The following is a 92,108-nucleotide window of genomic DNA, read 5'->3' on the forward strand; positions in this document are numbered from 1 at the left end:
CGGCGAGCAGGGTCGCGACCGCCTCCGGGTCGGAGACGTCGCATGCGGTCACGGTGACCTGAGCCCCCAGCTCGGAGAGTTCCTCGGCCAGTTCGGCCGCGCCCTCCGCGTCGGGGCCGCGCCGGGAGGTCAGGACGAGGTGGCCCGCGCCGTGCTCGGTGACCAGGTGGCGGGCCAGGTGGGCGCCGATGCCGCCCGTGCCGCCCGTGATCAGGACCGTGCCCTCCGGGTCGAGGGCACGTGTGTCGGTGGCCGCGTTCGTGACCGGGGTCAGGCGCGGTATCAGGAGGCCTGCCTCGCGTACGGCGCTCTCCGGCTCGGCCGAGGCGATGACCCCGGCCAGACCGTCGAAGCCGGTGCCGCCCGCCGGGAGGTCGGTGAGCTGGATGCGGCCCGGGTTCTCCGCCTGGGCGGCGCGTACGAGACCCCACACCGGGGCCTGCACCACGTCGGCGGTCTCCCCGGCGTCGGCGGCCACCGCACCGCGCGTCGCCACGACCAGCGTGGACTGCTCGAACCGCGGGTCGGCCAGCCACTGCTGGACGGCGGTGAGGGTGTGGCCCACCGTCGAGCGCATGGCCTCCGGGACCGGGCCGTCGGCCCGGGGGACCGGGAAGACCACCGCGCCCGATACCGGGCCCGCGGGCACCTCGTCCCATACCTGGAACCCGGCGCCGGCGGCCGGCGCCGCCAGCGGACGCCAGCCGATCTCGAACAGGGTGTCCGGCTGTCCGCCGCCGAGCTGCTCCGGCGAGACCGGACGGAACGTCAGCGAGCCGATGGAGGCCACCGGCGCGCCGCTGCGGTCCGCGAGGTCCAGCGACAGGTTGTTCTCCCCGTGCTTGGTGATCCGTACCCGCAGCGAGGTGGCGCCGACCGCGTGCAGGGACACGTCCGACCAGGAGAAGGGCAGCTCCGTCTGCTCCTCGCCGGTGACGCCCTCGCCGACCCCGAGCGCGTGCATCGTGGCGTCGAGGAGGGCCGGGTGGATGCCGAAGAGCGCGGCTTCGTCGTGCGCCTCCTCGGGCAGTTCGATCTCGGCGTACACCGAGTCGCCTTCGCGCCAGGCGGCCTTGAGCCCCTGGAACACCGGCCCGTAGTCGTAGCCCTGCTGGAAGAGGAGCTCGTACGCATCGCTCACGCGCACCTCGTCCGCACCGGCCGGCGGCCACGCGCCGAGGTCGGCGCCGACGGAGGCGCCGACGGAGGCGGCGGCGGGCGCGGTACCGAGCAGGCCCTCGGCGTGCAGCAGCCACGGGGTGTCGGGCAGGGCGTCCTGGTGCCGCGAGTGGATGCGGATCGTACGGCGGCCCAGGTCGTCGGGGCCGACGGATACCTGGAGGGCGACCCCGCCGCGCTCCGGCAGCACGAGCGGCGCCTGGAGGATGAGCTCCTCCAGGGCCGGGTAGCCGACCTGCTCACCGGCGTGCAGGGCGAGTTCGACGAAGCCGGTGCCGGGCAGCAGTACGGTGCCCAGGACGTCGTGGTCGGCCAGCCAGGCGTGGGTGTCGACGGAGAGGCGGCCCGTGAAGGTCACCCCGTCCGTGTCCGGGGAGGCGATGACCGCGCCGAGCAGCGGGTGGCCGGCGGGGGTCAGACCGAAGGCGGAGGCGTCGCCGCCGAGCGGGTTCTCGATGATCCAGTACCGCTCCCGCTGGAACGGGTACGTGGGCAGGGCCACGGGCCGGGCCGTGGTGCCCTGGTAGAAGGCGGCCCAGTCGATCCGGGCGCCCGCGGCGTGCAGGTGGGCCAGGGCGGTCAGCAGGGTGCGGGACTCGGGGCGGTTCTTGCGTACGGTCGGCTCGATGATCGCGTCGTCCGTGTCCAGCGTCGTCCGGGTGAGCGCGGTCAGGATTGCGTCGGGGCCCAGCTCGATGAACCGGTTGACGCCCTTCGCCGCCAGGTGCCGGACGGCGTCGGTGAAGCGGACCGCCTCGCGGACGTGGCGCACCCAGTAGGCGGGCGAGGCCAGATCGGCGTCCGTGGCGAGCCGGCCGGTCACGTTCGAGACGATGGGGATCAGCGCCGGCTGGTACGCCACGCTCTGCGCGACCAGGTGGAACTCGGCCAGGGCGGGCTCGACCAGCGGGGAGTGGAAGGCGTGCGAGACGCGCAGCCGGGTCGTCTTGCGGCCCCGGCCGCCGAACTCCTCCGTGATCGCCTCGACGGCTTCCTCGGCGCCGGAGACCACGATGGAGCGGGGGCTGTTGATCGCCGCGATGCCCACGACATCGGAGACGTACGGGAGGACTTCTTCCTCGGTGGCTTCGATGGCGGCCATGGCTCCGCCGGCGGGCAGCGCCTGCATCAGGCGGCCGCGTGCGGTGACCAGCCGGGCGGCGTCCTCCAGCGACAGCACCCCGGCCACGTGGGCCGCGGTGATCTCGCCGATGGAGTGCCCGGCCAGGAAGTCCGGCCGCACACCCCAGGACTCCACCAGCCGGAACAGCGCGGTCTCGATGGCGAAGAGGGCGGGCTGGGTGTAGGCGGTGCTGTTCAGCAGCGTCTCGTCCGAGCCCCACATCACCTCGTACAGCGGGGTGTCGAGGTACGTGTCCACCGCGGCCACGACCTCGTCGAAGGCGCGGGCGAACACCGGGAACGCGGAGTGCAGTTCGCGGCCCATGCCCAGGCGCTGCGCGCCCTGGCCGGTGAACAGGAAGGCCGTGCGGCCGTCCCGGACCTGGCCCTCCACCACACCCGCGTCGGCGATCGTGCCCTCGGCGAGGGCCGACAGGCCGGAGAGGAGTTCCTCGCGGTCCGCGCCGACGACGACCGCGCGGTGCTCGTGCGGGGTCCGGGTGGTCGCGGTGGAGTAGCCGAGGTCGGTGAGCGTGAGTTCCTCGTCCGCGCCGAAGCGGGCGTGGAGCTGCGCGGCCTGGTCGGTCAGGGCCTGCGCGGAGCGGCCCGACAGGACGACCGGGACCAGCGGCAGTTCGCGGGCTCCGCCGTCGGTCCCGGCGGCCTCCACGGCGGGGGCCTCCTCCAGGATGACGTGGACGTTCGTACCGCTCAGGCCGAACGAGGACACGCCCGCGCGGCGCGGACGCTCGCCCGCCGGCCAGTCGACGGCCTCGGTCAGCAGCTGGACGTTGCCCGACTCCCAGTCCACGTGCGGGGTCGGCTCGTCCAGGTGGAGGACCTTGGGCAGCAGGCCGTGGCGCAGCGCCTGGACCATCTTGATGACACCGCCGACGCCGGCCGCGGCCTGCGTGTGGGCCAGGTTGGACTTGAGCGAGCCCAGGTAGAGCGGCTTGTCGCCGGCGGGCCGGCGGCCGTACGTGGCCAGTACGGCCTGTGCCTCGATCGGGTCACCCAGCGTGGTGCCGGTGCCGTGTGCCTCGACGGCGTCGACGTCGGCGATGGTCAGGCCGGCGTTCTCCAGGGCGCTGCGGATGACGCGCTGCTGGGAGGGGCCGTTGGGGGCGGTCATGCTGCTGGAGGCGCCGTCCTGGTTGACGGCGCTGCCGCGGATGACGGCGAGGACCTCGTGCCCGTTGCGGCGGGCGTCGGAGAGCCGTTCCAGGACGATGACTCCGACGCCCTCCGAGCAGCCGGTGCCGTCGGCATCGGCCGAGAAGGACTTGCAGCGGCCGTCGGCGGCCATGCCGCGCTGATGGCTGAAGTAGACGAACATGTCCGGCTCGGTCATCACCGTGACCCCGCCGGCCAGGGCGAGCGTCGACTCGCCCGAGCGCAGCGACTGGGCCGCCAGGTGCATGGCGACCAGCGAGGAGGAGCAGGCCGTGTCGATCGTCAGGGCCGGGCCCTCCAGGCCCAGGCTGAACGCCACCCGGCCGGTGACCAGGCTGCCGTCGCTCGTACCGGGACCGTAGTCGTGGTACATCACGCCGCCGAACACGCCCGTCTTGCTCTTGCGCAGGGTGTGCGGGGCGATGCCCGCGCTCTCGATGGCCTCCCAGGAGGCCTCCAGCAGCAGCCGCTGCTGGGGGTCGAGGGTCAGGGCCTCGCGCGGGGAGATCCCGAACAGGGCCGCGTCGAAGTCGCCGGCGTCGTAGAGGAAGCCGCCCTCGCGGGTGATGGTCCGCCCGGGCTTGCCCGGCTCGGGGTCGTACAGGGCGTCGGTGTTCCAGCCGCGGTCCTCGGGGAACGCGGAGACGCCGTCGCGGCCCTCGGCCACGAGCCGCCACAGGTCGTCGGGGGAGTTGACGCCGCCGGGGTACCGGCAGGCCATGCCCACGATCGCGATCGGCTCGCAGGCCCGGTCGGCCTCCTCGGCGAGCTCGCTGTTCTCCCGCTTCAGGCGCTCGTTGTCCAGCATGGACTGTCTGAGAGCGGTGACGAGTTGTTCCACTGATGCTTCCACGATGACCTCAGCCCTCGTTCGAATTCGGTTCGGCGGACGCAAGCGCGGCGCGCACCAGGTCGTCGATGTTCATGCTCTTGATCTCCTCGCTCCGGTCGGCGGTCTGCGGGGCGGCGGGGGCGCCAGGCGTGCCGGCCGCGGCCGGTGCGGCCGCGGCCCCCTGCTGCTCCACCGGACCTGCGAGCCTGAGCAGCGCGTCCAGGAGGCCCGCCTCGCGCAGTGCGGTGACGGGGATCGAGGCGAGCGTCTCGCGGATGGAGTGGTCGTCCTGGGCGGCGGCCGCCGCCGGCTCGGGCTCCGCGACGTCCTCGATGGCCGGGAGGATCTCCTCCAGGAGGAACTCGGCCATCACGACGGGGCTCGGGTAGTCGAACATCATGGTCGCCGGCAGGCGCATCCCGGTCGCGGTCTGGAGCCGGTTGCGCAGGTCGATCGCGGCCAGCGAGTCGAGCCCCAGGTCCGTGAAGCCCTTGTTGACGTCGATGGTGTCGGGGTCGCTGTGGCTGACGGCCGCCACCTGGGCCCGGATCAGGTCCAGGACCGCCGGCTCCCGGTCGGCGGGCCGCATCCGGGCCAGCCGCTCCTCCAGGGACAGCGAACCGGCCGCCGAAGCGGCGGCCGCGGCCGCCACGGCCGGGGCCCGTACGTCCTGGCGCTGCTGCGGCGCCGGCTCGGCCTTCAGCACGTCCCGCAGGAGCACCGGGGCCGCGCCGGGGTTGGCGCCGCGGCCCGCGTTGTCGACGCGGATCGGGGCGATCATCACCTCGTCGAGGGTCATCGCCTCGTCGAAGAGCTGCAGCCCCTCCGCGGTCGGCAGCGCCGGCAGGCCCAGCGACTTCATCCGGCCGAGGTCGGAGTCGGTGACCCCGCCGCCCAGTCCGGTCTTCGTCTCCCACAGGCCGAACGCCAGCGAGGTGGCGGGCAGTCCGAGCGAGCGGCGGTGGGCGGAGAGCCCGTCCAGGAAGCGGTTGGCCGCCGCGTAGTTGCCCTGCCCGGCGCCGACGACGAGTCCGGCGCAGGAGGAGAAGAGGACGAAGGCCGTCAGATCCAGGCCGAGCGTCGCCTCGTGCAGGTGCCAGGCGGCGTCCGCCTTCGGCCGCAGTACGGCGTCGACCTGCCGCGCCGTCAGCTGCGCGGTCAGCGCGTTGTCCATCAGCGCCGCGGCGTGCACGACCGCGGTCAGCGGCTGCTCGGCGTCCACGCCCGCCAGCAGCGCGTCCACGGCGCTGCGGTCCGACACGTCGCAGGCGACGACCGAGACCGTCGCCCCGAGCCCGCCGAGCTCGGCGCTCAGCTCCTTGGCGCCCGGTGCGTCCGGGCCGCGGCGGCTGGTGAGCAGCAGGTGGCGTACGCCGTGCTCCGCCACCAGGTGGCGGGCGGTGATGGCGCCGAGGCCGCTCGTACCGCCGGTGATCAGTACGGTGCCCTCCGCCGACCAGGGCAGGTCGGAGGCGACCTGGCTGGAGGCGATCCGGGCCAGGCGCGGGACCTTGACCTCGCTGCCGCGCACGGCCGCTTCCGGTTCCCCGGTCAGGGCGATCGCGGGCAGCACCTGGTGGGCCGCGGCCGAGCCGTCGGTGTCCACCAGCAGGAAGCGTCCCGGGTTCTCCTCCTCCGCCGAGCGCAGCAGGCCCCATACGGGCGCCTGCGCCAGGTCGACGGTGTCGGTGTCATTCGCCCGGACCGCGCCGCGGGTGACCACGGCGAGCCGGGAGCGGCCGAAGCGGGGCTCGTCGAGCCAGGCCCGCAGGACGTCGAGGACGGCGCCCGTCACGGACCGGACCGCGTCCGGGACCTCGCCCTCGCCGGCCGGTACGGGCAGCAGGACCACCTCGGGCAGCTCCGCGCCGCCGTCGAGCGCCGCGGCGAGCGCCCCGAGATCGGGGTACGCGGCCAGGCCCTCGCCGAAGGCGTGGTCGGAGCCGCCGAGGACGGCCCAGCGGTCGGCGACCGCCGACGCGCTGGCGCCCAGCGGCAGCTGGTTCCACACCAGGTGGAACATCGACGAGCGCTCGCCCTGGCCGGCGGCCGCGGCGGCGTTGACCCGGGCCGCCGTGACCGGGCGGACCACCAGGGAGTCGATGGTCGCGACCGGTGTGCCGCGCAGGTCGGACAGCTCGATCCGGACGGCGTCGGAACCCTGCGACTTGTGCGACTCCACCGCCGTGATCCGGCCCCGCAGCTGCGAGGAGCCGGCCGCGTGCAGGGTCACTCCGGACCAGGCGAACGGGAGCTGGGTGCCTCCGACGTCCTGCGGCCGGCGCCCGTCCATGAAGTCGGTCGCGCTCAGCGAGCCGTCGAGGATCGACGGGTGGATGCGGTACTCGTGGCCCACCGCGAGGTTGTCCTCGGGCAGCGACACCTCGACGAAGGTCTCCTTGCCGCGCGTCCAGATCCCGCGCAGGCAGCGGAACATGGGCCCGTATCCGTAGCCCTGGCCGGTGAGGTAGTCGTACACCCCGGAGATGTCGACCTCCTCGGCGCCCTGCGGCGGCCAGACCCCCGTCCCGACCCCGAACGACTCGGGGGCCGGCGGGTGCTGGGCCCCGGGTGCCAGGACACCGCTCGCGTGCCGCGTCCACGGCGTGTCCGCCGGGCCGTCGTCGGGGCGCGAGTACACCGCCAGCGAGCGGCGGCCGGTGGCGTCGGCCGCGTCGACGGTGACCTGGACGGCCAGGCCGCCGCCGTCCTCGCGCATCGGCATCAGCGCCTCGATGGTGAGCTCGTCGATGACGTCGCAGCCGACCTCCTCACCGGCGCGGATGGCGAGTTCGATGTATCCGGTGCCGGGCAGGAGCACGGTCCCGAGGACGTCGTGGTCGGCCAGCCAGGCGTGGGTCTTCACCGACAGGCGGCCGGTCAGGACCACACCTCCGGCCTCCGGAGAGACCACCACCGCGCTCAGCAGCGGGTGCTGCGCCGGCTGTTGGCCCAGGCTGGTGACATCGCCGGCCGGGGCCGGGGCGGGGGCGTCGAGCCAGTACGGACGGCGCTCGAAGGCGTACGTCGGCAGCTCGACCAGCCGCGCGCCGGACCCGGCGTGCACGGCCGTCCAGTCGACGGCCGTACCGGTGGTGTGGAGCCGGGCGAGGGCGGTCAGCAGGGTGCGCGCTTCGGGCCGGTTCTTGCGTACGGTCGGCTCGATGACGGCGTCAGCGCCGTCGAGGGTGTTCTGGGCGAGGGCGGTGAGGACCGCGTCGGGGCCGAGCTCCAGGAAGGTCTGGACGCCCTTGGCGGCGAGGTGCTGGACGGTGTCGGAGAAGCGGACCGCCTCGCGCAGGTGCCGGCTCCAGTAGTCCGGGGTCCCCCAGTCCTCGCTGATCGCGCCGTGGACCCCGGCCACGACCGGGATCTGCGGCTCGTGCCGGGTCACGGACTCGGCCACGAGGTGGAACTCGGCGAGCGCCGGGTCCATCAGCGGGGAGTGGAAGGCGTGCGAGACACGGAGTCGGGTGCTCTTGCGGCCCTGCTCGGTGAAGGCGGCCCGGATCGCCTCGACGGCCTCCTCCGTACCGGAGACCACGATCGAGCGCGGGCTGTTGATCGCCGCGATGCCGACCTCGTCGCCCAGGTACGGGAGGACCTCGGGCTCCGTGGCCTCGATCGCGGCCATGGCTCCGCCGGCGGGCAGCGCCTGCATCAGCCGGCCGCGGGCCGTGACCAGCAGCGCCGCGTCCTCCAGGGAGAGGACGCCGGCCGCGTGCGCGGCCGTGATCTCGCCGATGGAGTGGCCGGCGAGGAAGTCCGGCCGCACGCCCCACGACGTGACGAGCCGGAACAGGGCCGTCTCGATCGCGAAGAGCGCGGGCTGGGTGTAGGCGGTGCTGTTCAGCAGCGCCTCGTCCTCGGCGGACTCGCCCCAGATGACCTCGTACAGCGGGGTCTGCAGGTACGGGTCCACCGCGGCGGCGACCTCGTCCAGGGCCTCGGCGAACACCGGGAACGCGGCGTGCAGTTCACGGCCCATGCCCAGGCGCTGCGCGCCCTGGCCCGTGAAGAGGAACGCGGTCGCGCCGTCCACGCGGCTGCCGGTGACGGCGTCCGCGGACTCCACCCCCTCGGCCAGCTTCGCCAGCTCCCGCAGCGCGCCCTCGCGGTCCTCGGCGAGGACCACCGCCCGGTGGTCCAGCGCCGCCCGGGACGCCACCAGCGAGTGGCCGATGTCGGCCAGGGACTGCTCCGAGTGGGCCTCCAGGTGGGCGCGCAGCGCCTCGGCCTGCCGGGGCAGGGCCTTCGCGCTCTTCGCCGACACCGCCAGGGCGACCGGCGCACCGGCCGCGGGCGTGACCGCCACCGGCTCCGGCTCCGCAGTACCCTGCGGGGCCTCTTCGAGGATGACGTGGGCGTTCGTACCGCTCAGGCCGAAGGAGGAGACACCCGCACGGCGCGGGCGCCCGCCCGCCGGCCACTCGACCGGCTCGGTCAGCAGCCTGACGTTGCCCTCGGTCCAGTCGACCTGCGGCGAGGGCTCGTCCACGTGCAGCGTCTTCGGCAGCACGCCGTGGCGCAGCGCCTCCACCATCTTGATCACACCACTGACACCGGCCGCCGCCTGCGCGTGGCCGATGTTCGACTTGATCGAGCCGAGCCACAGCGGCTTGTCCTCGTCGCGGCCCTGGCCGTACGTGGCGAGCAGCGCCTGCGCCTCGATCGGGTCGCCGAGGCGGGTGCCCGTACCGTGGCCCTCGACGGCGTCCACATCGGCCGTGGTGAGACCGGCCGCGGCCAGCGCCTGCTGGATGACCCGCTGCTGGGACGGCCCGTTGGGGGCGGTGAGGCCGTTGGAGGCGCCGTCCTGGTTGATGGCGCTGCCCCGGATCACGGCGAGCACCGGGTGGCCGAGCCGCTCCGCGTCGGAGAGGCGCTCGACGAGGAGCAGGCCGATGCCCTCCGCCCAGCCGGTGCCGTCGGCGGCCCCGGCGAAGGCCTTGGAGCGGCCGTCGGCGGCGAGTCCGCGCTGCTGGCTGAAGTCGACGAACAGGTCGGGCGTCGGCATGACGGTCACACCGCCGGCCAGCGCCATCGTGATCTCGCCGGAGCGCAGCGCCTGGCAGGCCATGTGCAGGCTGACCAGCGAGGAGGAGCACGCGGTGTCGACGGTGACGGCCGGGCCCTCCAGGCCGAGGGTGTACGCGACGCGGCCCGAGGCGATGGAGCCCGCGCTGCCGTTGCCGAGGTAGCCCGCGAGGTCTTCGGGGACGTCCGTCAGACGGCTGCCGTACTCGTGGTACATGATGCCCGCGTACACGCCGGTCCGGCTGCCGCGCAGGGTCTGCGGGTCGATGCCGGCCCGCTCGAAGGTCTCCCACGCGGCCTCCAGCAGCAGGCGCTGCTGCGGGTCCATCGCGAGGGCCTCGCGCGGCATGATGCCGAAGAACTCCGCGTCGAACTCGGCGGCGTCGTAGAGGAAGCCGCCGTCCTTGGCGTACGTCTTGCCGGGCGTGCCGGGCTCGGGGTCGTAGATGGCGTCGGCGTCCCAGCCGCGGTCGGTCGGGAACGCCCCGACGGCGTCCCGGCCTTCGGCGACCAGGTTCCACAGGTCCTCGGCGGACCGTACGCCGCCGGGGAAGCGGCAGCTGATCGAGACGATCGCGATCGGGTCCGAGTCGGTGGGGGCGGTGGCGCGCGGCGCGGTGGCGGCGGCGGCCGGGGCCGCCTGGGCCGTGGTGGCCGACAGCTTGCCCACCACGAAGCCCGCGACCGCCCGGGAGTTGGGGTAGTCGAAGACCAGCGTGGCCGGCAGCCGCAGACCGGTGGCGGCCTGGAGCAGATTGCGCAGCTCGACGGCGGCCAGCGAGTCGAAGCCCTGCTCGCGGAAGGCCGTCTCCGGGCCGATCGCGTCCGGGGACGGGTGGCCGAGCACCGCAGCCACCTGCGTACGGACGAGTTCGAGGACGATCCGGTCGCGCTCCTGGGCGGAGGCCCCGGCGAGGCGGCGCTCCAGCTCGGAGGTCTCCGGGCTTTGCGCCTGCACGGTCCGGCGGACCGGGCCGCGCACCTTGCCGCGCAGCAGCGCGGGCAGGTCCTCGCCGCGGGCGGCGAGCGCCGTCGCGTCGGTCTTGAGCGGCAGGACCACGGCGTCGAACCCGGCGACGGCGGCGTCGAAGAGGGCGAGGCCCTCCGCGACGGTCAGCGCAGGCAGGCCCAGCCGCTTCATGCGCTCCAGGTCGGCGTCGGTGAGGTCGCCGCCGAGACCGGTGCTGATCTCCCACATGCCGAACGCGGGCGCCGTGGCCGGCAGGCCCGCGGCCCGGCGGTGGGAGGCGAGGGCGTCCAGGAAGGAGTTGGCCGCGGCGTAGTCGGCCTGGCCGGCGGCCAGGACGGAGCCGCCCGCGGAGGAGAAGAGGACGAACGCCGACAGGCCGGCGTCCCGGGTCAGCTCGTGCAGGTTCCACGCGCCGTCGGTCTTGGGCCGCAGTACGGACTCGAAGCCATCGGCGGTCAGCGAGCCGACGAGCCCGCCGCCCGCGACGGCGGCCGCGTGCACCACCCCGCTCAGCGGGTGGGCCGCGTCCATCCCGGCCAGGACGCCGGCGAGCGACTCCCGGTCCGTTACGTCGCAGGCCGCCACCGAGGCGTGGGCGCCCAGCTCCGCGAGCTCGGCGACGATCGTCGAGGCGTTCGGCGCGTCGAGACCGCGGCGGCTGGTGAGGAGCAGGTGGCGCACCCCGTGCTCGGTGACCAGGTGGCGGGCCACCAGCGCGCCGAGGCCGCTGGTACCGCCGGTGATCAGCACGGTGCCGGTCGTACCCCACGGGGAGACGGGGGCGGGGGAGGGGATCCGGGTCAGGCGCGGCAGGCGCACCTCGCCGGAGCGCACCGCCGTCTCGGACTCGCCGGAGGCCACCGCGGCGGCCACGTCGGCGCCCGGATCGCGGGTCCCGGCGGCCACGTCGACCAGCACGAACCGGCCGGGGTTCTCGGCCTCGGCCGCCCGGACCAGACCCCAGACGGCGGCCTGCGCCGGATCGGCGTCCTCGCCGGCCAGTACGGAGACACCGCCGCGGGTGACCACGGCGAGGCGGGTGGCCGCGGACTCCGGATCGGCCAGCCACTCCTGGACCTTCGCGAGGACCTCGGGCACCACCGCACGCACCCGGGCCGCGGCGTCCGCGCCGGCCGGGACGGGGGAGAAGTACACGGCGGCCTCGGCCGCTTCGGCCCCGCCCGGCGCCGCACGCAGCCACTCGACGCGGTGCAGGGCGGCGGACGCGCCACCGGAGGCGGCGGCCAGCTGGGCCTCGGAGACCGGGCGCGACACCAGCGACTCCACGGTCGCCACGGGCGCACCCGTCTCGTCGGCGACCATGATCGCCGAGACCTCGTCCCCGCGCACCCGGCGGATGTGCACCCGCAGCACGGACGTACCGGCCGCGTGCAGGGTGACCCCGTTCCAGGAGAACGGCAGCAGCGTCGCACCTTCGGCGGCGCCGTCGCCGCCGAGCAGGTCCGCGTGCATCGCGGCGTCGAGGAGCGCCGGGTGGAGCCCGAAGAGGGCCGCGTCCCCGTGCGCCGTCTCGGGCAGCGCCACCTCGGCGAAGACGTCGTCGCCCTGGACCCAGGCGGCCTTCAGGCCCTGGAACACCGGGCCGTACGCGTAACCGCGCTCCAGCAGCCGGTCGTACGCGCCGGTGACGTCGAGCGGGGTCGCACCGGCCGGCGGCCACTGGGACAGGTCGAACGCGGGAGCCGGGGCGCCCGGAACCACCGTGCCGTAGGCGTGGCGGGTCCACGGGGCGTCCGGGGCGGAGCCGCGGGAGTGGATGCCGATCGACCGGGCGCCCGAGGAGTCCGGGGCGCCGACCCGCACCTGGAGGGCAACGCCCCCGCGGGCGGGCACGATCAGCGGTGCTTCGAGGAGCAGCTCCTCGATCCGGTCGCAGCCGACCTGGTCGCCGGCCCGGACGGCCAGTTCGACGAAGCCGGTGCCCGGCAGCAGGATCGAGCCGAGGACGTCGTGGTCGGCCAGCCAGGGCTGGGTGTCCACCGACAGGCGTCCGGTCAGGACGACCTCGCCGGAGTCGGCCGCGGGGAGCGCGGCGCTGAGCAGCGGGTGCCCGACCGCTTCGAGGCCGGCGGAGCCGAGCCCGGCGCCGCCGCCGGCGGCCGCCCCCTCCAGCCAGTACCGCTGGTGCTGGAAGGCGTACGTCGGCAGCTCGGACCAGCGGTCCTCGGCGGCCCGGTAGAAGGCCGTCCAGTCGATGGGCGCACCGGTGGCGTGGAGTTGCGCGAGGGCGGTGAGGAGGGAGTGCGCCTCGGGGCGGTTCTTGCGCAGGGCCGGCTCGACGAGGGGGGCGTCGGCGTCGGCGTCGGCGTCCAGGGTCGTACGGGTGAGGGCCGTCAGGACGGCGTCGGGGCCGAGTTCGAGGAACCGGCTGACGCCCTTGGCGTGCAGGTGCTGGACGGTGTCGGAGAAGCGGACGGCTTCGCGCAGGTGGCGGGTCCAGTACTCCGGGGTGCCCCAGTCCTCGCTGATCGCGCCGTGGACCCCGGCGACGACCGGGATCCGGGCGGGCGCGTAGGTCACGGACTCGGCGACCGCGCGGAACTCGGCGAGGGCCGGGTCCATGAGCGGTGAGTGGAAGGCGTGCGAGACGCGGAGCCGGGTGGTCTTGCGGCCCCGGCCGCCGAACTCCTCCGTGATCGCCTCGACGGCTTCCTCGGCGCCGGAGACCACGATGGAGCGCGGGCTGTTGATCGCCGCGATGCCCACGACATCGGAGACGTACGGGAGGACTTCTTCCTCGGTGGCTTCGATGGCGGCCATGGCTCCGCCGGCGGGCAGCGCCTGCATCAGGCGGCCACGTGCGGTGACCAGGCGGGCCGCGTCCTCCAGGGAGAGGACCCCGGCGGCGTGCGCGGCCGAGATCTCGCCGATGGAGTGCCCGGCCAGGAAGTCCGGCCGCACGCCCCACGACTCCACCAGCCGGAACAGGGCGGTCTCGATGGCGAAGAGGGCGGGCTGGGTGTAGGCGGTGCTGTTCAGCAGCGCCTCGTCCTCTGCGGACTCGCCCCACATCACCTCGTACAGCGGAGCGTCGAGATACGTGTCCACGGCCGCGACCACGGCGTCCAGAGCCTGCGCGAACACCGGGAACGCGGCGTGCAGTTCACGGCCCATGCCCAGCCGCTGCGCACCCTGACCCGTGAACAGGAAGGCCGACTTGCCCTCCCGTACCTGGCCCTGCACCACACCGGCGGACGTACCGCCCTCGGCCAGGGCCGTCAGGGCCGCCAGGAGCTCTGCGCGGTTCTCGCCGAGGACGACGGCCCGCTCGTTCAGCCGGGCGCGCCGGGTGGCCAGCGCGCGGCCGGTGACCGCGAGATCCGCCTCGTCGTCCAGGGTCTCCAGGTGCGCGACCAGCCGCGCCGCCTGCCCCCGTACGGCCTGCGCCGTACGGCCCGACACCACCCACGGCACCGGTCCGCCGAAGGACTCGGGGGCCTGCTCGGCGGCCTCGGCCGGAGCCGCCACCGGCGGCTCCTCAAGGATGAGGTGGGCGTTCGTACCGCTGATGCCGAAGGAGGAGATGCCCGCGCGGCGCGGGCGCTCGCCCGCCGGCCACTCGACCGCGTCGGTCAGCAGCTCCACCGCGCCCGCGTCCCAGGCGACCTGGGGGGAGGGCTCGTCGGCGAACAGGGTCCTCGGCAGGACGCCGTGCTCCATCGCCTGGAGCATCTTGATGACGCCCGCGACACCGGCGGCGGCCTGCGTGTGCCCGATGTTGGACTTGATCGAGCCCAGCAGCAGCGGCCGGCCGTCCTGCGGACGCTCCTGGCCGTACGTGTCCAGCAGGGCCTGCGCCTCGATGGGGTCGCCCAGCGTGGTGCCGGTGCCGTGGCCCTCGACGACGTCGACGTCGGCGGCGGTCAGGCCGCCGTCCTGGAGGGCGCGGCGGATGACGCGCTGCTGCGAGGGGCCGTTGGGGGCGGTCAGGCCGTTGGACGCGCCGTCCGAGTTGACGGCGGAGCCGCGCAGGACGCCGAGGATCCGGTGGCCGTTGCGCTCGGCGTCGGAGAGGCGCTCCAGGAGCACCAGGCCGACGCCCTCGCCCCAGCCCGTGCCGTCGGCGCCGCTGCCGAAGGACTTGCACCGGCCGTCGGCGGCCAGGCCGCCCTGCCGGCTCATGTCGATGAAGGTGTCCGGGGTGGACATGACGGTCACACCGCCCGCGAGCGCCAGCCCGCAGTCGCCGCGCCGCAGCGCCTGCGCCGCCCAGTGCATGGCCACCAGGGACGAGGAGCACGCCGTGTCCACGGTGACCGCGGGGCCTTCGAGGCCGAGCGCGTACGCGACCCGGCCCGAGACCACGCTCGCCAGGCTGCCGTTGCCGTGGTAGCCGGCGAGCTGCTCGGGCAGCGGGCCCAGGCGCAGGCCCCAGTCGTGGTACATGACGCCGGCGAACACGCCGGTGTCGCTGCCCCGCAGGGCGTGCGGGTCGATGCCGGCCCGCTCGAACGTCTCCCAGGAGACTTCGAGGAGCAGCCGCTGCTGCGGGTCCATGGCCTGCGCCTCGCGCGGGCTGATCCCGAAGAACTCGGCGTCGAACTCGGCCGCGTCGTAGAGGAATCCGCCCTTGTCGCTGAGGCTCTTGCCGGGCTTGCCCGGCTCCGGGTCGTGGATGTCGGAGTCCCAGCCGCGGTCGGTCGGGAACGCGCCGACGGCGTCGACCCCGCCCTGGACCAGCTGCCACAGGTCGTCCGGCGTCGAGACGCCGCCCGGGTAGCGGCAGGCCATGCCGACGACCACGATCGGGTCGTCGTCGGCCGCCGCGAGCGCGGTGACGGGCACCGTACGGCGGGCCTCCTTGCCCGGGTCGCCCAGCTTGTCCGCCAGGTGGTCGGCGAGCGCGCTCGGCGACGGGTAGTCGAAGATCAGCGTGGCCGCGAGCGGGAGGCTGATGGCGGAGCTGAGCCGGTTGCGCAGCTCGACGGCGGCGAGCGAGTCGAAGCCCATCTCGTTGAAGGCGCGCGTCGGGTTGATCCGCTCGCCGCTCTCGTGGCCGAGGACGGCCGCGACCTGCGTACGGACGAGGTCCAGCAGGGCCTCGCCGCGCTCGGCGCGGGACAGGCCCGAGAGCCGGCGGGCCAGGGACTGCTCGACGGGGACGGCGCCGGTGCCCGCGCTGCGGCGGGCGGGGCGGACCAGCCCGCGCAGGACGGACGGGACCTCGGCGGCCCGCGCCTGGAGGGTGCGCAGGTTGAACCGGACGGGTACGACGGCGCCTTCGCCGCCGGTGGCGGTGAGCGCGCTGTCGAGCAGCGCGAGGTTCTCGGCGGGGGAGAGCACCTGGAGGCCGAGGCGCTCGATGCGGCGCAGGGCGGCCTCGTCGAGCTGCCCGCCCATGCCGCCGACGCCGGTCCACAGGCCCCACGCGAGGGAGGTCGCGGGGAGTCCGGCGGCGCGGCGGGTGGTGGCCAGCGCGTCCAGGAAGCCGTTCGCGGCCGCGTAGTTGGCCTGGCCGGCCCCGTCGAGCAGGGTCGCGGTGGACGAGAACAGGACGAAGGCGGACAGGTCCAGGCCCTGCGTCAGCTCGTGCAGGTTCCAGGCGCCGTCGGCCTTGGGCCGCAGGACGGTGTCCAGGCGTCCGGCGTCGAGCGAGCCGATCAGCCCGTCGTCGATCACACCGGCCGCGTGGACGACGCCGGTGAGCGGCCGGCCGGCGGGGATCGCGGCGAGCAGCGCGGCCACCGCGTCCCGGTCGGACGCGTCGCAGGCGGCGACGGTCACCTCGGCGCCGAGCCCGGTCAGCTCGTCGGCGGTCTCCCGTACGCCGGGGGCGTCCGCGCCCCGGCGGCCGGTCAGCAGCAGGTGGCGTACGCCGTGCTCGGTGACCAGGTGGCGGGCGACGGCGGCGCCGACCCCGCCGGTGCCGCCGGTGATCAGTACGGTGCCCTGCGGGCCCCACGGCGCGGGCTGCGGCTCGGCCGCGGGCAGCGTGGCCAGCCGGGAGACGTACAGCTCGCCGCCCCGGACGGCCGCCTCGGGCTCGTCGAGGGCCGCGGCGATCCGCAGCAGTTCGGCCGGCTCCAGCGAGCCGTCGGAGTCGAGCAGGACGAAGCGGCCCGGGTTCTCGGCCTGCGCGGAGCGCACCAGGCCCCACACGGGCGCCTGGGCCAGGTCGATGTCCTCGCCCGGGGTGACGGCGACCGCCCCGCGGGTGAGGACGACGAGGCGGCCGGCGGCCGAGTCCTCGTCGTCCAGCCACTGCTGGAGCGCGGTCAGGACGTCCTCGGCGACGGCGCGCACCTGTGCGGGGACGTCACCCCCGGCGCCCTGGAGGGCGTGGTGGGCAACGGCGGCCGGCGCGTCCCCGGACAGCGGCGCGGGCAGCGGCCGGGAGGTCCAGCGCAGGTGGAAGAGCGCGTCGTGGGCCTGGGGGCGCAGCTGCTCGGCGGTGACCGGGCGGACCGTGAACGATTCGACGGAGGCGACGGGCAGGCCGTCTGCTCCCGCCAGGTCGAGCGCGACGGAGTCGGCGCCGGTCGCGGTGATCCGTACCCGCAGCGCGGAGGCGCCGGCCGCGGACAGCGAGACCCCCGACCAGGCGAACGGCAGCCGCGGGCCGTCGGCGACGGGCTCGGGGGAGGCGAAGTCGGTGGCCTGCAGGGCGGCGTCGAGCAGCGCCGGGTGCAGCCCGAACGCGGAGGCCTGGTCCACGACGTGGGCCGGCAGCGCGACCTCGGCGTAGGCCACGCCTTCGGCGCCCTGCCAGACGGCCTTCAGGCCGTGGAACGCGGGGCCGTAGCCGTACCCCTGGGCGGCCATGTCCTCGTACAGGCGCGTGGTGTCGACGGCGCGGGCGCCGCGCGGCGGCCACACGGAGGCGTCGAAGGGCTCGGCGGCGGCGGCCGGGGCGGCGGTCAGCACACCCGAGGCGTTGCGGGTCCACGGCGCGTCGGCGGGGGCGTCCTCGTCGCGGGAGTAGAAGGCGATCGGGCGGCGGCCGTCCTCGGCGGCGGCCTCGACCACGATCTGGAGGGCCACCGCGCCCGTGGCGGGCAGCAGCAGCGGAGCCTCCATGATCAGCTCGTCGACCCGCTCGCAGCCCGTCTCCTCGCCCGCGCGCAGCGCGAGTTCGACGAAGGCGGTGCCCGGGAGCAGCGTGCTGCCGGCGATGACGTGGTCGGCCAGCCACGCTTGCGAGCGCGGCGAGACCCGCCCGGTCAGCACCGAGGCGCCGGTGTCGGCGAGGGAGACGACCGCGCCCAGCAGCGGGTGGTCGGCGGCCACCTGGCCGAGCCCGGCGGCGTCGCCGCGCGAGAGCGGGGCGGCCAGCCAGAAGCGCTCGCGCTGGAAGGCGTACGTCGGCAGCTCGACGCGGCGCGCGCCGCTGCCCGCGTAGTACGCCTCCCAGTCCACCCGCGCACCGCGGGCGTGGGCGGTGGCCAGCGCGGCCGACAGCTGGCGCCGGTCGTCGTGGCCGCGGCGCAGCGCGGAGACGAACACCGGAGCGCCGCCGGGGCCTTCGAGGCCTTCGAGGCAGTCGCGGCCCAGACCCGACAGGACCGGGTCGGGGCCGATCTCCACGAACGTGGTGGCGCCGAGTTCGGCGAGCGCCCGCACCCCGTCGGCGAAGCGGACGGCTTCGCGGACGTGCCGGACCCAGTACTCCGGCGAGCACAGCTCGGCGGCGGTCGCGGCGCGCCCGGTCAGCGTCGAGACCAGGGGGATGCGCGGGGCGGAGTAGTCCAGGATCTCGGCGATGCGGCGGAACTCGGCCAGCATCGGCTCCATGAGCGGCGAGTGGAAGGCGTGGCTCACCCGCAGCCGCTTGGTGCGGTGCCCGTCGGCCTCCAGCCGGGCGGCGACCTCGGCGACGGCCTCGGCCTCGCCCGATATGACCACGGACGCCGGGCCGTTGACCGCGGCGACGGCCACCCGGTCGGCGAGGGCCGCCAGCAGCGGGGTGACGGTCTCCTCGGAGGCCGTCACCGCCACCATGGCACCGCCCTTGGGCAGTTCCTGCATCAGGCGGCCGCGCGCGGCCACCAGGGTCGCCGCGTCGTCCAGCGACAGCACGCCCGCGACGTGCGCGGCGGCCAGCTCGCCGATCGAGTGGCCCGCCACGTAGTCGGGGCGCACGCCCCAGGACTCCAGCAGCCGGAACAGGGCCACCTCGACGGCGAAGAGCGTCGCCTGCGCGTACACCGTCTCGTCGAGCAGGGCGCTGTCGGCGCTGTCCTCGGCGGCGAACAGGATCTCGTGCAGCGGCCGGTCCAGCTGGAGGTCGAGGTGGCCGATCGCCTCGTCCAGGGCGGTGGCGAACACCGGCTGGGTGTCGTACAGGGCGCGGCCCATGGCGGCGCGCTGGCTGCCCTGACCGGTGAAGAGGAAGGCGAGGCGGCCGGCGTCGGCGGTGCCCGGGAAGACGTACGGGGACTCCTGGCCCTCGGCCAGGGCCCGCAGGCCCGCCAGTGCGGCGTCCCGGTCGTCGGCGGCCACCACGGCGCGGTGGGCGAGGCGGGCGCGGGTCGTGGCGAGGGAGTAGCCGAGGTCGGCGGCGGCCGGGGCGTCCTCCTGCTCGGCGTGGGCCAGCAGGCGGGCCGCCTGGGCGCGCAGCGCGGTCCCGCTCGCGGCGGAGACCGGCAGCAGCACGGGGCCGGCCTTCGGCGCGGCCTCGGGGGCGGCGGCCTCGGCTGCGGGCGGCTCCTCGATGATGACGTGCGCGTTGGTGCCGCTGACGCCGAACGACGAGACGCCGGCGCGGCGGGGCTCCTCGCCCTTGGGCCAGGCGCGGGACTCGGTCAGCAGGCGGACCTCGCCCGCCGACCAGTCGACGTTGGGGGTGGGCTCGTCCACGTGCAGGGTGCGGGGCAGCTCGTCGTGCCGCATCGCCATCAGCATCTTGATGACGCCGGCCGAGCCGGCCGCCGCCTGGGTGTGCCCGATGTTCGACTTGGCGGAGCCGAGCCACACCGGCCGGTCCTCGGGGCGGCCCTTGCCGTACGTGGCGATCAGGGCCTGCGCCTCGATCGGGTCGCCGAGGGTGGTGCCGGTGCCGTGCGCCTCGACCGCGTCGACCTGCCCGCCGGTCAGGCCGGCGTTGGCGAGGGCCTGGCGGATGACCTGCTGCTGGGCGCGGCCGCTGGGCGCGGTCAGGCCGTTGGAGGCGCCGTCCTGGTTGAGGGCGGAGCCGCGGACGATGCCGACGACCGGGTGGCCGTTCTTCTGCGCGTCGGACAGCCGCTCCAGGACGAACACGCCGACGCCCTCGGCGAAGGCGGTGCCGTCGGCGGCGGCCGCGAAGGCCTTGACCGTGCCGTCGGGCGCGAGGCCGCGCTGGCGGCTGAAGGCGGTGAAGGTGCCGGGGCTGCCCATGACGGCCACACCGCCGGCCAGCGCGAGCGTGCACTCGCCGCGCTGGAGCGACTGCACCGCCAGGTGCATCCCGACGAGGGAGCCGGAGCAGGCGGTGTCGACGGTGAGGGCCGGACCCGCGAGCCCGAGGACGTACGAGACGCGGCCGGAGATGACGCTGGGGGCGTTGCCGCTCAGCAGGTAGCCGTCGAGGCCGTCCGGGGCCTCGTGCAGCCGCATCGCGTACTCCTGCGGCTCGGCGGCGATGAACACGCCCGCCTCGGTGCCGCGCAGGGTCGCGGGGTCGATGCCGGCCCGCTCGACGGCCTCCCACACGGTCTCCAGCACCAGCCGCTGCTGCGGGTCCATCGCGAGGGCCTCGCGCGGGCTGATCCCGAAGAAGTCCGCGTCGAACTCGGCCGCCTCGGGCAGGAATCCGCCGTGGCGCACGTACGTGGTGCCGGGCGTCGACGGGTCGTCGGAGAACAGCGCGTCCAGGTCCCAGCCGCGGTCGGCGGGGAACTCGTCCCGTACGTGCTCGCCGTTGCTGACCAGCCGCCACAGGTCCTCCGGGGAGGCGACCCCGCCGGGGTAGCGGCAGCCGATGCCGACGATGGCGATGGGCTCGTCCGACACGGCCACGGCGCGCACCGGCGCCTCGGGGCGGTCGGCCAGGCCCAGGACCTCGGTGCGCAGGTGCGCGGCGAGTTCCGCCGGCGAGGGGTGGTCGAAGGCGACGGTCGGCGGCAGCGCCAGGCCGGTGGCCGCGTTCAGCCGCACCTGGAGCTCCAGCAGCGCGACGGAGTCCAGGCCCAGGTCCTTGAAGGAGCGGTCGGGGTCGACCGACACGGGCAGGCCGGACCCCGCGAGCGCCTCCGGGGCGTCGGCGTACTTCGCCCGCAGCACGGCGAGCGCGTGATCGCGTACGAGGTCGAGCAGGACGTGGGTCTGTTCGGTCGTCGGAAGCGCCTCGAGGTCACGCACGAGCGCGGACTCCGTCGCCGCGTCCGCCGCGGTGTGACCGGTCGGCACACCGTCGGTGCCGGAGACAAAGTTTCCGGGCTCAGTCATCTAGCACTCCACACACTCGTTGTCCGCAGCGGACGGAAGGACGTAAAGACGTGACGTAAAGACGTTCGTAAGGACGGACCTTGGGCTCCGACGGGGCGGAGCATCGACAAGTCGCCGTCCGCCCGGAGCCGACGGGCGTCTCCGGGCGGACGGGCGGGGTCACTCGGCCGTGGCCACCGCGTGCTCGACGAGGGTCAGGGCCTGCACCGGGCAGGCCTCGATGGAATCCAGGATCTGGTCGCGCAGCGACTCGCCGGGCTCGTCGACGACGAGGACGGCCTGGCCGTCCTCGTTCTGGTCGAAGACGTCCGGACCCGAGAGCACACAGGCCCCACAGGCGACGCAGACGTCCTTGTCGATAATGACCTGCAGCATCTTCGTCCTCTCCTTTACCAGGTGACCGGCAGCTCGTGCAGGCCGTCGATGAGGGCCTTTTCCTTGAAGGGGAGCTCCTCCACCGGCTTGGCCAGACGCAGCCCCGGGATGCGGCGCAGCAGCGTCGTGAAGACGACCTCCATCTGCATCCGGACCAGGACCTGGCCGGCGCAGCGGTGGTGGCCGTAGCCGAACGCGATGTTCTGCGCGGCCTCCTTGCGGTGGAAGTCGAGGGTGTTCGGGTCCGCGAACACGCTCGGGTCGTGGTTGGCCGCGGTCAGCGAGCAGATGACGCCCTCGCCCTTGCGGATCAGCCGGCCGCCGATCTCCGCGTCCTCCTTCGCGACGCGGACGGTGCCGTGGTCGGCGACGCTGGAGAAGCGCATCAGCTCGTCGACCGCCTGGCCGGCGAGCTGCGGGTTCTCGCGCAGGACCGCCGCCTGCTCGGGGTGGCTGAGCAGCACCAGGACGGCCATCGTCATGCCGTTCATGGTGCTCTCGTGGCCGCCCGCGATCATCGTGCGGACGAGGGCGCTGATGTCGGTGGGGCCGAGGTCGCCGCCGCGCTCCTGGTTGCGCAGGATCAGGCTGCTGATCAGGTCGTCGGCGGGCTTCTCCGTGCGCTCGGCGATCAGCCGGTGCAGCAGGATCTCGACCTCGGTGTTGGCGGCGGCGTGCTCCTCCGGGGTGCCCTGGGTCACCAGCGAGGTGATCCAGCGGTAGAAGAGGTCCGTCTGGTCGCGCGGCACGTCCAGCAGTTCGGTCATCGCGACGGACGGCAGCGGCATCGTCAGCGCGGAGATGATGTCCACCGGGCCGCCCTGGGCGAGCATCGCGTCGATGAGCTCGTCGACGATCTCCTGGGTGCGGGGCCGCATGGCCTCGACCTTCTTGGCGGTCATCTCCGGCATCAGCATCATGCGGTGCTGCGTGTGGACCGGCGGGTCCATGTGGAAGAGGGTGCGCTGCACGATGCCCTGCTCCAGCAGCTCCAGGGGGAAGCCGAACTGGAGCGGGTAGCCGGGGTCGGCGATGTCCGACTCGAAACGCGTGTCGCGCAGCATCTGCTGCATGTCCTCGTACCGGGTCAGCAGCCAGGCCTCGCGGCCGTTGAACCTCAGCTTCACGCGGGAGACGGGCTCCGTCTCGCGCAGCACGGCGTAGTCCGGAGCCGGCTGCATCGGACAGCCGGTGCGCGGCAGCGGAAACGCGCGGACCGTCGTCTCCGAAGGCGCAGTGGTGAGTTCCGTCATGGGTCCCTCTCTCATCCGCCCCGCACCTGGTGTGCGGTCACGGCCTGGATCGATCGCGTGGGTCGTGGTCGGGGCTCGGGCTCAGCGGGTGGCAGTGGGAGGGCGCACGCACAGGTGCGTCACCGCTCGACGGAAAACATCTGCGCATTCCTCCCCAGACTCCGTCCGGGGGGACCCCCAACCGGAGTTCACCCCATTCAGGCTGCTGTTCTTCATCCCTGCTGAAAACCCCTAAGCCGTCGCGCCCCTGGTGGGAATGGCGGGGGCCCGGCGAAATTAGGGGTGGTGAAGGGTGGTCACAGGGGGCGGCGGCAATGGCGGCCGGTGCCCGCCCGCCGTTTCGATGGGGTGAGGCCTCGGGATACCGCCCGGTCTCGGGATACCGCCCGGTCGCCGGGAAGGGAAGTCGAGGAGTCATGACGGAAACGCTGCAGGGCACCAGCGCATGGATCCGGCGGTTCGAGCCGTCGCCGGACGCCCCCCACCGCCTCGTCTGCTTCCCGCACGCGGGCGGCGCCGCCACGTTCTGGTTCCCGATGGCCCGGGCGCTCGCCCCGGAGGTGGACGTGCTCGCGGTGCAGTACCCCGGGCGCCAGGACCGCCGCAGCGAGCCCTGCATCGAGGACATCGAGACGCTCGCCGCACACGCCGCCGAGGAGGTCCTGGGCTGGTCGGACCGGCCCGTGACCCTGTTCGGGCACAGCATGGGGGCCATGGTCGCCTTCGAGACCGCCCGCCGCCTGGAGGAGCGGGGGCGGCCGCCGGCCGGCCTCGTCGTCTCCGGCATGCGCGCCCCGTCCCGGGCCCGCGGCGGGTCCAGTCGGGCCGAGACCGCCGAGACCGCCGAGGAGCTCGTCGCCGGCATCCTGCGCCTGCAGGGCACCGACGCGGCCGTACTGGACGACCCGGAGCTCGTCCGCATGATCCTTCCCACCATCCGCAGCGACTACAAGGCCGCCGAGAGCTACCGCTGGCGCCCCGGCCCGCCGCTCGGCACGCCGATCGCCGTACTCACCGGGACCGAGGACCCGCACGTGAGCACGGACGAGGCGGCGGCCTGGCGCGAACACACCGCCGGGCCGTTCAGCCTCACCGTCTTCACCGGGGGCCACTTCTTCCTGAACGAACACGCCGACGACGTCCGGAAGGTCGTTACCGACCATATTGCCCGGTCGTTCCAAGCGAACTCAGTCTGAATTCAAGCGACATCTGAAAAGAAGGATGTCCTGTCTCCCTCGGGTCTTTTCCAGCCGGTTCACGGGGGGACGACCCGAGCCACAACTCAAGGCAGGAGTGGGGCGTTGGCCAGCCTCTCGTATTCGATACGCGAAGAATCCGGAACAGCCGGAACAGCCGGAATTGCTCCCGGACACGGACCGTCCCAAAAGGAAACCGTCCACGGGCTGCTGGACGCCGCCGCCGCGGCGGCGCCGGACGCCCCCGCCATCCGCGACGCCGCGGGTGCCTGGACCTACCGCCGGCTCGACGAGTACAGCCAGGCCTTCGCGGCCTGGCTGGGCAGCCGCGGCATCGGCGTCGGCGACCCGATCGTGCTCCAGCTGCCGACCAGCCGCGAGCTGGCCGCCATGTTCTACGGAGCCTCCCGGGCCGGAGCGGTGTTCGTACCGCTCAACCCCACCATGAAGCCGTACCACCTGCGCCAGGTCAGCGAGAACGCCGGGCCCAAGCTGGCCATCGGCGACGCCGCGACCGGCGCGGGCCTCCAGGAGGCCGTCGGCGCGGTGCACCAGCTCGCCGACGTGTGGGCCGAGGTCGAGGAACTGCGCACGCAAGGCGCCCGCATCACCTCCGAGGTACGCCCCGACGACGTGGCGACCCTCATCTACACCTCCGGCAGCACCGCCGCCCCCAAGGGCGTCGTCTGCCCGCACGCCCAGGTGGCGTTCGCCTCCCGGGGCCTGGTCGAGGCACTGGGGTACCGGTCGGACGACATCGTCTTCTGCCGATTCCCGATGTCCTGGGACTACGGCCTCTACAAGGTCGTCATGACCTGCATCGCCCGCTGCGAGATCGTCCTCGCCGACCAGGACTCCGACCTCACGCTGGTGCGCCGCATGCGCGAGACCGGCGCGACCGTGGTCCCGATCGTCCCCTCCTTCGCCACCATGATCGTCAGCCTGGCGAAGCGGGACACCGGGCCGCAGGCCCCGGTCCGGATGTTCACCAACACCGGCGCCGCCCTGCCGCCCGCCACCATCGACGCGCTGCGCGAGCACTTCCCCGGAGCCCGCGTGGTGCGCCAGTACGGCCAGACCGAGGCCAAGCGCATCACCGTCATGCCGCCCGAGGAGGACCGCGAACGCCCCGGCGCCGTCGGCCTCCCGCTCCCCGGCACCCGCGTGCTGATCGTCGACGCGGACGGCAACGAACTGCCCGCCGGCGAGGTCGGCGAGATCGTCGCCGTCGGCCCGCACGTCATGCCGGGCTACTGGAACAGCCCCGAGATCACCGCCGACACCTTCCGCACCGACCCCGCCAGCGGGCAGCGCAGCCTGCACACCGGGGACTACGGCAGCCTCGACGCCGACGGCTACCTCTACTTCGAGGGCCGCCGCGACGACATGTTCAAGCGCAAGGGCCTGCGGATGAGCACCCTCGAAATCGAGGGCGCCGCCATGGACATCCCCGGAGTGCGCGCCGCCGCGGCCCTGGCGCCCGGCGAAAAGCACGACCTCGCCCTCTTCGTGGAGGGCGACCTGACCCCCGCCGAGGTGCTCAAGGGCGTGGCCCAGCGCCTGGAGCCCGCCAAGGTCCCGGCGATCGTCCGAGTGCTGAGCGAGTTCCCGCTCACCCAGCACGGCAAGAACGCCCGCAAAGAGCTGGCCCTCCTGCTCGAGGGAAGTGGAAAGTGAGCCCCCAGTCCATGGAGCCGACCGAGCTCGCCCGCCAGTACGGCACGCCCCTGTACGTCTACGACCTCGACCGCGCCCGCGCCGCCCGCCGGGACCTGTTCGGCTGGCTGCCCGAGGGCTTCGAGGTGTTCTACGCCTTCAAGGCCAACCCGCACGTCGACCTCGTACGGGCCCTGCGCGACGGCGAAGGCCCCGCCTGCAATGCCGAGATCAGCTCCACCGGTGAGCTCGCCGCCGCCCTCGAAGCCGGCTACCCGGGCTCCGACATCCTCTACACCGGGCCCGGCAAGACCCCCGAGGAGCTGTACGAGGCCATCGCGGCCGGCGTGCGCACCTTCTCCGCCGAGTCGCTGAGCGACCTGGAGCACATCGGCGGCGCCGCCCTCGAACACGACACCGTCGCCGACTGCCTGCTGCGCATCAACAGCGCCTCGGCCAGCGCCACCACCAGCATCCGGATGACCGGCGCCCCCACCCAGTTCGGCATCGACAGCGAGACCGTCGCGGACCTCGCCGAGCGGCTGCGCTCGGTGCCCGGCACCCGGATCGCCGGACTCCACCTCTTCTCCCAGAGCAACGCCGCCGACGAGGAATCCCTCATCGGCGAACTCACCCACACCATCCGCGTGGCCGCCGCGATCCAGGACGACCTGGGCGTCCCGCTGCGCCTGCTCGACATCGGCGGCGGCTTCTCCGTCCCGTACGCGCAGCACGGCGAGCGGGCCCGCTACCCCAAGCTCCGCACCGAGCTGGAGGCCTCGCTCGACCTCCACTTCCCGCAGTGGCGCGAAGGCGCGCCGCGGCTCGCCGTCGAGTCCGGCCGCTACCTTTCCGGCGACAGCGGCACCCTGGTGGCCCGCGTCAGCAACGTCAAGATCAGCCGGGGCAAGAAGTTCGTCATCCTCGACGCCGGCATCAACACCTTCGGCGGGATGTCCGGCCTCGGCCGGCTGCTGCCGGTGTCCGTGCAGGTCGAGGCGGGCGAGGAGACCGAGAAGGCGAGCCTGGTCGGCCCGCTGTGCACCCCCGGCGACGTCCTGGGCCGCGGCATCGACCTGCCCCCGCTGGACGAGGGTGACCTCGTACGCATCCCCAACGCCGGTGCGTACGGGCCCACGTCGAGCCTCCTGATGTTCCTCGGGCGCCCGGCCCCGACCGAGGTCGCCGTCTCCGGCGGCAAGGTCGTATCCGTCTCCCGCATCGAACACGTACGCACCTACCGGAGTGTGGAGGGCGATGATGCATGACCTGTCCGCCAGAGGCACGGAGTCGTTCGTCGAGCGGTCGAAGGGAACCGTGATCGTCACCACCCTGGCCTCCGACTCCCACACCTGGAACCTCGTCTTCCTCCAGCTGCTCATCGAGGAGTGCGGGTACGACGTGGTCAACCTCGGCCCGTGCGTCCCCGACGAGCTGCTCGTCTCCGAATGCCGCGACCGCAATCCCGAGATGATCGTGATCAGCAGCGTCAACGGCCACGGCTACCAGGACGGGATGCGGGTCATCGGCCGGCTCCGGGACGCCGCCCCGCTGGCCGCGACGCCCATCGTCATCGGCGGCAAGCTCGGCACCGACGGCGGCGAGGGCGCCAGCCGCACGCACGAGCTGATGGCCGCCGGCTTCGACGCCGTGTTCGAGGACGGCCAGGACCCGATCGCCGCGTTCCACGCCTTCCTCGCCACCCTGCCGTCGGAGCCCCGGCGGGCCGTGGAGGCCGCGGACCACGCCCGGGTCTCCGCATGAGCGAACTCACCGCCGTCCGCGAAGGGCGGCCCGCCGGCCCGGCCCCCGTCGACTTCGGGGAGTTCGTCCGCAGGGAGGGCGGCAACGGCCGCCTGGTCGTCCAGCCCCGCATGGGATTCGGGGACCCCGGCCGGATGCGCACCGGGCTCGTCGCCACCAAGGCCGCCGGCGCCGCCACCGTCGGCACCCTCACCCTCGACAGCTACACCCGCGTCGGCAACCTGGAGGCCGTCGAGACCGCCCTGCGCGACGGCATCGACCTCAACGGCTACCCGGTCGTCAGCCACCCGCCGGAAACCACCGCCGCCGTGCTGGAGGGCGTACGCGACCGGAGCTTCCCCGTCCAGGTCCGGCACGGCTCCGCCACGCCCATCGACATCTTCCGGGCGATGATGCGGCTGAACCTCAACGCCACCGAGGGCGGGCCGGTCTCGTACTGCCTGCCCTACGGGCGCACCCCGCTCGCCGACGCCATCCGCAACTGGGAGGACTGCTGCGACCTGTACGTGCGCATGCAGGACGTCGGCATCGAACCCCACCTGGAGACCTTCGGCGGCTGCATGATGGGCCAGCTCTGCCCGCCCAGCCAGCTCGTCGCCATCAGCTTCCTCGAAGCGATGTTCTTCGCCCAGCGCGGCCTGCGCTCCATCTCCATGAGCTACGCCCAGCAGACCGACCCCGTCCAGGACCGCGAGGCCGTCACCGCGCTGCGCCGGCTCAGCGCCGAGCTGCTGCCCGTCGACAACTGGCACGTCGTCATCTACGCCTACATGGGCGTCTACCCCGAGACGGACCACGGCGCGTACGGGCTGCTCGCCAGCGCCGCCCAACTCGCCGTCACCACCGGCGCGGAACGGCTCATCGTCAAGACGGCCGCCGAGGCCCGCCGCATCCCGACCATCGCGGAGAACGTCCAGGCCCTCGAATACGCCAGCAACACCGCGCTGCGCACCGGCCGCGGACCCGACGACACCTTCACCGACTCCCCGACCTACCAGGAGGCGCGGGCCCTGGTCGACGCCGTCCTGAACCTCGACGACGACCTGGGGCGGGCCCTGCTCAAGGCGTTCCGCCACGGCTACCTCGACGTCCCGTACTGCGTGCACCCCGACAACGCGGGCCGGGCGCGCAGCTACATCGACTCCGGCGGCCGGCTGCGCTGGGCCGACACCGGCAAGCTCCCGATCGCCGGGATCGCGGAGCGCGGGCCCTCGCGGAAGATCGGCTCGGCCGACCTGATGAACGACCTCTTCCATGTCCGGTGCAAGTTCGACGCAGGCCCCCGCGAGCTCGACCCCGTCACCGCGGAGCTGATCCGCGGCCAGGCGGCGATCGGGTCACGGACGAAGGAGTACACCGCATGACCACACAGACCACCTCCGCCCCCGTGGAGACCGGCGCCTGGGTGCGCCGCTTCCACCCCGGTGGCCAGGACGCCGCGCACCGGCTGATCTGCTTCCCGCACGCGGGTGGCTCGGCGTCCTTCTTCTTCCCGGTCTCCCGGGCGCTGACGCCGGGTGCGGACGTGCTGGCGATCCAGTACCCGGGCCGCCAGGACCGCCGCCACGAGCCCTGCCTCGACTCGATCGGGGAGCTCGCGGACGCCCTCGCCGAGCAGGTGCGCCCGTGGTGCGACCGGCCCGTCACCTTCTTCGGGCACAGCATGGGCGCCACCCTCGCCTTCGAGGTCGCCCGGCGCCTGGAGGCCGGGGGCACCGTGCTGCACGGACTGTTCGCCTCCGGCCGCCGCGCCCCGTCCACCGTGCGCGACGAGCGCGTGCACCTGCGCGACGACGAGGGCCTGCTCGCGGACATCACCCGGCTCGCCGGCACCGACACCGCGGTGCTCGGCGACCCGGAGATCGTCCGCATGATCCTGCCGGCGATCCGCGCCGACTACCGGGCCGCCGAGACCTACCGGTACCAGGCCGGGACGCCGCTGACCTGCCCGCTCTTCGTCCTGACCGGCGACAGCGACCCGCACGTGACGCCCGAGGAGGCGCGCGCCTGGGAGCGGCACACCACCGGCCCGTACGCGCTGCGCACGTACCCCGGCGGCCACTTCTACCTCAACTCCCAGGCGGGCGCCGTCCTGGGGGAGATCTCCGCGCACCTGGGCTGACCGGCCCCGGGCCGGGCACCGGCTCCCGCCGAATCCGGCGGGAGCCTTTCCCGTATTCCGGCCGGGGTGCGGGAAAACGGCCTGGTGACGCATACCATGTCACTGATGCGTGCGTGATACGCATGACATCTCCGGATCTCTCGAAGAGGACGAATGAAGGCGGGACGCTCCATGACCAGTAACGAGGGCAGCGGCCTGCCGGGCAGCATCGACGTGCTGTGGGAGCTGCGCAGCCGGGAACAGCGCGGAGCACGCGCGGGCCTGAGCGCGGCACGCATCGTCACGGCGGCGATCGAGTACGCGGACCAGTTCGGGCTGGGTTCCCTGTCGATGGCCCGGGTGGCCGAGCGGCTCGACTTCGCGACGATGTCCCTGTACCGGCACGTGTCGAGCAAGGACGAACTCCACTCGCTCATGGTCGACATGGCGTACGGCAAGCCGCCGCTGCTCGAAGGCAGCGACAAGGACTGGCGCGGCGGCCTGGAGCTGTGGGCCCGCGCGTTCCTGGAGATCTTCCGGCGCCACCCGTGGATGCTGCAGGTCCCGGTCAGCGGGCCGCCGCTGGAGCCGGGCCAGATGAGCTGGCTCGAATGCGGGCTCCGCACCCTCGGCCGCACCGGGCTCTCGCCGAACGAGAAGCTCTCGGTGATGCTGCTGATGGTCGGCTACGTACGCAACAACGCTCAGGTGTCCATGCCGCTGACCAGCCAGGACCAGAGCGAGGAGGAGCTCATGGCCAACTACGGCCGGGCCATGGACAAGTTCATCGACGCGGAGACCTTCCCCGCGGTCCGCGAACTGATCGAGGCCGGCACCTTCCAGGAGACGGACGACGACTTCACGTTCGGCCTGGAACGAGTCCTGGACGGCGTCGAGGTCCTGATCCGCAAGAACACCGGCGAAAACCCCCTGGCCTGACCCCGCCGCTGCCGACGCCGGCGGAGGGCATCGCGTTCCCCACAGGGAAAATCCGGCGTTCGCACCGAGGGCCAGCGGCCAGGAGGCCGTAGGTGCGACCCCAGTGCGAACAGCACACCGGCCGAAGCCGCTCCGGCCGACCGCGAGCTCACCTGGGCGTATCAGGCGCCAACTCCTCAAGGCCGGGCGGTGGTTCACGCGAGTGACCCCGGCACGGGAGGGTGCGCCGGGGTCCGGGGAGGAGCGCAGAGTCAGGCATTGACCTCGGCGGGAGCCGAGACCGGAGGGCGGACCCCGGTCAGTTCCTCGGCCCGGTCGAGGAGGCACGGGGCAAGCTCGGGGTAGAAGCCGCGGGCGACGGCCTGGAGGAGCTCGGCGAGCGCCGCCAGCTCTCCGATGCGTCCGGCCGGGGTGTCGAGGACCTGGGCGAAGTCGGTCCGGATGCGTTCGGCAACGGAAGGCACGAGGAGGCTGTGAGCGTGTAGAAGTCCGGGGTCGTAGCCGACGGGGACACGGCCCCAGCGTTCCCAGTCCAGGAAGGTCAGAGGCTGCCCGGTGATGTTGCCCCAGTGCAGGTCACCGTGACCGGTGACCCGCTCGATCTTCGTTGGGGCGGAAATGCCCAGGAACTGGGGGAAGGCCCGCTCGATCCAGGAGTCCCGGACGGTCTCCTTGGTCCCCTCGACCTGCGTCAGGCGGTCGAGGGAACGCCTCAGTAGTCCCCACCACGGCTCCGGAAGAGCGGGGTCCCGGGCGAGGTCAGCGCGGGAGGGTGAGACCACCGGGTGCGGTACGCGGTCCAGGACCTCGGACTGAAACGACCACTCGCTGTCCACCCAGTCGTGGACGCCGTGCAACGCTGGGCGTGGCACATCGCGCGGCACGAGGAGGGACGCGCCTACGGGTCCTTGCCCTGGGGTGCGCCCCGCGTTCTTCAAGTGGCCGCGGCTGACCCGAAGCCAGCAGTCGCCCGCGCCGCGCCCCAGTGTGAATCCGGCAAAGCCCCACACCGGGCAGCCCGTACACGTGAGGCCCAGGGCTTTGGCCGCCCGGTCGTGCGCGGCCTCCATGAGGGCGCGGATGTCCTCATCCGGTGGCGAGTTCATTGGTCACTCTCCTGAGGTGTTCGGGGGCGAGGGGCGAAGCGAGTGCCTTCACCGCATCGTTCCAGTGATCACGATTCGTGGTGGAGGTCAGCACGAAGTCCAGGGCGGGGCAGGACGCGGCGGCCAGGACTCCAGCGGTGCCGGCCGAGAGCCCCGGGCGGATCAGATCCACCAGTTCGGGTGTCATCGCATCCAGCAATTCGCCGCCGTGCAGCGGGGCGGAGCCGAACGTGATCAGCCCGTCGTCCTTCGCCTGCACCAGCGGACCGTCCCCGTTCAGGGCCTGCGTGATCGGGGCATCATCGATCAGGCCGACGGGCATCTGTACTGCGATCAGGTGGTGATCACGGGAACCTGCGGCCTCCCGGGCCAGCGCCAGCAGCTCAGGCACACTGAAGGCCCCCTCCCGCAGGCCCGACCAGGTGGCCACTCCATAGCCGGGAATCTTCCCCTCGTGCACCTGCTCCTCCAGGACGGTGAACGCCTCGCGGAGCCGCCAGTGCATCGCCGACCGGTCCACTCCGCGACCAGCCCGTTCCGGGTTGTGTACGAACATCAGGTCCACGTGGCCGAGGAGGGCAAGCGCTTCTTCCACCTGATGGCCGACGAACGAGGGGGCGAGGCAGTGGCCGACGGATGCGTCGTGTTCGGTGAGCAGCCCCCGGCTGAGGGCGGCTCGCCCCTGGTTGCGGGTGAAGAAGCCCGTCTTTGTGGCGACGAGTGGAGGGTTGGGGGCTGCCCGCAGGACCCTGCCGAGGTCATGGAGGGCCTGGCCGGCGGCGTAGTTCGGCGCAGTGTCGATCCACGGGGTCCCGGCCTGCACCGCCATGCGCGCTGCTTCCACCACGCCTCGGACCCGGTACGTGCCCAGGGCCAGGGACGCGGTCACAGCCCCGTCCCCACAACGGCGACGGCTTGGCCCTCGATGAGGGCCCAGATCAGCTCGGCCACGTCTTTGACCTCCAGGCCAGCAGCCGCGGCAAGATCCCCCAGGGTCGTCGGCCGGCCGAGCAGCAGCGAACGAAGGACCGGCCCGGCGGACTCCGCGAAGTCCCAAGCTGTCCCCGCCGCCGAGAACGTGACCGTGCTGTGCCTGTCGCTCACCGTCACGCGTGCCCGCGGGGCGGTGAGCCGTACGGCGATCTCCGGTTTGGCGGGGAGCCCGTCCACGTAAGGAAGGGACGGGACGGCTTGCCCGAGGTCGGTCGTGTCGGCGGACTCCGCCCAGCGCTCGATCAGGCGGGGATCGGCCAGTAAGTCGAGCACCTCGTGGCGTACGGCGGCGAGGAAGTCCGACTGCTCCGGCAGCTCGGCGAAGCGGGGGATGTCCGTGCGCAGGGGCAGGGTGGCCCGGAGCTGGTCCACGACCCAGACCATGAGGTCCGCGCCTGTGTGCGGGACCATCCCGAAGGTCAGGTGGAGGGACTCCGTGCCTTGGTCCGCGGTGACCGCATGCCACCAGCCGCGCGGTAGGTAGAGCACGTCACCGGCCGCGAGCACGATGTCCGCCACCGGGTCGCCCTCCGGCTGCTCAGGCGATTCGACGTCCCGGAAGGTGGGGGCCTGGCGTGTGGCCCCGTACAGGCGCCACCGCTTGGAGCCGTGGAGTTGCACCACCACGACGTCGTGGTCGTCCCAGTGGAGGCCGAAGCCCTCTCGCTCGGTCCATGACGCGTACGCGTTCGCCTGGACGGAGGTGCCCAGGAACCGTTCCAGTCCCTCGGCTGCCTGCCGCACGGCGGGGTGGATCTTCTCGACCGCGTCCAGGACCAGCGAGGCGCCGTCCTTGAGCTGGGTGTGCAGCTCGGCCGGCTGGATGCGGGACCAGGTCACCGCCCGGCGGTTGGTCGTCGGGACCGCGTAGCGGTGCAACGGCACCGTCTCGCCGTCGGCCGACAGACGGAGCCGAGGTGGCTCCAGACGCTGCGTGGCGATGATCCGGTTCAGGTCGTCCCAGGTGAACAGGCCCGCCACGTCGGCGGCGCCAGGGATGTGCGCGTAGGAGCGGTGGTACGTCTGGGCGAGGAACGTGTCCCCGCCCAGACGCCCCGCCCACGAGGCTGCTTCAAGCATCGTGGGCAGCCCCGTCAGTCGTTGCCGTCGGAACGGCCGCTGCTGACGTCAGACTCCTGCTCGGCGCGGGTCCGCGCGGCGACGATCTTCCGCTTCGCGACGAGCAGGCCACCCCCCTCGGGGGCCACGGAACCGGTGTTCTCTTCCACCATCGAACTTCCCTTCTGCTTGGGGAACTCCCACCGGAGATTGGGTGGGAAGACTGGGGGCGAGCAGGTGAGCCGATCGGTTACGAGGTGACGATGACGCCGAGGACGTACAGAGCCACCGAGCCGAAGACCATCGCCAGATACAGCGGGCCGGCGAACCGGCCGACCAGGCGGAGCACCCACCTGCCTAAGCCGTGCACTACGCCGCCCCCGGCTCGGTCTCCGCGGGACGCAGGGCGCGGGCCGACACGGGCGAGGAGCCGAGGCAGCGGGGGCACTCACACGGCGGGTAGCGGCCCGGGTCCGAGAGGATGACGTACTGATCACCCGACTGGACACGGGTCGTCTGAGACCACGTACGACCGGAGTCGCGGGACACGCGAAGCGTCATGAGGAGGCGAGGCTCCGCAGCGAGGCCGAGAGACCGAGAGAGCCGTTCGTGGACGTGTCCCTCGGCGCCGTTCTGCGTTGCCATAGCCGCACCCTCCGCTGCGTCATGCCCGGTCCGTTCGCCACAACTCCCAGGAAAGCGCGCGAAGTCGACGGACTCCACGGCATACATGCCGCATTCTTGGAGCAGATCCGTGCACGGGTGCCGCAGGCTTCGAAGTCGCGGGAAGGGGTCTTCATGGGGCTGGCCGAACGGCGCAAGACCCTGGGCTACAGTCAGGAGAAATTGGCCGGGTTACTCGGCGTGGACCGCACGACGGTCGGGCGCTGGGAGAGCGGCAGGATCGAACCGCAGCCACCCCAGCGGCGAGGCTTGGCCATCGCCCTCGAAGTCAGCCTCCAAGAACTTGACGCCCTCCTGACAGAGCTACGAGCCGCAGGGCAGGAGGCCACAGGGCAGCAGTCCAGTGACCACCCGAGCGCGGGAGACCCCGACGAAATGATCCGCCGCGAATTCCTCCGCATCCTCACGGTCAGCGGGGCCCTGACGGCCCTGCCGGTCGACGAGGCCGAGGCCCTCACCGATGGGGTGCTGAGGGGGATGCCCGCCGACTTCGAGCGGATGAACAGCCACCTGTGGCAGGTCTACCAACTGGCGCGTTCGAAAGGCTCGGTCTACCCCGTCATCCGTGACCAGCTGACGACTCTGAACGAAGCACTGGCCGTCAGCCGAGGCAGTTCCCGCCCCCTCCTGAGCGCAGCGGCCGACCTCTTCCAGATGGCCGGCGAAGTCGCCTTCGACGGGAACCGGTACGCCGACGCCGCAGCCTCGTACTCGCTCGCGGCCTCGGTCAGCAAGGATGCGGGCGCGTACGACCTGTGGGCCTGCGCGCTCGTACGCCATGCCTACGTGGACATGTCCGAGCAGCGCTACCGCCAGGCGGCGCAGATGCTGGGTGCGGCCGAACGGCTGGCCGGTCGAGGGGACAACGACCTTTCGACGCGGCATTGGGTCGCGTCGGTCCAAGCGGAGGCGTACGCCGGCCTTGGGGACCTCACAGCGTGCGAACGCGCGCTGGACCAGGCCGAGAAGGTCAGGGACCTCACCGCGGAGAGCACGAACGGCGGATGGCTCCGCTTCGACGGTACCCGCTTGGCCGAGGAGCGCGGAGCACGGTACGTGCAGCTCGGCCGCCTGGACCTGGCGGAGGCGACGTTGAAGACCGCGTTGGCGCAGACGGCACTTGCGTCAGGGCAGTCGTATCGGCGCCGGGGTGCAGTGCTGACCAGCCTGGCCGCCATCGGTGCGAAGCGGCGTGACCCCGACCAGGTTCTTGCGTACGGGCGGGAAGCCGTCAGCCTGGCCCGAGTCTCAGCATCTGGGTACGTCGCCCGTAGACTCCAAGCCCTGTGCGACGAGTTCGGTCCCTTGAGCCGCGACCACCGCGTAGCGGAGCTGGGGGCGGAGATCGCCACGCTGAGCACGCCGTGACGAGAGGGGTAGGCATGTCGCAGACCGAAGGTGCACGACTGTTCCGGGAAACCTGGATCGCGGGAGTGCGGCAGCACTTCCCCGGGGAGCCGAAGGCCGGCTACGTGACCCCGTGGGAAGACACCCCGCAGTGGGAGCGCGAGGCCGCAGGCTCGGTCTACGACCAGGTCCGGCAGTTCATCGAGATCAGCGGTGGCCACACGTCGAGGCTGTCCCGCGAGCAGAAGAGCCGGTTCGTCGCGACGTGCTGGACGGCACAGATGTTCAAGCACTTCGAGGACCCGAAGCCGGGCTACGTGGCGGACTGGCCTGACCTGCCGTCCTGGCAGCAGGAGACCGACGCCGACATCTTCGAGGCCATCGAGAAGGCCGTCATCTGATGTGACGTCCGCAGCCCCCGGCCCCGAGCCGAAGGACTGGGGGTCCAGAGGTCGAGTGTCGAGGTACCGCTAGAAGATGGTTTCGAGGCACGTCCACGAGCGATGCTTCCCCCGCAGGGTCAGCGAACCCCTTCGTCCATCAGGACGTAGAGGAGGCCGACCAAGGAGCGGCTGCTGACGATCTCGCGGCGGTCGATCATGCTCCGGATGTTCGCCAGTGGGATCCACTCGATCCGGTCCGACTCCCGCGCGGACGGTGCGACGTACGACGGGCCGCCGATTCGCGGGCGGCAGCCTCGCCGGGCGTCTCGTCCGCCTCGACCAGGCCCATGGGCAGTTCCCAGGCCCACGCGTCCGTGATGAAGCGGTGGCGCCAACATCATCAGGACCTCTTGGCGGTCGTTGAGCACGGCGGCCACGGCCAGGTGGCGGAGCGACTTCTGGGTGATGCCCTGGACGTCGAGGCGATCCACGTAGTGGATGCCTGCGTGCCGGACCCGGTCGAGGTCCTCTTCGGCGTCGGTCCGGCCTGTCTCTTGAGCGGGCGCGCCGATCATCCAGTGCCGATCGAGATGCGATGGCGCCGACCGGTTCGCCGGCCAGACCTTTAGGGGCGCAAAGACGTCCGCCCCGGCCACCGGGAGGTGGTCGGGGCGGACGTCTTTCGGGCCCTTCGGGGGCCTATCGGAGATCAGTGATAGGCGACCGAAGAGTGCGGTGCGGCGGCGGGGGTGGAAGCCGCACCTGCGGTGGTCGGGATGTGCTGGGGCTCCTGCGACTGCGCGGCCTCGACCGAGCCGGGCAGTGCCGCCTCGATCGGGGTCTTGCGGAGCAGGAGGGCGGCGATCAGGGCGGTGAGGAGCATGAGGCCCGCACCGACGAGCGAGGCCACCTGGAGACCGTGCGTGAAGGCCTCCCGGCTCGCGTCGATCACCTGGGCGCCGATCTGCTGCGACTGGTGGGCGGCCACGTCGGCCGCACCGCCGATGGTGCTGCGCAGCGAGTCGAGCGCCGAGCCGGTGACGCCCTCGGGGCTGATCTTGGCCATGTCGTCGCGGTAGACGGCGGAGCCGATGGAGCCGAGCGAGGCGAAGCCGAAGGCGATGCCGAACTCGGTGAAGGTCTCGGAGGTCGCCACCGAGGAACCGGCCTGCTCCGGCGGGGCCGAGGTGACCACGATCTCGGCGGCCAGCGTCTTCGACGCCACCATGCCGCCGGCCAGCAGGCCGACTCCGACGAGGACGACCGCGATGTTGGAGTCGACCTCGACCATGGTCAGGACGCCGAAGCCGGCGGCCATGATGACCAGGGCGGAGCCGATGAGGACGGCCGGGCGGACCTTGCGGCCGAGCGAGGCCGACAGGGCGACCGCGACACCGATGGCGGGCATCGGGGCCAGCGACCACAGCGAGGCCGTGAGCGGGGAGTAGCCGAGCACCAGCTGGAGGTACTGGTTGGTCAGGACGCTGCTGCCCATGAGGGCGAACGCCACCATCAGGTTGACGATGACCGCGCCGCTGAAGCCGCCGCTGCGGAACAGCGAGATGTTGATCATCGGGTTGGCCGCGGTCTTCTGGCGGATCACGAAGGCGACGACCAGGAGGGCGCCGACCACGGCCCAGACGGCCGCGCTCTGGCTGTAGCCCTCGATGACCAGCTCCTTGAAGCCGTAGATCAGCGTCATGACGCCGGCCAGGGAGAGCGCGGTGCTCAGCAGGTCGAGCTTGCCGCGGTTCGGGTCGCGGTACTCGGGCAGCAGGAACGGGGCCGAGAGCAGGACCAGGACCATCACCGGGGTGTTGATCAGGAAGACCGAGCCCCACCAGAAGTTGTTCAGCAGGAGGCCGCCGACGATGGGGCCGATGGCGGCACCCGAGGTGAGCGTGCCACCCCAGGCCGCGATGGCCGTCTTGCGCTCCTTGGAGTCGTGGAACATGTTGCGGATCAGCGCCAGCGACGTCGGCGTCAGGGTCGACGCGGCGAGGCCGAGCAGGGCCCGCGAGGCGATGAGCATCTCAGGGCTGGTGGAGAAAGCGGCGAGGGCGGAGGCCACGCCGAACAGGGCGGCACCGATCAGCAGCAGCTTGCGGCGGCCGATGCGGTCGCCCAGCCAGCCGACGGTGACCAGGGTGCCGGCCAGGACGAAGCTGTAGATGTCCATGATCCACAGCAGCTGCGAGGCCGTGGGCGAGATGTCCTCGCTCAGCGGCGCGATCGCGAATCCCAGCACGGATACATCGACAGAGACCAGCAGGGTGACCAGGACGATCACTCCTAGGCCGATCCACTCCTTCGTTCCTGCCTTGGGCTTCAGTTCCGTCATGGCAATCGTCCATATCCTCTCGGCGTACGCGGCACGCAGAGCGTATCAGGTACGCACAGGCGTGTCACGTACTCGTTGGGGGGTGGAGGGGTCGGTGGGGGGTTGCGCCGCGAACGGTGGGAGCGGGAACGGGTCCTGCGTGGAGCGGCGGAAGACAGCATGAGCGCCGTGGGGTGCGGTACCCCAGGCGCTCGTAGGAATTGATATGAGTGAGATCCTGCACGGAAAGCGGAAGCGGATCGCCGGTTCGGACTGCTAACGCCGGGCCTTTGTAAGGCATTTCTGTATCCCTGAAAGCAAGCGTATTTCCGGGTGGACGATTCGCCTGACTGTCGTCAGAGTTTCCGTACTGAACGCTAACGGAGCGATTTGCCCCGGAGCCACCCCTATCCACCCCTAACCCGACCCCTGGTATGCCGTTGCCCGCGTCAAGGGGTCCGGCCGGCGGCGCGGCGCCCGGGAGGGCCGGCCGCCGCCGGGGAGGGGTGGGACGGCTGTGATCCTAGGGGGCCCGCGGCCGTGCTCAGGGGTGGGCGGACCGCCCTTCACCGAAGTAATTTTCGAGAGATCTCAGTCCGTCGCGAGTTTGTGGAACATACGTGCCGACTCGGCGCAGGGTCGGAATTCCTGCCCCCGAGTGCACGGAAAAGCAAAGCTCGCCTCGGCGCCGTCGAATGGCATAGGAGGGTGTGCTCGGTGAGCAACGAGGAGAAGCTTCTCGGGTACCTACGCCGGGCTACCACCGATTTGCGTGAGGCCCGCAAACGGCTCGCCGCGGCGGAGCGCAGGTCATCGGGTGAGCCGATCGCGGTCGTGGGCATGGCCTGCCGGTACCCGGGTGGTGTCACCTCCCCGGACGACCTGTGGCGGCTCGTGGCCGAGGGCCGCGACGGCGTCTCCGCGTTCCCCGAGGACCGCGGCTGGAACACCGACGCCCTGTACGACCCGGAGCCGGGCAAGCCCGGCAGGACGATCACCCGCGAGGGCGGCTTCCTCTACGACGCCGGCGACTTCGACGCGGCCCTGTTCGGGATCTCCCCGCGCGAGGCACTGACCCTCGACCCCCAGCAGCGGCTGCTGCTGGAGACGTCGTGGGAAGCCGTAGAGAACGCGGGCATCGCCCCGCACACCCTCCGCGGCACGAAGACCGGTGTCTTCGGCGGCGTCATGTACCACGACTACGCGCTGGGCACGGAAGCCGCGGCGACCACCGGCGGCAGCCTGGTCACCGGCCGGGTGGCGTTCAGCCTGGGCCTGGAGGGCCCGGCCGTCACCATCGACACGGCCTGCTCCTCCTCCCTCGTCGCCCTGCACCTCGCCGCGCAGTCCCTGAACTCCGGCGAGTCCACGCTCGCCCTGGCCGGCGGCGTCACCGTGATGACCGAGCCGGACATGTTCCTCTACTTCAGCCACCAGCGCGGCATGGCCGCCGACGGCCGCTGCAAGCCCTTCGCCTCGAACGCGGACGGCACCGGCTGCTCGGAGGGCGTCGGAGTCATCGTCCTGGAACGGCTCTCCGACGCCCGCCGCAACGGGCACGAGGTCCTCGCCGTCATCCGCGGCAGCGCCGTCAACCAGGACGGCGCCTCCAGCAGCATGACCGCCCCCAACGGCCCCTCCCAGCAGCGCGTCATCCGCAGCGCCCTGGAGAACGCCGGCCTGACCATCACCGACGTCGACGCCGTCGAGGCACACGGCACCGGCACCCGCCTCGGCGACCCCATCGAGGCGCAGGCGCTGCTCGCCACGTACGGCCAGGGCCGCGACGAGGACAAGCCGCTGTGGCTCGGCTCCCTCAAGTCCAACCTCGCGCACACGCAGGCCGCGGCCGGCGTCGGCGGCGTCATCAAGATGGTCCAGGCACTGCGCCACGGCCTGCTGCCCAAGACCCTCTACGCCGAGGACCCGACCCCGCACGTCGACTGGACGGCGGGCAACGTCAAGCTGCTCACCGAGCCGGTCGCCTGGCCGGCGGGCGAGCGCCCGCGCCGCGCCGGCATCTCCTCCTTCGGCCTCAGCGGTACGAACGCCCACGTCATCGTCGAGGAGGCCCCGGCCGCCGAGGCGGCGGAGGCCCAGGAGGAGATCCGTACCCTCCCGCTGGTCCCCGTCGCCCTGTCGGGCCGTTCGGCAAAGGCCCTGGCCGAGCAGGCCGGGCGGCTGCACGCCCACGTCACCGGGCACGCGGACGTGTCCCTCACCGACCTCGGGTTCTCGGCGGCGACCACCCGGACCGCGCACGAGCACCGGGCCGTCGTCGTCGGCGCCGACCGCGAGGAGCTCCTCGCCGGCCTGTCGGCGCTGGCCGAGGGCTCGGCGGCGGCGGTCGCGGTGCAGGACGTCGTACGGGAGGGCCGCTCCGCCTTCCTGTTCACCGGCCAGGGCGCTCAGCGCCCGGGCATGGGGCGTGAACTGCACGCCGCGTTCCCGGTGTTCGCGCAGGCTCTGGACGCGGTGGTCGCGGCCGTGGACGTGCACTTGGACGCTCCGCTGTACGAGGTGATGTGGGGTGAGGACGAGGCGCTGCTGAACAGCACCGCCTACACCCAGCCCGCCCTGTTCGCGATCGAGACCGCCCTGTTCCGGCTGGTGGAGTCGTGGGGCGTGCGGCCCGACTTCCTGGCCGGGCACTCCATCGGTGAGATCACCGCGGCCCACGTGGCCGGGGTGCTGTCGCTTGAGGATGCGGCCCGCCTGGTCACCGCGCGCGGCCGCCTGATGCAGGCGCTGCCCGCCGGCGGAGCCATGGCCGCCATCCAGGCGACGGAGGAGGAGATCCTTCCGCACCTGATCGACGCCGTCGGCATCGCCGCCGTCAACAGCCCGCGTTCCGTGGTCGTTTCGGGTACGGAGGACGCCGTCGAGGCGATCCAGGCGCACTTCACCGAGCTGGGCCGCAAGACCACCCGGCTCCGCGTCTCGCACGCCTTCCACTCCCCGCTCATGGACCCGGCCCTCGCCGAGTTCCGCGCGGTCGCCGAGTCCGTGACGTACGAGCCCGCCCGGATCCCGGTCGTCGCCGGGGTCCACGGCGCGATCAGCGAGGACTGGGGCACCCCGGAGTACTGGACCCGCCACCTGCGCGAAGCCGTCCGCTTCTCCGACACCGTCCAGCACCTGCACGCCAAGGGCGTCCAGACGTTCGTCGAGCTGGGCCCCGACGCGATCCTCACCGCGCTCACCCAGAACACCCTGGACGGCGAAGACGCCGTCGTCGAGCCCGCCGTACGCAAGAACCGGCCCGAGGCGCGCACCCTGCTGACCGCCCTCGCCCGGCTCCACGCCACCGGCACCCCCGTCGACTGGACCGCCTTCTACGCCGGGACCGGCGCGCAGGCGGTCGCGCTGCCGACGTACGCCTTCCAGCGCGAGCGGTACTGGATGATCGCCGACCTCGCGGGCGGCGGCGACGCCACCGCCTTCGGCCTGGCGCCCGCCGATCACCCGCTGCTCGGCGCGGTCATCTCCTCGCCCGACTCGGACGGGCTGACCTTCAGCGGCCGCCTCGGCGTCGACACCCAGCCCTGGCTGGCCGACCACGACGTGCTCGGCGCCGTGCTCCTGCCCGGCACCGGCTTCGTCGAACTCGCCCTGCACGCCGGTGAGCAGGTCGGCCACACCACCCTGGAGGAGCTCATCCTCCAGGCCCCCCTCGTCCTGCCCGAGCACGGCGGCGTCGCCCTCCAGGTCACGGTCGCCGGCCCGGACGAGCTGGGCCGCCGGCCCGTGCTCATCCACTCCCGGCCCCAGGACTCCCTGCCCGACACCCCCTGGGTGCTGCACGCCCAGGGCCTCCTCGCCGTCGAGTCCGTCGAGTCCGCCGCGTCCGGCGCGTCCGGCGCGGACCTCACCGCGTGGCCGCCCGCGGGCGCCGCCGAGGTGGCCGTGGGCGAGGCGTACGAACTGCTCCAGGAGCGCGGTTACCACTACGGGCCGGTGTTCCAGGGCCTCAAGGCCGCCTGGCGCCAGGGCGACGCGGTGTACGCCGAGGTCGAACTGCCCGAGCAGGCGCACGAGGACGCCGCGCGCTTCGGCATCCACCCCGCCCTCCTCGACGCGGCCCTGCACGGCTCGCTGCTCGACGACGGCCAGGGCGGATCCGACTCCGGTGTGCTGCTGCCGTTCGCCTGGCGGGGCGTGCGTTTCCACGCCGTCGGCGCGACCCGGTTGCGCGTGCGGATCGCCCCCTCCGGCCCCGACGCCATCACCCTCGACGGCGCCGACGCGGACGGTCTCCCCGTCTTCTCCGTCGAATCGCTGGTCTCCCGGGCCGCCGCCCCGGTTCAGGCCGAAGCCGCCGGGCAGGCCGCGGGCGGCGCCCTGTTCGCCGTCGAACTCCAGCCGCTGCCCGTCCGGTCCGCCGCTCCCGCCCCGCCGACCTGGGGCCTGTGGGAGGCGGACGACCGCACCCGGCCCGCGCAGGACGTACTGGTCCTGGAGGGCTCCGATGCTTGCGACACGGCCGGGGACACCGCCGCGCGGGTGCACGCGGCCACGGCCCGGGCCCTGGCCCGCGTACAGGAGTGGCTCGCGGACGAGCGGTTCGCCGGATCCCGCCTGCTCGTCGTCACCCGCGGCGCGGTCGCCGCGCCCGGGGAGGGCGTCACGGACCTGGCCGGTGCGGCGGTGCGCGGTCTGATGCGCTCGGCCCAGGCCGAGAACCCCGGCCGGATCGTTCTGGCCGACCTCGAACCCGGCTCCGCCGGACTCACGGTGGATCCCGCCGTACTCCTGGCCGCGGCCGAGCCCGAGATCGTCGTACGGGGCGGCGCCCTCCACGCCCCGCGCCTGGTCCGCGCCACGGCCGGGGCCACGGCGGGGGAGGCGATCCGCTTCGACGCCCCCGGCCCCGTCCTGCTCGCCGGCGGCACCGGCACGCTGGGCCGACTGGTGGCCCGCCACCTCGTGGCCGAGCACGGCGTACGCGAGCTCCTGCTGGTCGGCCGCCGCGGCCCCGAGGCCCCCGGCGCCGCCGCCCTGCACGCCGAACTCACCGGCCTCGGCGCCGAGGTCACCCTCGCCGCCTGCGACCTCGCCGACCCGGACCAGGCGCGCGAGCTGCTCGCCCGCCACCGGGTGTCCGCGGTGATCCACCTCGCCGGCGTCCTCGGCGACGTCACCATCGGCTCGCTCACCCCCGAGCTGCTGGCGGGGGCGCTGCGCCCCAAGGTCGACGCCGCGTGGAACCTCCACGAGCTGACCCGCGGCCAGGACCTGTCCGCCTTCGTGCTGTTCTCCTCGGTCGCCGGCGTCCTCGGCAACCCGGGCCAGGGCAACTACGCCGCCGGCAACGCCTTCCTCGACGCCCTCGCCGCCCACCGCCGGGCCCAGGGACTGCCCGGCCAGTCGCTCGCCTGGGGCCTGTGGGCCACCGAGGGCGACGGCGGCTCCGTCAGCGGCGACGGCATGGCGGAGGAGCTGAACAGCACCGACCTCCAGCGCATGCGCCGCTCCGGCATCGGAGCGCTGTCCGCCGCCGACGGCCTCGCCCTCTTCGAAGCCGCCACCACCTCGGCCGACGCCGTCCTGCTGCCGCTCGCCCTGGACCTCGCCGCCCTGCGCGCGGCCGACGACCTGCCCGCGCAGTTCTCCGCCCTGGTCCGCCGGCGCGCCCGCGCCGCGGCCCGTACCGGCGCCCGCAGCGCCACGCGGGGCCAGGAACTCGCCGCACTGCCGGAGAAGGAGCGCCGCCGCGCCCTGCTGGACCTCGTACGCGGCCAGGTGGCCTCGATCCTGGGGCACTCCACCACGGCCGAGGTCGGACCGGATCGCGCCTTCAACGAGCTGGGCTTCGACTCGCTCACCGCACTGGAACTGCGCAACCAGCTCACCACCGCGACCGGACTGCGGCTGACCCCGACGCTCGTCTTCGACCACCCGAACGCCCAGGCGGTCGCCGAGCACCTGGACACCCTCCTCGCCGGCTCCGCGGCCACCGCCACCGCCACGGCCGCGACCGCCACGGGCGGCGCGGCGGCCGATGACGACGACCCGATCGTGATCGTCGGCATGGCCTGCCGCTACCCGGGCGGCGTCCGCTCCCCGGAGGAGCTGTGGCGCCTCGTCGAGGACGAGGTCGACGCCATCACCGAGTTCCCGGTCAACCGCGGCTGGGACATCGAAGGGCTGTACGACCCCGAGCCGGGCACCCCCGGCAAGGTGTACGTGCGCCACGGCGGTTTCCTGCACGACGCCGATGAGTTCGACCCCGCCTTCTTCGGCATGAGCCCCAACGACGCCCTGACCACGGACCCGCAGCACCGGCTGCTGCTGGAGGTCGCGTACGAGGCGCTGGAGCGCGCGGCGATCGACCAGGCCTCGCTGAAGGGCACCTCGACCGGTGTGTTCGCCGGGATCATGTACCACGACTACACGGGCAACAGCGCCGCCGGATCGCTCGGCTCGGGCCGTGTCTCCTACACGTTCGGCCTCGAAGGACCGTCCGTGACGGTGGACACCGCCTGCTCCTCGTCGCTGGTCGCCCTGCACCTCGCGGCGCAGGCCGTGCGGTCCGGGGAATGCCCGCTCGCGCTGGTCGGCGGCGTGACCGTGATGTCGTCCACGGAGACCTTCGTGGAGTTCTCGCGGCAGCGCGGCCTGTCCAAGGACGGCCGGTGCAAGTCGTTCTCCGCGGCGGCCGACGGCGCCGCCTGGTCCGAGGGCGTCGGCGTCCTCGTGATCGAGCGGCTGTCGGACGCCCGGCGGCGCGGGCACCGGGTGCTCGCCGTGCTGCGCGGCAGCGCCGTCAACCAGGACGGCGCGAGCAACGGCCTGATGGCGCCGAACGGCCCCTCCCAGCAGCGGGTCATCCGCCAGGCCCTGGCCAACGCGGGCCTGTCGACCGCCGATGTCGACCTCGTCGAGGCGCACGGTACGGGCACCACCCTCGGCGACCCGATCGAGGCCCAGGCGCTGCTCGCGACGTACGGGCAGGACCGCGGCGACGCGGAGCCGCTGTGGCTGGGGTCCATCAAGTCGAACATCGGGCACACGCAGGCCGCGGCCGGTGTCGCCGGGGTCATCAAGATGGTGCAGGCGCTGCAGAGCGGCATCATGCCGAAGTCCCTGCACCTCGACGCGCCGTCGGCCCAGGTCGACTGGGAGGCGGGCGCGGTCCGGCTGCTCGACGAGGCCCGCAAGTGGCCCGCCTCGGACCGCCCGCGCCGTGCCGGTGTCTCCTCCTTCGGCATCAGCGGCACGAACGCCCACGTCATCCTGGAGGCGCCGGACCTCCCGGACCTCCCGGACCTCCCGGACCTCCCGGACCTCCCGGACCTCCCGGACCCGGCGGCCGCGCCGGGCTCCGCGGAGCCCGCCGGCGCCGATGCGCCCGCCCCGGCGCGGGTCGTGCCGTGGTTGTTGTCCGCCCGTGACCCGGAGGGTCTCGCGCGACAGGCCGGACAGCTGCAGAGCCACCTCGGCACCCTGCCCGCCGCCGAGCTGCGTGACGTCGGGTTCTCCCTGGCGACCACCCGGGCGCCCATGGAGCACCGGGCCGCGCTGATCGCGAGCGACCCCGCGCAGGCCCGCACGGCCCTGGCCGCCCTCGCGTCCGGGGCGCCCGCCGCGGCGGCCTCCGTACGGGCCGCCACCGGCGGTCTCACCGCCTTCCTCTTCTCCGGCCAGGGCGCCCAGCGTCCCGGCATGGGGCGTGAACTGCACGCCGCCTTCCCGGTGTTCGCAGAGGCCTTCGACGCCGCCGTCGCGGAGCTCGACCGGCACCTGGACCGGCCGCTGCGCGAGGTCGTCTGGGGCGAGGACGCGGGCGAACTCAGCCGCACCCTCTACACCCAGACCGGCCTCTTCGCCTTCGAGACCGCCCTGTTCCGGCTGCTGGAGTCCTGGGGCGTCCGCCCGGACTTCCTCGCCGGCCACTCCATCGGCGAACTGGTCGCCGCCCACGTCAGCGGCGTGCTGTCGCTGGCCGACGCGGCCGAGCTGGTCGCCGCCCGCGGCCGGCTGATGCAGGCCTTGCCGGCCGGCGGAGCCATGGCGGCCGTCCAGGCCTCCGAGGACGAGGTGCTCCCCCTGCTCACCGACGCCGTCAGCATCGGCGCGGTCAACGGACCGCAGTCCGTGGTCGTCTCCGGCGCCGAGGACGAAGTCCTGGCGATCCAGGAGCACTTCACGGCCCAGGGCCGCAAGACCTCCCGGCTGCGCGTCTCCCACGCCTTCCACTCCCCGCTGATGGAGCCGATGCTCGCCGAGTTCGGCGCCGTCGCGGCCGGGATCTCCCCGGCCGAGCCCCGGATCCCGCTCGTCTCGAACGTGACCGGCCGGATCATGAGCGCCGAGGAGATCGCCGACCCGCAGTACTGGGTCCGGCACGTCCGCCGGGCCGTCCGCTTCTCCGACGGCGTACGCGCCCTCGCCGAGGCCGGAGCCACCGCCTTCGTCGAGGTCGGCCCCGACGCCGTCCTCGCGGGCCTCGGCCCCGCCTGCCTCACCGACACCGATTCCGATACCGGTACCGGCAACACCCCGGTGTTCCTGGCGCTGTCGCGGCGCGAACGCGACGAGGAGCACACCCTCGTGGCCGCCCTCGCGCAGGCGCACAACCACGGTGTCGACGTCGACTGGAACGGCTTCTTCGCCGGCAGCGGCGCCCAGCGCATCGAGCTGCCGACGTACGCCTTCCGCCGCGACCGCTTCTGGGCGCTCGACGAGCGCCGTGGCGGGGACGCCGGATCGCTCGGCCTCGACGCCGTGGACCACCCGCTGCTCAGCGCGGTCGTCCCCGCGCCCGGCACCGGCGGGGCCACCTTCACCGGCCGCCCCGCCCGCGCCGCCCAGCCCTGGCTGGAGGACCACGACCTGCTCGGTACGGTCGTCCTCCCGGCCACCGGCTTCGTGGAACTGGCCCTGCGCGCCGGAGCCGAGTTCGGCTGCGACCGGCTGGCCGGCCTGACCCTGCACGCCCCGCTGCCGCTGCCCGAGCAGGGCGGCGCCCCCCTCCACGTGGTGGTGGGCGCGCCCGGCGAGGACTCCCTGCGCCCGGTGAGCGTGTACTCCCGGGCCGGGGACGGCGAGGGCGCCGAGGACACCGCCTGGACCCTGCACGCCGAAGGCACCCTCGCCCAGGGCGCCGCCGCCTCCGCCCCCGCCTCCGCCCCCGCCTCCGCTCCCGCCGACCTGTCGGCCTGGCCGCCCGCGGGCGCCGCGCCCGTCGCGGTGGCCGACGCGTACGAGCGGCTGCTCGCCCGCGGCTACGGGTACGGGCCCGTCTTCCAGGGCCTGCACGCGGCCTGGCGGCGCGGCGGCGAGCTGTTCGCCGAGATCTCGCTGCCCGCCGACGCGGGCTCCGGCGAGGCCGCGGCCGAGCGGTTCACCGTCCACCCCGCCCTGCTCGACGCGGCCCTGCACCTCGACCGCCTCACCCAGCTAGACCAGCTCGACACCGAGGCTCCGGCCCCGCTGGCCACCGCCTCCTGGACCGACCTCCAGGTGCACCGGACCGGCGCCGCCGCCCTCCGCGTCCGCATCATCCGGGACGCGCAGGGCACGCTCGCCCTCGAAGCGGCCGACGAGGAGGGCCGTCCCGTCCTGTCGGCGGGCGCGGTCACCCAGCGCACCGTCTCGGCGGAGGAACTGCGCACCGGCGAACAGCCCGGCGCCCTCTACCGGCTGACCTGGAGCCAGGCCCCCGCCGGTGGCTCCGCGGCGCAGGACGCACCCGTCCTCTTCGAATGCCCCGTACCCGAGGGGGCCGCCGACACCGACGCGGCCGCCCGGGCCCGTACCGTGGCCGCGGCAACGCTGGCCCGGCTCGCGCAGTGGCTCGACGAGGAGCAGGCGCCGGCCACGCCCCTGACCGTCGTCACCCGCGGGGCCGTCGCGGTCCGCGAGGACGAGGGCGCCGATCTCGCCCAGGCCCCGGTCTGGGGTCTGGTACGGGCCGCCCAGAGCGAGCACCCCGGCCGGTTCGTGCTGGCCGACCTCGACGACACCGAGGCCTCCCGGCAGGCGCTGCCCGCCGCCCTCGGCGCCGGGCTCACCGAGTTCGCGATCCGGGCCGGTACGGTCCTCGTGCCCCGGCTGGCCAAGGCCGCCGCCCCGCAGGGGGAGGCGCCGTCCCTGGCGGCCGGGACGGTCCTGGTCACCGGCGCGGCATCCGCCGCCGGCGCCGCCGTGGCCCGCCGGCTGGTGACCGAGTACGGAGCCACCCGCCTGCTGCTCACCCGTACGGAGAGCGCCGCCGGACCCGCCGGACCCGCCGGACCCGACGACCTCGCCGGCCTCGCCGGCCTCGGCGCCGAGACCGTGGTGGCCGACTGCGACCCCGCCGACCGCACCGCGCTCGCCGCGCTGCTGGCCGACGTACCCGCCGGGCACCCGCTCGTCGCGGTCGTCCACGCCGACCTCCCGGCCGGCGCCGCCCGCTTCGACGCGCAGGCCGGGGACGCACTGGACGCCGCCCTGCGGCGCAGCGCCGACGCGGCCTGGAACCTGCACGAGCTCACCCGCGACGACCGCCTCGCGGCCTTCCTGCTGCTGTCCTCCTCCGCCGGGCTGATGCACGGTGCCGGACAGGGCGCCCGGGCCGCCGCGGCCGGCTTCCTCACCGCGCTGGCCCGGCACCGCCACACCCTCGGACTCCCCGCCACCACCCTCGCCTTCGGGCCGTGGGAGGCCGCCGCGGACCCCGTCGACCTCGCCGACCAGCAGGACCTGCTGGCCTCGCTCGGACTGCCCGCCCTGGGCGCCGAGCGCGGACTGGCCCTGCTCGACGAGGCGCTGCGCACCGCCGAGGCGGACCTGACCGCCCTCGACCTGGACCGCGGCACCCTCCGGGCGGGCACCGGCCGGGTACCGGCCGTCCTGGCCGGCTTCGTACGCACCCCGGCCGGCCGGTCGGGCCGCGGCGGCGCCGACGAAGCCGACCAGCTGCGCCGCCGGCTGACCGGCCTGGACGCGGAGGAGCGGGAGCGGCTGCTCCTGGAGCTGGTGCGCTCGCAGGTGGCGGGACTGCTCGGCCACGCCTCGGCCGACGCCGTCGCCGCCGACCAGTCCTTCCAGGAGCTCGGCTTCGACTCGCTGGCCGTGGTCGAGCTGCGCAGCCGCCTCGGCGCGGCCACCGCACTGGCCCTCCCGGCGAGCCTCGCGTTCGACTTCCCGACCTCGCGGGCCGTCGCCGGCTACCTGGCCACCGCCGTGCAGCCCGAGGACAACGACGGGACGCAGGCGGTCGCCGAGGTGCTGGACCAGCTGGACGCGGCCCTCGCGGCCGTCGCCGGGGGCGCCGCCGACCCCGCCCGGATCACCGCACGGCTCGAAGCGGTACTGCGCCGCTGGCAGGACACCCGCACCACGGAACCGGCCGACCGGGAGCAGGACTTCCAGGCGGTCACCGACGACGAATTGTTCGAGGCACTGGACCGGGAGCTCGGGCTCTGACCCGCCGCGACAACGACCCCGACCGCCGCGATCCACAGTTGGCTTCAGATTGGTTGACTTCAGATGCCTGACCAGGACAAACTCCGCGACTATCTCAAGCGCGCCACCGCCGACCTGCAGAGCGCCAAGAGGCGCCTGCGCGAGGCCGAGGCCCGCGAGCACGAGCCGATCGCGATCGTCGGGATGAGCTGCCGCTACCCCGGCGGGATCGGTTCCCCCGAGGACCTGTGGGACCTGGTGGCCTCCGGCGGCGACGGGATCACCGGCTTCCCCCTCAACCGGGGCTGGGACGTCGACGGGCTGTACGACCCGGAGCCGGGCACGCCCGGCAAGTCGTACGCCCGCGAAGGCGGGTTCCTGCACGACGCGGACCGGTTCGACGCCGACTTCTTCAAGATCAGCCCCAAGGAGGCGCGGGAGACCGACCCCCAGCAGCGCCTGCTGCTGGAGACCTCCTGGGAGGCGCTGGAGCGCGCCACCATCGACCCGCACTCGCTGCGCGGCAGCCGCACCGGCGTGTACGCGGGAGTCGTCTACCACGACTACCCCTCCGACGGCGGGATCGGCGGCCTCGGCTCCATCGCCTCCGGCCGCATCTCCTACACCCTCGGCCTGGAGGGCCCCGCGGTCACCGTGGACACGGCCTGCTCCTCCTCGCTGGTCGCCCTGCACTGGGCGGTCAAGGCCCTGCGCGCCGGCGAGTGCGGCCTGGCGCTGGCCGGCGGTGTGACCGTGATGGCGACTCCGACCTCCTTCGTCGGCTTCAGCCAGGAGCGCGGCCTCGCCCCCAACGGCCGCTGCAAGTCCTTCGCCGCGGCCGCCGACGGCACCGGCTGGGGCGAGGGCGCCGGCATGCTCGTCGTCGAGCGCCTCTCCGACGCCCGCAGGAACGGCCACCCGGTGCTCGCCGTCATCCGCGGCAGCGCCATCAACCAGGACGGCGCCTCCAACGGCATCACCGCCCCCAACGGCCCTTCCCAGCAGCGGCTGATCGAGCAGACGCTGGCCGGCGCGCAGCTCACCGCCGACCAGGTCGACGCGGTCGAGGCGCACGGTACGGGCACCACCCTCGGCGACCCGATCGAGGCGCAGGCGCTGCTCGCCACGTACGGCAAGAGCCGCCCCGCGGACCGGCCGCTGTGGCTGGGCTCGATCAAGTCGAACATTGGGCACGCGCAGGCCGCGGCCGGGGTCGGCGGCATCATCAAGATGGTCGAGGCGATCCGCCACGGCGTCCTGCCCAAGACCCTGCACGTCGACGAGCCGAGCCCCAAGGTGGACTGGTCGGCGGGGAACATCCGGCTGCTCACCGAGGCCGTCGCCTGGCCCGAGACCGGGGAGCCGCGGCGCGCCGCCGTCTCCGCGTTCGGCCTCAGCGGCACCAACGCGCACGTCATCATCGAGGCCGCGCCCGCCGAGGAGGCCCCGGAGGCAGCCGAGGAGGCCCCCGACACCGCCGCCCCCGCGCTGCTCCCGCTGTCGGCGAAGACCGCCGACGCGCTGCGCGCCCAGGCCGCCAACCTGCTGGACCACCTGGCCTCCCTCGACGCCGCCGGGGACGAGGCGCCCGTACGCGACCTCGGCCAGTCGCTGGCCACCACCCGCGCCGCGCTGGAGCACCGCGCCGTCCTCCTCGCCGCCGACCGCGAGGAGCTCGTACGGGGCCTTGCGGCGCTCGCCGGGGGCGACACCCCGGGCGACGCGGCCCGCGCCGTCGCCGAACCCGACGTCCGCACCGCCTTCCTCTTCTCCGGGCAGGGGGCCCAGCGCCTGGGCATGGGCCGCGAACTGCACGCCGCCTTCCCCGTCTTCGCCGAGGCACTCGACGAGGCGGCCGCCGCCCTCGACGCGCACCTCGACACCCCGCTGAAGGACGTGATGTGGGGTGAGTCCTCCGAGGACGCGGCGGCGCTCCTGAACCGCACCGCCTACGCCCAGCCCGCGCTCTTCGCCGTCGAGACCGCCCTGTTCCGGCTCGTCCGCTCCTGGGGCCTGCGCCCGGACCAGCTGGCCGGCCACTCCATCGGCGAGATCACCGCGGCCCACGCCGCCGGAGTCCTCGACCTCGCCGACGCCGCCCGTCTCGTCACCGCGCGCGGCCGCCTGATGCAGGCCCTGCCCGCGGGCGGCGCGATGGCTGCGATCCAGGCCACCGAGGAGGAGGTCCGCCCCCACCTCACCGACGGCGTGGGCATCGCCGCGATCAACGGCCCGCGCTCGGTGGTGGTCTCCGGCGAGCAGGACACCGTCCGCGCCATCGCCGCCCACTTCGGGCAGGAGGGCCGCAAGACCAAGGAACTGCGGGTCTCGCACGCCTTCCACTCCCCGCTCATGGACCCCATGCTGGAGGAGTTCCGCGCCGTCGCCCAGAGCGTGACCTGGAACGAGGCCCGGATCCCCGTCGTGTCGAACCTGACCGGCCGCCCGGCCGGGCCGGGCGAGCTCCAGAGCGCCGACTACTGGGTCCGCCACGTCCGCGAGGCCGTCCGCTTCTCCGACGCCCTGCGCTCCCTCGAAGCAGACGGCGTCCGCATCCTCCTCGAACTGGGCCCGGACGCCGCGCTCACCCCGATGGCCGCCGACTCGCTCACGGCCGAGTCCGGCGCCGTCATCGCGCCCGCCCTGCGCCGCGGCCGCGACGAGGAGCGCACGCTCCTGGCCGCCGTAGCCCAGGCGTTCGCCCGCGGGGCGGCCCTGGACTGGCCGGCCCTGTTCGCGGCCCGCCCGGCCGCCCGCCCGGCCCGCCGGCTGGCGCTGCCGACCTACGCCTTCCAGCACCGCAGCTTCTGGGCCGACACCGTCCCGGCCACCCCCGGCCTGCTCGCCGCCGGCCAGGGCGCCGCCGGCGGCGCGGCCGACCCGGCCGACACCGCCTTCTGGGACTCCGTCGAGCACGCCGACGTCGACACGCTCGCCGACCGGCTGGAGATCGCCGCCGAGCCGCTGAACGAGGTGCTGCCCGCCCTCTCGAAGTGGCGCCGCCGCCACCGCGACGCGTACACGCTCGACTCCTGGCGCTACCGCGTCGTCTGGCAGCCCGCCCCCGAGGCCCTGCCCGCCCCGGCCCTGACCGGCACCTGGCTCGTCGCCGTGACCCCCGAGACCGCCGCAGACCCGCGGGTCGCGGCCGTGCTCGCGGCCCTCGCCGAAAGCGGCGCCGCTCCCGAGACCGTCGAGGCCGACGGGGAGGACCGCGCCGCGCTCGCCGAGGCGCTCCGTACGCGCACCGCCGCCGGGGTGCTCTCGCTGCTCTCCCTCGACGAGCGGACCCACCCCGAACACCCCGGCCTCTCCCGGGGCCTGGCCGCCACCATCACCCTCGTACAAGCCCACGGCGACGCCGGGCTCAGCGCCCCGCTGTGGCTCGCCACCGCCGAGGCGGCCGCGGTCGCCGGCTCCCACGAGGTCGCGGCCGTCGCCCAGACCCCCCTGTGGGGCCTGGCCGGCGCCCTCGCCCTCGACCTCCCGCAGACCTGGGGCGGCATCGTCGACCTGCCCGCCGCCGTCGACGCCGCCGCGGCCCGGCAGCTGTGCTCCCTGCTCACCGGCGCCTCCGGCGAGGACGCCGCCGCGATCCGGCCGCAGGGGGTCTTCGTACGCCGCCTCGTACGCGCCCCCCTCGCCGGCCAGGAGCCCCGCCGCACCTGGCAGCCCCGCGGCACCGTCCTCATCACGGGCGGCACCGGCGGCCTCGGTGCCCACGTGGCCCGTACGTTCGCCGCCGAGGGCGCCGAACACCTGCTGCTCACCAGCCGCCGCGGCCGCGCCGCAGCCGGAATGGACGAGCTGGAGGCCGAACTGACCGCCCTGGGCGCCCGCGTGAGCATCGAGGCCTGCGACGTCACCGACCGCGCCTCCCTGACCCGCGTCCTGGACTCCGTACCCGAGGACCTGCCGCTCACCGCCGTCGTCCACGCGGCCGGCGCGATGCAGCGCATCGCCCCGCTCGCCGAGCTCCCCCTCGAAGAGTTCGCCGAGGTCGGCCACGCCAAGGTCGCCGGAGCCGTCCTCCTCGACGAACTGCTCGCCGACCTCCCGCTGGACGCCTTCGTCCTCTTCTCCTCCGGCGCGGCCGTGTGGGGCAGCGCCGGCCAGAGCGCCTACGCCGCCGCCAACGCCCACCTCGACGGCCTCGCCCACCGCCGCCGCGCCCAGGGCCGTACGGTGACCTCCGTCGCCTGGAGCTCGTGGGACGGCGGCATGGTCGACGCAGAACTGGGCGCCATGATGCGCCGGATCGGCGCCCCCGCCATGCGGCCCTCCATCGCCGTCGGCGCCCTGCGCCAGGTCATCGAGCACGACGAGAGCCACCTGGTGGTCGCCGAGTTCGACTGGGAGCGCTTCGTCCCCACGTACACCCTGGCCCGGCCCCGCCCGCTGCTCAACGCCCTGCCCGAGGTACGCGACATCCTCGCCGGGGCCGCCGACGGCGCGGCGGCGGGCGGCGGATCCGCACTGGTGGCCTCGCTGGCCGGCAAGCCGGAGGCGGAGCAGACCCGCGCCCTGCTGGACCTGGTCCGCGGCAAGGTCGCGGCCCTGCTCGGCTACGACTCCCCGGCGGAGCTGGAGCCGACCCGCGCCTTCGAGGACCTCGGCTTCGACTCCGTCGCCGCCGTCGAACTGCGGGCCCGCCTGAACGAGGCGACCGGCGCGAACCTCCCGAGCACGATGGTGTTCGACTACGCGACCCCCGCCGCGCTCGCCGCCTTCCTGCGCACCGAGCTGCTCCAGGACGGCGACGGCGGCCCGGCCGACGTGCTCACCGAGCTGGACCGCTTCGAGGAGCTCGCCGCATCCCTCGACATCGAGCAGATCCGCTCCAGCCGGATCACCTCGCGGCTGCAGGCCCTGGTCGGCAGGCTCACCGACCTCCAGGGAACCGGCGAGATGGTCCGCGACCAGCTCGAATCCGCCTCGGCGGACGACGTCTTCGCCTTCATCGACAGAGAACTCGGCCTGGCCTGACCGAGCCCCCGAGCACGTTGCCGACACATTCATCAAAAGGACTCGGTGAGACCCGACATGGCAAATGACGAGAAGATCCTCGACTACCTGAAGAAAGTCACGGCCGATCTGCACCAGACCCGGCAGCGGCTCCAGGACGTCGAGGCTCAGACGCGGGAGCCGATCGCGATCGTGGCCATGAGCTGCCGCTTCCCCGGCGGGATCACCACGCCGGAAGAGCTGTGGCAGCTGGTGGCCGAGGGCCGCGACGCCGTGGCGGGCATGCCCACCGACCGCGGCTGGGACCTCGAGACCCTGATGGACCCGAACCCCGACGCCCCCGGGTCGAGCTACGTCCACCAGGGCGGCTTCCTGGAGAACGCCGGCATGTTCGACCCCGGGTTCTTCGGGCTCAGCCCGCTGGAGGCCGAGGGCACCGACCCGCAGCAGCGCCTCACCCTCGAAGTGGCCTGGGAGGCCTTCGAGCGCGCCGGCATCGACCCGGAGACCCTGCGGGGCAGCCAGGTCGGCGTCTACATGGGCTCGGGCATCCAGGACTACGGCGACTACGAGGAAGGCGTCCCGGAGGCCGTCGAGGCGTTCATGGCGACCTCCCGCGCCTCGTCCGTCATCTCCGGCCGCGTCTCCTACACCCTGGGCCTGGAAGGCCCCGCCTTCACCGTCGACACCGCCTGCTCCTCCTCCCTGGTGGCGATCCACCTCGCCGCGCAGGCGCTGCGCCAGAACGAGTGCAAGCTCGCCCTGGCCGGCGGTGTGATGATCATGTCGACCGCGTCCCCGTTCGTCGCGTTCAGCAAGCAGAAGGGCCTGTCGCCCGACGGCCGCTGCAAGGCCTTCTCCGACGCGGCCGACGGCACCGGCTGGGCCGAGGGCGCCGCCGTCATCCTCCTGGAGCGCCTCTCCGACGCCCGCCGCAACGGGCACGAGGTCCTCGCGGTGATCCAGGGCTCCGCGATCAACCAGGACGGCGCCTCGAACGGGCTGACCGCGCCCAACGGCCCCGCCCAGCAGAAGGTGATCCGCCAGGCCCTGGCCAACGCCGAGATCCCCGGCGCCCACGTCGACCTCGTCGAGGCCCACGGCACCGGCACCACCCTCGGCGACCCCATCGAGGCGCAGGCCCTGCTCGCCACCTACGGCCAGGACCACACCGCCCAGCGGCCGCTGCGGCTCGGCTCGTTCAAGTCGAACATCGGCCACGCCCAGGGCGCGGCAGGCGTCGGCGGCGTCATCAAGACCGTCATGGCGATCCGCAACGGCCTGATGCCGCGCACCCTGCACGTCTCCGAGCCGTCCGGCCACGTCGACTGGAACGCCGGCCACGTCGAGCTGCTGACCGAGGCCCTGCCCTGGCCGAAGGCCGAGGACCACGCCCGCACCGCCGGCGTCTCCGCGTTCGGCCTGAGCGGCACCAACGCCCACGTCATCATCCAGGAGGCGCCGGAGCCCGCGCCGGTCGCCTCCGAGGAGCCCGCCGAGACCCCGGCCGCCGCGGCCGTCGCCTCCCCGGTCCTGCCGTACGTGGTCTCCGCGCGCGGCGCCCAGGCCCTGCGCGGACAGGCCGCCAAGCTGGCCGCCTTCGTCCGCGAGCGCGCCGCCGACCAGAACGCCGCCGAGGACCCGCGCGACATCGGCCACGCCCTGATCACCCGCCGCACCGCCTTCGACCACCGCGCCGTCGTCCTCGGAGGCGACCGGGACGCCCTGCTGGCCGGGCTCGACACCCTCGCCGACGCAGGCAAGGCCCCGCACCTGGTCCGCGGCACCGCCTCCGGCTCCCCGCAGGTCGCTTTCGTCTTCCCCGGCCAGGGCTCGCAGTGGATCGGCATGGCCGTCGAACTCCTCGACTCCTCACCGGTGTTCGCCGCGCGGATGCGGGCGTGCGCCGAAGCCCTCGCCCTGTTCACCGACTGGGACCTGCTCGACGTCGTACGCGGTGAGCCCGGCGCCCCCACGTACGACGAGGTCGACGTCGTCCAGCCGGTGCTGTGGGCCGTCATGGTCTCGCTCGCCGAGCTGTGGCGCTCCTTCGGCGTCGAACCGGCCGCCGTCGTCGGCCACTCCCAGGGCGAGATCGCGGCGGCCACCGTCGCCGGCGCCCTGTCCCTGGAGGACGGCGCTCGCGTCGTCGCCCTCCGCAGCAAGATCATCCGGTCCGGGCTGGCCGGCCGCGGCGGCATGATGTCCGTACGCCTGCCCTCCGCCGAGGTCCGTGAGCTCATCGCCCGCTGGGACGGCCGTCTCCAGCTCGCCGTCGTCAACAGCCCCACCTCCGTCGTCGTCTGCGGCCACCCCGACGACCTCGACGCGCTGTACGCCCACCTGGAGGCGGACGGGGTCCAGGCCCGCAAGATCCCCGTGGACTACGCCTCGCACTCCGTCTTCGTCGAGGAGATCCGCGACGAGGTCCGCGAAGCCCTCTCCGGCGTGACCCCCCGCTCCGCCGACGTCTCCTTCTACTCCACCGTCGTCGGCGCCCCCGTCGACACGGCCACCCTCGACGCCGACTACTGGTACCGCAACCTGCGCCAGACCGTCCTCTTCGAGGAGACCACCCGTGCCCTCCTCGACGACGGTTTCACCGTCTTCGTCGAGGCCAGCCCCCACCCCGGCCTGCTCGTCGGCCTCGCCGAGACCGTCTCCGCCGTCGGCGTCAGCGCCGCGCCCGTCGGCTCGCTGCGCCGCGGCGAAGGCGGCATCGAGCGGTTCGCCACCTCGCTGGCCGAGGCCTGGGTGGCGGGCGCGCCCGTCGACTGGAGCCTCTTCCACGGCGCCGCGCCGGCCCGCCCCGTCGACCTGCCGACGTACGCCTTCCAGCGCGAGCACTACTGGGCGCCGGCCCCCGCCGCCGCGGGCGACGTCGAGGCCGCCGGCCTCGACCCGGCCGGCCACCCGCTGCTCGGCGCCGTCGTCACCGCGCCCGACAGCGAGGGCCTCACGCTGACCGGCCGCCTCTCCACCGCCACCCACGGCTGGCTCGCCGACCACCGGGTCGGCGACCAGGTCTTCTTCCCCGGCACCGGCTTCGTCGAACTGGCCGTCCTGGCCGGCGACCGGTCCGGCTGCACCACCGTCGAGGAACTGACCCTGGAGGCCCCGCTGGTGCTGCCCGCACGCGGCGGAGTCGCCGTACGGGTCACCGTCGACGCCCCCGACCCGGCCGGCCGCCGGGCCGTGACCGTCCACTCGCGCGGCGAGGACACCGGCCTGTCCTGGACCCGGCACGCGGTCGGCACCCTCGGCCGCACCGCCGCCCCCGCCCGCCCCTTCGACACCACCGCGTGGCCGCCCGTCGGCGCCGAGCCCGTCGACCTCGACGGGTTCTACGAGAACGTCGCCGCGGAGGGCCTGAACTACGGGCCCGTGTTCCGGGGCCTGGCCGCCGCCTGGCGCCTGGGCGAGGACGTGTACGCCGAGGCCGCCCTGCCCGACGCCGCCGACGGCTCCGCGTACGGACTGCACCCGGCGCTGCTCGACGCGGCCCTGCACACCGTCGCGCTGACCGGCGTCACCGGAGACCAGGCGGCCCTGCCGTTCGCCTGGTCCGGGGTCACCCTCGCCGCCGAGGGCGCCGCCGCCGTCCGCGTCCGGGTCAGCGTGCTGGGGGAGGGTGAGGTCGCCGTCGACCTCGCCGACTCCGCCGGGCAGCCCGTCGCCTCGGTGGACTCCCTCGTCCTGCGACCGCTCACCGACGACCGGCTCGCCCAGGAGCGCTCCCTCACCCGGGACGCCTTGTTCCGCATCGACTGGCAGGCCCTCCCGGCGGCCACCGCCGAGGCCTCGCTCACGACGTGGGAGGCGGCGCGGTCCGAGGACGCCGAACCCGCCGACGTGGTCCTGTGGGACGCCCCCGCCGGTACCGGCGCCGAGGCCGCCCGCACCGCCGCGCACGCCGCCCTCGCCGTCGCCCAGGAGTGGCTCGCCGACGAGCGGTACGCCGGATCGGTCCTCGTCGTCCGCACCCGCGGCGCCGTCGCCGCCCGCACCGGCGAGGACGTCACCGACCTGGCCGGCGCCACCGTATGGGGCCTGGTCAAATCGGCCCAGTCCGAGAACCCCGGCCGCATCGTCCTCGCCGACGCGGCCACCGAAGCCGACGTCCTCACCGCGTACGCCGCCGGCGAATCCCAGATCGCCGTCCGCGACGGCATCGCGTACGCCCCGCGCCTGGTCCGCTCCGCCGCCACCGACGAATGCGAAGCCCCCGCGTTCGCCGCCGACGGCACCGTCCTGCTCACCGGCGGCACCGGCATGCTGGGCCGGCTCTTCGCCCGGCACCTGATCACCGAACACGGCGTGCGCCGCCTGCTGCTGACGAGCCGCCGCGGCCCGGACGCCGAGGGCGCCGCCGAACTCGCCGCCGAGCTCACGGAACTGGGCGCGCACGTCGAGATCGCCGCCTGCGACGCCGCCGACCGGGGCGCGCTCGCCGCCCTCCTGGCCGCCGTACCCGCCGAGCACCCCCTCACCGGGGTCATCCACCTCGCCGGCGTACTCGACGACGGCATCCTCGGCTCGCTCACCCCCGAGCGCGTCGACGCCGTCCTGCGCCCCAAGGTCGACGCGGCCCTCAACCTGCACGAGCTCACCGCCGACGCCGACCTCGCGGCCTTCGTCCTCTTCTCCTCCGTCGCCGGAATCTTCGGCAACCCCGGCCAGGCCAACTACGCGGCCGCCAACGCCTTCCTGGACGGCCTCGCCGCCCACCGCCAGGCCCACGGCCTGCCCGCCCAGTCCCTCGCCTGGGGCTTCTGGGGCGAGGCCAGCGGTATGACCGGCGCCCTCACGGACGCCGAGCGCTCCCGTATCTCTCAGGGCGGCGTCTACCCGATCTCCTCCGCAGAGGGCGTCGCCCTCTTCGACGCCGCACGCGCCGCACGCGCCGCGGGCGACGCCACGCTGGTCCCCGTCAAGCTGGACCTCGGCGCGATCCGCGCCCAGGGCGCGAGCGCCCGCGAGGTGTTCCGCTCCCTCGCCCCGGTCACCGCCCGCCGCAAGGCCGGCGGGAAGATCGAGGCCGGCGCCCTCCAGCAGCGGCTGGCCTCCCTCCCCGAGGCCGACCGCGAGGAGGTCCTCGTCGAGCTGGTGCTGCGCCAGGTCGCCGACGTACTGGGCTTCAGCTCCACCCAGGCCATCGAGCCGGAGCGGGCGTTCAAGGAGCTCGGCTTCGACTCCCTGCGCGCCGTCGAGTTCCGCAACGGCCTCGCCGAGGCCACCGGCCTGCGCCTGCCCGCCACCGTCGTCTTCGACTACCCCAACCCCCTGACCCTCGCCCGCCACCTGCTCACCGAGGTGTCCGGACTGCCGGCCGCCGCGCAGCCCGCCACCCGCAGGGCCGCGGCCCGGGCCGCCGACGACGACCTCATCGCCATCGTCGGCATGGCCTGCCGCTACCCCGGCGGCATCACCTCGCCCGCCGGCCTGTGGCGGGCCGTCGCCGACGGCGTCGACGCGATCTCCGACTTCCCGCAGGACCGCGGCTGGGACCTGGCCCGCATCTACGACCCGACCGGCGCCCGCCCCGACACCAGTTACGTGGCCCAGGGCGGATTCCTCCACGACGCGGGCGACTTCGACCCCGACTTCTTCGGGATCAGCCCCAACGAGGCGCTCATCATGGACCCGCAGCAGCGCCTGCTGCTGGAGGCGTCCTGGGAGGCGTTCGAGGACGCCGGCATCGACCCGCGCACCCTCAAGGGCAGCAGGACCGGCGTCTACTCCGGGATGATGTACCACGACTACGCGCACAACGCGTCCACGGGCGGCATCGCCTCGGGCCGGGTCTCCTACGTCCTCGGCGTCGAAGGCCCGTCCATGACGGTCGACACCGCCTGCTCCTCCTCCCTCGTCTCCCTGCACCTGGCCATCCAGGCGCTGCGGTCCGGCGAGTGCGCCCTCGCCCTGGCCGGCGGCGTCACCGTGATGTCCGACCCCGAGGTCTTCGTCGAGTTCAGCCGCCAGAAGGGCATGGCCAAGGACGGCCGCTGCAAGTCCTTCGCGGGCGCCGCCGACGGCGCCGCCTGGTCCGAGGGCGTCGGCGTGCTCGTCGTCGAGCGGCTCTCGGACGCCCGCGCCAACGGCCACCGGGTCCTGGCCGTCGTACGCGGCTCCGCCGTCAACCAGGACGGCGCCTCCAACGGGCTCACCGCCCCCAACGGCCCCTCGCAGCAGCGGGTCATCCGCACCGCCCTGGAGAGCGCCGGACTGACCACGGCCGACGTCGACGTCGTCGAGGCCCACGGCACCGGCACCACCCTCGGCGACCCGATCGAGGCCCAGGCCGTCCTCGCCACCTACGGCCAGGACCGCGACGAGGACAAGCCGCTGTGGCTCGGCTCCCTCAAGTCCAACCTCGGCCACACCCAGGCCGCCGCCGGCGTCGGCGGCGTCATCAAGATGGTGCAGGCCCTGCGCCACGGGCTGATGCCGAAGACCCTGCACGTCGACGAGCCCACCCCGGTCGTCGACTGGGAGGCGGGCAACGTCAAGCTGCTCCAGGAGCCGGTCGACTGGCCCGCCCGGGCCGGCCGCCCGCGCCGCGCCGGCATCTCCTCCTTCGGCCTCAGCGGCACCAACGCCCACGTCATCCTCGAAGAGGCCCCCGCCCCCGCCGCGACGGCCCCGGCCGGCGAGCACAGCGAACTGCCGCTCGTACCGGTCGTGCTGTCGGCCCGCAGCCCGCAGGCCCTCACCGAGCAGGCCGAGCGCCTCCACGCCCACGTCACCGAGGACGCGGAGTTCTCCCTGACCGACCTGGCCTACTCGGCGGCCACCTCCCGCACCCCGCACGAGCACCGCGCCGCGGTGGTCGCCGAGAGCCGCGAGGAGCTGCTGGCCGGACTGTCCGTGCTGGCCGAGGGCGCGCCCGCCACCACCCTCACCGGCGCCGGCGTGGTCCGGGGCGCGGTACGGGAGGGCAAGCCGGCCTTCCTGTTCACCGGTCAGGGCGCTCAGCGCCCGGGCATGGGCCGTGAACTGCACGCCGCGTTCCCGGTGTTCGCCCGCGCCCTCGACGAGGTCGTGGCCGCACTCGACGCCTACCTCGACACCCCGCTGTACGAGGTGATGTGGGGCGAGTCCGCCGAGGACGAGGCGCTGCTGAACAGCACCGCCTACACCCAGCCCGCGCTCTTCGCCATCGAGACCGCCCTCTTCCGGCTCGTCGAGTCCTGGGGCGTCCGCCCGGCCTTCCTGGCCGGCCACTCCATCGGCGAGATCACCGCGGCCCACGCGGCCGGGGTCCTGTCCCTGGAGGACGCGGCCCGCCTCGTCGCCGCCCGCGGCCGCCTGATGCAGGCCCTGCCCGAGGGCGGCGCCATGGCCGCCATCGAGGCCGCGGAGGAGGAGGTCCTGCCGCACCTGGGCGACACGGTCGGGATCGCCGCGATCAACAGCCCGCGCTCGATCGTGGTCTCCGGCGAGGAGGAAGCGGTCGACGCGATCACCGCCGTCTTCACCGGGCTCGGCCGCAAGACCACCCGGCTCCGCGTCTCGCACGCCTTCCACTCGCCGCTCATGGACCCGGTCCTCGCCGAGTTCCACCTGGTCGCCGAGAACGTGACGTACCACCGGCCGAAGATCCCCGTGGTCTCCGGCGTCCATGGCGAGATCAGCGAGGACTGGGGCACCCCGGACTACTGGACCCGCCACCTGCGCGAGGCCGTCCGCTTCTCCGACACCGTCCGCCACCTGCACGACCAGGGCGTCACCCGCTTCGTCGAACTGGGCCCCGACGCCGTCCTGACCGCCCTGACCCGTACGACCCTCGACGGCGAGGAGGTCGTCGTCGAGCCGGTCCTGCGCAAGAACCGCCCCGAGTCCCGCACCCTGCTCACCGCGCTGGCCCACCTGCACGCCTCGGGCACGCGCATCGACTGGCAGGCGTACTACGGCGCCACCGCGGCCCGCCGCGTCGACCTGCCGACGTACGCCTTCCAGCGCCGGCGGTTCTGGATCCAGGGCGGCCAGGGCGGCGGCGACGCCACCTCCCTCGGCCTCTCGACCGTCGACCACCCCCTGCTCGGCGCGGTGATCTCCACGCCGGAGACGGACGGGATCGTGCTCACGGGCCGCCTCGCCGTCTCCGCCCAGCCCTGGCTGGCCGACCACAAGGTCGGCGAGACCGTCCTCTTCCCCGGCACCGGCTTCATCGAGCTGGCCGTCCAGGCGGGCGACCGGATCGGCTGCCCGGCCGTGGACGAACTGACGCTGGAAGCGCCGCTGGTGCTCCCGCAGCACGGCGGAGTCGCGGTACGGGTCGCGGTCGGCGCCCCCGACGAGGCGGGCCGTCGCCCGGTGACCTTCCACTCGCGCGGCGAGGACGAGGACCTGCCCTGGGTCCGGCACGCGGTGGGCACGCTCGGCGCGGCCGCCGCCGAGCCCGTACGCCCCTTCGACGCGACGGCCTGGCCGCCCGCCGGCGCCGAGCCGGTCGACCTCGACGGGTTCTACGCCGACGTGGCCGAGGCGGGCCTGGCCTACGGGCCCGTGTTCCAGGGCATGCGGGCCGCCTGGCGCTCCGGAGACGACGTGTACGCCGAGGTCGCGCTGCCCGACGGCGTGGAACCGGACGGATACGGAGTACACCCCGCGCTGCTCGACGCGGCACTGCACCCGGTCGCCCTCTCCGGCGTGACCGGCGGAGAGGCCGCCCTGCCGTTCGCCCTCTCCGGGGTCTCGCTCGCCGCGGAGGGAGCCGCCGCCCTGCGCGTACGGGTCTCCGCCCGCGGCGAGGGCTCGGTCGCGGTCGACCTCGCGGACGCCTCCGGGGTCCCCGTGGCCTCGCTCGCCTCGCTGATGCTGCGCCCGCTGGCCCCCGACCAGTTGGGCGCGGAGGGCCGCTCGGTCGTCCGGGACGCGCTGTTCCGGATCGACTGGCAGCCGCAGCCGCAGCCGCAGGCCGCGGCTGTCGAGGGCCGGTCCGTGGCCGCATGGCAGTCCCTCGGCGACGGCCCGCTCGCGGACACCGTCGTCTGGGACGCGCCCGCCGGTGTGGGCGCCGACGCCGTGCACACCGCCGTCGGCCAGGCCCTGGAGGTCCTCCAGCAGTGGCTGGCCGACGAGGCCTTCGAGGGCTCGACGCTCGTCGTCCGGACCCGCGGCGCGGTCGCGGTGGCGGACGAGGAGGTGAGCGACCTCGCCGGCGCCGCCGTCTGGGGCCTGGTGAAGACCGCCCAGTCGGAGAACCCCGGCCGCGTGGTCCTCCTCGACACGGACGCGACGGATGCCGCGGACTTCACGGACGCCGCCCTCGCGGTGGCCTCCGGCGAACCGCAGGCAGCGCTGCGGTCCGCAGCCGTCCACGCCCCGCGCCTCGTACGAGCGGCGGCGGAGGCCGACACCGCCGGGCCCGCGGAGTTCGCCGCCGACGGCACGGTGCTGATCACCGGTGGTACGGGCATGCTGGGCCGCCTGTTCGCCCGGCACCTGATCACCGAACGCGGTGTGCGCCGCCTGCTGCTGACGAGCCGTCGCGGCCCGGCGGCCGAGGGCGCGGCCGAACTCCTCGCGGAACTCGCATCGCTCGGCGCCGAGGTGGAGATCGCCGCGTGCGACACCTCCGACCGCGAGGCCCTCGCCGCACTCCTCGCGGCCGTCCCGGCCGCACACCCGCTCACGGGCGTGATCCACATGGCCGGCGTCCTGGACGACGGCATCCTCGCCTCGCTGACGCCCGAGCGCGTGACCGCGGTCCTTCGGCCCAAGGTCGACGCGGCCCTGCACCTGCACGAGCTGACCGCGGGCCTGGACCTGGCCGCGTTCATCCTCTTCTCCTCGGTCGCCGGCGTCCTCGGCAACCCCGGCCAGGCCAACTACGCGGCCGCCAACGCCTTCCTCGACGCCCTCGCGACGTACCGCCGCGCCCAGGGCCTGCCCGCCCAGGCCCTCGCCTGGGGACCGTGGGCGGCCGAGGAGGCAGGCGGCGGCATGGCCGGCGAGCTGGCCGCCGCCGACAGCGGCCGCATGAGCCGGATCGGCATCGAGACGCTGTCGGGCAGCGCGGGCACCGAGGTGTTCGACGCGGCCCACGCCCTCGGCGCACCCGCGCTCGTCACGATCCTGCTGAACACGAAGGCGATGCGGAGCGCCACCGACCTCCCGGACCTCTTCCGGAGCCTGGTGCCCGCCCGCTCCCGCCGCCGCGCGGACTCCGGCTCCACGGCCGACGTGGCGGCGTTCCGCCGCCGGATGGCCGGCCTGTCGGAGGCCGCCCGTACCGACGAGCTGGTCGATCTCGTACGGGCCCACGCGGCCGCGATCCTCGGCCACGCGGGAGCGACGTCCATCGGCAAGAGCCGCGAGTTCAAGGAGCTCGGATTCGATTCGCTGTCCGCCGTCGAATTCCGCAACAGCCTCGCCGAGGCCACCGGACTGCGACTGCCGGCCACGCTCGTCTTCGACTACCCCAACTCCCAGGCCCTCGCCGAGTACTTCGCCGAGGAGCTCCGGCCGAAGGACGGCGGTGACGGGACCGGCGACGCGGCCGACCCCGACTCCGACGAGGGCAGGATCCGCCGCCTGCTCCAGACGGTCCCCATGGCCCGTCTGCGCGAGCTGGGCCTGGTGGACACGCTCCTCGAACTCGCCGACGGACGAACGCACACCACGGAGTCCAAGGCGGTCGCCGCGGAGGAAGAGGCGATCGACGACATGGACGCCGAGAGTCTGATCAACATGGCGCTCGACGGTCTCGGGCTGGACGACGCGATACAGGGAATGTGAGAAGCCGATGTCCAATTCTGACCAGAAGCTGCTCGACGCACTCCGGGCGTCCATGAAGGAGACCGCCCGGCTGCGGACGCAGAACCGCAACCTGTCGGCCGCCGCGCGCGAGCCGATCGCCATCGTCGCAATGAGCTGCCGCTTCCCGGGCGGGGTCGATTCCCCCGAAAGCCTGTGGCAGCTCGTCGACGAGGGACGCGACGGCGTCTCGGAGTTCCCCGCCAACCGCGGCTGGGACGTCGAGGGCCTGTACGACCCCGAGGGCGAGCGCCCCAACACCACGTACGTCAACAAGGGCGGGTTCCTGCACGACGCGGACCGCTTCGACCCCGCCCTCTTCTCGATCAGCCCCAATGAGGCGCTGATCATGGACCCGCAGCAGCGCCTGCTGCTGGAGGCCTCCTGGGAGGTCTTCGAGCGGGCCGGCATCGACCCGCACACCCTCAAGGGCAGCAGGACCGGCGTCTACTCCGGGATGATGTACCACGACTACGCGTACAACAGCGCGACGGGCTCCATCGCCTCGGGCCGCGTCTCGTACGCCTTCGGCTTCGAGGGCCCGTCCGTGACCCTCGACACGGCCTGCTCCTCCTCCCTCGTCGCCATGCACCTCGCGGCGCAGGCCCTGCGGGCGGGGGAGTGCACCCTCGCCCTGGCCGGCGGCGTCGCCGTCATGTCCACCCCCGAGGTCTTCGTCGAGTTCAGCCGCCAGCGCGGCCTCGCCAAGGACGGCCGCTGCAAGTCCTTCGCCGCCGCCACCGACGGCACCGGCTGGTCGGAGGGCGTCGGCGTGCTCCTGCTGGAGCGCCTCTCCGACGCCCGCCGCAACGGCCACCAGGTCCTGGCCGTCCTGCGCGGCTCCGCCATCAACCAGGACGGCGCCAGCAACGGCCTCACCGCCCCCAACGGCCCCTCGCAGCGCCGCGTGATCCGCAGCGCGCTGGAGAACGCCGGCCTCACGACGGCCGACGTCGACGTCGTGGAGGCCCACGGCACGGGCACCACCCTCGGCGACCCCATCGAGGCGCAGGCGCTGCTGGCCACCTACGGTCAGGACCGCGACGAGGACAAGCCGCTGTGGCTCGGCTCCCTCAAGTCCAACCTCGGCCACACCCAGGCCGCGGCCGGCGTCGCCGGCGTGATCAAGATGGTGCAGGCGATCCACCACGGCGTCCTGCCCAAGACCCTCCACGTCGACGAGCCCACCCCGCACGTCGACTGGACGGCCGGCAACGTCAAGCTGCTCACCGAGCCGGTCGCCTGGCCGGCGGGCGAGCGCCCGCGCCGCGCCGGCATCTCCTCCTTCGGCCTCAGCGGCACCAACGCGCACGTGATCGTCGAGGAGGCGCCCGCGCCCGCCGAGACCGAGGCCGGGGCGGAGACCGAGCCGCAGGACGCGGCCCCCGGGTTCGTGCCGGGGCTGATCCCGTGGGCGCTGACCGGCCGTACGGCGCAGGCGCTGCGCGCGCAGGCGGCGCGGCTGGTCGCGCACCTGGAGACCCTGGACGACGAGGCGGATCTCGCGGTCACCGGCCGCGCGCTGGCCACCCGGCGCGCCCGGCTGAACGAGCGGGCCGTCGTCCTCGGCGAGAACCGCGCAGAGCTCCTGGCGGCCCTGACGGCCCTGGCCGAGGGCGGTACGTCCGCCGGTGTGGTGCAGGGCCAGGTACGGGAGGGCAAGTCGGCCTTCCTGTTCACGGGTCAGGGCGCTCAGCGGCTGGGGATGGGGCGTGAACTGCACGCCGCGTTCCCGGTGTTCGCCCGCGCCCTCGACGAGGTCGTGGCCGCACTCGACGCCTACCTCGACACCCCGCTGTACGAGGTGATCTGGGGCTCGGACGAGACGCTGCTCAACAGCACCGCCTACACCCAGCCGGCTCTCTTCGCCATCGAGACCGCCCTCTTCCGGCTCGTCGAATCGTGGGGCGTGCGGCCGGACTTCCTGGCCGGGCACTCCATCGGCGAGATCTCGGCCGCGCACGCCGCCGGGGTCCTCTCCCTGGGGGACGCGGCCCGGCTGGTCACCGCACGTGGCCGCCTGATGCAGGCGCTGCCCGCCGGCGGAGCCATGGCCGCGATCGAAGCCACCGAGGAAGAAGTCCTCCGGTACGTCTCCGACACGGTCGGCATCGCGGCGATCAACAGCCCGCGCTCCATCGTGGTCTCGGGTACCGAGGACGCCGTCGAGGCGATCCAGGCGCACTTCACCGAGCTGGGCCGCAAGACGACCCGGCTCCGCGTCTCGCACGCCTTCCACTCACCGCTCATGGACCCGGCCCTCGCCGAGTTCCGGGCCGTCGCCGAGTCCGTGACGTACCACCCCGCCGCGATCCCGGTGGTCTCGGGCGTACACGGCGAGATCAGCGAGGACTGGGGGACCCCGGAGTACTGGACCCGCCACCTGCGCGAGGCGGTCCGCTTCGCCGACACCGTCCAGTACCTCCAGGGCCGTGGTGTCGAGACGTACGTGGAGCTCGGCCCGGACGCGATCCTGACCGCCCTGGCGAGCGCGACCGTCGGCGATGTCGAGGGCACCGCCTTCATCTCCTCGCTGCGCCGCCGGAGGCCCGAGGCCCGCGAGCTGCTCGCGGCCGTCGGCCGCACCCACAACCAGGGCATCTCCGTCGACTGGGCCGCCTACTTCGGCGCCACCGAGGACCGCTGGTCCGATCTGCCGACGTACGCCTTCCAGCAGCAGCGGTACTGGCTGGAGGCCACGACCGGCGAAGGCGCCGGCCTCGGTGCCGCGGGCCTGGAGACGGTCGGGCACCCGCTGCTGAGCGCCGCGATCGCCTCCGCTGACTCCGGCGAGGTCGTCCTGACCGGACGGCTCTCGGTCGACAGCCAGCCCTGGCTGGCCGACCACGACGTCCTCGGCAGCATCCTCTTCCCGGGCACCGGCTTCGTCGAGCTCGCCATCCGCGCCGGCGACCAGGTCGGCTGCGACGCGGTCGAGGAACTCACCCTGCACGCCCCGCTGATCCTGCCCGAGCGCGGCGGAGCCGCCGTGCAGGTCTGGCTCGGCGCCGACGACGGATCCGGGCGCCGTACGGTGTCCATCCACTCGCGCGACGAGAACGCCGCCGAGCCGGTCTGGACGCGGCACGCGGAAGGCACCCTGGTCAGCGGCTCGGCCGTACCGGCCGACGGTCTGACCGAGTGGCCGCCGCCTGGTGCCACCCCGACGACGGTGGACGGTGCGTACGAGCTCCTGCTGGAGCGCGGCTACCACTACGGTCCCGTGTTCCAGGGCCTCAAGGCCGCGTGGACGTCCGGTGAATCGCTGTACGCGGAGGTCTCCCTTCCCGAGCACGCGCACGCCGACGCCGCGCGGTACGGCCTGCACCCGGCCCTACTCGACGCCGCCATGCACGTGGCGCTGATCGACGACGGGTCGAGCACCGACGAGTCGACGGTCCTGCCGTTCTCCTGGAACGACGTCGCCCTGCACGCGGGCGGCGCCGCGGCGCTGCGGGTGTGCATCGCCCCCTCCGGCCCCAACACGGTGACCGTGACGGTGGCCGACGCCGAGGGGCAGCCGGTCCTGACGGTGGGCTCGCTGGTGTCGCGCCCGGTGTCGCAGGAGCAGTTGAGCGGGGGCCGGCCGGATTCGCTGTTCGAGATCGCCTGGCGTCCCCTGGCGGCTCCGGTGGATGCCGCGGACGAGCAGTATGTGTGGGGTGAGCTGCCGGAGGGCGAGCTGTCGGGTGCGGTGGTGTTCCACGTTGCGGGCGCGGAGGGTTCGCTGCCCGAGGCGGTGCGTTCCGCCACCGCTCGGACGCTGGCGGTCGTACAGGAGTGGCTGGCCGAGGACCGCTTCGCGGAGACGACGCTGGTCGTCGCGACGCGTGGTGCGGTGGTCGTGGATGCGGCCTCCGATGTCATCGATCTGGCTCAGGCGCCCGTGTGGGGTCTGGTCCGCGCCGCCCAGGCGGAGAACCCGGGCCGTATCCAGCTCACCGACCTGGCCTCGGCGACGGACGAGCTGGCGGCCGTCATCGCCTCGGGTGAGCCGGAGAGCGCGGTCCGTGCCGACGGCATCCGCATCCCGCGCCTGACGGCGGTGACGACGCCGGAGTCGGCGCAGGGCCCGATCGCCCTCGATCCGGCGGGTACGGTCCTGATCACCGGCGGCACCGGCGGTATCGGCGCCCACCTGGCCCGGCACCTGGTCACCGAGCACGGTGCCCGCCACCTCGTACTCACCAGCCGGCGCGGCCCCGACGCGGAGGGCGCGGCCGAACTGGAGGCCGAGCTCTCCGAGTCGGGCGCCGAGGTCACGATCACGGCGTGCGATGTGGCCGCCCCGGCCAACATCACCGCCCTCCTGGCATCGATCCCGGCCGAGCACCCGCTGACGGGCATCGTCCACGCCGCAGGCACGGGCGACAACGGCCTCATCGCAACGATGGACCCCGAGCGCCTCGACCGGGTCCTCGCCCCCAAGGCCGACGCCGCCTGGCACCTCCACGAGCAGACCAAGCACCTGGACCTGCCGCTCTTCGCGCTCATCTCCTCCGCCGGCGGTCTGACCCTCGCCGCCGGACAGGCCAACTACGCCGCCGCGAACACCTTCCTGGACGCGCTGGCGACCCACCGCCACGCCCAGGGCCTCGCCGCCCAGTCGCTGGCCTACGGCCTCTGGGCGAGCACGGGCATGGGCCAGTACATCACCGACACCGACGTGAAGCGCATGGAGCGCCAGGGACTGCCGCCGCTCCGGCCCGAGGAGGCCCTCGCCCTCTTCGACGCCGCGTACGCCTCCGGGCGCCCCGCGACCGTCCCGCTCCACGTCAACCGCACCGCCCTGGCCGCCCGTACCGACGAACTGCCCGCGCTCCTGCGCTCCGCCACCCCCACCCCGCAGCGCCGCAACGTCCGCGCGAGTGCGAGCGGTGCGGGAGCGGGCGCCGCCCACGAGCTCGCGGCGCGCCTCGCAGGGAAGAGCGAGGAGGAGCGCGAGCGCGCCCTGCTCGAACTCGCGCGGACGCACGTGGCCGCCGTACTGGGCCACGAGTCGGCCGACGCCATCGAACCCGACCGGGCCTTCCAGGAGCTCGGCTTCGACTCCCTCAGCGCCGTGGAACTGCGCAACCAGCTGAAGGCGGCCACCGGGCTCAGGCTCCCCGCCACCCTCGTCTTCGACTACCCGAACGCGCGCGCCGTCGCCCAGTACATCGGCGAGTCCATCGGCGGAGCGGCGCAGGGCGCGGCCGCCCGCCCGGCGGTCGCCGCCGCCCGCACGCGGGCGGACGACGACGACCAGATCGCGATCGTCGCGATGAGCTGCCGCCTCCCCGGCGGGGTCACCTCCCCAGAGGAGCTGTGGCAACTCGTCGTGGAGGGCCGGGACGCCGTCTCCGGCTTCCCCCTCGACCGCGGCTGGGACGTCGAGAACGTGTACGACCCGGAGCCGGGCGTGCCGGGGAAGACGTACGCCAACGAGGGCGGCTTCCTCTACCGGGCAGGCGACTTCGACCCGCACTTCTTCGGGATCAGCCCGAACGAGGCGCTGATCATGGACCCCCAGCAGCGGCAGCTCCTGGAGGTCTCGTGGGAGGCCATCGAACGGGCCGGCATCAACCCGCACACCCTCAAGGGCAGCAAGACCGGCGTCTTCGCAGGCGTCATGTACCACGACTACGGGCAGGGCACCGAGGCCGCCGCCACCACCGGCGGCAGCCTGATCTCGGGCCGCGTCTCGTACACCCTGGGCCTCGAAGGCCCGTCCATGACCGTGGACACGGCCTGCTCCTCGTCCCTCGTCTCGCTGCACCTGGCCACCCAGTCCCTGCGCTCCGGCGAGTGCTCGATGGCGCTCGTCGGCGGTGTCGCGGTGATGGCGAGCCCCGACATGTTCGTCGAGTTCAGCCGCCAGCGCGGGCTCGCGGCCGACGGCCGCTGCAAGTCCTTCGCGGGCGCCGCCGACGGCGCCGCCTGGTCGGAGGGCGTCGGCGTCCTCGTCATCGAGCGGCTCTCCGACGCCCGCCGCAACGGCCACCCCGTGCTCGCGGTGATCCGGAGCTCCGCCGTCAACCAGGACGGCGCGTCGAACGGCATGACCGCGCCCAATGGCCCCTCGCAGCAGCGCGTGATCCAGAGCGCGCTGGAGAAGGCCGGGCTGACCACGGCCGACGTCGACGTGGTCGAGGCACACGGCACGGGCACCAAGCTCGGCGACCCGATCGAGGCCCAGGCCGTCCTCGCCACGTACGGCCAGGGCCGCGACGAGGACAAGCCGCTCTGGCTCGGCTCGCTGAAGTCGAACATCGCGCACACGCAGGCCGCGGCCGGTGTCGCCGCCGTCATCAAGATGGTCCAGGCCCTGCGCCACGGGCTGATGCCGAAGACCCTGCACGTCGACGAGCCCACCCCGCACGTCGACTGGTCCGAGGGCAACGTCAAGCTGCTCACCGAGGCCGTCGAATGGCCGGCGGGCGAGCGGCTGCGCCGCGCGGGCATCTCCTCGTTCGGGCTCAGCGGTACGAACGCGCACGTGATCCTGGAGGAGGCCCCGGCGGCCGCGGAGGTCCGTACGGACGAGGCTCCGCGCGAGCTGCCCGTCGTACCGGTGGTGCTGTCGGCCCGGTCCCCCGAGGCCCTGGCCGGCCAGGCGGAGCGGCTGCGGGCGCACCTCTCCGACCGCGAGGACGTCTCGCCGACCGACCTCGCCTTCTCGACGGCGACCTCGCGTACGCCGCACGAGTACCGGGCCGCGGTGGTCGGCGAGAACCGCGAGGAACTCCTCGCCGGCCTGTCGGCGCTGGCCGAGGGCTCGGAGGCGGGCGCGGTCCAGGGCCTGGTACGGGAGGGCCGCTCGGCCTTCCTGTTCACGGGTCAGGGCGCGCAGCGGCTGGGGATGGGGCGTGAACTGCACGCCGCCTTCCCGGTGTTCGCGCAGGCTCTGGACGCCGTGGTCGCGGCCGTGGACGTGCACTTGGACGCTCCGCTGTACGAGGTGATGTGGGGTGAGGACGAGGCGCTGCTGAACAGCACCGCGTTCACGCAGCCCGCGCTGTTCGCGATCGAGACGGCGCTGTTCCGGCTGGTGGAGTCGTGGGGTGTGCGGCCGGACTTCCTGGCGGGGCACTCCATCGGTGAGATCACCGCGGCCCACGTGGCGGGGGTGCTGTCGCTGGAGGACGCCGCCCGGCTGGTCACCGCACGTGGCCGCCTGATGCAGGCGCTGCCCGCCGGCGGAGCCATGGCCGCGATCGAAGCCACCGAGGAAGAAGTCCTCCCGTACGTCTCCGATGTCGTGGGCATCGCGGCGATCAACAGCCCGCGCTCGATCGTGGTGTCGGGTACGGAGGACGCCGTCGAGGCGATCCAGGCCGCCTTCACCGGGCAGGGCCGCAAGACGACCCGGCTGCGGGTCTCGCACGCCTTCCACTCTCCGCTCATGGACCCGGTCCTCGCCGAGTTCCGGGCCGTCGCCGAGTCCGTGACGTACGAGCCCGCCACGATCCCGGTGGTCTCGGGCGTACACGGCGAGCTCAGCGAGGACTGGGGGACCCCGGAGTACTGGACCCGCCACCTGCGCGAAGCCGTCCGCTTCTCCGACACCGTCCAGCACCTGCACGCCAAGGGCGTCAGCCGGTTCCTCGAACTCGGCCCCGACGCCATCCTGACCGCGCTCACCCAGGTCTCCCTGGACGGGCAGACCACCGTCATCGAGCCCGTCCTGCGCAGGAACCGCCCCGAGATCCGGAGCCTCCTGACCGCACTGGCCCACCTGCACACCGCGGGCACGCGCATCGACTGGACGGCCTTCTACGCCGGCACCGGCGCGCAGCGCGTCGACCTGCCGACGTACGCCTTCCAGCACGAGCGGTACTGGCTGGAGGCCACGCCGGCCACCGACGTGGCCCACCACGGCCAGACCTCGGTCGGCCACCCGCTGCTCAGCGCGGCCATCACCCTGGCCGGGTCCGACGAGGCCGTGCTGACCGGCCGCCTCGCGGCGGCCACGCACGCCTGGGTCGCCGACCACGACGTGCTGGGCAGCGTGCTGCTGCCGGGCACCGGCTTCGTCGAGCTGGCGCTCCAGGCGGGCGACCAGGTCGGCTGCCCGGTCCTGGAGGAACTCACCCTCCAGGCCCCGCTCGTACTGCCCAGGCACGGTGGCGTCGCCCTCCAGGTGTCGGTCGGCGCGCCCGACGACACGGACCGCCGGACCGTACGGGTCCACTCGCGTCACGAGGACGCACCGGCCGACACCCCCTGGCTGCTGCACGCCGACGGTCTGCTCGGCACCCGCCCGGTCGCGGCGGGCACGGACCTCACCGTGTGGCCGCCCACCGGCGCCACCGCGGTGGACGTGAGCGACACGTACGAGCTGCTCCAGGGCCGCGGCTACCACTACGGCCCGGTGTTCCAGGGCCTCACCGCCGCGTGGACGTCCGGCGAGGACATCTTCGCCGAGATCGAACTGGCCGAACAGGCGCACGGCGACGCCGAGAGCTTCGGGGTCCACCCGGCGCTCCTCGACGCCACGATGCACGCACTGGGCATCGGCGGTTCGGATGCGGACGACTCGTCCGGTGAGGGCGCGCAGCCGCTGCTGCCCTTCTTCTGGGAGGACGTGTCCCTGTACGCGGTCGGCGCCACGGCGCTGCGCGTACGGATCTCCTGGACGTCCGAGAACACCATGTCCCTGGACGCGGCCGATGCGGCCGGCGCCCCGGTGCTGTCGGTGAAGAGCCTGACCTTCCGCCCGGTGTCGCAGGAGCAGTTGAGCGGGGGCCGGCCGGATTCGCTGTTCGAGATCGCCTGGCGTCCCCTGGCGGCTCCGGTGGAAGCCGCGGCCGAGCAGTATGTGTGGGGTGAGCTGCCGGAGGGCGAGCTGTCGGGTGCGGTGGTGTTCCACGTTGCGGGCGCGGAGGGTTCGCTGCCCGAGGCGGTGCGTTCCGCCACCGCCCGGACGCTGGCGGTCGTACAGGAGTGGCTGGCCGAGGACCGCTTCGCGGAGACGACGCTGGTCGTCGCGACGCGTGGTGCGGTGGTCGTGGATGCGGCCTCCGATGTCATCGATCTGGCTCAGGCGCCCGTGTGGGGTCTGGTCCGCGCCGCTCAGGCGGAGAACCCGGGCCGTATCCAGCTCACCGACCTGGCCTCGGCGACGGACGAGCTGGCGGCCGTCATCGCCTCGGGTGAGCCGGAGAGCGCGGTCCGCGCCGACGGCATCCGCATCCCGCGCCTCGCCCCGGTCACCGCGACCGCCGAGGCCTCCGTGGCCCTCGATCCGGCGGGTACGGTCCTGATCACGGGCGGCACCGGCGGTATCGGCGCCCACCTGGCCCGGCACCTGGTCACCGAACACGGTGCCCGCCACCTCGTCCTGACCAGCCGGCGCGGTGCCGACGCGGAGGGCGCGGTCGAACTGGCCGAGGAACTCTCCCAGTCGGGCGCCGAGGTCACGATCACGGCGTGCGATGTGGCCGACCCGGCCAACATCACCAGGCTGCTCGCCTCGATCCCGGCCGAGCACCCGCTGACCGGCATCGTCCACGCCGCAGGCACCGGGGACAACGGCCTCATCGCGACGATGGACCCCGAGCGCCTCGACCGGGTCCTCGCCCCCAAGGCCGACGCCGCCTGGCACCTCCACGAGCAGACCAAGCACCTGGACCTGCCCCTGTTCGCCCTCATCTCCTCCGCCGGCGGCCTCACCATGGCGGCCGGGCAGGCCAACTACGCCGCCGCGAACACCTTCCTCGACGCCCTTGCCACGTACCGCCATGCCCAGGGCCTCGCCGCCCAGTCGCTGGCGTACGGGCTCTGGGCGGGCACCGGCCTCGGCCAGTACGTCTCCGAGACCGATGTGAAGCGCATGGAGCGCCAGGGCCTGCCGCCGCTCCGGCCCGAGGAGGCCCTCGCCCTCTTCGACGCGGCCTGCGCCTCCGGGCGGCCCGCGACCGTCCCGCTCCACGTCAACCGCACCGCCCTCCAGGCGCGTGCCGACCGGCTCCCCGCACTCCTGCGGCCGGCCACCGCCCCCGCCCAGCGCCGCACGGCCGGGGCCAAGAACACCGAGACGGAGCTCATCTGGCTCCGGATCGGCCAGGCGCCGGAGGCCGAGCAGGAAGCGGCCCTGCGCGAGCTCGTGCAGCGTCGCGCCGCCCACCTCCTGGGCCACGCCGGCCCCACCGCCGTCGACGTCGAGCGGGGCTTCCTGGAGTCCGGGTTCGACTCGCTCAGCGCGATGGAGCTGCGCAACGCCCTCATGAAGGACACCGGGCTCCGGCTGTCCCCCATGGTGGTGTTCGACAGCCACAGCCCGGCCCAGCTCGCCAAGGTGCTGCTGGCCGAGTACGCCGAGCAGGGCATCCGTACGACGGCCCCCGAGGCCACTGCCCCCGACAACCCCGCCGCGACGCCCCGCCCGGCCCGGGGCGCCGGGGAGACCCTGCGCGACCTCTTCCACGGCGCCGTGGTCGCCGGCCACGCCGACAAGGGCTTCGACCTGCTGCGCGCGGCGGCGGCCGTCCGGCCGTCCTTCGCGACGGCGGCCGAGCTGGAGCGCGTACCGGCCGCGGCGCGGCTCGCCGACGGTGCGCAAGGCCCGCACCTGATCTTCATCAACACGCCGATGGCGACGGGCGGCGCGTACCAGCACGCGCGGCTCGTCTCCCACCTCCAGGGCAAGCGGAAGGTCTCCGCCCTGCCCATCCTCGGCTTCGACGCGAGCGAGAGCCTCCCCGCCACCCCCCGGGCGGCGGTCGAGGGCCTGGCCCGTACCGTCCTGGAGGCCGCGGGCGACGAGCCGTTCGTCCTGATCGGCTACTCCTCCGGCGGAACCCTCGCCTACGCGACCGCCGGGCACCTGGAGCGCGCGTACGGGATCCGCCCGCACGGCGTGGTCCTGCTCGACACCTACAACGTCCACGACGGCGAGAGCGAGGGCGTCCCGATGGACGGCCTGGCGCTCGGCATGTTCGACAAGGAAGCGGCGTTCGGGGAGTTCGACACCACCCGGCTCTCGGCCATGGGCCGCTGGGTGGAACTCGTACCGAACCTGCCCCTCGACTCCGTCGCGGCGCCCGTCCTGTTCGTCCAGTGCACCCAGTCGTTCGTACCGGACGGCGACGACCCCTCGCCCGAGCTCACCCAGGGCAAGGCCGAGCCCTGGGAGCCCGCCCACACGCTGCGCCCCGTCGCCGCGAACCACTTCACCATCGTCGAGGAGCGCGCGGACGACACCGCCCGCGTGCTCGAAGAGTGGCTCGTGTCCGATGCCCTCGACGCCGCACAGACCGCCCGCCCGACCACCACCCAGAAAGCGATGTGAGACGACGGTGGCACTCAAACCCAAAGGCACCGTGCCCTTCGGCCCGTACGAGACCTGGTACCAGGTCACCGGTGACCTCCAGTCGGAGCAGCCCGCGCTCGTCGTCGTCCACGGCGGGCCCGGCAGCACCCACGACTACCTCAAGAACCTGAAGGAGCTGGCGGCGCACACCGGCCCGGTCGTCCTGTACGACCAGCTCGGCAACGGCGGCTCCACCCACCTGCCCGACAAGGGGCCCGACTTCTGGACCCCGGAGCTGTTCGCCGACGAGCTCGCGAACCTGGTCACGCAGCTGGGCATCGCCGACAACTACGTGCTGTTCGGGCAGTCCTGGGGCGGTCTCCTCGTCACCAAGTTCGCGGCCGCCCGCCCGGCCGGCCTGCGCGGCCTCGTCATCGCCAACGCCCCCGCCTCCTACCCGCTGTGGCTCCAGGAGGCGGAGCGGCTGCGCGCCGAACTGCCGCCCGGCGTCAACGAGACGCTGCTGCGCCACGAGGCCGCGGGCACCACGAACAGCGACGAGTACCACAACGCGATGCGCCCCTTCTACGAGAAGCACGTGTGCCGGCTCAAGCCGTGGCCGCGGGACTACCTGGCCTCGTTCTACGAGGTCTACAACGACCCGACGGTGTACTACGCGATGAACGGCCCGAGCGAGTTCCACGTCAACGGCACCCTCAAGGACTGGTCGGTCATCGACTACTGCCCGCAGGTGGCTGTGCCGACGCTGCTGATCTCCGGGCGCCACGACGAGGCGACCCCGGCGACGGTCCAGCCGTTCCAGGACCTGATCCCCGACGTCCGGTGGGTGATCTTCGAGGAGTCCAGCCACCTCCCGCACCTGGAGGAGCCGGAGCTGTTCCAGCAGGTGATGAAGGAGTTCCTCGGCTCGCTGGCGGGCGCGAAGGAGAAGGAGAAGGAGACGGCAGGCCATGGAGTCATCTGACCGTACGGGCAGCGCCCTGGTCTTCCCCGGCATGGGCCCCGTCCCGTTCGCCGAGGTCGCCAAGTTCATGCTGGTCAACCCGTTCGCCCGCAAGCTCTTCGCGGAGGCGGACGAGGTCCTCGGCTACTCGCTCTTCGAGCGGTTCAAGGAGGCCGAGGGCGACTACTCCGAGTACGCCCAGGTGGCGTTCCTCGTGAACTGCCTCGCCCTCGCCCAGTGGGTGGAGCACGAGTTCGAGGAGCAGCCGGCCTTCTGCACCGGCCTGAGCTTCGGCGAGAAGGCCGCCGCCGTGCACTGCGGCGCGCTGTCGTTCGCCGACGGCGTCCGCTTCACGGCGCGTTTCGCCCACACGCTCGACGCGTACTTCGCCGAGGAGCACCCGGAGGAGGTCGCCACCCAGTCCTTCGCGCGGACCCCGCGCGCCCGCCTGGACGAGGTGCGGGCCGAGCTGACCGAGCAGGGCGAATGGCACGACATCACCTGTGTCGTGGACGAGGACTTCGCGATGCTCACCCTGCGCAAGTCCCGGCTGGAGTGGCTCCAGCAGCGGCTGCGGGCGCTGGGCGGCATGCCGCTGTACGTCATGGAGCCGCCGCTGCACTCGCCCGCGTTCGGCGGGCTGCGCCGGCGGGTCGAGGAGGAGGTCCTGGCGGGGCTTTCGTTCCGCGACCCGCACCTGCCGGTCGTGGCCGACCAGGACGGGGCGGTGCTCACGACGGGCGAGCAGGTACGGAACCTGCTGCTGGACGGGTGCGTCCGGCCGGTCGACTGGCCGGGCGTGCTCGGCTCGCTGCGCGACAAGGGCGTCGGAACCCTCTACGTGGCCGGGCAGGACGCCCTGTTCGGCCGGGTGGGGGCGGCGACCCGCAACTTCAAGGTCGTACCCGTCAACCCCCGGTTGGCCATGCGGCCGCGCCGCCGGGCCGCGGCGGCGCGGGCCTTGGCTGCCGGTCAGCGGTTGGCTGCCTCGGACATCTTGCCGATCTGCTCCCACAGCACCGCAGGGGTGGCGAAGGTGTCCAGGGACAGCGCCTCGTCCACGAACCGGACGTCGTACGCCTGCTCCAGGGACCCCAGGAGCTCGACCACGCCGAGGGAGTCCAGCCCCACGGCCCGCAGATCGGTGTCGGCCTCAAGCGGTTCGTCCGCACTGAGGAACGGCAGGTACTCCCGCAGAAGTTCCTCGAAATTCTTGTCCCAGCCCTTGTCCCAGCCCATGGTGACCCCAGTCTTTTCCGCTGTGTCGGTCGTCGTTTCGACGTTTCCCAAGCACGTGACGCTAGGACCGCCGCAGCCGCCCCCGGAACCCCGGACGGACCCCTAACCCGCTATCCCGCCAACCCGCTATCCCGCCAACCCGCGAAGAAATCACACATCTCTTTCGGATCCTTCGGAGTGATCATGTCTGACACCAAGCGCCACGCCTTGTACGAGCGCTTCCGCCGCGGGCTGGCCCTGTCCCCCGACCGCCCCGCCCTGCGCATCGGCTCCGAGTCGTACACGTACCGGGAGCTGCACGAGCAGGCCCTCACCTGGGCCGGTTCCCTCGGCTCCGCCAAGGTCGTCGGCGTCCTCGCGGGCAAGAGCGTGACCGCGTACGCCGGCATCCTCGGCGGACTCTACGCGGGGGCCACCGTCGTCCCCCTGCACCCCGACTTCCCCGCAGTCCGCACGGGCCGCATGCTCGAACTCTCCGCCGCGGCGGCCCTGATCGTCGACGCCCAGGGCCGCGCGGCGCTGGGCGACATCGACATCCCGCTGGTGGAGCCGGACCCGGCGCGCGCCCTGGCGGAACCCCGTGAGGTGGAGGCGGCCGACACGGCCTACATGCTGTTCACGTCGGGCTCCACGGGCCGCCCCAAGGGCGTGCCGATCAGCCACGGCAGCACGCACCACTACTTCGAGCTCCTCGACGCCCGCTACGGCTTCACCCCCGACGACGTCTTCACGCAGACCTTCGACCTGAACTTCGACTGCGGCATGTTCGACCTGTTCTGCGCCTGGGGCGCGGGCGGCGTCGTCGACGTCGTACCGCCGAGCGCGTACCTGGACATGCCGGCCCACCTCGAAAGGCGCGGGATCACCGTCTGGTTCTCCACCCCCAGTGCCATCGGCCTCGTCCGCCGCATGGGCAGCCTGGAGCCGGGGTCCATGCCGACGCTCCGCTGGAGCTTCTTCGCCGGGGAGGCGCTGCGCGTCCAGGACGCCGCCGACTGGCAGGCCGCCGCGCCCGCGTCCACCTTGGAGAACATCTACGGGCCGACGGAGCTCACCGTCACCATCACCGGGTACCGCTGGGACCCGCGGACCTCGCCGGACCAGGCGGTCAACGGCCTGGTCCCGATCGGCGCCGTCCACGCGGGCCACGACCACGTCCTCCTGGACGAGGAGGGCGCCGAGACCGGGACCGAGGGCGAACTGCTGATCACCGGACCGCAGATGGCCACCGGCTACCTCGACCCGCAGGACGACGCCGGCCGCTTCGTCGAGCGCGACGGCCGCGTCTGGTACCGCACGGGCGACCGGGTCCGCCGGCTGCCCGGCGGCGACCTGATCTACCTCGGCCGGCTGGACTCCCAGGTCCAGGTCCAGGGCTGGCGGGTCGAGCTCGCCGAGGTCGACCACGCGCTGCGCGCCTGCGAGGGCGTGGAGGACGTGGTCACGGTCGCCCGCCCCGTGGACGGCAGCACCGAACTCGTCGTCTTCTACACCGGCGAGGTCCGCCCGGCGGCCGAACTCGCCCGCAGCCTCCGCGAGGTCCTCCCGCACGGCATGCTCCCCCGCCGCTTCCAACACGTCCCGGAGTTCCCCCTGAACTCCAACCGCAAGGTGGACCGCCCGGTCCTCGCGGCCCGAGCCGAATCCCTCCTCACCCCCCGCCGCCGCGCCGCCTGACGCCCCCGCACCACTCCGAACGGCCCCACCACCCCCGGTGGGGCCGTTCGCATGCCGGTGATGGCTTCGCCGCTAGGGTGGCAGGGCACCTGACGGCCCGGAGGAGCAGACCAGAGGATGATCACCCAGATTCGGATCGACGGCTTCAAGTCCTTCCGCGACTTCAGCCTCGACGTGCCGCCGACGCTCCTCCTGCTGGGCCCGAACGGCGCCGGGAAGTCGAACCTCTTCGATGCGCTGCGCCTGGTGGCCGGCACCGCCGACCGCGGCTTCGAGGCAACGGTCCGCGAGGACTCCCGGCTGTCCCCGGGCGCTCTGTTCCACCGGGGCGCCGATGAGCCGGGCCACACGCTCGTCATCACCGTCGGAACGCTGGTCGCCTCTCAGGACGGCCCGCTCCCGGTCCGTATCCGCCTGCGGGTGGGCCGTACGCCGGGCGGACAGGTGGGAGTGGTCGCGAGGAGCGCCATCTGGGTCAGCAGCCTCGACGAACCGGGGTGGATGGCCGACGTGGGGCTGGCCGAGGAGGCGCGGGCCGCCGTCGCGCGTGCGCGCTCGGCCTTCCTCGCTCGTACGGACGGCGTGGAGTACCTGGCCTTCAAGGGAAACATCGGCCCCGCCTGGGATCCGCAGGCTCTGAAGGAGTTCGAAGGCGATGCGGAAGAGGGCGGTGAAAGGTACGCCGAGGACTTCGCGGTGGCGCCGGGTGCCGAGCTGCGCGCCCTCGTGGCCCGTGAGTGTGCCTCCTGGTTCCCCTTCGTCCTCGATCCGGAGGCGCTGCGCACACCCACGGCGGCGCTCGCGACCGGCAGGACCACCCCGGACGGAGGCAACCTGGCGGCGGTCCTGCACCGCGTCAAGGACGAGGCGCCGGGCAACTGGAGGCGGTTCGTCGGTGATCTGGCCGCGCTCGTCGACGGGGTGCAGGACGTCCGGCCGCTGTACGACCGGCGCCGGGAGGAATACGACTTCGAGGTGGAGTTCGGCAACACGGGCTGGATCAGCCCGCCGGCCCTCTCCGACGGCACCCTGCGGATGGTGGCCCTGCTCGCCGCTGCCGCGGACCCGGCCTGGCCGGGCGGGATGTACGTGGAGGAGATCGAGAACGGGATGCATCCCGAGCACGTCGCCGATCTCGTACGCAGGCTCAGGCGCGGCACCGGCGTGACACCGGACGCGCCCCCCTCCCTCCCGTACCGGCAGCTCATCGCCACCACGCACTCCCCGGCCCTGCTGGCAGCCCTGCGCGACGACCTCTCCGGCAGCCTCGTCTTCATGGAGCAGGCCGACCGGGTCGATCCGCAGGAGCAGAGCGTCGTCCGCACGACCGTGGCCCGTCCGCTGCGGGCCTTCGATCCGGAGCGGGATCCCGGCGAGACGGTCTCACCGGAGCACGTGGAGCGGCTGCTGAGGAACCTGGGGCGGAGGACGTCGTGACGTACAAGTACAGGCCGCTGAAACCCGGGCTGCTCGTCGAAGGCAGCGACGGGCCCTACCTGTCGAGCCTCGTCAAACGCCAGTTGGACCGGCTGATCCAGCAGTACAGCTCGCAGACCGTGGAAGTACTGCGGTGCGAGGTGTCCGCCGTACGCACGAACGACAAACCGGAGCGGGTGCTGCGCGCCGCCGAGGAACTCGCCCGGGACTGCGACGTGGTCTTCGTCCACGGCGACGAGGACGCCCGCGACGAGCGCCTCAAGCTGGTCGCCGAGCTGGAGCAGCGGCGGGAACTGGCCCCGCGGGCCGGGGTGTCGGTTCCTCTCGTTCCGGTGCTCATGACCGAGTCGTGGATGCTGGCCGACCGCAAGGCCCTGGAACAGCTCGTCGGCGCCGAACCCCTGAAGGCGTACCCGTACACCGCGCCCTCCGCGCTGGAGGGCCACGTCACGATGAAGGGCAGCAAGGAGAAGCGCACCCCCAAACAGGTCTGGAAGGCCCTCCCCGGCCCGGACGCCCGCGAGGTACTGAGCGACGGCGCGGAACTACTCGTACGCCGCACGAACCTCGACGCGCTCGACCATCTCCCCTCGTACCGCAAGTGGTGCGAGGACACCGCCCACGCACTCCGAACCCTGAACTTCCTGTAGGGCACCGGCCCCGGCGCGTCGCACGAACGGGTCGGATCAGGAAATGTCAGCGCTGCTCATGGCGGCCGCTGCGAGGCAGGGGTCGCCGAGGTGGGCGGTCGGGGGGCAAGGGGGCGTTCCCGACGTGGGGCACGCCGGGAACTTCGAACACGGCTCCGATATTCGTTGCGTCTGGTAGTCCTGCTGGTGATCACGACTGATCACGGCTGATCGCCGATCACCTTCCCAGGGGGGAACTCACCACATGCAACGTGCCCGCTTACTCCCGACGGCGGCGCTGGCGCTGGCGCTCGGCCTTTCAGCCGCTGCCCCGGCTTCCGCTGCCGCTGCGGATCCGGCAGCGCCCCGGACCACCGCTCCCCGGACCAGCCCGACGCCCGGCTTCGCCGGCGAAGACCGCTTCTCCGACTGCGATACCGACCCGTACACCGGAGCAGGTGCCGGCTGGGTCGGCCTCTCGGACGTCACGGTCCGGGTCACCACCACGTCCTCGACGGCCACTCAGCTGAACACGACGTTCCAGCTCTGGGACACCGCCTACGGCGGCCCGCGCACCGACTACCCGACCTCGTGGGCGCCACCCGGCGAGGCGCGCGCGGACATCCCGCGCGACCGCCTGAAGGACGGCGGCCAGTACGCCTGGCGCGCCCGTACCACCGACGGGAAGCTGACCGGCCCTTACACGGGCTGGTGCTACTTCCGCGTGGACCACACCCCGCCCACAGCGGAGGTGACCACGGACGCGACGCCCAAGAAGGCCGGCGAGGAAGCCGTCTTCACCCTGCACGGTTCCGACGCCGGCACCGGCTCGGGCATCGCCTGCGCCCGCTGGCGGACGAGCGGGACCCCGAGCGTCGGCTGGCGCTGCCCGGACCAAGCGACCGACGCCCACATCGTCCGCCTCACCGACGGCACGCTCGACATCAAACTCAAGCCGCCGACCTGGGGCAGCCAGTCCGTCTACCTCGAGACGATGGACAACGCCGGGAACGTCTCCCAGTCGGCCCGCCTGGACTACTACGCCCAGCCGGCCACCGCCCCCGCCTCCTTCGGCGACATCGACGCCGACGGCAAGCCGGACGTCCTGGTCCCGGACGCCGCCGGCAACCTGCGCAAGCCCGGCTCCGATCCCCGGGAAACCGCCAGCGCGCGCCCCTTTGCCGCCCCCGGTGGCAGCCGCAGCTGGGCGGCGGTTCAGTACACCCACCGCGGGACCTTCAGCTACAGCCAGATCGACGACCTCCTGGCTCACGCCCCGGGCGGCCACGGACTCTACCTGTTCGTCAACGACGGAGCCGGCCGGTTCACCGAGCAGGGCCCGCTCGGCCTCAGCAAGCCCGGAACCTGCCGGAACACAGCGGGTGAGGCCATCGACTGTGCGCAGCACGGCTTCGGCGACGACTGGTCCCAGGTCACGCAGATCGCGGCGTACGGCTCGACCCGGGGCGACACGGCGGTCCGTGGGATCCTGCCGGACACCTCCGTACTGTCCGTCGAGAACGGCCGCCTGTGGCTGACCCAGCGTGACGGCAACGATCTGGCCTGGGAGTCCACCCTCCTCTCGCCCAACGACGACAGGTGGGCCGGGTACGAACTGCTCACCCCCGGCCCCGCGCAGGGCACCGCGTTCCCGTCCCTGTGGGCCCGCTCCACGGCGGACGGCACGATCCGCGCCTTCTCCGTCACCGGCGCCGCCGACGCGCCGGACTTCTCCGCCTTCGCCGAACCGACGGCGGGACCTGTCCTGACCACCATCTCCGTTGCCGCGCACCCGCGGATCGGCTCGGACGGCGACCTCACCGGTGACGGCCTGCCCGACCTGTGGTCCGCCGACGCCCCCGGCACGTTCACCGTCTTCCCGGGGACGGGCACGACCGGCCCCCACCCCACGGTGACGGGCTTCGCCCCGGCCGTCTGACCGGTGCAGGGCCTCCGGCGCCGATTCGCGCGCCGGAGGCCCGAGCGACTGCCTCGATTTGCCCCAAGGCTCATTCAGTAAGCAGGGACGCATGGGAAAGCACGCCGTGTCGGAGATGGCGCGAGGATCCGCCGCGTTGGAGTTGGGGTCGCTGCGGTACGCCATCGGCGGGCGCACGCTGTTCGAGGGCCTCGATCTTCGGCTGCCGGTGGGGGAGTCCGTCTCCGTGATGGGCCCCAGTGGCAGCGGTAAGAGCACGCTGATCTCATGTGCCCTCGGCCTGGTGGCGCCACAGGGGCTGGTGAGGGTGGCGGGCACCGACATCACGCGGATGCGGCGGCGGGAGCTGGCGCGCCATCGAGGCGCCCACACGGGGGTGGTGTTCCAGTTCGGCGAGCTGCTGCCGGAACTCACGCCGGTCGAGAACGTGGCACTGGCAGGCCTCCTCGTCGGCGCCTCGCGCAATGACGCCTACGAGGACGCGGAGAAGCTGCTTGCCGAACTGGGCGTGCCCGGAGCGGAGCGCTCGACCGGAACCCTGTCGGGCGGTGAGCGTCAGCGCACCGCGGTGGCCCGCGCACTGATCAACAAGCCGGCGCTGCTGCTCGCGGACGAGCCGACGGGGGCGTTGGACGATGCGAACCGGAACAGTGTTGCCGACATGCTGTTCCAGGTGCCGCGCCGGTGGGAGTGCGGCCTGTTGGTCGTCACCCACGACGAGCAGGTGGCGGCGCGGGCCGATCGCGTGCTGCATCTCGTCGAAGGCCGACTGCAGACGCGGAGCACCTCATGAGCCGCACAACCCGAACAACCCGCACAACCCTCATAACTCGCGCAGCCCGCGTGATGCGCGGGCGCCGTGCGCCCCTGTGGTGGCAGTTGCTCCGGGTGGGGGCTGCCGCGGGCCGTGCGGCGTCGGCCGGGCGGGCCCGGTTCATCGCGCTCGCCTGCGCCACCCTGGCCGTAGGGCTGGTGATCTCGGCGCTCACCCTGATCTTCGCCGCGTACGAGGGACGCGACCTGCGCGATGCCGCCCGGTCGCCGATCCACGCCTCGGGCGAGGCGGGCAAGACGGACGCGGCGCTGCTGTACCGGCCCACGTTCGACGTCGTCGACAACCTGCAGTTCCAGGTCGTGTACCTGCTGCCGCTGCGCGACGACGCGCCGCTGCCGCCCGGTGTGTCGGCGTGGCCGCAGCCGGGCCAAGCGGTCCTTTCACCGGCGCTGCTCGCCGCGGGGCGGGACGAGGGCATCACCACCCGCTACGGGGCCCTGGCCGGCACGATCGGGGAGCAGGGGCTGGCCAGCCCGGGGGAGCGGTTCGCATACGTCCGCCCGCCCGCGGCCCTCGGCGACACCGGCAGGATGTGGCCCGTCACCGGCTTCGGTTCACCTTCTCCTTCCGGCATCGGCGAGAACCTGTTCGTCAAACCCCTCTACCTGCTGATCGGCATAGCCGTCTTCATGGGCGCGATTCCGGCGGCGGCGCTGTCCGTGTCCGCCGCGCGGGCCGGATCGGATGCCCGAGACCAGCGCACGGCGCTCCTGGGAGCCCTGGGCGGCGGCCGGCGAGCCCGAGCCCTCATCAACACGGGCGAGGCAGCGCTCCCGGTGGCGGTCGGGGTCGTCGCGGGCGTGGCGGCGAGCCTGTGGATCCTCTCCGGCGACACCCGACTGCCTTGGGTGGGCTACACCCTCGCCGCGGCCGATGCACGCCGGTGGGTGTGGGCCATCCTGGCCGCGCCGCTGCTCGCCGCCGCTCTCGTCCTGCTGGGCGTCGTCCTCACGCATCCCCCACAGGACCGCCGCCAGGGCGTGCGGCCGCGTCTGATACGGAGCCGCCTGCCCCGGTGGTGGCCCTACCTCTGCCCGTTCATGGTGTTCATCGCGGTGCGGGGGCTCGGACTGGCTCCCAACCCGCCCACGCGTCTGCTGATCTACGTCATCGGGGTGGGCGGCACGATCCTCACCCTGCCCTCGCTGATCGGCCTCGCGGCGGTGGCCGCCGGGCACGGCCTGGCCGCCGTGGGCCGCCGTACGGGCCGCTCCGGTGCCCTCGTCTCCGGACGCTGGGCGGCGGCCTGGCCCGGCGCGACGGTTCGGCTCACCGCCGGTGTCGTGATCGCGTTCGTCCTCGTCGGACAGACTCAGCTGTGGGTGACCCGCAACACCGGTCCGGCGGTGCAGGCGCAGCAGACGGTCAAGCGCGTGGGGACCAGCGCCGTCCTGGTGGAGCTACGTGACGACAAGCCGGTACCGCCCGCATTCCTGGCAGAACTCCCACCAGGCGTACAAGCGCTGCGACTGGCCGTCGACCACGCGAAGGGGACCGCCGAACTCAACGGCCCCTGCGAAGCGCTGCAACGGCTCGCCCTTCCCTGCACGCCGGAGCCTGCGCCGGTCGAGTTGCGGAGCGCGGACGTGCGGGTCAAAGAGCTCTACAGCTGGGACACGCCGGGCCAGGGCCTCTTCGCCCGGCAGACCGAGACCCCGAAGGGGTCCGTCATCGTGATGGTGGGCCGGCCGGGGCAGCACATCTCCGTACCCGCGGTGAAGGAGGCCGCGAACCGGCACCTCGGCATGGGCGTGCCGGTCGAGACCATCGCCGGCTCCTGGCTGAACGCGGCGAACCTGGACGACCGCCAAGGGCTGTGGGTGCTGCTGTTCGGCGCGTTCGCCGTCATCGTGATCGCAGTGTCCATCGTGGTCTCGAACCTTGCCGAATTCGTCCGCTTCAGCCGCCAGATCACTGCGCTGAGCGTGCTCTCCGGCAACCGGACCATCTACCTCAGCACCGCGTTCTTCACCCTGTTCCTACCGCTGTCGGCCGCGTCCCTGATCGGCCTGGCCACGCACTACTGGCTGGCCACGCCCATGACGGCCGGCTCCTACTCCGACGGCGCAACCCACTCCTGGCCGGTCCTGACCCTCGTACTCGCCACCACGCTCGCCATGGCGCTGCTCGTATGGCTATGGGGCGCCTACGGCGCGGTACGCCTGACACACCGCTGGCGCCCGACAGCCGACTGACGGTGCGCGAGAACCATGCGAAGCAGCGCGCCCTGGCAGCTGTTGAGGGCGATGCGGCCACCGCGCAACAGGCTTGGTCTCAGGCGGCCTCCGGATTCGCGCGCCGGATGAGTACGACAACCGGCCAGCCAACGTCAGCTTCCCGCGGAGGTTGCCTGAATACACAATCATTCATGCCCGCGACACGTGCTCGCTCGTCGCCCCGGAAATCCTGCAATTGCATTCCTTGCCGCTTTGTTCAGAGACTGAGTATCAGATGTCAGGTAACCGCTTCGATGAACATCGGCGAGGCGGTGCCTTCGCGGTCGATCCGCCAACAGGCGGTCTCGGTGGCGGGCCACAGCGAGGTCGTTCGACGTCTTCGGTTCGGATGGCGGGTGGGTGGGTGGCGATAGTGACGGGGCAGGGCGAGTTCTGGCCAGTGAGCCGCATCGCGAGGAGTCGGCTCAGAGCCGGTGGCAGGGAGGTTGCGAGCTGGTGGCTCGCCCGCCGCGCTGTACGTCGAGTTCGGCCCGGCGGACCTGCCCCTGAGCTCCGTCCCCAGGGCTCACCGGTTCATCACCTCGCGAGCCGGTGTCATTGACGCCGGATGATTGCGGTGGCAACGTCGTCAAATCCCTCATATCGCGGGGGAGGGTTCGCACGGCTTGCGCCGGTTATGTCGCGAGATTTTCGGTAGAGCTGAAATATCCCGAGTAGCATCGGAAGTCGCTGCTGGTGGGAGTGTCGCGAAATGCGCATGACACGGCTTCTGGGTGCCGTAGCGGAGATTGCTTGCGCTGGAGCCTGGGGCGAAGAGGCGCCACTAATGCCTTCGCCACCGCGAACGTATGCTCTAATCTCGCTCTGTGATCAGCGGGCATGCAGGCGTTCCTCGGTCAGGAGTCGGGTACGCCCGACGTGTGGACCGTCGCGGCCGGACGCTAGGTGTCATGAGCCCTGCTGAGCGTGTGTGAGATCCAGGGAAGGGTGTCTTCTCTCCGAATGCATTTGGCAACTTCTTGCCAGGTGTGGCCGTTGATGCGCGCATGGCATTGAACTGCTGGGGCGAGTCGACGGCTTGGCTTGGTATGGGGACTGGGGAGTTCTCCGTGCCAATGAATATGGGGGATTATGTTTGTGATCAAGGGTCGGCGGCTCCGTCATGCCGTGACGACCTCGCTCGGTATGGCAATGGTCATGGGTGTGGCATCGGCGTATACGCCGATAGCCGCTGCGGCCGCCGCGGCGCCCGGGACCGAGAGCGAGCAGGCGCTCGCTGCGGCCAAGAAGTTCGGCAAGCCGGTTGAGGTGGTGGGCGAGCGCACCGATTCGTCGACCACCTTCGCGAACCCGGACGGGAAGTCCTTCCGATTGGACACCTCGGCCGTTCCGGTGCGGGTCAAGGCCAAGAACGGGTCCGGCTGGGTCGCGCCGGACGCGACGCTCGAGGTCCGTCCCAACGGGTCGGTGGGGCCGAAGGCCGCTGTCGCCGGCGTCAGCTTTTCCGGTGGTGGTGGGCAGAGCAGTCTGGTCACCATCGACCGCGGTGGGCGTTCCATGTCGTGGGGCTGGCAGGGCGGGGTCCTGCCCAAGCCGGTGCTGGATGGGGACAGCGCCGTGTACCCGGAGGTGCTGCCTGGTGTGGACCTGAGGATGACGGCCACGCTCAAGGGCTTCCGCGAGGTACTCGTGGTGAAGACCCCGGAGGCCGCGAAGAACCCGAAGCTCCAGCGCGTCGAGTTCGACCTCAAGGCGAAGGACGTCCAGCTCAACACCGGCAACGACGGTGGCCTGGCCGCCACCGATGCCAATGGCAACCGGGTCTTCAAGGCACCCCCGGCCCTGATGTGGGATTCGAAGGGCGTACCCGCCCCGCTCGCCCTGTCCCCGAAGGAGAAGGTCGCCGCTGCCAAGTCCGAGGGCGGCACGCTACCGAAGCCGCCCGTGGGCGCCGAGCCGTCGGGGCACCCGGCGGACGGACCGGCCCTGGGCTCGAAGGTCGCGAAGATGGCCGTCCACGTCGATGCCGACTCGCTGGCCGTCGTACCGGACACCGCGATCCTCAAGCAGAGCGACCCGACAGCCTTCCCGCTCTACATCGACCCCTCCGTCGCCCTTGATGACGGTACGGAGCACACCGCGCTCCGCAACGATGGAGTGTCCTTCTGGAACTGGGACAACGGTGACGACGGCCTGGGCAAGGGCATGGGCAAGTGCGGCTCCTGGAACGGCTACTACTGCGGCCCCGGCTACGTGCAGCGCCTGTACTTCGAGTTCTCGCCGAGCAAGCTCGTCGGCAAGGAAGTCCTGAACGCCCGCTTCCGGGTCACCGAACCGTGGGCCTTCCAGTGCGAGGCGCGCAACGTCTTGCTGGTTCGCATGGACGGGGAGATCTCCCCGTCCACGAACTGGTGGAACAAGCCCAATTACGCCGACCTCATGGGGGACCGCTGGCTCTCCGCCGGCCGCGGATCACTCTGCGACCCGAACTCACCCGCTGCTCCGGTTGAATTCTCGGACAATCTTCCCGACGAACCGGATGAGAACCTCACACCCACCGTCCGCGACTTCGCCAACGGCAGGTACAACCGGCTGAACCTGGAACTGCGCGCGGAGGACGAGTCGGACGCCACCGCGTGGAAGCGGTTCCGCAACGACGCGGTCCTGTCCGTCGACTACATCGGCAAGCCCAACACTCCGATCTACGTGGGCCTCGTCGCGGGCAATGGTGAGATCTGCTCGGGTGACCCGGCCAATCCGTCGATCGTCTCGGACCCGACGCCTTCCATGACCGCGATCACGGAGACGGTGTGGGGCGGCGAGCCCGGCGCTTCCCTTCGGATCGCGATGCAGACCGAGAAGTGGGAAAGCGTCCAATCCGGCGGCGCCGGTACTTTCGTCTGGAAGCCGGTCAAGGCCAACGCGGGAGATTCCGACTTCATCGAGCGGCCGAGCTCGGGATACGTCGGGGACAACGTCACGGTCATCAGCGACCCTCCTGACACACTGACGGATGGCGCCCTGTACCGCTTCCGGACGTGGACCAAGTCGTTCGCGGACGGACAGGTACGGGACAGCGCGCCGAGCGGGGACTGCTACTTCAAGGTGGACTCCAGTGCCCCGAAGGCGCCGGGGATCACCTTCGGTGGCCCGTACAGCCTCTGCACCAGCACCAAGTGCGTGGCAGCAGGGAAGCCCGGTACCGCCGGATCGTTCACCTTCGGGCCCGGAAGCGGTGACACCAACACGGCCTACCAGTACAAGCTGACCACGGACACCGCCTGGACCGAGGTCGCCGGTGCGAAGCCGACGGTCTCCATCACCCCACCCCTGGCAGGGACCATGCGGCTGAGCGTGAAGGCCAAGGACTCCGTGGGCCGCTGGGGCAACACGAACATCGTCGACTTCATGGTTGGTCCGGGAGACGGACCCGTCGTCGCCTACACGTTCGATGAGGCCTCCGGCCCGGCCATCGACGTCTCCACCACCAACCCGGCCCTCCAGCAGAACGCGGACCTCTCCCCGAGTGCCCAGCGCAGCGGGACCGGCCGGCGGGGCTGGCTCGAGACCCCGACAGGGCACCACGATCGGGCGCTCAAGCTCAACGGCAGCGACGGGTACGCCAATGCGGCCTTCGGGAAGCCGGTGCTCGACACCCAGACCTCGTTCTCCGCGGCCGGCTGGGTTCGCCTCGACAACAGCGACCGGAACTACTCGCTGATGGGCGAGAGCGGCCAGTACATGAGCGGCTTCACCCTCTCCACCCGAGCCGGCAAGCCCTGGGGTCTGTCCATGAGCACGAAGGACGCCGTGGACGGCGACCTGACCACCCAATGGGTATACGGAAAGGACAACGCCCAGCCCGGTGTCTGGACCCACGTGGCCGCCACCTACAACGCCACCACCGACATCGCCCGGCTGTACATCAACGGCCAGCCCCAGGGCCAGATGACCGTGACCAACCCGATCGCTTCCAACGACACCTTCAGCATCGGCACCGTCAAGTGGCGGGGCAACTGGGTCAACTGCCTCGCGGGCCAGATCGACGAAGTCAAGCTCTGGCAAGAAGAGCTGACTGACCTCGCCATCAAGCAGGACGCCTCGCTCATCGACCCTGTGACGACGAAGCCCCACGTGAACTTGGCAGCAGCCTGGGACCTCTCCACGGCAGGCCCTGCCTTCGCCGACACCTCCGGCAACGGCCGCGCCCTGACGGCCACCGCCGGTACGCAGGTCAAGGAAGGAGCCCTGTCCTTCGACGGCACTCAGGCGGCCGTCACTGCTGGCCCGGTCGTCGACGACACCGGCTCCTTCACGGTGACCGCAGAGGCGAAGCTCGACAACGCCCGTCTGATCGACAAGCCGATCGGCTACAAGGCGCAGGTTATCGGGCAGCGCACAGCTACCGGCTCTTCCTGGGGTTTGTGGTTCGAGAAGACCGGCGCCAGTGACCAGCCGTCCGAGCAGGACCCCGCCCAGAACGTGACCGTCGTCGAAGGCACCTGGCACTTCGGCAGACTCACGGCCGACGGTTCCGGGACCTCAGTGGTCAGCGACAGCCTGGCAGCACTCGACACGGGCGTACAGGTGACCGGTGTCCACAACGCCCAGGACGGAACGATCACCCTCTACGTGGGCGCAGTCGGTCAGGCCCAGCCCAAGGCGTACACGGCCTCCGTCGGCAGCGGCGAGCTCGCCGTGGGCAAGGGCTTCGCCAGCAGCGCGTGGGGCAGCTTCCTGCCCGGCGAGATCAAAGGCATGCGCCTGTGGTCCGGCGCGATGAAGGACGCCGAGCAGGTCCTGAGGACCGTCTTCGGCACCACTGGCTGACAGCCAGAGACATCCCCGTCTTGCCGTGGGCGCCCCCCCCGGGGGGCCCCCCCCCCCCCGCCCCCCCAGTTCATAGGGGCCCCCCGGGGCGGCCCGTGCCCACGCGGGGGTAAACCCCCCCCGGGGGCGGTGGGCGGCGCCCCGCCCCAAGGC

At 73.1% G+C, this 92,108-nt stretch carries 29 protein-coding genes and 4 pseudogenes (1 of these 33 cut by a window edge); 22 read left to right on the plus strand and 11 right to left on the minus strand.

Going from position 1 to position 92,108, the window contains the following annotated elements:
- The 4 genes from ACIQU4_RS36520 to ACIQU4_RS36535 all read right to left on the minus strand — a co-directional run.
- A protein-coding gene (locus ACIQU4_RS36520; RefSeq protein WP_403740350.1) for an SDR family NAD(P)-dependent oxidoreductase crosses the window boundary here: on the minus strand, positions 1-4,327 show its 5' portion. 938 nt of this gene lie to the left of the window's left edge; the window shows 4,327 of its 5,265 coding nt (coding positions 1-4,327); it begins with the start codon at positions 4,325-4,327; its stop codon lies off the left edge, out of view.
- 7 nt (positions 4,328-4,334) lie between these two features.
- Positions 4,335-20,612, minus strand: a complete 16,278-nt coding sequence (locus ACIQU4_RS36525) for an SDR family NAD(P)-dependent oxidoreductase (RefSeq protein WP_403740426.1) — start codon at positions 20,610-20,612, stop codon at positions 4,335-4,337.
- A 246-nt stretch (positions 20,613-20,858) separates the two neighbouring features.
- A complete protein-coding gene (locus tag ACIQU4_RS36530; protein WP_331742399.1) occupies positions 20,859-21,074 on the minus strand; it encodes a ferredoxin in 216 nt (71 codons plus the stop codon).
- Between the two features lie 14 nt (positions 21,075-21,088).
- Positions 21,089-22,327 (minus strand): cytochrome P450, encoded by a 1,239-nt coding sequence (locus ACIQU4_RS36535; RefSeq protein WP_403740354.1) that lies wholly within the window; start codon positions 22,325-22,327, stop codon positions 21,089-21,091.
- 416 nt (positions 22,328-22,743) lie between these two features.
- Between ACIQU4_RS36535 and ACIQU4_RS36540 the strand changes: the two genes are divergently transcribed.
- From ACIQU4_RS36540 to ACIQU4_RS36570, 7 genes are all read left to right on the plus strand, one after another.
- Positions 22,744-23,523, plus strand: a complete 780-nt coding sequence (locus ACIQU4_RS36540; RefSeq protein WP_403740357.1) for a thioesterase II family protein — start codon at positions 22,744-22,746, stop codon at positions 23,521-23,523.
- 162 nt (positions 23,524-23,685) lie between these two features.
- Positions 23,686-25,200, plus strand: a complete 1,515-nt coding sequence (locus tag ACIQU4_RS36545) for an AMP-binding protein (RefSeq protein WP_403740429.1) — start codon at positions 23,686-23,688, stop codon at positions 25,198-25,200.
- Positions 25,201-25,211: 11 nt separating this feature from the next.
- Entirely contained in the window at positions 25,212-26,447 is a 1,236-nt protein-coding gene (locus tag ACIQU4_RS36550; protein WP_403740432.1) for a type III PLP-dependent enzyme, read from the plus strand.
- Positions 26,437-26,943: a cobalamin B12-binding domain-containing protein gene (locus tag ACIQU4_RS36555; RefSeq protein WP_385574290.1), complete on the plus strand. Its 507-nt coding sequence runs from the start codon at positions 26,437-26,439 to the stop codon at positions 26,941-26,943. The genes ACIQU4_RS36550 and ACIQU4_RS36555 overlap by 11 nt, the downstream gene beginning before the upstream one ends.
- Entirely contained in the window at positions 26,940-28,307 is a 1,368-nt protein-coding gene (locus tag ACIQU4_RS36560; protein WP_403740360.1) for a methylaspartate mutase, read from the plus strand. Before ACIQU4_RS36555 ends, ACIQU4_RS36560 begins: the two co-directional genes overlap by 4 nt.
- Positions 28,304-29,065 (plus strand): thioesterase II family protein, encoded by a 762-nt coding sequence (locus ACIQU4_RS36565; RefSeq protein WP_403740363.1) that lies wholly within the window; start codon positions 28,304-28,306, stop codon positions 29,063-29,065. Before ACIQU4_RS36560 ends, ACIQU4_RS36565 begins: the two co-directional genes overlap by 4 nt.
- 171 nt (positions 29,066-29,236) lie before the next feature.
- On the plus strand, positions 29,237-29,983 hold the full coding sequence (locus ACIQU4_RS36570; RefSeq protein WP_403740366.1) for a TetR/AcrR family transcriptional regulator: 747 nt from the start codon (positions 29,237-29,239) through the stop codon (positions 29,981-29,983).
- Positions 29,984-30,234: 251 nt separating this feature from the next.
- On the opposite strand, the gene ACIQU4_RS36575 is transcribed toward ACIQU4_RS36570, so the two are convergent.
- Genes ACIQU4_RS36575 through ACIQU4_RS36590 form a run of 4 tightly spaced genes read right to left on the minus strand, consistent with a single transcriptional unit; the run spans position 30,235 to position 33,314 of the window.
- Positions 30,235-31,089, minus strand: a complete 855-nt coding sequence (locus tag ACIQU4_RS36575) for a hypothetical protein (RefSeq protein WP_403740369.1) — start codon at positions 31,087-31,089, stop codon at positions 30,235-30,237.
- Positions 31,070-31,978, minus strand: coding sequence for an aldo/keto reductase (locus ACIQU4_RS36580; RefSeq protein ID WP_403740372.1), 909 nt, complete (start codon positions 31,976-31,978; stop codon positions 31,070-31,072). Before ACIQU4_RS36580 ends, ACIQU4_RS36575 begins: the two co-directional genes overlap by 20 nt.
- The gene (locus ACIQU4_RS36585; protein ID WP_403740375.1) at positions 31,975-33,162 is read right to left on the minus strand and encodes a cupin domain-containing protein; all 1,188 of its coding nucleotides are present in this window, start codon (positions 33,160-33,162) and stop codon (positions 31,975-31,977) included. Before ACIQU4_RS36585 ends, ACIQU4_RS36580 begins: the two co-directional genes overlap by 4 nt.
- A 14-nt stretch (positions 33,163-33,176) precedes the next feature.
- Positions 33,177-33,314, minus strand: a complete 138-nt coding sequence (locus tag ACIQU4_RS36590; protein WP_169435287.1) for a hypothetical protein — start codon at positions 33,312-33,314, stop codon at positions 33,177-33,179.
- 625 nt (positions 33,315-33,939) lie between these two features.
- Between ACIQU4_RS36590 and ACIQU4_RS36595 the strand changes: the two genes are divergently transcribed.
- Both ACIQU4_RS36595 and ACIQU4_RS36600 read left to right on the plus strand, forming a co-directional pair.
- Entirely contained in the window at positions 33,940-35,193 is a 1,254-nt protein-coding gene (locus ACIQU4_RS36595; RefSeq protein WP_403740434.1) for a helix-turn-helix transcriptional regulator, read from the plus strand.
- A 14-nt stretch (positions 35,194-35,207) separates the two neighbouring features.
- A complete protein-coding gene (locus ACIQU4_RS36600; protein WP_403740378.1) occupies positions 35,208-35,573 on the plus strand; it encodes a hypothetical protein in 366 nt (121 codons plus the stop codon).
- A 119-nt stretch (positions 35,574-35,692) separates the two neighbouring features.
- On the opposite strand, the pseudogene ACIQU4_RS36605 reads toward ACIQU4_RS36600, so the two are convergent.
- Together ACIQU4_RS36605 and ACIQU4_RS36610 are read right to left on the minus strand one after the other, a co-directional pair.
- Positions 35,693-36,007, minus strand: a pseudogene (locus ACIQU4_RS36605) (NUDIX hydrolase); the annotation flags it as partial.
- A 257-nt stretch (positions 36,008-36,264) separates the two neighbouring features.
- A complete protein-coding gene (locus ACIQU4_RS36610; protein ID WP_403740381.1) occupies positions 36,265-37,896 on the minus strand; it encodes an MFS transporter in 1,632 nt (543 codons plus the stop codon).
- A gap of 702 nt (positions 37,897-38,598) precedes the next feature.
- On the opposite strand from ACIQU4_RS36610, the pseudogene ACIQU4_RS36615 reads away from it, so the two are divergent.
- The 6 genes and pseudogenes from ACIQU4_RS36615 to ACIQU4_RS36640 all read left to right on the plus strand — a co-directional run.
- Positions 38,599-49,290: pseudogene (locus tag ACIQU4_RS36615) on the plus strand (beta-ketoacyl synthase N-terminal-like domain-containing protein); the annotation flags it as partial.
- Positions 49,291-49,353: 63 nt separating this feature from the next.
- Positions 49,354-54,255 (plus strand): annotated as a pseudogene (locus ACIQU4_RS36620) (type I polyketide synthase); the annotation flags it as partial.
- Between the two features lie 45 nt (positions 54,256-54,300).
- Positions 54,301-64,977: an SDR family NAD(P)-dependent oxidoreductase gene (locus ACIQU4_RS36625; RefSeq protein WP_403740383.1), complete on the plus strand. Its 10,677-nt coding sequence runs from the start codon at positions 54,301-54,303 to the stop codon at positions 64,975-64,977.
- A 7-nt stretch (positions 64,978-64,984) separates the two neighbouring features.
- Complete coding sequence (locus ACIQU4_RS36630) at positions 64,985-76,267, plus strand: SDR family NAD(P)-dependent oxidoreductase (protein WP_403740386.1); 11,283 nt, start codon at positions 64,985-64,987, stop codon at positions 76,265-76,267.
- Entirely contained in the window at positions 76,212-77,213 is a 1,002-nt protein-coding gene (locus ACIQU4_RS36635) for a proline iminopeptidase-family hydrolase (RefSeq protein ID WP_403740390.1), read from the plus strand. The genes ACIQU4_RS36630 and ACIQU4_RS36635 overlap by 56 nt, the downstream gene beginning before the upstream one ends.
- A pseudogene (locus ACIQU4_RS36640) lies at positions 77,200-78,147 on the plus strand (ACP S-malonyltransferase); the annotation flags it as partial. The gene ACIQU4_RS36635 and the pseudogene ACIQU4_RS36640, both read left to right, overlap by 14 nt.
- A gap of 17 nt (positions 78,148-78,164) precedes the next feature.
- Here the strand turns inward: ACIQU4_RS36640 and ACIQU4_RS36645 are convergent.
- Positions 78,165-78,431: an acyl carrier protein gene (locus tag ACIQU4_RS36645; RefSeq protein ID WP_403740436.1), complete on the minus strand. Its 267-nt coding sequence runs from the start codon at positions 78,429-78,431 to the stop codon at positions 78,165-78,167.
- Between the two features lie 183 nt (positions 78,432-78,614).
- Here ACIQU4_RS36645 and ACIQU4_RS36650 point away from each other — a divergent pair, with 183 nt between their 5' ends.
- The 7 genes from ACIQU4_RS36650 (at position 78,615) to ACIQU4_RS36680 (ending at position 91,955) form a co-directional block, all read left to right on the plus strand.
- Positions 78,615-80,108: an AMP-binding protein gene (locus ACIQU4_RS36650; RefSeq protein ID WP_403740393.1), complete on the plus strand. Its 1,494-nt coding sequence runs from the start codon at positions 78,615-78,617 to the stop codon at positions 80,106-80,108.
- A 117-nt stretch (positions 80,109-80,225) separates the two neighbouring features.
- Complete coding sequence (locus ACIQU4_RS36655) at positions 80,226-81,545, plus strand: AAA family ATPase (protein ID WP_403740396.1); 1,320 nt, start codon at positions 80,226-80,228, stop codon at positions 81,543-81,545.
- Positions 81,542-82,195: a hypothetical protein gene (locus ACIQU4_RS36660; protein ID WP_403740398.1), complete on the plus strand. Its 654-nt coding sequence runs from the start codon at positions 81,542-81,544 to the stop codon at positions 82,193-82,195. Before ACIQU4_RS36655 ends, ACIQU4_RS36660 begins: the two co-directional genes overlap by 4 nt.
- Positions 82,196-82,439: 244 nt before the next feature.
- Positions 82,440-84,113, plus strand: a complete 1,674-nt coding sequence (locus ACIQU4_RS36665) for an FG-GAP repeat domain-containing protein (RefSeq protein ID WP_403740401.1) — start codon at positions 82,440-82,442, stop codon at positions 84,111-84,113.
- A gap of 91 nt (positions 84,114-84,204) precedes the next feature.
- Positions 84,205-84,906 carry an ABC transporter ATP-binding protein gene (locus ACIQU4_RS36670; protein WP_403740403.1) on the plus strand — a complete coding sequence of 234 codons (702 nt, stop codon included), beginning with the start codon at positions 84,205-84,207 and terminating at the stop codon, positions 84,904-84,906.
- A 53-nt stretch (positions 84,907-84,959) separates the two neighbouring features.
- Positions 84,960-87,143: a hypothetical protein gene (locus ACIQU4_RS36675; RefSeq protein WP_403740405.1), complete on the plus strand. Its 2,184-nt coding sequence runs from the start codon at positions 84,960-84,962 to the stop codon at positions 87,141-87,143.
- Between the two features lie 1,185 nt (positions 87,144-88,328).
- Positions 88,329-91,955 (plus strand): LamG domain-containing protein, encoded by a 3,627-nt coding sequence (locus ACIQU4_RS36680; RefSeq protein ID WP_403740407.1) that lies wholly within the window; start codon positions 88,329-88,331, stop codon positions 91,953-91,955.
- Positions 91,956-92,108 lie beyond the last annotated feature (153 nt).

The organism is Streptomyces sp. NPDC090741 (assembly GCF_044769045.1).
Lineage (GTDB): Bacteria > Actinomycetota > Actinomycetes > Streptomycetales > Streptomycetaceae > Streptomyces.

What these genes read in the sequence shown, in the direction of transcription:
- ACIQU4_RS36530 (WP_331742399.1), bottom strand. Translation starts at nt 21,074, where the DNA reads ATGCTGCAGGTCATTATCGACAAGGACGTCTGCGTCGCCTGTGGGGCC.
- ACIQU4_RS36535 (WP_403740354.1), bottom strand. Translation starts at nt 22,327, where the DNA reads ATGACGGAACTCACCACTGCGCCTTCGGAGACGACGGTCCGCGCGTTT.
- ACIQU4_RS36540 (WP_403740357.1), top strand. Translation starts at nt 22,744, where the DNA reads ATGACGGAAACGCTGCAGGGCACCAGCGCATGGATCCGGCGGTTCGAG.
- ACIQU4_RS36550 (WP_403740432.1), top strand. Translation starts at nt 25,212, where the DNA reads ATGGAGCCGACCGAGCTCGCCCGCCAGTACGGCACGCCCCTGTACGTC.
- ACIQU4_RS36555 (WP_385574290.1), top strand. Translation starts at nt 26,437, where the DNA reads ATGATGCATGACCTGTCCGCCAGAGGCACGGAGTCGTTCGTCGAGCGG.
- ACIQU4_RS36560 (WP_403740360.1), top strand. Translation starts at nt 26,940, where the DNA reads ATGAGCGAACTCACCGCCGTCCGCGAAGGGCGGCCCGCCGGCCCGGCC.
- ACIQU4_RS36565 (WP_403740363.1), top strand. Translation starts at nt 28,304, where the DNA reads ATGACCACACAGACCACCTCCGCCCCCGTGGAGACCGGCGCCTGGGTG.
- ACIQU4_RS36570 (WP_403740366.1), top strand. Translation starts at nt 29,237, where the DNA reads ATGACCAGTAACGAGGGCAGCGGCCTGCCGGGCAGCATCGACGTGCTG.
- ACIQU4_RS36575 (WP_403740369.1), bottom strand. Translation starts at nt 31,089, where the DNA reads ATGAACTCGCCACCGGATGAGGACATCCGCGCCCTCATGGAGGCCGCG.
- ACIQU4_RS36585 (WP_403740375.1), bottom strand. Translation starts at nt 33,162, where the DNA reads ATGCTTGAAGCAGCCTCGTGGGCGGGGCGTCTGGGCGGGGACACGTTC.
- ACIQU4_RS36590 (WP_169435287.1), bottom strand. Translation starts at nt 33,314, where the DNA reads ATGGTGGAAGAGAACACCGGTTCCGTGGCCCCCGAGGGGGGTGGCCTG.
- ACIQU4_RS36595 (WP_403740434.1), top strand. Translation starts at nt 33,940, where the DNA reads ATGGGGCTGGCCGAACGGCGCAAGACCCTGGGCTACAGTCAGGAGAAA.
- ACIQU4_RS36600 (WP_403740378.1), top strand. Translation starts at nt 35,208, where the DNA reads ATGTCGCAGACCGAAGGTGCACGACTGTTCCGGGAAACCTGGATCGCG.
- ACIQU4_RS36610 (WP_403740381.1), bottom strand. Translation starts at nt 37,896, where the DNA reads ATGACGGAACTGAAGCCCAAGGCAGGAACGAAGGAGTGGATCGGCCTA.
- ACIQU4_RS36630 (WP_403740386.1), top strand. Translation starts at nt 64,985, where the DNA reads ATGTCCAATTCTGACCAGAAGCTGCTCGACGCACTCCGGGCGTCCATG.
- ACIQU4_RS36635 (WP_403740390.1), top strand. Translation starts at nt 76,212, where the DNA reads ATGCCCTCGACGCCGCACAGACCGCCCGCCCGACCACCACCCAGAAAG.
- ACIQU4_RS36645 (WP_403740436.1), bottom strand. Translation starts at nt 78,431, where the DNA reads ATGGGCTGGGACAAGGGCTGGGACAAGAATTTCGAGGAACTTCTGCGG.
- ACIQU4_RS36650 (WP_403740393.1), top strand. Translation starts at nt 78,615, where the DNA reads ATGTCTGACACCAAGCGCCACGCCTTGTACGAGCGCTTCCGCCGCGGG.
- ACIQU4_RS36655 (WP_403740396.1), top strand. Translation starts at nt 80,226, where the DNA reads ATGATCACCCAGATTCGGATCGACGGCTTCAAGTCCTTCCGCGACTTC.
- ACIQU4_RS36665 (WP_403740401.1), top strand. Translation starts at nt 82,440, where the DNA reads ATGCAACGTGCCCGCTTACTCCCGACGGCGGCGCTGGCGCTGGCGCTC.
- ACIQU4_RS36670 (WP_403740403.1), top strand. Translation starts at nt 84,205, where the DNA reads ATGGGAAAGCACGCCGTGTCGGAGATGGCGCGAGGATCCGCCGCGTTG.
- ACIQU4_RS36675 (WP_403740405.1), top strand. Translation starts at nt 84,960, where the DNA reads ATGCGCGGGCGCCGTGCGCCCCTGTGGTGGCAGTTGCTCCGGGTGGGG.